At 38.4% G+C, this 115,343-nt stretch carries 94 protein-coding genes and 9 tRNA genes (1 of these 103 running past the window's edge); 67 read left to right on the top strand and 36 right to left on the bottom strand.

Annotation, left to right across the window (positions count from 1 at the left end; all coding sequences use genetic code 11):
- Positions 1–337 precede the first annotated feature (337 nt).
- Positions 338–481: a hypothetical protein gene (locus GQR38_RS00005; RefSeq protein ID WP_165722358.1), complete on the bottom strand. Its 144-nt coding sequence runs from the start codon at positions 479–481 to the stop codon at positions 338–340.
- Positions 482–850: 369 nt separating this feature from the next.
- Here GQR38_RS00005 and GQR38_RS00010 point away from each other — a divergent pair, with 369 nt between their 5' ends.
- From GQR38_RS00010 to ihfA, 5 genes are all read left to right on the top strand, one after another.
- Entirely contained in the window at positions 851–1,906 is a 1,056-nt protein-coding gene (locus GQR38_RS00010) for a DUF2066 domain-containing protein (protein WP_010554011.1), read from the top strand.
- Entirely contained in the window at positions 1,906–2,616 is a 711-nt protein-coding gene (gene hda / locus GQR38_RS00015) for a DnaA regulatory inactivator Hda (RefSeq protein WP_007580342.1), read from the top strand. Before GQR38_RS00010 ends, hda begins: the two co-directional genes overlap by 1 nt.
- A 343-nt stretch (positions 2,617–2,959) precedes the next feature.
- Positions 2,960–3,940, top strand: a complete 981-nt coding sequence (gene pheS / locus GQR38_RS00020) for a phenylalanine--tRNA ligase subunit alpha (protein WP_002960692.1) — start codon at positions 2,960–2,962, stop codon at positions 3,938–3,940.
- A gap of 15 nt (positions 3,941–3,955) precedes the next feature.
- Positions 3,956–6,343: a phenylalanine--tRNA ligase subunit beta gene (gene pheT / locus GQR38_RS00025; RefSeq protein WP_076923789.1), complete on the top strand. Its 2,388-nt coding sequence runs from the start codon at positions 3,956–3,958 to the stop codon at positions 6,341–6,343.
- 2 nt (positions 6,344–6,345) lie between these two features.
- On the top strand, positions 6,346–6,645 hold the full coding sequence (gene ihfA / locus GQR38_RS00030) for an integration host factor subunit alpha (protein ID WP_002960690.1): 300 nt from the start codon (positions 6,346–6,348) through the stop codon (positions 6,643–6,645).
- A 239-nt stretch (positions 6,646–6,884) separates the two neighbouring features.
- Here the strand turns inward: ihfA and GQR38_RS00035 are convergent, their stop codons facing one another.
- Positions 6,885–7,685, bottom strand: coding sequence for a DUF2989 domain-containing protein (locus GQR38_RS00035; protein WP_024600454.1), 801 nt, complete (start codon positions 7,683–7,685; stop codon positions 6,885–6,887).
- Between the two features lie 174 nt (positions 7,686–7,859).
- Between GQR38_RS00035 and GQR38_RS00040 the strand changes: the two genes are divergently transcribed.
- From GQR38_RS00040 to ccoG, 10 genes are all read left to right on the top strand, one after another.
- Positions 7,860–9,302, top strand: coding sequence for a glyceraldehyde-3-phosphate dehydrogenase (locus GQR38_RS00040; protein WP_010554014.1), 1,443 nt, complete (start codon positions 7,860–7,862; stop codon positions 9,300–9,302).
- Between the two features lie 184 nt (positions 9,303–9,486).
- On the top strand, positions 9,487–10,614 hold the full coding sequence (locus GQR38_RS00045; protein WP_010554015.1) for a M14-type cytosolic carboxypeptidase: 1,128 nt from the start codon (positions 9,487–9,489) through the stop codon (positions 10,612–10,614).
- Between the two features lie 376 nt (positions 10,615–10,990).
- Positions 10,991–12,493, top strand: coding sequence for an alanine/glycine:cation symporter family protein (locus GQR38_RS00050; protein WP_010554016.1), 1,503 nt, complete (start codon positions 10,991–10,993; stop codon positions 12,491–12,493).
- 139 nt (positions 12,494–12,632) lie between these two features.
- Positions 12,633–12,959 carry a hypothetical protein gene (locus GQR38_RS00055; protein WP_007580349.1) on the top strand — a complete coding sequence of 109 codons (327 nt, stop codon included), beginning with the start codon at positions 12,633–12,635 and terminating at the stop codon, positions 12,957–12,959.
- Position 12,960: 1 nt separating this feature from the next.
- On the top strand, positions 12,961–13,242 hold the full coding sequence (locus GQR38_RS00060; RefSeq protein WP_007378333.1) for a DUF1315 family protein: 282 nt from the start codon (positions 12,961–12,963) through the stop codon (positions 13,240–13,242).
- Positions 13,232–15,913, top strand: coding sequence for a DUF349 domain-containing protein (locus GQR38_RS00065; RefSeq protein WP_165722356.1), 2,682 nt, complete (start codon positions 13,232–13,234; stop codon positions 15,911–15,913). Before GQR38_RS00060 ends, GQR38_RS00065 begins: the two co-directional genes overlap by 11 nt.
- Before the next feature lie 366 nt (positions 15,914–16,279).
- On the top strand, positions 16,280–16,834 hold the full coding sequence (locus tag GQR38_RS00070) for a DUF1439 domain-containing protein (RefSeq protein ID WP_002960677.1): 555 nt from the start codon (positions 16,280–16,282) through the stop codon (positions 16,832–16,834).
- Positions 16,835–16,902: 68 nt separating this feature from the next.
- Entirely contained in the window at positions 16,903–18,207 is a 1,305-nt protein-coding gene (locus GQR38_RS00075; protein ID WP_165722354.1) for an AarF/ABC1/UbiB kinase family protein, read from the top strand.
- Between the two features lie 93 nt (positions 18,208–18,300).
- Positions 18,301–19,719 (top strand): sigma 54-interacting transcriptional regulator, encoded by a 1,419-nt coding sequence (locus tag GQR38_RS00080; protein ID WP_165722352.1) that lies wholly within the window; start codon positions 18,301–18,303, stop codon positions 19,717–19,719.
- A gap of 145 nt (positions 19,720–19,864) precedes the next feature.
- Positions 19,865–21,247: a cytochrome c oxidase accessory protein CcoG gene (gene ccoG / locus GQR38_RS00085; RefSeq protein WP_165722351.1), complete on the top strand. Its 1,383-nt coding sequence runs from the start codon at positions 19,865–19,867 to the stop codon at positions 21,245–21,247.
- 26 nt (positions 21,248–21,273) lie between these two features.
- Here the strand turns inward: ccoG and GQR38_RS00090 are convergent, their stop codons facing one another.
- The 3 genes from GQR38_RS00090 to GQR38_RS00100 all read right to left on the bottom strand — a co-directional run bounded on the left by GQR38_RS00090 (position 21,274) and on the right by GQR38_RS00100 (position 23,613).
- Complete coding sequence (locus GQR38_RS00090) at positions 21,274–21,693, bottom strand: hypothetical protein (RefSeq protein WP_024600461.1); 420 nt, start codon at positions 21,691–21,693, stop codon at positions 21,274–21,276.
- Between the two features lie 144 nt (positions 21,694–21,837).
- Positions 21,838–22,761, bottom strand: a complete 924-nt coding sequence (locus GQR38_RS00095) for a M14 family metallocarboxypeptidase (RefSeq protein WP_165722349.1) — start codon at positions 22,759–22,761, stop codon at positions 21,838–21,840.
- A gap of 114 nt (positions 22,762–22,875) precedes the next feature.
- On the bottom strand, positions 22,876–23,613 hold the full coding sequence (locus GQR38_RS00100; protein WP_165722347.1) for a hypothetical protein: 738 nt from the start codon (positions 23,611–23,613) through the stop codon (positions 22,876–22,878).
- A gap of 281 nt (positions 23,614–23,894) precedes the next feature.
- Here GQR38_RS00100 and GQR38_RS00105 point away from each other — a divergent pair, with 281 nt between their 5' ends.
- Both GQR38_RS00105 and GQR38_RS20370 read left to right on the top strand, forming a co-directional pair.
- Positions 23,895–26,744, top strand: coding sequence for a UvrD-helicase domain-containing protein (locus GQR38_RS00105; RefSeq protein ID WP_165722345.1), 2,850 nt, complete (start codon positions 23,895–23,897; stop codon positions 26,742–26,744).
- 126 nt (positions 26,745–26,870) lie between these two features.
- Positions 26,871–29,141, top strand: a complete 2,271-nt coding sequence (locus tag GQR38_RS20370; protein ID WP_197183805.1) for an EAL domain-containing protein — start codon at positions 26,871–26,873, stop codon at positions 29,139–29,141.
- Positions 29,142–29,218: 77 nt separating this feature from the next.
- Here GQR38_RS20370 and GQR38_RS00115 read toward each other — a convergent pair whose 3' ends face one another.
- The 3 genes from GQR38_RS00115 to GQR38_RS00125 form a co-directional block, all read right to left on the bottom strand.
- Complete coding sequence (locus GQR38_RS00115; RefSeq protein WP_165722344.1) at positions 29,219–29,617, bottom strand: hypothetical protein; 399 nt, start codon at positions 29,615–29,617, stop codon at positions 29,219–29,221.
- Position 29,618: 1 nt separating this feature from the next.
- Positions 29,619–30,533 carry a zinc dependent phospholipase C family protein gene (locus GQR38_RS00120; protein ID WP_165722342.1) on the bottom strand — a complete coding sequence of 305 codons (915 nt, stop codon included), beginning with the start codon at positions 30,531–30,533 and terminating at the stop codon, positions 29,619–29,621.
- A 96-nt stretch (positions 30,534–30,629) separates the two neighbouring features.
- A complete protein-coding gene (locus tag GQR38_RS00125) occupies positions 30,630–31,217 on the bottom strand; it encodes a hypothetical protein (protein WP_165722340.1) in 588 nt (195 codons plus the stop codon).
- 262 nt (positions 31,218–31,479) lie between these two features.
- On the opposite strand from GQR38_RS00125, the gene GQR38_RS00130 reads away from it, so the two are divergent.
- Both GQR38_RS00130 and GQR38_RS00135 read left to right on the top strand, forming a co-directional pair.
- Positions 31,480–33,117: a cyanophycinase gene (locus GQR38_RS00130; protein ID WP_165722338.1), complete on the top strand. Its 1,638-nt coding sequence runs from the start codon at positions 31,480–31,482 to the stop codon at positions 33,115–33,117.
- Positions 33,118–33,220: 103 nt separating this feature from the next.
- A complete protein-coding gene (locus tag GQR38_RS00135; protein ID WP_007580368.1) occupies positions 33,221–33,469 on the top strand; it encodes a hypothetical protein in 249 nt (82 codons plus the stop codon).
- A gap of 73 nt (positions 33,470–33,542) precedes the next feature.
- Here GQR38_RS00135 and GQR38_RS00140 read toward each other — a convergent pair whose 3' ends face one another.
- The 3 genes from GQR38_RS00140 to GQR38_RS00150 form a co-directional block, all read right to left on the bottom strand.
- Entirely contained in the window at positions 33,543–34,298 is a 756-nt protein-coding gene (locus tag GQR38_RS00140) for a DUF1266 domain-containing protein (protein WP_165722337.1), read from the bottom strand.
- Complete coding sequence (locus GQR38_RS00145; RefSeq protein WP_165722335.1) at positions 34,282–36,393, bottom strand: CDC27 family protein; 2,112 nt, start codon at positions 36,391–36,393, stop codon at positions 34,282–34,284. Before GQR38_RS00145 ends, GQR38_RS00140 begins: the two co-directional genes overlap by 17 nt.
- A gap of 88 nt (positions 36,394–36,481) precedes the next feature.
- On the bottom strand, positions 36,482–38,140 hold the full coding sequence (locus GQR38_RS00150) for a molecular chaperone HscC (RefSeq protein WP_165722333.1): 1,659 nt from the start codon (positions 38,138–38,140) through the stop codon (positions 36,482–36,484).
- A gap of 698 nt (positions 38,141–38,838) precedes the next feature.
- Between GQR38_RS00150 and GQR38_RS00155 the strand changes: the two genes are divergently transcribed.
- The 3 genes from GQR38_RS00155 to GQR38_RS00165 are packed head-to-tail and all read left to right on the top strand — an operon-like array spanning position 38,839 to position 40,979.
- Complete coding sequence (locus GQR38_RS00155) at positions 38,839–39,183, top strand: hypothetical protein (RefSeq protein ID WP_165722331.1); 345 nt, start codon at positions 38,839–38,841, stop codon at positions 39,181–39,183.
- An 11-nt stretch (positions 39,184–39,194) separates the two neighbouring features.
- Positions 39,195–40,178 carry a hypothetical protein gene (locus GQR38_RS00160; RefSeq protein ID WP_165722329.1) on the top strand — a complete coding sequence of 328 codons (984 nt, stop codon included), beginning with the start codon at positions 39,195–39,197 and terminating at the stop codon, positions 40,176–40,178.
- 51 nt (positions 40,179–40,229) lie between these two features.
- Entirely contained in the window at positions 40,230–40,979 is a 750-nt protein-coding gene (locus tag GQR38_RS00165) for a hypothetical protein (RefSeq protein ID WP_165722327.1), read from the top strand.
- A gap of 128 nt (positions 40,980–41,107) precedes the next feature.
- Here the strand turns inward: GQR38_RS00165 and GQR38_RS00170 are convergent, their stop codons facing one another.
- Entirely contained in the window at positions 41,108–41,344 is a 237-nt protein-coding gene (locus tag GQR38_RS00170; RefSeq protein ID WP_165722325.1) for a hypothetical protein, read from the bottom strand.
- A gap of 108 nt (positions 41,345–41,452) precedes the next feature.
- Between GQR38_RS00170 and GQR38_RS00175 the strand changes: the two genes are divergently transcribed.
- Complete coding sequence (locus tag GQR38_RS00175; RefSeq protein WP_165722323.1) at positions 41,453–42,067, top strand: Fic family protein; 615 nt, start codon at positions 41,453–41,455, stop codon at positions 42,065–42,067.
- On the opposite strand, the gene GQR38_RS00180 is transcribed toward GQR38_RS00175, so the two are convergent.
- Positions 42,060–42,212 carry a hypothetical protein gene (locus tag GQR38_RS00180; RefSeq protein ID WP_165722321.1) on the bottom strand — a complete coding sequence of 51 codons (153 nt, stop codon included), beginning with the start codon at positions 42,210–42,212 and terminating at the stop codon, positions 42,060–42,062. The genes GQR38_RS00175 and GQR38_RS00180 overlap by 8 nt on opposite strands.
- A 391-nt stretch (positions 42,213–42,603) precedes the next feature.
- Here GQR38_RS00180 and GQR38_RS00185 point away from each other — a divergent pair, with 391 nt between their 5' ends.
- From GQR38_RS00185 to GQR38_RS00200, 4 genes are all read left to right on the top strand, one after another.
- Complete coding sequence (locus tag GQR38_RS00185; protein WP_165722319.1) at positions 42,604–43,869, top strand: tyrosine-type recombinase/integrase; 1,266 nt, start codon at positions 42,604–42,606, stop codon at positions 43,867–43,869.
- A gap of 244 nt (positions 43,870–44,113) precedes the next feature.
- Positions 44,114–44,488 (top strand): hypothetical protein, encoded by a 375-nt coding sequence (locus GQR38_RS00190; protein WP_165722318.1) that lies wholly within the window; start codon positions 44,114–44,116, stop codon positions 44,486–44,488.
- Between the two features lie 107 nt (positions 44,489–44,595).
- Positions 44,596–44,943: a hypothetical protein gene (locus GQR38_RS00195; protein ID WP_165722316.1), complete on the top strand. Its 348-nt coding sequence runs from the start codon at positions 44,596–44,598 to the stop codon at positions 44,941–44,943.
- Positions 44,944–45,018: 75 nt separating this feature from the next.
- Positions 45,019–48,360: a hypothetical protein gene (locus GQR38_RS00200; RefSeq protein ID WP_165722314.1), complete on the top strand. Its 3,342-nt coding sequence runs from the start codon at positions 45,019–45,021 to the stop codon at positions 48,358–48,360.
- A gap of 131 nt (positions 48,361–48,491) precedes the next feature.
- Here GQR38_RS00200 and GQR38_RS00205 read toward each other — a convergent pair whose 3' ends face one another.
- Together GQR38_RS00205 and GQR38_RS00210 are read right to left on the bottom strand one after the other, a co-directional pair.
- Positions 48,492–49,373: a site-specific integrase gene (locus GQR38_RS00205; RefSeq protein WP_165722312.1), complete on the bottom strand. Its 882-nt coding sequence runs from the start codon at positions 49,371–49,373 to the stop codon at positions 48,492–48,494.
- Positions 49,366–49,587, bottom strand: a complete 222-nt coding sequence (locus GQR38_RS00210; RefSeq protein WP_008136222.1) for a hypothetical protein — start codon at positions 49,585–49,587, stop codon at positions 49,366–49,368. Before GQR38_RS00210 ends, GQR38_RS00205 begins: the two co-directional genes overlap by 8 nt.
- Positions 49,588–50,144: 557 nt before the next feature.
- Between GQR38_RS00210 and GQR38_RS00215 the strand changes: the two genes are divergently transcribed.
- A complete protein-coding gene (locus GQR38_RS00215; RefSeq protein ID WP_165722310.1) occupies positions 50,145–50,759 on the top strand; it encodes a Fic family protein in 615 nt (204 codons plus the stop codon).
- Here GQR38_RS00215 and GQR38_RS00220 read toward each other — a convergent pair.
- Positions 50,752–50,904 (bottom strand): hypothetical protein, encoded by a 153-nt coding sequence (locus GQR38_RS00220; protein ID WP_165722308.1) that lies wholly within the window; start codon positions 50,902–50,904, stop codon positions 50,752–50,754. The two genes, GQR38_RS00215 and GQR38_RS00220, sit on opposite strands and share 8 nt — an antisense overlap.
- 57 nt (positions 50,905–50,961) lie before the next feature.
- Positions 50,962–51,237, bottom strand: a complete 276-nt coding sequence (locus tag GQR38_RS00225; RefSeq protein WP_165722306.1) for a helix-turn-helix transcriptional regulator — start codon at positions 51,235–51,237, stop codon at positions 50,962–50,964.
- Between the two features lie 92 nt (positions 51,238–51,329).
- On the opposite strand from GQR38_RS00225, the gene GQR38_RS00230 reads away from it, so the two are divergent.
- The 4 genes from GQR38_RS00230 (at position 51,330) to GQR38_RS00245 (ending at position 53,960) form a co-directional block, all read left to right on the top strand.
- Complete coding sequence (locus GQR38_RS00230) at positions 51,330–51,521, top strand: hypothetical protein (RefSeq protein WP_008137063.1); 192 nt, start codon at positions 51,330–51,332, stop codon at positions 51,519–51,521.
- A gap of 88 nt (positions 51,522–51,609) precedes the next feature.
- Entirely contained in the window at positions 51,610–51,978 is a 369-nt protein-coding gene (locus tag GQR38_RS00235; protein ID WP_165722304.1) for a hypothetical protein, read from the top strand.
- 294 nt (positions 51,979–52,272) lie between these two features.
- Positions 52,273–52,509: a helix-turn-helix domain-containing protein gene (locus tag GQR38_RS00240; protein WP_138585717.1), complete on the top strand. Its 237-nt coding sequence runs from the start codon at positions 52,273–52,275 to the stop codon at positions 52,507–52,509.
- Between the two features lie 62 nt (positions 52,510–52,571).
- Positions 52,572–53,960 carry a hypothetical protein gene (locus tag GQR38_RS00245; RefSeq protein ID WP_165722303.1) on the top strand — a complete coding sequence of 463 codons (1,389 nt, stop codon included), beginning with the start codon at positions 52,572–52,574 and terminating at the stop codon, positions 53,958–53,960.
- 135 nt (positions 53,961–54,095) lie between these two features.
- Here the strand turns inward: GQR38_RS00245 and GQR38_RS00250 are convergent, their stop codons facing one another.
- The 3 genes from GQR38_RS00250 to GQR38_RS00260 form a co-directional block, all read right to left on the bottom strand.
- The gene (locus GQR38_RS00250; RefSeq protein ID WP_165722301.1) at positions 54,096–54,941 is read right to left on the bottom strand and encodes a hypothetical protein; all 846 of its coding nucleotides are present in this window, start codon (positions 54,939–54,941) and stop codon (positions 54,096–54,098) included.
- A 979-nt stretch (positions 54,942–55,920) separates the two neighbouring features.
- Positions 55,921–55,997, bottom strand: a tRNA-Pro gene (locus GQR38_RS00255).
- A 110-nt stretch (positions 55,998–56,107) separates the two neighbouring features.
- The gene (locus tag GQR38_RS00260; RefSeq protein ID WP_007580376.1) at positions 56,108–56,731 is read right to left on the bottom strand and encodes an arylesterase; all 624 of its coding nucleotides are present in this window, start codon (positions 56,729–56,731) and stop codon (positions 56,108–56,110) included.
- Between GQR38_RS00260 and GQR38_RS00265 the strand changes: the two genes are divergently transcribed.
- From GQR38_RS00265 to GQR38_RS00360, 20 genes are all read left to right on the top strand, one after another.
- Positions 56,732–57,445 carry an ABC transporter ATP-binding protein gene (locus GQR38_RS00265; protein ID WP_008137049.1) on the top strand — a complete coding sequence of 238 codons (714 nt, stop codon included), beginning with the start codon at positions 56,732–56,734 and terminating at the stop codon, positions 57,443–57,445.
- Entirely contained in the window at positions 57,435–59,936 is a 2,502-nt protein-coding gene (locus GQR38_RS00270) for an FtsX-like permease family protein (RefSeq protein WP_165722299.1), read from the top strand. Before GQR38_RS00265 ends, GQR38_RS00270 begins: the two co-directional genes overlap by 11 nt.
- A 130-nt stretch (positions 59,937–60,066) precedes the next feature.
- The gene (ruvC, locus tag GQR38_RS00275; protein WP_002960649.1) at positions 60,067–60,591 is read left to right on the top strand and encodes a crossover junction endodeoxyribonuclease RuvC; all 525 of its coding nucleotides are present in this window, start codon (positions 60,067–60,069) and stop codon (positions 60,589–60,591) included.
- Between the two features lie 2 nt (positions 60,592–60,593).
- Entirely contained in the window at positions 60,594–61,211 is a 618-nt protein-coding gene (gene ruvA, locus GQR38_RS00280) for a Holliday junction branch migration protein RuvA (RefSeq protein ID WP_002960647.1), read from the top strand.
- A 7-nt stretch (positions 61,212–61,218) separates the two neighbouring features.
- Positions 61,219–62,226 (top strand): Holliday junction branch migration DNA helicase RuvB, encoded by a 1,008-nt coding sequence (gene ruvB, locus GQR38_RS00285; RefSeq protein ID WP_007580382.1) that lies wholly within the window; start codon positions 61,219–61,221, stop codon positions 62,224–62,226.
- Between the two features lie 1,142 nt (positions 62,227–63,368).
- Entirely contained in the window at positions 63,369–64,073 is a 705-nt protein-coding gene (gene tolQ / locus GQR38_RS00290) for a protein TolQ (RefSeq protein WP_007580384.1), read from the top strand.
- On the top strand, positions 64,060–64,488 hold the full coding sequence (tolR, locus tag GQR38_RS00295; protein WP_007580386.1) for a protein TolR: 429 nt from the start codon (positions 64,060–64,062) through the stop codon (positions 64,486–64,488). The genes tolQ and tolR overlap by 14 nt, the downstream gene beginning before the upstream one ends.
- A 4-nt stretch (positions 64,489–64,492) precedes the next feature.
- Entirely contained in the window at positions 64,493–65,419 is a 927-nt protein-coding gene (gene tolA / locus GQR38_RS00300; protein ID WP_165722297.1) for a cell envelope integrity protein TolA, read from the top strand.
- Positions 65,420–65,428: 9 nt separating this feature from the next.
- The gene (gene tolB, locus GQR38_RS00305) at positions 65,429–66,787 is read left to right on the top strand and encodes a Tol-Pal system beta propeller repeat protein TolB (RefSeq protein ID WP_007580390.1); all 1,359 of its coding nucleotides are present in this window, start codon (positions 65,429–65,431) and stop codon (positions 66,785–66,787) included.
- A 34-nt stretch (positions 66,788–66,821) separates the two neighbouring features.
- Positions 66,822–67,364, top strand: coding sequence for a peptidoglycan-associated lipoprotein Pal (pal, locus tag GQR38_RS00310; RefSeq protein WP_007580392.1), 543 nt, complete (start codon positions 66,822–66,824; stop codon positions 67,362–67,364).
- Between the two features lie 13 nt (positions 67,365–67,377).
- Positions 67,378–68,127, top strand: a complete 750-nt coding sequence (gene ybgF / locus GQR38_RS00315; RefSeq protein ID WP_024590479.1) for a tol-pal system protein YbgF — start codon at positions 67,378–67,380, stop codon at positions 68,125–68,127.
- A 226-nt stretch (positions 68,128–68,353) separates the two neighbouring features.
- Positions 68,354–68,429, top strand: a tRNA-Lys gene (locus GQR38_RS00320).
- 70 nt (positions 68,430–68,499) lie between these two features.
- Positions 68,500–68,575, top strand: a tRNA-Lys gene (locus tag GQR38_RS00325).
- Between the two features lie 84 nt (positions 68,576–68,659).
- A tRNA-Lys gene (locus tag GQR38_RS00330) sits at positions 68,660–68,735 on the top strand.
- Positions 68,736–68,820: 85 nt separating this feature from the next.
- A tRNA-Lys gene (locus GQR38_RS00335) sits at positions 68,821–68,896 on the top strand.
- Between the two features lie 84 nt (positions 68,897–68,980).
- Positions 68,981–69,056 (top strand) — tRNA-Lys (locus tag GQR38_RS00340).
- Positions 69,057–69,139: 83 nt separating this feature from the next.
- A tRNA-Lys gene (locus tag GQR38_RS00345) sits at positions 69,140–69,215 on the top strand.
- 64 nt (positions 69,216–69,279) lie between these two features.
- Positions 69,280–69,355, top strand: a tRNA-Lys gene (locus GQR38_RS00350).
- 141 nt (positions 69,356–69,496) lie between these two features.
- Positions 69,497–70,537, top strand: coding sequence for a quinolinate synthase NadA (gene nadA, locus GQR38_RS00355; RefSeq protein ID WP_010554042.1), 1,041 nt, complete (start codon positions 69,497–69,499; stop codon positions 70,535–70,537).
- A 175-nt stretch (positions 70,538–70,712) separates the two neighbouring features.
- Positions 70,713–70,802: transfer RNA gene (locus tag GQR38_RS00360), tRNA-Ser, on the top strand.
- A gap of 70 nt (positions 70,803–70,872) precedes the next feature.
- Here the strand turns inward: GQR38_RS00360 and GQR38_RS00365 are convergent.
- Entirely contained in the window at positions 70,873–73,551 is a 2,679-nt protein-coding gene (locus tag GQR38_RS00365) for a CHASE domain-containing protein (RefSeq protein WP_165722295.1), read from the bottom strand.
- Positions 73,552–74,207: 656 nt separating this feature from the next.
- Here GQR38_RS00365 and GQR38_RS00370 point away from each other — a divergent pair.
- Together GQR38_RS00370 and GQR38_RS00375 are read left to right on the top strand one after the other, a co-directional pair.
- Entirely contained in the window at positions 74,208–75,533 is a 1,326-nt protein-coding gene (locus GQR38_RS00370) for an OprD family outer membrane porin (protein WP_165722293.1), read from the top strand.
- A gap of 105 nt (positions 75,534–75,638) precedes the next feature.
- Positions 75,639–76,508: an alpha/beta hydrolase gene (locus tag GQR38_RS00375; protein ID WP_024590476.1), complete on the top strand. Its 870-nt coding sequence runs from the start codon at positions 75,639–75,641 to the stop codon at positions 76,506–76,508.
- 68 nt (positions 76,509–76,576) lie between these two features.
- Here the strand turns inward: GQR38_RS00375 and GQR38_RS00380 are convergent, their stop codons facing one another.
- Positions 76,577–76,966 carry a DUF2750 domain-containing protein gene (locus GQR38_RS00380; RefSeq protein WP_007585609.1) on the bottom strand — a complete coding sequence of 130 codons (390 nt, stop codon included), beginning with the start codon at positions 76,964–76,966 and terminating at the stop codon, positions 76,577–76,579.
- Positions 76,967–77,203: 237 nt separating this feature from the next.
- Here GQR38_RS00380 and GQR38_RS00385 point away from each other — a divergent pair, with 237 nt between their 5' ends.
- The 10 genes from GQR38_RS00385 to GQR38_RS00430 all read left to right on the top strand — a co-directional run bounded on the left by GQR38_RS00385 (position 77,204) and on the right by GQR38_RS00430 (position 96,635).
- On the top strand, positions 77,204–78,247 hold the full coding sequence (locus tag GQR38_RS00385) for an alkene reductase (RefSeq protein WP_101216168.1): 1,044 nt from the start codon (positions 77,204–77,206) through the stop codon (positions 78,245–78,247).
- A gap of 202 nt (positions 78,248–78,449) precedes the next feature.
- Positions 78,450–80,819, top strand: coding sequence for a TonB-dependent receptor (locus GQR38_RS00390; protein ID WP_165722291.1), 2,370 nt, complete (start codon positions 78,450–78,452; stop codon positions 80,817–80,819).
- Positions 80,820–80,894: 75 nt separating this feature from the next.
- The gene (locus GQR38_RS00395) at positions 80,895–82,022 is read left to right on the top strand and encodes an alkaline phosphatase family protein (protein ID WP_165722289.1); all 1,128 of its coding nucleotides are present in this window, start codon (positions 80,895–80,897) and stop codon (positions 82,020–82,022) included.
- Complete coding sequence (locus GQR38_RS00400) at positions 82,019–83,080, top strand: alkaline phosphatase D family protein (protein ID WP_101163326.1); 1,062 nt, start codon at positions 82,019–82,021, stop codon at positions 83,078–83,080. The genes GQR38_RS00395 and GQR38_RS00400 overlap by 4 nt, the downstream gene beginning before the upstream one ends.
- Before the next feature lie 160 nt (positions 83,081–83,240).
- Positions 83,241–86,540 (top strand): exodeoxyribonuclease V subunit gamma, encoded by a 3,300-nt coding sequence (recC, locus tag GQR38_RS00405; RefSeq protein ID WP_165722287.1) that lies wholly within the window; start codon positions 83,241–83,243, stop codon positions 86,538–86,540.
- Complete coding sequence (recB, locus tag GQR38_RS00410; RefSeq protein ID WP_165722286.1) at positions 86,527–90,105, top strand: exodeoxyribonuclease V subunit beta; 3,579 nt, start codon at positions 86,527–86,529, stop codon at positions 90,103–90,105. Before recC ends, recB begins: the two co-directional genes overlap by 14 nt.
- Positions 90,102–92,156, top strand: a complete 2,055-nt coding sequence (gene recD / locus GQR38_RS00415; RefSeq protein WP_165722284.1) for an exodeoxyribonuclease V subunit alpha — start codon at positions 90,102–90,104, stop codon at positions 92,154–92,156. The genes recB and recD overlap by 4 nt, the downstream gene beginning before the upstream one ends.
- A 193-nt stretch (positions 92,157–92,349) precedes the next feature.
- Complete coding sequence (locus tag GQR38_RS00420) at positions 92,350–93,675, top strand: PAS domain-containing methyl-accepting chemotaxis protein (RefSeq protein WP_165722282.1); 1,326 nt, start codon at positions 92,350–92,352, stop codon at positions 93,673–93,675.
- 610 nt (positions 93,676–94,285) lie between these two features.
- A complete protein-coding gene (locus GQR38_RS00425) occupies positions 94,286–95,356 on the top strand; it encodes a hypothetical protein (protein WP_165722281.1) in 1,071 nt (356 codons plus the stop codon).
- Positions 95,357–95,573: 217 nt separating this feature from the next.
- Entirely contained in the window at positions 95,574–96,635 is a 1,062-nt protein-coding gene (locus GQR38_RS00430) for a hypothetical protein (RefSeq protein ID WP_165722279.1), read from the top strand.
- A 98-nt stretch (positions 96,636–96,733) separates the two neighbouring features.
- Here GQR38_RS00430 and ttcA read toward each other — a convergent pair whose 3' ends face one another.
- From ttcA to ccoN, 11 genes are all read right to left on the bottom strand, one after another.
- The gene (ttcA, locus tag GQR38_RS00435; RefSeq protein ID WP_007585631.1) at positions 96,734–97,648 is read right to left on the bottom strand and encodes a tRNA 2-thiocytidine(32) synthetase TtcA; all 915 of its coding nucleotides are present in this window, start codon (positions 97,646–97,648) and stop codon (positions 96,734–96,736) included.
- A 170-nt stretch (positions 97,649–97,818) separates the two neighbouring features.
- Positions 97,819–98,745 (bottom strand): universal stress protein UspE, encoded by a 927-nt coding sequence (gene uspE, locus GQR38_RS00440; RefSeq protein ID WP_165722277.1) that lies wholly within the window; start codon positions 98,743–98,745, stop codon positions 97,819–97,821.
- Positions 98,746–98,848: 103 nt separating this feature from the next.
- Positions 98,849–99,586: an FNR family transcription factor gene (locus GQR38_RS00445; RefSeq protein ID WP_007585636.1), complete on the bottom strand. Its 738-nt coding sequence runs from the start codon at positions 99,584–99,586 to the stop codon at positions 98,849–98,851.
- Between the two features lie 66 nt (positions 99,587–99,652).
- Positions 99,653–100,324 carry a sulfite exporter TauE/SafE family protein gene (locus tag GQR38_RS00450; protein WP_165722275.1) on the bottom strand — a complete coding sequence of 224 codons (672 nt, stop codon included), beginning with the start codon at positions 100,322–100,324 and terminating at the stop codon, positions 99,653–99,655.
- The gene (gene ccoS / locus GQR38_RS00455) at positions 100,317–100,484 is read right to left on the bottom strand and encodes a cbb3-type cytochrome oxidase assembly protein CcoS (protein WP_121954920.1); all 168 of its coding nucleotides are present in this window, start codon (positions 100,482–100,484) and stop codon (positions 100,317–100,319) included. The genes GQR38_RS00450 and ccoS overlap by 8 nt, the downstream gene beginning before the upstream one ends.
- Positions 100,481–102,856, bottom strand: coding sequence for a heavy metal translocating P-type ATPase (locus GQR38_RS00460; RefSeq protein WP_165722273.1), 2,376 nt, complete (start codon positions 102,854–102,856; stop codon positions 100,481–100,483). Before GQR38_RS00460 ends, ccoS begins: the two co-directional genes overlap by 4 nt.
- An 8-nt stretch (positions 102,857–102,864) precedes the next feature.
- Positions 102,865–103,356: a FixH family protein gene (locus GQR38_RS00465; protein ID WP_101216175.1), complete on the bottom strand. Its 492-nt coding sequence runs from the start codon at positions 103,354–103,356 to the stop codon at positions 102,865–102,867.
- 149 nt (positions 103,357–103,505) lie between these two features.
- On the bottom strand, positions 103,506–104,540 hold the full coding sequence (gene ccoP / locus GQR38_RS00470; RefSeq protein WP_165722272.1) for a cytochrome-c oxidase, cbb3-type subunit III: 1,035 nt from the start codon (positions 104,538–104,540) through the stop codon (positions 103,506–103,508).
- On the bottom strand, positions 104,537–104,722 hold the full coding sequence (locus GQR38_RS00475) for a cbb3-type cytochrome c oxidase subunit 3 (protein WP_010554061.1): 186 nt from the start codon (positions 104,720–104,722) through the stop codon (positions 104,537–104,539). The genes ccoP and GQR38_RS00475 overlap by 4 nt, the downstream gene beginning before the upstream one ends.
- A 6-nt stretch (positions 104,723–104,728) precedes the next feature.
- Complete coding sequence (ccoO, locus tag GQR38_RS00480) at positions 104,729–105,403, bottom strand: cytochrome-c oxidase, cbb3-type subunit II (RefSeq protein WP_010554062.1); 675 nt, start codon at positions 105,401–105,403, stop codon at positions 104,729–104,731.
- A 12-nt stretch (positions 105,404–105,415) separates the two neighbouring features.
- Positions 105,416–106,849: a cytochrome-c oxidase, cbb3-type subunit I gene (gene ccoN, locus GQR38_RS00485; protein WP_007585649.1), complete on the bottom strand. Its 1,434-nt coding sequence runs from the start codon at positions 106,847–106,849 to the stop codon at positions 105,416–105,418.
- Positions 106,850–107,188: 339 nt separating this feature from the next.
- Between ccoN and GQR38_RS00490 the strand changes: the two genes are divergently transcribed.
- From GQR38_RS00490 to GQR38_RS00500, 3 genes are all read left to right on the top strand, one after another.
- A complete protein-coding gene (locus GQR38_RS00490) occupies positions 107,189–107,614 on the top strand; it encodes a hypothetical protein (RefSeq protein ID WP_165722271.1) in 426 nt (141 codons plus the stop codon).
- Between the two features lie 614 nt (positions 107,615–108,228).
- Positions 108,229–110,679 carry a TonB-dependent receptor gene (locus GQR38_RS00495; protein ID WP_007585660.1) on the top strand — a complete coding sequence of 817 codons (2,451 nt, stop codon included), beginning with the start codon at positions 108,229–108,231 and terminating at the stop codon, positions 110,677–110,679.
- A 104-nt stretch (positions 110,680–110,783) separates the two neighbouring features.
- Positions 110,784–112,136, top strand: a complete 1,353-nt coding sequence (locus GQR38_RS00500; RefSeq protein ID WP_007585662.1) for a hypothetical protein — start codon at positions 110,784–110,786, stop codon at positions 112,134–112,136.
- A gap of 49 nt (positions 112,137–112,185) precedes the next feature.
- Here the strand turns inward: GQR38_RS00500 and GQR38_RS00505 are convergent, their stop codons facing one another.
- The 3 genes in view from GQR38_RS00505 to mfd are tightly spaced (at most 19 nt apart) and all read right to left on the bottom strand, a layout consistent with a single transcriptional unit that may run on beyond the window.
- Entirely contained in the window at positions 112,186–112,440 is a 255-nt protein-coding gene (locus tag GQR38_RS00505) for a hypothetical protein (protein WP_007585664.1), read from the bottom strand.
- Positions 112,441–112,459: 19 nt separating this feature from the next.
- The gene (locus GQR38_RS00510) at positions 112,460–113,296 is read right to left on the bottom strand and encodes a peptidoglycan binding protein CsiV (RefSeq protein WP_165722269.1); all 837 of its coding nucleotides are present in this window, start codon (positions 113,294–113,296) and stop codon (positions 112,460–112,462) included.
- A protein-coding gene (gene mfd / locus GQR38_RS00515; RefSeq protein WP_165722268.1) for a transcription-repair coupling factor crosses the window boundary here: on the bottom strand, positions 113,296–115,343 show its 3' portion. The gene runs 1,426 nt beyond the window's last position; the window shows 2,048 of its 3,474 coding nt (coding positions 1,427–3,474); its start codon lies off the right edge, out of view; it ends in the stop codon at positions 113,296–113,298. The genes GQR38_RS00510 and mfd overlap by 1 nt, the downstream gene beginning before the upstream one ends.

Consider the following 115,343-nt stretch of genomic DNA (forward strand, 5'->3'; position numbering starts at 1 on the left):
ATTTGCTATGTGAAAGTAGGACATTACCAGGCTTCAAATTGTAGAAAGCCCGATTCGAAAGAATCGGGCTTTTTTACGTCTGCAGAAAAGTGAAATGTGCGTAATTAATACACACTCACATCAACACCTAGCACGCAGGGCGGGCGAGCATAGCGACTCCCGACGCTAGAATCACAACAAAAACCCTCAATACCCCATTCTGCCAATACAGTAGCATTTTCTACGTGACTCTCCACCGCTGTGGGTATCGTGACATTACACAAGCTTCACATTGTAGAAAGCCCAAATTTAACGATTCGGGCTTTTTTACGTCTACAGAAAAGTGAAATGCGCGCAATTAATACACACCCACATCAACACCTAGCACGTAGGTCGGGCGAGCGTAGCGACTCCCGACGCTAGAATCACAACAAAAACCCTCAATACCCCAGTCGGCTAATACAATAGCATTTTCACTGTGACTTTCTACCGCTGTGGGCACTACGACATCCTACTGCGTAGCCCACCGACATCAAATTGTAGAGAGCCCGTATCTAACGATTTTTTACGCCTGAAGAAAGATTAAATGCGAGCCAATAACGAATAATCTTAACCATAACATCATCAAGTACTTACATTAAATACCTTCATGATCTAACTAAACCCGAGAGGTTCGCGTTTTGAAAAGTGTAGTAAAGTTAAATGTAGGTGAATAGCGTACAACTCACTCAACTATCTTATTCATATTTAATCTTTTTTACTTTCTATAAAAGCTAATTACTTTCATTTCCTTAGATAACAAATTTAATTTTGCTTTGTTACTGTCTTTGATTTAGGATCAAATCAGTTTAAAACCAAGAACTAACAGCCTGTGTATAGATTATTAATTAGCGCCATATCCATTTTATTTTGTTTTTCTGCGTCGGCAGTTGAAGTAACTGATCTATATCAAGATATTTTAAAAGTGGATGACAAAACACGAGACACTCGATTAGCTGCGAGTCGTAAAGCTTTGCTCAATGTTTTAGTGAAAGTAAGCGGTGATGAAACTGCGGATCAAAATAAATTAGCACAGCAACGCACTAAAGATATTTCTGATTATATGCTTAAGTTTGAATATGACGAGAGAGCAAATGGACAGTTGAAACTTGTTGTTAAATTTGAAGCTCGAAAGATCAATGCGTTAATCAAAGAGTTAAACTTACCTTTATGGGGAGTACAACGCCCGTTAGTCGCAATATGGTTAGGTATTGAAGACAATTGGCGCAGAGAATTAGTAACACAAGAAAGTTACCCGCAATTAGAGCAGTTAATTTATGACAAAGCAGGACGCCGTGGTCTGCCTGTCGTTGTGCCATTACTTGATTTACAAGATAGACGTTTAGTAGGTATTCCTGAGGTATGGGGTAACTTTTCAGAACCAGTAGAAGAGGCCTCTAGACGCTACAGTGCTGAGCGAAGTATTACAGCAAGAATGTATAAAGAAGCGGATAGCGAAAATTGGATTTTAGATTGGCGTTTTACTAATGATGATCAATTTGATTCAAATAGATTAACGGGCGATAAGCAGCAAATAGTGAGTCAAATGATTGATACCTTAGCTCGAGGCCTTGCAAGCGAGTACGCTATTGATCCAAATGCTTATTATGAACAAGCCGCGGCCACGCTAACATTAAAAGGCACGCAAAGTTTTGTTGATGTTGAATTAGCAAAACAAAGATTATTGAACTTAAGCGTTGTTACGCAAGTTAAAATTGTTCGTAAAACACCAGAATTTGTAGAATTTAAACTAAACCACACTGGTAACCTAAGTGATCTTAAAAAAGGGCTAGGGTTAGACTCCTCATTTAAAGATTATGAGGATCCACGCGCTTTTTATCATGTTGTTGATAAAAATAGCTTAGAGTATCAATGGATAACGCCATAATGCTAACTTCTGAGCCGATGCAAATGGCATTACCGGTTACCTTGCCGGATGACGAAACATTTGCATCGTACTTTGGTGGGGAAGATTCGTTAGAGGTTAACCATTTAAAAGATAGCTTTTCGAAGTTAGCTAAAAAGTTTCAGTATACTTATTTATGTGGGTTAGGTGATTCGGGTAAGTCTCACCTTTTGTATGCAACCTGCATTAAAGCACAAGAGCGTGGCCTATCTAATATGCTGCTGTCTATGCGCGAAGTAATTGACTTTGGACCTATGGTATTAGACGGTTTAGAAGCACTTGATGTTCTATGTATTGATGACGTGCATTTAGTTGCAGGCAATGATGCATGGGAAAAAGCACTATTCAACTTTTTTAACCGGTTTAACGAACCCGGAAAAATGTTAGTAGTAACTGCCGATTTACTTCCTAGCATGCTTAATATCTCGCTGCCTGACTTAGAGTCTCGCTTAACGTGGGGAACAACCTTTCAAATTCGTTCTATGAGTGATGATGATAAAGCACAAGCACTTGTTAAGCGCGCTCACATGCGCGGCCTTGAATTAAGTGATGAGTGTGCACGCTTTTTATTAACCCGTTTAAGCCGTGATATGCGAGCTTTATTAGATGTACTCGACAAATTAGATCATGCATCTATGGCTGCACAGCGAAAATTAACTATTCCTTTTATAAAATCAACGTTAAAGCTGTAGTAGGTCTAGAATCTAGACCCTGCTTTCAGTTATCATAAGCTATTATCAGAGCGTGTTTACCTTTCCTGATTGGAATTTGTTTAATTTAAGTGGGCTTTAATCGCGTCGTGAGGACATTAGCATAGTTTTTATATGCAAAACCCGAACAACAAAGAGAGTAGCCTTCAAGATAAACACTTCGAACAACACGTGTTTGGTCTTTATTTAGCGTTATTGCATGACTGATGTAGAAACTACAGCCCAATGCCTAACCTTATTTATTTGCCAATCACACAGTTGAAAGCAATCTTGAAAGGCCAACACGCTCTTAAGCAATCACCTTCTGTGAAAGATCAGGTATCGAATGAACTTAGAAAACATATTAGCGCAAGCACTTGAGGCGGTAGCCAGTGCCAGTGAAATAGCGCAGTTAGAAGATATCAGGGTTAATTACCTTGGTAAAAAAGGCGAAATCACTAGCTTACTTAAAACGTTAGGTAAAATAGCACCTGAAGAACGTAAAGAAGCAGGCCAAGTTATAAACCAAGCTAAACAAGATGTACAAGCTGCTATCAACGAAAAGCGTGAATTGCTAGCAAGTAAAGCACTTGAAGAAAAACTAGCTGCTGAAACTATAGATGTAACTCTACCAGGGCGTGTTATGCCTACTGGCGGTTTACACCCAGTTACGCGCACTATTGAGCGCATAGAAAGCTTTTTCGGTGAGTTAGGTTTTGAAGTTAAATCTGGTCCAGAAATCGAAGACGATTTTCATAACTTTGATGCGCTAAATATTCCAGAGCACCACCCAGCACGTGCAGATCACGATACCTTTTATTTCAATCCTAAATTAGTACTACGCACACAAACAAGTGGCGTGCAAATTCGTACTATGGAAACTGAGCAGCCACCACTGCGTATTATTTCACCTGGACGTGTATACCGTAACGATTACGACCAAACACATACACCTATGTTCCATCAGGTTGAAGGTTTAATGGTTGATACTGATGTTAGCTTTACTGAGCTAAAAGGTATTTTGCATGATTTTTTACGTAACTTTTTTGAAGAAGATATGGAAATTCGTTTCCGTCCTTCATTCTTCCCATTTACAGAACCTTCAGCTGAAGTAGATGTTATGGGTAAAGACGGCAAGTGGTTAGAAGTACTAGGCTGTGGCATGGTACATCCAAATGTACTTAAGTCTGTGGGCATTGACCCAGAAAAATACACCGGCTTTGCCTTTGGCATGGGTGTAGAGCGTTTAACTATGTTGCGCTATGGCGTAAACGATTTACGTGCATTTTTCGAAAATGACTTAAAATTCCTGAACCAGTTCCGTTAAGAGTGAAACAATAAAATGAAATTTAGTGAAAAGTGGTTAAGAGAGTGGGTTAATCCTGCTATTGATACGCAAGCTCTTTCGGAACAGCTTTCAATGGCTGGTCTAGAAGTTGATGGTGTTGAGCCTGCTGCTGCCAAATTTAATGGCGTAGTTGTTGGTGAAGTTGTTGAATGTGAGCAGCACCCTGATGCAGATAAACTGCGTGTTACCAAAATTAACGTCGGTGGCGATGAGCTACTTGATATCGTGTGTGGAGCACCAAATTGTCGTTTAGGTATTAAAGTTGCTGTTGCGACTGTGGGCGCTGTACTTCCTGGTGACTTTAAAATTAAAAAAGCCAAACTACGCGGTCAACCTTCAAACGGAATGCTATGTGCTTTTGTTGAGCTAGGTATTAGCGAAGAAGGCGACGGCATTATGGAATTGCCAAGCGATGCACCAGTAGGCACTGATTTACGTGACTACCTAGGTCTTGATGATAATATTATAGATGTTGATTTAACACCAAACCGTGGTGACTGTTTAGGCATTAAAGGCCTTGCTCGTGAAGTAGGCGTTTTAAACAGTATTGACGTAAATGTATTAGATATTCCAGCGGTTACCCCAACAATTGACGATAAAATATCGATTGAATTAGTGAACGAAGATGCATGTCCTCGTTACCTTGGTCGTGTGATCAAAGGCATTAACCTTGATGCAGAAACACCGCTTTGGATGGTTGAAAAGCTACGCCGCAGTGGCGTACGTTCAATCGACCCAGTAGTTGATGTTACAAACTATGTATTACTTGAGCTTGGTCACCCAATGCACGCGTTTGATTTAAATGCGATTGAAGGTGGTATTAAAGTACGTAGTGCAAACGCAGATGAAGAACTTGTTTTATTAGACGGTAACACCGCTAAATTAAACAACACTACACTTGTGATAGCCGATCATAACAAAGCACTTGCAATAGCGGGTATTTTTGGTGGTGAGCAATCAGGTGTTACAGATAAAACATCTGATATATTACTTGAAAGCGCATTTTTTAATCCTGTAGCAATTGCAGGGCAAGCACGTAGCTACGGTTTACACACTGATGCTTCACACCGTTATGAACGCGGTGTTGATTTTGCTCTGCAACATGATGCAATGGAACGTGCAACAGCGCTACTTCTTGAAATCGTAGGCGGTCAAGCAGGCCCAGTTGTTGAAGCTGTAGCGGCTGACAAACTACCAAAAGTGACTGAAGTACGTCTTCGTCGAGCTCGTTTAGACCGTGTTATTGGTCATCATATTGAAGATGCTAAAGTAACAGATATTCTTACGCGTTTAGGTCTTGATGTTAAAGTAGAAAATGAAAGCTGGAGTGCGGACGTACCAAGCTACCGTTTTGATATTCGCATCGAAGAAGATTTAATTGAAGAAGTAGCACGTGTTTACGGTTACAACAGCATTCCTAATGTTGCACCAACTGCAAAACTTAAAATGACGACGCATAACGAAGCAACTATTGCGCTTAGCAAGTTCCGCAATACGTTAGTGACTCGTGGTTATCAAGAAGCAATTACATACAGCTTTGTAGACCCTAAAGCACAAGCTATTTTACACCCAGAGTGTGAAGCAATGGTATTACCGCACCCTATTTCAATTGAAATGTCAGCGATGCGTGTAAGTTTAATGCCGGGTTTATTAGCGTCTGTAGCGTATAACCAAAATCGCCAACAGCCTCGTATTCGTTTATTCGAACATGGTCTTAAATTTATAAGCGACGAAAGTGCAGAAAATGGTGTTTACCAAGTACCGGTTATTGGTGGCGTTATCACGGGTCTTGTAAATGGTGAACATTGGGTTGAAGAAAAACGTAACGTTGATTTTTACGATTTAAAAGGTGATGTTGAAGCCTTACTTGCAATTACTAATGACGTTACTCGCTTTGAAATTAAAGCCGAGCAGTCAGATGGACTTCATCCTGGTCAATCAGCTGTAATATATGTTGATGGCAAAAAGGTTGGTTTTTTTGGTGCTTTACATCCTCAAGCTCAAAAGTCGTTAGATATCAACAACGCAACTTTTGTTTTTGAAATTGAAATGTCAGCAATAGAAAAAAGAAATTTACCGCAAGCAGAAGGGGTGTCTAAATTCCCTTCAAATCGCCGCGACATCGCGATTTTAGTGGCAGACAGCGTTAAATCTGGCGACATTTTAAGCGTGATCGAAAAAGTTGGCGGAAATCAATTGGTTGACCTAAACTTATTCGATGTGTATAAGGGCAAAGGTATTGAGCCAAATTATAAGAGTTTGGCGATTGCTCTAACACTGCAAGCGGTTGATAGAACACTCGAAGAGAAAGATATCAATCTAGTAGTTGATAACGTGGTGGCCGAATTGGCCGAACAGTTTAATGCATCGTTGAGGGACTAGATATGGCGCTTACTAAAGCCGACATAGCTGAACACCTATTTGAAAAGCTCGGGATCAATAAAAAAGATGCCAAAGATTTAGTTGAAGCGTTTTTTGAAGAAATCCGCTCAGCGCTAGAAAAAGGCGAGCAGGTTAAGCTCTCTGGATTTGGTAACTTTGATCTTCGAGACAAAAAAGAAAGACCAGGCCGCAACCCGAAAACAGGCGAAGATATTCCTATTTCGGCACGTCGTGTGGTGACTTTTCGACCAGGTCAAAAGCTTAAAACCCGCGTAGAAGTGGGCACAAGCAAAGCAAAATAAAAAAAGGCAGCGTAAGCTGCCTTTTTATTTGCCTGAATAACCTAGTTATTAAATTATACCAACCTGCATAAATCTTTGATCAATTTAACGAATTAAATTGCACTATAACGTCGTTAAAAATGTTTTATTTAGAACAACTAGATACAAAAATTTTTGCCTAGTTCTAGCGTAATTTCCTTAACGTTAAATAGACCCCATATATAAGCAGATTGGTATTAGGTTATTTTTGCGATTATAAATTAAAACTCTCGAGGAGATACAAAATCACCTGCCATTATTTGCTGAAATGTTTGCTCTGCAAGTACATCTAGGCTGTCTAAGCTTTTACCATTCGTTATTAATTGCTGCTCAATTTCAAACACGTCAATATTTTCAATCCCCGACATTTGCGCTACTTTAGAAAATATATATGCATGTTTAAATTTATCATGTTTATAAAAAAGACTAATAAGTGATGTATACACTTCAGGATTCGGTACGTTGCCTTTTTTATTGAGTTCTAAAGTTTTATAAAGCAAATCGATGGTTTTTTCATCATCAAATTTAATATAGTACGATGCTAGAAAAAATTGCATTTCGGCACTTTGCGTTACACTTTTGTCATTTTCTATCGCTAATAATTTAGTCAGTGCACTTTGGTTATTATTTCGTGACCATTGGTAGTAGAGCAAACCTGGATGGTTTGTATTTTGGGTATCTTGATATAACCGAGTCATTTCTTTAATGCTCGTTAATTGACCGTCAATACGTGACGTTTTTTTAGCTTTTAACTTAATATGTTCAATTTTAGCGGCCACAGTTATACATTGGTTATAGGATTCAAAGTCCTTGAGTAATTGGTATTTATTTTCATCAGTAGGGTCTTTGTATTCTATGTAACGTTTGATAATCACATCAGAACGCTCATCCTTGCAGTGGCTGTCTTTGTTTAAGTCGCTACAAAAGCCAGGTGTTTCTTTGCACACTTGTGCGAGTGTCAACGGTTCTTCACACCCTGTCAACGTTAGCAAACCCAATAGTACACTTGCTTTTTTAAGCATCCCTTAACCCCAAATGAATATCCACCTTGCTATTCTAACGCAATCATTTAACGCCTAACAGTAGAGAATAACTTCAGATTAAATTAGAATAGCCCTGCCTGAAGTGCATTACTCTCAAAATATAGTGCATTTTTAAAGGCTATCCGTTCAAAATGATAAACTTAGGTAAATAAAATGACCTCATCTCACGAGTTAGAATACACAAATAGTTGGCAAGAGCGCCAAGATTACGCAGAAAGCATGCAACCAATCATTGGTAAACTTTACCGTAATCGTGGTATCGAAATCGCTGTATATGGCCGTCCTCTCGTAAATGCCAGTACTATTGATATTATCAAATCTCATAAAACCGTTGCTCAGTTTGAAGGCACTAAATTACGTTTGCGCGAAAGCTTTCCATTTTTAGAAGCTATCAGCAAAATGGAATTAAACTCTGCGCGTATTGATATTGGTAAGCTTGCATATAGTTATTTGTTCACTGAAGCTGCAAAAGGCCGCTCAGTAGAAGAATTTGTAAAAGATGAACTTGCAGAAATAGCTGACTTACCAGCGAAAGAACCACGCGATGTTGTATTGTATGGTTTTGGTCGTATTGGTCGTTTACTAGCGCGTTTATTAATTGAAAAATCAGGTCCATATTCAGATTTACGTTTGCGCGCTATTGTTGTGCGTGGCGGTAAAGAGGGTGATCTTGAAAAGCGTGCAAGCTTACTGCGTCGTGATTCAATTCACGGTCCATTCAATGGCTCAATCACTATTGATAAAGAACGTAACGCAATTAAAGCCAACGGTAGCTACATTCAGGTTATTTACGCTAACTCTCCTAGCGAAATTGATTACACTCAATACGGTATCGACAATGCATTAATTGTTGATAACACCGGTATTTGGAAAGACGAAGCGGGCCTTGGCCAGCATCTAGAGTGTAAGGGCGCTGCAAAAGTATTATTAACAGCTCCTGCAAAAGGTAATATCAAAAACATCGTATATGGTGTTAATAACAAAGATATTTTACCTGAAGATAAAATTGTTTGTGCAGCAAGCTGTACAACCAATGCAATTACACCAACGCTTAAAGCACTAAACGATAAGTTTGGTATTAATAATGGCCATGTTGAAACTGTACACTCGTACACGAACGATCAAAACCTTATTGATAACTACCACAAAGCAGAGCGCCGTGGCCGTGCCGCAGCACTTAACATGGTAATTACTGAGACAGGGGCTGCAAAAGCGGTTTCAAAAGCATTACCAGAGCTTGAAGGCAAATTAACAGGTAACGCAATCCGCGTACCTACACCTAATGTGTCGCTAGCTATTTTGAACCTTAACTTAGCAACAAGCACATCAGTTGAAGAGCTAAACGCATTTTTACGCGATACTGCACTTCATTCAGACTTACGTGACCAAATTGATTACACAGCATCAACGGAAATTGTTTCTACCGATTTAGTCGGTAGCCGTTACGCAGGTGTTGTTGATTCACAAGCAACGATTGTTGAAGATAACCGTATTGTTTTATATGTATGGTACGACAATGAGTTTGGTTACAGCTGCCAAGTAGTTCGTTGTATGCGCGATATGGCCGAAGTGTCATTCCCAAGCTTACCTCGCTAATTTATTTGCAGTGACTTAAAAGCCAGCATGTTGCTGGCTTTTTTGGTCGTGTATTATTTTTAAAGCGTATGCCTTGTGATAGGCTTTAATTAAGAAAATGCACATTCGTTTTACTATTTACAAAATAATGTCAGTTCTGTGAATTAATAAGCAGATAAACTTATTCAACCTAAAGGTTTTTTTCATGAAAATCAGCAGCAATTTCGACAGTGGTAATATCAAAGTTATTGAAGCCACCGATCCTTTAAATATTCAATTAGAAATTAATAAAGATCACCAGTCTGAATTTTATCAGTGGTTTCACTTTCGTCTTGAAACAACGCCTTACCAATTGCATAAGTTAAATATTAATGAGCTTGATAAATCAGCTTACCCAGATGGTTGGGAAGGGTATCAAGCCGTTGCATCATATGACCGCCAAACATGGTTTCGTGTACCATCAAGCTATGAAAATGGCACATTAAGCTTTGAAATTGAACCAGAGTGCGGCAGCGTGTATTTTGCTTACTTTGCCCCATACAGTTACGACCGCCATTTAGATTTATTATCTTGGGCACAAAGCCAAGGTGCTTGCCAATTAATAACACTTGGTGAAACACTCGATGGCCGCGATATGAGTGTGCTTAAAATTGGTGAGCCAAGTGAAGATAAGAAAAATATCTGGATCACAGCACGTCAACATCCAGGTGAAACAATGGCCCAATGGTATGTTGAAGGTCTACTGCACAAACTTCTTGATGACGAAGACCCACATGCAGCTGCGCTTCTATCAAAAGCAGTATTTTACGTTGTGCCAAATATGAATCCAGATGGCAGCGCACGCGGACATCTCCGTACTAATGCTAAAGGCGTTAACTTAAACCGTGAATGGCAGACACCAAGCATGGAAAATAGCCCTGAGGTTTACCTAGTACTAAATAAAATGCGCGAAGCTGGCTTAGATATGCACTTAGATATACACGGCGATGAAGCTATTCCGTATAACTTTGTGGCAGGCAGCGAAGGTATTCCAAGTTACGATGCTCGTCTTAAAGGCCTTGAAGATAGCTTTAAAGCTGCGCTTTTAACTATTACTCCAGAGTTTCAAGATGAGCATGGCTATCCAAAAGATGAGCCCGGCCAAGCTAACCTTACGGTAGGTTCATCAGCTACTGCTGAAGAATTCAAAGCATTAACGTACACAATTGAAATGCCATTTAAAGACAACAACGATTTACCTGATCCAGACTATGGCTGGTCAGACCGTCGTTCGTATCAATTTGGTCAAGATACGTTAGCGGCAATTGTTAATGTTGTTGATAATTTAAGATAAAACGTTTATTTGAAGGGTATCAATAGTTTTGATGCCCTTTTTGCTTTTAGTAAAACCCCTTTTACAAAAAATAATAATCATATAGCAACTTCATTCCAAAACGTTTTTAACGTTTCTTCGCCGCGTATCATCACCGTATCGGTACAAATCAATCTACTTTCCTTTAAATACTGCTGATGCAGTGCCTTGCAATAGCTACGTAATTAGATATTTTGAAAATTAAGTGTTAACAAAGTTGGGGTACTTAAGTTAAGATTAATTAAATAATGAGTCGGGACGGGAGAGGTAAAACCTTATTTCGTGAAACTTATGTTGCGTAGTAGCTAAAGCAGAGTCTCGTAATTAAAAATAATAAATATAACTATAGAGGATATCCATGGAAGCTTTTGTAAGCGCTGTTAATGATGTTGTTTGGAGTAATGCACTCATCTATTTATGCCTAGGCGCAGGCTTGTTTTATTCAGTATTAACTCGATTTGCTCAAGTTAGACATTTTAAAGAAATGTGTAAGTTATTATTTAGTCCAAACACGTCTGATAAAGGTATCTCATCTTTTCAAGCCCTTGCAGTATCGTTGTCTGGACGAGTCGGTGTTGGTAATATCGCAGGTGTTGCAGCAGCTATCGGTTTTGGTGGACCAGGTGCTATTTTTTGGATGTGGGTTGTTGCTTTTCTAGGTGCAAGTACCGCATATGCAGAATCTACTTTAGGCCAAATTTATAAAACAGAAGAAAACGGGCAATATCGTGGCGGCCCAGCGTATTATTTTGACCGTTGTTTAGGGCAAAAATGGCTAGCTGTTTTATTTGCTGTTTCGGCAATTATTGCATGTGGTGTTTTTCTGCCAGGCGTACAAGCAAATGCGGTAGGTAATGCGTTTACTCAAGTGTTTGGCGATGGCAATATGGTTTCTACTAGCTTTGGTGACGTAGGCAGCTTTAAATTGGTCGCTTTGGCAATTATCCTTATTGTTTTGGCGTTTATTATTTTCGGCGGAATAAAGCGTATTGCGAACTTTACGCAAATAGTAGTGCCATTTATGGCGCTTGGTTACATAGTATTGGCACTAATCGTAGTATTTTTAAATTTAGATAAAGTGGGTGATATATTTTATTTAATTATTAGTGATGCGTTTACTGCGCAGGCCGGTTTTGGTGCTGCTATTGGTTGGGGCGTTAAACGCGGTATATATTCTAACGAAGCAGGCCAAGGTACTGGGCCTCATGCAGCAGCCGCTGCAGAAGTTGATCACCCTGCTCAACAGGGGTTAGTACAAGCTTTCTCTGTTTACGTTGATACCATCTTTGTGTGTACTGCAACAGCATTAATGATTTTAATAACGCAGCAATACAACATTGTGGGTGAGTTACCAGCAGGGCAATTTATTGTTCAAAATGTTGATGCAGCCACTGAAGTGGGTTCAGCAGCCTTTACGCAAATGGCTCTATTTAGTGTATTTGGTAGTTTTGGGCAGGCATTTGTTGGCATCGCATTGTTCTTCTTTGCTTTTACCACAATACTTGCTTATTACTTTATTGCAGAGACTAATATTGCTTATTTAAATCGTTATTTTAAAGGCAGTATTCCGCTTGTTATCGTGAAGTTTGTGATTATGTTTATGGTTGCATACGGCATGGTAAACAATTCAGGTTATATCTGGACTATTGGTGATATTGGCGTTGGCTTAATGGCCTGGATCAACATACTAGGTATTTTAGCTATTTTCTTCGTAGCTAAGCCTGCTTTGTTATGTTTGAGCGATTATGAAGAACAGAAGAAAAAAGGCGGAAAGATCATATTTGATCCAGTTAAATTAGGCATTAAAAACGCCACGTTCTGGGAAAAACGCTTAGAGAAGCAGTCAAAAGACGCAGAGTGATTAAACTTAGTGGGCAACTTAGAAAATTATCGCCCCAAAATTAGTTATTGGTTTGAATTCAAAAAAGACAACGAGAAATAAAACAAGTACAATAAAGGCGCCGAAAGGCGCTTTTTTTATGCGTAGTATGGAGAGAAGTATGGCGATTATTCGTTGCCCAAAATGTGCAAAATCAATTTCAGATAAACATAAGCAATGTCCGCATTGCGAAAGCAACATTGCAGAGCTAAACGACGAGCAAGTTTTGCAACTTCAGCGCGAACAGCGAATTAAAAAAAAGCAGATGTTTATAAATCACTCCTTTTTGGCGCTTATCTTATTTTTAGGTGGTTTTTTCTGTTTGTACTTTTTACAACCGCAAGAAAAAACGCTTCAGTGGTATGCTTATACTGCGGCTATTGGCGTAGGGTGTATTTGGTATCTTATAAACCGAATTGTTTTAGTGACTCTAAAAAAGAAAAAATGACATGAATATCGACAATCTTGTACAAAATATTACTCCCGAATTATTCGAACGCTTACAATACGGTGCATCAACTGGCAAATGGCCAGACGGTACCGTTTTATCAGACGAGCAAAAGCAACAAACAGTGCAGTTGGTTATGTTGTATCAAGCAAAAGTGGCTCAATCAAACGAGCAATTTACGATTGGTGCTAATGGTGAAATGATCCAAAAGACAAAAGCTCAACTACAAAAAGAATTTAAATCAGACAACGAAATAGCTAGGTTTAGTGAACATGATCTTTAAGCACCTTTTTACACCGAAATGGAAACACCCTAAGCAACAAGTACGTCTTGATGCTATCGAAAAATTAGACATTGAACGTGATGCAACCATATTAAACACGTTAGCACTTGAAGACAGCTCAGCTGAAATACGCCGCAAAGCACTACAAAAAGTAAACGAGTTACCACTTTGGTGGAAAGCGTATAAACAAGATCAAGCATTAAAAGATATAGCAGAGCTTCAAATATCTAATGCTGTTTTAAATAGCGAAAGTGCACTAACACCGCAAATTAAAAACGAATACATAGAGCGTTTTGCACCCGTTAAAACACTCGAAAAGTTAGCGTTTGCAGAAAAAGAACTGCAAGTACGCGTTAAATTATTAAAACGTTTAGCAAATCCAAAACTAGTAGAAAAAGCATTTAAAGAAGGTAGCGAAGAGCTACAAACTCAATTAGTTGAACTTGTTATTACCCATCAATTAATTAAGCCATTAGTAAAGCATGCAAAGGATGGTGCAAAAGCAGCACTTGAAACGCATATTGAAAATGAGCGTTTAGCAATAGAAATGCCACTGCAGGTTGAAAGTGCAACACGTGTTATTTTAGCTAAGTTAAATGCTTTACGTGAAAAAACAGATTTTGGTGTTGTAAATCCACAAGCCGGCGAATTAATGGCCCAGTGGCAAGCACTTGAGCTCAAATGGCTAAGTGATGAGCGTGTTAAGCTTCTTGACGAAAAATATATTTCGATTACCACTAAGTTAGATGCACACATTGAACAGCTAAAAGCGATACACGACAAAGAGCAGCAAAAATTAGCGCTACAACAGCGCCAATTGCTAGCGCTTGCAACTGTTGAAGCGTTAAGTGAAGAAATAGAAAACGCCTTACAGCTAGGCCTTGAAACACCAGAGCAAATTCAACAAGATTGGCTTGATGCAAAAGTAGCGCAAGCTAAGCAAGCTATTAGCGAAACAGAACTTGCTAATAATACGCAATCTAAACTGGCTGTAAGCAAGTTAGAAAAGCTATTTACTCAAGTTGCTAAATTACCTGAGCTAACAACGGCTATTAAAGAGTACAAACTCGCTTTTGCAGCATTATGCGAAATTAAGCCAGCAGAAGATTTAGCGCAATACGATGCAACTCTAACTGAATTTAATAATGGTTTTAAAGCAGCGCGTAGTCATTTAAATATTTTAGATGGTGCACTGCAAAGTACCTTTAAAACACAGTTAAATACGCATAAAAAGCAATTTTTAGCACCAATGAGTGAGCTAGTTAAGCCACTTGAAAAAAACCAAAGCCAAGCAAAACGCAAAGCTCGTGATGTTAAACGCCTAATTGAAGAAGGTCGTTTTAATGTTGCCTTTGGCGTATTTAAAGGGTTTGAAGAGTTATTTAATACACTCACTGAGCAATATCAACAGCCGCTTGTAAATATAAAAGCGGAACTTGAAGCGCAACTTGCAGATGCTAAAGATTGGCAAAAATACGCTGCAGCACCAAAGCGTGAAGCTTTATTAGAAGAAGTAAGTGCATTAGTAAGTGAAGAGTGTACTGACCCACAACAACGCGCAGAGCAAGTAAAAGTGCTACGTAAACGTTGGAATGAGTTAGGTCGTTTAGATACAGATGAAGAAAAGCAACAAGGCGTGCAGTTTGATGAAAAAATCGAGCTGTTATTTGCACCTTGTCGTAGTTACTTTGCAGAGCAAGAAGTACAACGCGAGGCCTCAAAAGCACAACGCGAAAGTATTATTAGCGACATGCACGCGCTTCATTTACAGCCTACGGCTGAGGATGACTTTGATTGGAAGCAATATGAAAGCCAATACAATCGTTTAAACAAAGCGTGGCGCAGTGTAGGTAAAGTTGATCCTAAAACATACCGTACACTAAACGATCGTTATAAAAGCGAGCAACAACAAGTACTGGCTTTATTAAACGCATTTCATAAAAGTAATGCCGTACTTAAAAATGAATTAGTAGAAAAAGCGCAGCAATTATCACAAAGCGATGATTTAGCCGCTGCGTGCCAAGAGTTGAAGCAAATGCAGCAGCAATGGCAAACAATTGGTTTTGCAGGTTTAAAAGCTGAAAATGCGTTATGGCAAAAATTTCGTCAATTTAACGATGAAACATTTACTAAACGTAGTAGTGAATTTGAGCAGCAAAAACTTGATCAAAATGAGTCAGATAAACAAGCAGTTGCAGAACTTGCTGAGCTTGAAGCAGCACTTAGCGATGTAAATCAAAGAGCACAGTTGCACGACCTAGAAACAAAAGTGAAAGGGTACACGCAATTTAGATCGTTAGCGCCAAAAGTTACTAAGCTACTAGCAGCTATTGACGATAAACTTGCATTGCTTACAAGCAAATCAGAGCAAGCTAATCTAGATGCGTTAATTACAGCACTTGAAAACAATGAAGCGTTACCAAGTCAGTATCAAGCACCGCTTAAAACAACATTAAGTAAAGAGCAACTTATTACTCGCATGGAAATACTAGCGAACGTAAGTTCAACCGATAAGTCACTTAGAATGGCAGAACAAGTAGCCATGCTAGATGACAAACATCGTGGCGATCATGCTGATTTAAACTATTATTTAAAACAGTTATTAGCGCTCAGTGACGGTTCAGTTGAACCTGACACACTAACGCGACTTAAAGCGACACTTGCAGCTTAATGCACTAGGGCGTGTTGACCTTTCGTGGTTGAATTTGCAGCAGACTGTTTGGTATTTAGGCAAGGCAGAGTCTATGTAGTGTGGTTATTCCCCATAAATAGGCGATAACGCAGCATAAATGCCAAACATGCGCTGCCCTTTGGGTTCTTTCTAGGGACGATTAACTCTTTGTTGCTCGGTTTTGACTTAGCCCGCTAGGTTACAAACCTCACGCCGCGATTAAATCGACCCTAGATTGAACAAATTTCAATCCACAAAGGTCAACACGCCCTAGAACCAGCGTAATATATGCTGGTTACTATTTTAATAAGCCGCTTTAATAGCGGCTTTTTTATGTATCACTAATTTATAAACAAAAGGGTTCTCATGAGAATTTTAGTTATTATTGCAGCGTTATTTTTAACTGCCTGTAATACCACGCAAGGCATATCAGTATATTCATTTACTAACTCTGAGGTTGAGTCTGTACTGGGTAAGCAATTACCAAAGTTAAGTGAAAAAGTAAGCTTAATGGGTTTGCCGGTTCAGTTTGATGTAAACGACTTAAGTGTAAATATTGGACCTGATAACCGCGATGTTGTTGTTCTTGGTGCCGATTCAAGCGCTGAAATTAATGCATTCGCACTTAAATACCCAGTGCGTTTAAAGCTACAAATTGAAGGTAGCCCATTCTACGACAGTGAGAAAAAAGCAGTGTTTTTACGTAATATTAAATTACTTGATTCGAGTGTTGATGCCGGTGGTTTCAAAGGTAATTTAGGTGCACTTGATAGCCAAGCAATGGATGTGATTAATGCTTTTTTAGCGGTTAACCCTGTTTATACATTAAATATGGATGACCCTAAAATGATGCTACTTAGTAAACTTCCACTTGATATGAAAGTGGTTGAAGGTGCAATTAAGCTAGTACCTCGTCTATAAGTAGATCTACCTACTTACAATATACGTATTAATTAGCCTGACTTTCAGGCTAATTAGGTTTTAATATTATGGCGGCTCCTCGTACTGTTCCCACTTCTCGGCTTTCTCGCTTTGCAAAATTAGGCTCACTCGCAACAGGTGTTGCTACCAACATGTTAGTTGATGGCGCTAAGAGCGCGTTAACGGGTAAAGGTTGGGACAATAAAAGCTTACTACTACAACCTAAAAACATTGAAAAACTAGCCACACAGCTATCTCATTTACGTGGCGCAGCAATGAAGCTCGGGCAATTACTTTCAATGGATGCCGGTGATTTACTTAGTCCTGAATTGGCTCAGTTACTTGCTTTACTACGCTCAGACGCGAATCCAATGCCTCATAAGCAGCTTGTTGAAGTGTTAAAAGAGCAATGGGGGGATGAGTGGCTAGCGCGTTTTTCTCATATTGAGTTAAGACCTTTTGCAGCGGCTTCTATAGGGCAAGTTCATTTAGCTTATAAAGAAAATGGCGATCAGCTTGCTGTTAAAATTCAATACCCTGGTATTGCTAAAAGTGTAGTAAGTGATGTTGATAACGTTATTTCTTTATTAACGATTTCTCGCTTATTGCCAAAAGATCTTAATATTAAACCACTTATTGGTGAGGCTAAGGCACAGTTATTAGCTGAGGCTGATTATAAGCGGGAGGCTCAGTACTTAATACGTTATAAAAATGCATTAGCAACTAATCCCCACTTTAAAGTACCCAACGTATATCCAGAGCACAGCACACAACACGTGCTAACTATGGAATATATAAAAGCAGAACCTATTGAGAGCATTACAGAGCTACCAGATAGTCAAAAAAGCTTTGTTGCAGAGCAACTTATTGATTTGTTTTTTAAAGAAATGTTTGAATTTAAATTAATTCAAACCGACCCTAACTTTGCCAACTTTCATTATCAGCTTGATACACAAAAAATTGTTTTATTTGATTTTGGTGCAACGCGAGAAATATCAACCGAGCTTAGCCGCGCTTATTTAGCTTTATTTAAAGCGGGTAGTGAAAACAACAGAGAAGGTGTACTTAGAGCGGCTTCACACATTGGTTATTTTAAAAATGACTTATTTGAGGAGTATAAAAACAACGTCATTGATTTATTCTTAATGGCGTGCGAGCCACTGAGAGCAGAAGGGGAGTTTGATTTTAAAAATAGCGAACTCGCGCTCAAAATTAAAAATGCAGGGCTTGCTCTTAGTGGGCAATCTCAGCAATGGCATACACCGCCCGTTGATGCGCTATTTATTCACCGAAAACTTGCAGGACTTTACTTAATAGCCGCAAGGCTAGGTGCAAAAATAGATGTAAAAACGCTATTTCAGCACTATTTATAGCGTTTTAATGAGCACGTGAGTGCATTTTAAGTAATGAGTGCACTTAGTGTATAAAATTGCCATAATGCTCGCGATATTTCGCGAGGTACATTTATGATAAAACAATTTTTAAACGATCCTAAATTATTGCTAAACGCAGTAGGTGAGGGCATATACGGTTTTGACCTGTCGGGTAATGCGGTGTTTGTTAATCCTGCCGCTGAGCGCATGACAGGTTGGTGCGCTGAGGAACTATTAGGTAAAAAAATACACCAATATCATCACCATACTCATGCTGATGGCACACCTTATCCCGCTGATGAATGCCAAATATATTGCACCATGTTTGACGGCAAACGTCGTGAAGTTAAAAATGAAGTTTTTTGGCGTAAAGACGGCAGCTCATTTGCAGTGGAATACACCTCAACACCGGTTTATAAAAATGATGAGTTAATTGGTGCTGTAGCGGTATTTCGCGACATATCACTGCAACAGCAAACACAAAATGCACTGCAAGAGGCACTTGAGCAAGTAAAGCATTTAAGTGAGCAGCTAAAAGATGAAAACAACTACTTAATTGCAGAACTTAACGAAGATTGGCAAGACTCAGGGCTAGTTGGACAAAGTCATATATTTCAAACCATGTTAGATCAAATAAAACTGGTAAGTGAAACCGACAGCACAGTGCTTATACTTGGCGAAAATGGCACGGGTAAAGAATTAGTAGCTCGTAATTTGTATCGACTAAGCAAGCGTAGCGAACAAGCCTTTATAAAAGTAAATTGCGCCGCATTTACCCCAAGTTTGCTAGAATCGGAACTTTTTGGCCATGAAAAAGGCGCGTTTACAGGTGCCAATGAACGCCGTAAAGGGCGTTTTGAACTTGCTGATAAAGGCACCTTGTTTTTAGATGAAATAGCAGAGCTTCCACTTGAGGCGCAAAGTAAATTACTGAGAGTCCTGCAAGAACAAGAGTTTGAACGTGTGGGTGGCAGCAATACGCTAAAAGTAAATATTAGAGTGATTGCAGCGACTAACCGCGACCTGTGGGAAATGGTACAAAAAGGCACGTTTAGAATTGATTTGTATTATCGGCTTAATGTATTTCCTATAAAAGTACCCGCCCTTAAAGATCGAAAAGAGGATATTCCTTATTTATGCGCTAATTTAATTGCGCAGATAAATAAACGACTGGGTAAACACTTAAAAGGGCTAAGTAAAAAAGCAATTACACAGCTGCAAGCCTACAATTGGCCAGGCAATATTAGAGAGCTGCAAAATGTACTTGAACGCGAAGCTATTTTATCTAATCAGGCTGTACTACAGCTTAGTCAGCCTTTGCAAGCGGGTGGTGAAGTCGTTATTAATCCTTCACTTACGCTTGATGAAGCGCAAAAACAGCATATAACCTCTGTTCTTGCGTTATCGCACTGGCAAATATCGGGCGATAAAGGGGCGGCAGTTAAGTTGGGCTTACCTGAGAGTACACTACGCTCAAAAATGCGAAAGCTGGGAATCACTAAAAAATCGTGATATATCGCGATATGCGCTTTATATCGCGAGCTCGGTTTTTGTTTTTTAAAATAATATCTTTAATATCAATGAAGTAATTAAAGTTTCAGCTTGGTCTGAAAGTTGCAAATACTTGCTTAATACCCGTCATTATGAAGCAAGTACTATGAAGTTTGATATAAAAGAAGAAGACATGATCATTAAGCCCTATAACACCGAAGGGCCAATTTATATCCGCGAGCAAAAAGGATTTTTTCAGCGCATACGCCGTAATTTAGGTTGGCTGTTAATGCTAACTTTTATTGCAATACCGTGGATCCAATATAACGGTCAACAAGCTGTGCTGCTTGATGTGGCAACGCAAACCTTTACTATTTTCGGTTTAACACTCCTTCCTCAAGATTTTATGATTTTAGCCCTGCTATTTATGGTGGGGGCTTTTGCATTATTTTTTGTAACTAACTGGCTTGGTCGGGTTTGGTGTGGATATACGTGCCCGCAAACAATATGGATGCTCATGTTTTCGTGGGTAGAGCAACGCATAGAAGGCACTCGAAATCAGCGAATTAAATTAGATAAATCACAGTGGACGCTAAGCACTTGGCGCAAAAAAATAACTAAGCACAGTGCGTGGATTGTTATTTCTATTTTAACTGCCACCTCGTTTATGGCGTATTTTATTCCGGCTAAAAGTTTGTATATGGATATGATCACGTTTGAATGGTCAGGTATTACGAGCTTTTGGGTGTTTTTATTCGCTTTTTGTACTTATGGCAATGCAGGGTTTTTACGCGAAAAAATGTGCACAATTGCTTGCCCTTATTCTCGTTTTCAAGCTGTTATGTTTGATAAAGATACGTTGCTTGTTACATATGATAACGAGCGAGGTGAAAGCCGAGGACCACGTAAACGCAAAGCTGACCCCAAAGAGCTTAACTTAGGTGACTGTGTAGACTGTAACTTGTGTGTAGAGGTATGCCCTGCAGGAATAGACATTCGAAATGGATTGCAATATGAATGTATAAATTGTGGCTTATGTATTGATGCCTGCGACGATACCATGGAGAAATTTGGTTACGAGAAAGGCTTAATTAAATACGCCAGTGAGAAACAAATGGAAGGTAAAAAAACTAATCCATTTAGGTTAAAGCTAGTAGGGTATGGCGCATTAACGGCTTTGTTAATAATATCTATGTTTGCATGGATGCTGCAACGTACACCAATAGAAGCCTCAGTACTACGCGATAGGAATGCGCTTTATAGAGTGAACTACGAGGGCCTAGTAGAAAACCCTTACACACTTACTATTATTAATAAAACGCAGCAAGCACTGCATTACAGTATTGCCATAGAGGGTTTGCCTGGGGCAACGCTCTCAAGTCCGAAATCTACGCTTGTACAACCGGGTGCGATGAAAAGAGTTCCCGTTACTGTAACAGCCGATGGTTACGATATTGAACGTAAAGTGAGTAAGTTACAATTTATTGTAACAGCGCAAGAAAACGCCAGCATTACGATAACCAAAGACAGTCAGTTTTACAAAAACTAAGATTGATAAAGCAAGATCAACAATTTTTATATCAGTTGGCCTTGCTTACTTTTTAAGTTGTGAGAAATAAACTGTTTAGCGCTATCTAAATCGGTAAATAGGCACTCACTAAAATTAACGTTTCTTTTTGCGCACTCTAAAATGCGTTTCATTTGATTTATAGCGATAGCTGAAGTGAGTACAAACGCACTACTCAGGCAGTTATTTGCTTTCATTAAATGGCTAATATCTATCATCTCTTTTTCTGCCTCAGGCGTTGCAGCTAAAACATCAAAAGAATCACTAATATAGGCCCAAGGCTGATTGTTGAGTGATTTTATTTTTTCGCATAGTTCAATTTTAAACGCACGAAGAAGCCCTGAGGTGATGTATCCCGCAAAGTGAGCGATAACAACGTTATTTTCAGTGTAAAGGCTTACCTGCCCATATTTGTTCTTAAACCCCAATGTATACTCCTTGAATTTGAGGGAAGGCTAACCTTATACCTTTAAATTCAATAAAACCAGTTCTTTTGGGTTGTTTTTTGTTATCAGATTGTTTCTTTGTCGGGCGGGTACTTAATTTAATGAGTACCCGCTCTTTAATAGTGGTTAATCTTTTGTAGAGGTTGTAATGTAATTTAGCGCGCTCGTTATAACGGCTACTTGCGCCAAAATACATTCTTCATCGGTGGCAGTTGGGCTATCTGGGTATACTTCGGTAGTGGTTACATAGGGTGCATCAGTAAAGCCCATACATAAACCTAGCTCTCGAGCTGCATAGTTAATTACACCAAATTGCTCTTGAGGTACGCCGATTAGTTGGTTATTTTCATCGCTCGGTGCAATATGGGTTACCTTTGCAACGCTTTCTATAATGGTCTTTTGAAACTCCGGATCAGGCTTTTTGGTATCTGCAACTAAATAAAACCCGTCAGGTATGTTCCAGTTAGTATTTGTAGTGCCTTCACGCGCAGCGAGTGCGGGTCTAAATTCACTGTTATCGCTATCTGTTGTTTCGTGTAAATCAATATGAGCGATTAAGTCAGTACCTAATGATTTTACAAACGTCATAATAGCTGCTGACTCTTGAGCTGGGCTGCCCTCATAAAATGAGCGGTTAGGATCAATAGCATCTGGGTTCCAACGGTTTATTGTTTCATACCCCCAAGGGCTAATGCAGGGCGCAACAATAATATTAAACTGCTCTGAGTGTTGCATAGCCGATGTTTTAGCAAACCTAAGTGCGCCATGTACGCCACTGGTCTCGTAGCCATGCACACCACCGGTGATTAAAACAGTTGGTTTATTAGTATTAAAGTTAGGCGTTTTTAATATATATAATGGGTAAGTGCCAGCGGCGTAATTAAGCTCGCCGTATTGCTCTATATCCAAGGTGTTTTTAAGGTCATTAATTAGCGTTACGACTTCGTTTTGGTAACTGCGTTTAATGTTTTGGCGTGCTAACCACAGGGCTTTATCGTTGTTATTCCATTTTTTGCCAGGTGTGCCAATGGGGTATGTGCTGTTAGTCATAATAAACCTTTATATCAATTTTTATTAACTCCCCTATAAATAAGGAGGGCAATTACAATTGGTAGAGTTATTTAATAAAGGTGTAGCTTAACGCTGAGTAAATTAGCGTGCAAATTAAAACGTTAATGTCATATTTTTTATAGCGCGCGATTGCTGGGATTTAATATAACTTTGGTTTGCGTATTCACCCGAAATACTACCGAATCGATCGCGTTTTACACTAATCGTTAAATCACACGTTTTACTTTGATCTACTTGCGAGCTGCTAAACATTTGCAAACTTTGCAAATCTATTTCAAGGTAAGAAGTGTTAAGCGCAAAAAGTGTTGATTGTAAAAGTGTTTCATTATTATTGTTAGTACAGCTACTGCTCAGTTCTACTTGGCTAGTACTATTAGGATCAGTGCCATCTAACTGGACTGTAAGGGGACTATTAATATCAAAATTTTGATCGTTACTTGGGGTTAAAATAATAAAATTTAAAGGCAACTCAACGCTCGAATTAGCATTTATGCCATCGTCTCGTTTAAATTTTATATCAAACTGTTGGTTGTCGTCAGTGGCATTTATATATGCTTGGTAATCAACGTCTAAAAAGTCGGTATCTTTTGTAAGTACAATAGCGGTGCTATTAACAACAGCTTGTAATGAGTCGCTATCGCTTAAAACAATGTTAGAGCCATTAGCGTCGCCTGCATTTAGTTCGGCGTTAACACGCGTGCGGTTACCGTCAGAAACCAGTTCAAAACCTGCCCAAATACCTTTTGTTTTTACTAAATCCGACTCTGTTTCTGACGTGCAAGCGCATAGTGCTAAAATTAAAGCCGTTGTGGTAATGCATTTTTTAAGCATGTTAGCTCCTTTAAACCACTAAATTAGGCTGTAAATAATTGTTTAATAGGGGATATACCTAACAATTATATGAAGTATAAGTTTGTATGTGTGCATTGTTACACAACACGCTATCCATAAATGTTTAAATTTGTTAACGGTTGTAAATAAATCATTAAACACTAAGTTTTAAAACTAACTTACCAATTAAATTGTTTACTAAGTAAGCAGCGAATTAGCGCTAAATGTATTACAAAAGAGTATGTTACAATCAGGTAAAGCATATCTTCATATTGAGTATTATGGCGCAGTATATTGCTACTCCAAGTTGGCTAGGCCGTTTTTTTACCCGTATTAAACACGTAGCTATTGAACAAGAGCGCCTTGTTGTGCATTTTAGAGGTGCTCCCGCACGGACATTTTTAATTAAAGACTTTTATAATTACTCAATACTTAAAAACCGTTTATTTAGCGCCAAAATTAATTTGTGCGACAGTAGCAATACATCAATTAGCTTTTTAAACAAATTACAAGCGAACGCTTTAAATACGGCCCTTAACACGCGGTTTTCAACCCTGCTTGAGCAAAAGGTAAATAACGCAAAGATTTCGCTTAAGCGCTATGCTTTAGATGAGTTTTTACGTGATAGTTCCATAAAAACACTTAATAATGATGTGTTTTTGCTTACCAAGCAGTACGCTAAAAGTACAAGTGTGTGGCAACAACACTTATCGCCAAGTAGTATTAAATTTTTAAATATACTAAGCACCACACCCAATACTCACGATGCAATTGCACAGTTGCGCCATAAATATGAAAAAAAACAACTAACTCTTAAAAATGACTTTTTTAATCAAGTAGAGTCAAATCCATTAACAACAGAGCAGCGCTTAGCGGTAATACGCGATAACGATAAAAATTTAGTATTAGCGGCAGCAGGCACAGGTAAAACATCTGTGATGGTAGCAAAGTCTTTAGATTTAATAGCATGCAATATTGCCAAGCCTGAGCAAATTTTGGTGCTGGCCTATAATAAAACAGCAGCAAATGAGATTAAAGAGCGCTTTATTAAACGCGCCACGCATGCAAAATTGCATACCAAAGCACCCACTATTTTAACATTTCATGCGCTTGGGCTTAAATTATTACAAAGTGCCAAAAAGCCAATCGAGTTGTCAAAATTTGCAACTGACCCGGTTCAATTAAATAGTTGGTTAACTGGGTGGGTAAGTAAAAAAATACAAACCGAGCCACAGTTTTTAAAAGCATTTGTAGATTTACTCCATGAGCCGATTGATATATTTAGCTTTAAAGATAATGCACAGTACGAGCGGTACGTACGCGATAACGAATACCGTAGCCTTGCGGGTCATAAAGTAAAAAGTTATCAGGAAGTGCTTATTTCAAACTGGCTGCATTTGAATTGCGTACCGCATAGTTATGAGGTGAATTATCACTTTAGCCAAGGCGCAGAGCTAAGTGGGCAATACCAACCAGACTTTTATATACCTCAATATGATATTTACTTAGAGCACTTTGGCATAGATAGGCAAGGGAATACACGTGCCGATATAGATAAAAAACACTATAACGAGCAAATTGCATTTAAGCGCAAACTGCATAAACAAAATCGCACCACCTTACTCGAAACCTTTCATTACAACTGGGTAGAAGGAAAGCTAGAGCAAGCCCTCGCAAAGCAATTAAAGCAGCATAATGTTGAATTAACACCTTTAAGTAACGACGAAATATTTCATACTTTAAATAACTCAGGGCAGTTACAGCAAGGCATTGATAAGTACATAAAATGTTTACAAGCTATTCGAGTGGAGCAACTAAGTAATAAGCAAATAGCGCAGCGCATCAAGCAAAGTGGTATTAAAAATTACCAGCAATATGCAAACTTGTTAGTGCAAATTCATGATGCTTATATAAATGAACTAAACGCGCAAAGTGCCATTGATTTTGACGACATGATTATTCAAGCAACAAAGGCGATAGTAAGCGGAGATTTTAATATTGTGTGGAGCCACATTTTAGTTGATGAGTTTCAAGATATATCAAGCGCGCGTATGGCTTTCATAAATGCCATATTAAAACATGGTAACGGAATACGCTTTACTGCGGTTGGTGATGACTGGCAAGCAATTTATCGGTTCTCGGGTGGTAATTTAGCGCTTACTACACGCTTTAATGAATTAGTGGGCAGCCACTCACTTACTATGTTGCAAAAAACATTTAGATATAACAATAGTATTAGTGATGTAGCAGGGCGTTTTGTAATGCAAAACCCTGAGCAATATAAAAAGCAGATCAGCACACATACACAAGTAACCACACCACAAGTTATTTTATTAGACGATTTATACCAAGGTACTAAATCGATAGAAATGAAAGTACAACAGAGCATAAGCACTATTCAAAAAAATGATGCATCAGCGAGCATTGCCATACTTAGTCGATATAGATACATGTTAAATAGCGTGCAGCAGCATTTAAAAGATAAAAAGCATACAAACTCTCTTTATTTTTGGACATTGCATAGTGCCAAAGGGCTTGAAGCCGATTACTGTATTATTATTGGTTTTGAACAAGGTAAATTAGGGTTTCCTAGCGATAATCAAAATAATGTGCTGGTGGAGGCGTTATTACCAGAGCAAGATGAATTCACTCACTCAGAGGAAAGGCGTTTGCTTTATGTAGGTATTACTCGCGCTAAACATAAAGCGTATTTAATTGCAGACCCTTATGCATGCTCAGCGTTTGTAAAAGAATTAGTAAATGACAATTATCCCATTCAAATCGCTTCAACGTTGTTTAATAAGTCGCAACTAAAGCAAAGAGAGTGTAGTACGTGCAGCGACGGTTTAATAGTGCCAAAAACGGGTCAATATGGTGATTATTATAGTTGTACTAATACGCAAATTTGCGAAACTAAATTACGAGTGTGTAAAAGCTGTAGTGGCCCATCGATTGATAAAAACACGTACTCACAATGTGTGAATACAGAGTGTAAAACGCAGCACCCAATTTGTGAAAAGTGTGGTCGCGAAATGCGTAAACGCAAATCTAAGCACGGTGAATTTTTAGGGTGCAGTGGTTTCGCTCTTAAAGAAGATAACTGTAAAAACACACGAAAAATGATTGTTTAACGGCTAACAGGTAGGTTTACACTTGTCTATTTTATAGAACTATGTAAATAGAAATTACATTCATTAGATTGATTTTAACAAGCTATCAATGTCTAATAGAAGAATGAGCTTTAACTGTTGTTTATTATGCATTTTTTCAATAGATTCTTTTTATTAAATGACCATTATTCAGCCCCTGGTCAGGTTGCTAATTGGCGAATAAGTGCACTGCGCATTATTCTATCATTAGTAATGGTGTTATGTTTTGCTGTGGCGTGCCACACGTACACAAGCGCTATTGAATTTAACTTAATTTATATTGTTGTATTAACAAGCAGCTTTCTTGCTACTGCATGTGGTTTACTTATAGCAAGTAAGCGTTTTTATCACTTTAGCGCTCATGCACTTTTAATAGCCATTGTAGCTGCTAGCGTGTCAATGAACTTATTTTTAACAGACCTAGAGCTTGCTAAAGTGGGCTCTATGTATATGTATTCTTGCCCGATAATCGCACTTATGCTACTTGGTTATAGAACAGCCCTTGCTTATGGCGTATTAAATATTGCGCCGTTTTATATGATCATCAATAACGTTGATGTCTCGGGTTTAACCGGCATAGCTCAACAACTTCCCGACGCTGACTTATACATTACAGGGCTTATATTTTTATTTTTTAACATTTGTATTCCCCTTGCTGTGGCGCGCACAATTGTGGCTGCTAAGCGTTTAAACAAAACAATGATAAGCGCTAATACACACCTTAAAGATAAAAATGAGCTTTATCGAAGCCTATTCACCGAATCAAATAAAGCTAAAATTATTGTTGACGAAAATCTTGTCATTACTGATTTTAATCAACATGCTATTGATATGTTTGGTATAAAAAAAGAATTAAAAGAAGGAAGCGTTAATCTTTCTCATTTATTTCCGGCCTTAGTTTTTGACGACTCTAATGCTCAAAATAAAATTGTGAAGTACAAAAAAAGTTATTTTAAAGCCAGTTATCAGCAAATAACAATGAGTACAAACTACCGTGTATATGACTTTTACGATTGCACGCAAGAGCAGCTCATTAAACAAAATTTATCGATGATGGAACAAGAAAATAAACGTTTACGCTTTAGAGACTCGCAAACAAAACTACCTAATAGAGAATGGTTTGAGCTGCAATGCGACAGATTAACAAGCAAATACCAAAAAGGTTTTTATATCGTTGTTGCGCAAAGTGCAAATAGTGAATACTTAAATTTGAAGCTCACTAAAGCCGACTCTCAAGCATTACTTATTAACGCGTACAAGCGTTTAAAAGCGATGCCAGATGGGCCGCTGTTGTGTGCTCATATAGGAGTAGGAAAGCTTGCTTTTATAATTGGCGCAAACTCGCAAAACGAGCTAGAAGATAAGCTATTAATGCAAATAAAAAATACATTAGATAAAACATATAATGTATTTGGCACTAAGTGTCAGCAATCATTTTTATTTGGTTTTGCAAAGTATCCTGATCATGGAAAAAACAGCGCAACAGTACTTAGCAATGCATGCGAAGCACTTAAACTAGCAAATTGTAATATGGCCCTTAGTGGTTATAACGAAAAACAATCACAAGCTTTTATCGAAAAATACGAAATTTCAATGTTATTAGATGAAGCGCTTCAGCAGGGCGATTTGTCGGTGCACTATCAACCTAAAGTAGATGCAACGGGTCAATGTATAGGGCTTGAAGCCTTAGCGCGTTGGAACAGTCCAATACTGGGTAATGTGTCGCCAGTGGTATTTATTCCTATTGCCGAAGAATACAGAATGGTTAGTCGGCTAACCGACCTGATTATTCAAAAGGTGTGCGCTCAAATTGCCGATTGGACCAAGGCGGGTTTACCGAGTGTGCCGGTGGCAATAAATATATCTCTAATTGATTTTAGCCAAACCGATTTTATGTCAAAACTGGTTAAATACCTTGCCGACTTTAACGTAAAGCCACCTCAAATTGAGTTAGAACTGACTGAAACCTCTCTTGAGGCAAACCAAGCGCATTCGCTAAAGCTTATGCAAACGCTGCAATCGTGGGGTTTTACTATTTCGGTCGATGATTTTGGGGTCGGTTATTCTAATATTGCACGCCTTGCCGATTACCCTATTAACAAGCTCAAGTTAGATCGCTCATTAATAAGCCAAGTAACGAGCTCCACGCGTCAAAAAAGTTTAGTTAAAGCGGTGCACGTTATGTGTGAAGAGCTTGATATTAAGTGTGTAGCCGAAGGAGTAGAAACCCAAGAGCAAGTAGCAATAATGACGCAAATGGGGTGTAAAGAATTTCAGGGCTTTTACTTTGCGAAACCAATGCCAGCCGAAAATTTTGCAGAACATGTTAGTCGCCATGGCTTAGTGTTTAACCCTAAAGAGATGACGGCTCAACTTTAAATGTATTTAGTGGGCACTATATAGAACATATACACCTAAGGTATGTATGTTCTATAAAACTAGCTGGGTTTTATTACCTAATTACAGAGCTGTTGGGCGTTTATGGTTATTTCACAATGATGAATAGCCTCAGCTCCCCAATGCTGTATATCTGATTGAGCAGTACAGCCTGCATCTTCAATTAAAGCAGTATTGGCATCACATAAGAGTAGCACTGCGTTATCATCTTGTACGTTCACGATAAGCGTGTATTCCCCAAAGGGTGCAAGTTTTCTTAAATCGTTATTAACAGCAGCTTTTAATAACTCATCAGTTGTTGAATAGGGTGTTTCACTAAATTTTAATGTGCCATCAACGGCTGTAGCAATATCTTTTAATTGTGAGGCTAAGTCGGCCATCGCTTCTGGATTGTTATTTTTTGAAGTGTAGCAACCGCTAAGTAATACTATGAGGCTTATACAAAGTAAGTGTTTCATTTTATTTGCTCCATACCGTCATCGTGTTGTGTTCATCGTAGCCTGTATCTAGGTTCCAATTTTTAATTGCACTGTAATCAGTATCTAAAAATACGGCATTGGCAATAACGGTTATGTAGTGCTGAATATTGCTAACGGCAAAGTCAAAAATATCGTTGTAATGCATAGGCTCGTGCGGCGTTTTTAGTTGTTCAATAAAAGTGGAATCTACTTCGTTTGGGCGAGGATAAAACAAGCCTAAATCAGCAGCAACATGGCGTGCACAGGCAAATAATCGATAGCTTTCTTCAACATTATTTACTACAAGCTGAAAACCGTTATGCCATGAATTAAAGTTAGGAGCGTGTTGTGCAGCGTAGCTTGGGTGAACCGTTAATAAAGCATGTTGCCAAATTTTTGCAATATCGGTATCAAAATTATCGTCTTCATTCGTACAAGATCCAATATTTTGTTGCACGCGGTCAGCATAACCTAACTCACCTAAATTTAAACGCTGCCAAATAAATGCATCTTGGTTCATTTCGCAGGTACGGTGCGCCGTTTGATTTTGCTCATACGGGCCTACTTTTAATTCAACAACCGGATGCACTGTTATATCCGCAGCAACATGGGCCATATAACCGCATAACCAAGCAAAACACTTTTCAAATGCTTCACTTTCAAGTGTTTTGCAGTATTCAATCATGGCTTTAAGTAAATCGCCTGTGTGCTCATAGTGCATTAGGTCGGCCCACGCATTTTGGCTAGGCTGCACTACAGCTAAGTAAGGATAATCGGGGGCTACACAGCCTAGTTCAAGGTATGCTTGGCGTTGGCTTAAAATAAGCTTTGCTTTTTTAGGCATATCCATTTTAGCGAGTGATTTGGTTTGCGTTGCAATATTAACGGCTGTGATGTGCGCAAAAGCACCTGGCATTGTCATATCCTTATGATTTATTAATAGGGGGACAGATTAACATTGAGAGGGGGTTAAATAAAGCCAAGTGAAGTGCTTGTGAGTGTTTAAAAGGGACTAAATTAACTGTTCAATTAGTTGTCCATCTTCGTACAGCTTAGCATATTGGCGTTTATGTTCTTCAAACAGATAGGCACGTAATTGCTCTTGTCCGCTATGAATCTGAGTGATTTTTGCTGCAATCCCTAGGCTACTTTGCCTAACGGGTTCTACATCTATCGATATGCTTTCTTTGTTGGGTAAGGTAAAGCTCATGTGCTGTAATTTTTTTAAGCTCTCTCCACTTTTTAATGGTTTTAAAAATATTCCAGTACTGGAAATCGATTCAATGTTAAAACCTTGGCTTTTAATATTTAGCTCACTCCAGCGCCAACTACGTTGAGTGCCCTTTGTATCAATTACTTCTGGTGCGCTCAAAGTGGGGTTAATTACACCTAACTCATCAATTTTTAATTGCAAGGGAAACCAAAGTTGGTAATTAGCAACTTCAGCAAGCAAAGTTAGATTAGCGTGGGTAAAAAGGTGAGCAATACTCGCGGGTATAGAGCTTTTCATTGTAAGCATATGATCGCGAGGGGAACGTTGTTTTGTATTTGGTTTGAATAACTCAGCTAAAAAATTTACCTCTTCATTAGAAAAGTCCATATTTCACCCTAGTTACATAAAACAATGCACCACCGTAATTTAAACAATGAATTTGATCAATAAATGCTCTGTTTAAATTTGTTTAGTTAATATTTACAAGGGCAAGTATGTAAGCTAAACAATTTATTTAAATGAAGTGCTTAACGCTATCGCTTTTCAGGGGCTTGAATTATTTAACATTTATAAAAATATATTTAGGCTCAAGTGGCTAGCTGTTAAACTACAACATATTAGTTTTATAATTTATATTAGAGTTTACATTATGATATGTGCATTTTTACGTGATCAACAGCCAAAGTTACTAGGTATGTTAGTGGCATTGTTTGGTGTTGGATATTCAATAAATGCAGTGGCTCAAGAGCAAAACCAAACTTTAATTTTAGTGGGGTCAGAGCTTACTACCTGTACTAGCGCAAAGCTTAACAATTGCCAAAAAGAGACTGCTATTGATGGTAAGTCACATAATTTATATGCTGTTAGCAACGCTCAAATAAAAAACATCACGCAGCACTGGCCTAATAATAACGTTGAGGCAAAAACGGCTGTATTAAAAACACTTAAAGCCTTGCTAGGTAAATCGTCAAATAGCGTATCTAAAACAGATTTATTATGGCTATGGCGCGATATAAATAACCAGCAATTAGAAAGCCTGACTCAGCAAGAATACAACTTTGTATTTGATATGCTAGAAGTGCCGCTACTTGATAAAAACGCTGAGCGCTTAAAAGAGCAAGTAAATACCGATTTTAATATTGAGGTCGCGACTAATAGTATTTTACAATTTGTGTCGGGCAGTTTAAAAGTTAATAACGCAAAACCCACCATGCTTGCTATTACGGCATCGAGCCGCGACCCTTATGAGTCGGCAGATGTAGCGCAGAGTCTTTTAGCACAATCAAATATAAACACTCAATGGTTAGCACTAACGCCAGCACTTGCTAAAGCGATTACGAGTAACTCGTGCGATGAATTACCCGCTCTCAGAAATACATTAATGAATGTGTATAACCGGGAAGCAATTTATCCAGAGTACACAAAGGCCGAATACGCTTTATGCAAAAGTGGCACTAATGCACTTGTATCACTTATTAAAAATAGTACCGGTGTGATGTTTAATAGCGGTAATGCAGCATTAACTCACAAGGTATTATTTGATCAAAACAATAACCCATACCCGTGGACGCAAGCATTGCAAACTCGCCCAGTAATTGTAGGTGAAGGCGCGGGCGCAGCAATCCAAAGTAAAGTGACGGGCATGCTTACAAATACGACAAGCCTTGAGGCACTTCGCAAAAATGAAAATAACACTAATGCTGGTGGACTTGGCAGCTTTAATTTTGGTGTACTAGATACTCAGTTTAGCGAACAAAACCGTACATTTAGGCTCGCAGCGGCGTTAAATAAAAACGAAGTAAAAAATACTAAAACAGAGATTCAACATGGTTTTGGTATTGATGAAAATACGGCTTTGGTTGTTATTAAATCGCCAGAAGGTAGTTTAATAACCGTAATAGGCAAAAGTGGTGTAGTGCATTTAGCTAACCAAGGTAAAGCACAACCTGAGAGTAAGAGCTATAGCTACTCGTATTGGCCTACAAGCAGTGTAATTGAAATTACCAATAACACGTTTACTCTAAGCAAGCGCACAATAGATGAGGCGTTACCCGCTATAAAAATACCTCCACTGCCAGTGCAGCGTTTTGGCTCAATTTTAACAAATTCAAAACTGCGATCACTTACTCAAGCTATGTGCCTAAGCCAAGAGCAAAGTGCGGTAGCTCAACAAGATGAGTTTATAATTAGCCTTACAGCAACGAGTGACACACAGTATCATCGCGTTAATGCAAAAGAGTTTGGTTGTGCGCTAAGCAATTTAGAGTTAGCTATAAAGTCGATTTAGTTACTAACCTGAGCCAAGGGTTTAAGTTTTTGGCTCTTCTCTATAAAATAGCCACCATAATGATTTAAAAGCCTAGCCAAGGCCTTACTAAAAGAGTTTTAAAATGAATAATGAAAATGACGTAATTGATACTTTAGCCGAACTAGAAAGCTTTTTAATAGATGTCGAAAACGGTGGTTTTGGACTTAAAGGTGTTGCCGGTGTTGGTATGGCTACTAATAACAAAGATGGCAGCCGTTTTGTTGCTGTGTTTGACGATAATCAAAAGCTACTTTTAGCACGCATGATTACAGAAGACGTATTCCAAACAGGGCAAGACATGGTACGAAATGGTGTAGGGCGCAAGCACTAATATTAACTTTACTGAATAACGCCACTGTAAAATGCGTTATTCAGTAAGTATTTATAAAATCAAAGTATTGAAATTAAAAGTCCATTTCCCAATCTAGTTGGCACCATGGGTGCTCGTCATCAGCTAATATACTTTGCAATGTAGTAGCCGTATCATTTATTTTTTCAAATAAATCATGGCTAAAATTAAAGTCAGGGTTTGGCTCGCTGTACGTTTCTTGAGTTGTAATCTTTTGCCATATACACCGACCAACTACATAACTAGTTGCATACTCTTGCCAGCTAATAAATAAGGTTTGTGCCAGTTTTCCAATAGGCTTAAGGTAATGCCATGCTTCTTCTTCGGTTAAAAAATTAACGCTAACAGCACAACGACATAAAAAAGCATAGCGGCCAATATCAAAAGCTCTAATACCACAACGAGCCAGTGAGAATTTATGTATTCCTGCCCAGTCCGACATAATACCTATAGGCGTATTTTGATAGGCAGTAGATTTATTCTCAATGTAGTATCTTGCTAATAAATCATTTCTGGTGAGTTCAGCCATACAACTCATGAAAACTTGGCTATTTGATGTGTTATAAAAGACATTTAAAGTTTCAATTAATTCTTCTTTTGTTGTAACGCCATAAGCATTATCTAAAATACTTAAATTACCGTTAGCAACTGACTCGTCAGTGTAGTTTTTATTGTGATGCTTTAAGGTATTCAATGAATAGCCATTTTGCATTGAAAGGTGCCCTGAGAGGCTAATAAGCCATAATTTTTGTTCTGGACTTAAGGTCGCATCATCCGTAATTACACAAGGTACTTCACTTTGATTGTGCATCTACAATCTCCTTTGTTGTTTGCAGTTTTAGGCATATATCATTGTAATTAGGATGCATTGGTTGTCCATGTTCAACGAGCTTTTCACAACACTCCACTGCAAATTCAAGTGAGTATATCCCAAGCCTCTGATGTCCGTATTTATCTGCGGCTAATATTAATATAGGTATTGCTGCATCATATTGCTCTAAGGCAGCTAGCGATCGCCCTTTGTAATAGTAGGTTTGAGGTAAATTAGAAAACTCGCTAATCGTGATGTTTGCGAGCTTAATACAGGTATCAAAATCATCTATATCAAAAGCTATGTGAATAAACTTTAAGCTCCAACTTGGTTGGTGTGTGATTTTTGGCATAGCTTGCTTAATCGCATAAATAGCGGCTTGTTTTATTTGCTTCACAATCGCTTTATCTTCGAAGTTTGCCAATTTAGCCATTAACGCATGTAGCATTGCCCAAGCATATTGCTGTTTATAGTCTAAATCAGCATAGAGGGCGTAACCCATGGGTTTATTGGGTTTTCCATCATGATCAGTCGCTGGAAGATCTAATGTTTTGAGTTCTAATTGTGAGTATATATTCTCTTGTACAGAGCCTAGCACGCGAGGGGTTTTATAAAACTTGTTAGGAGATGGTTGTATTTTTTTTGCGATAGTTTCCATTATCAAATTGAAATCAATTGAGTCTGGGCAATATATAAATAAATCAACCAGTAGTGGCCAAGGATCTATCTGTTTTTGTAAATGTAGATTCATAAAGGCGATAAAAACGTCAAATGCTTCATCTAAGCGTTCTAGCTTAGCAAGGCATAAAGCCTGTAAATAATTGCAATCAGCGTGAAAAATTAGAGGGTATGTTTGAGTCGTTATTAAAGCATCTTTGTAGCGACCATTTTCAAATTGTAACGTCGCTATTTTAAGAGCGTTACTTTCCTCATTTTTTTTAAGATCTTTTATGTAGTATCGACGGGCGATAATCAAAGCAGAGCGAAGGTCTATATCCTCAGGGCTAGTATAAAAATAAGAGTTTAAATACGTATATGCTTTTTCATAATTTTTAAGGTGCAAATAACACAGACCAATCTCTTTAGTCATATTCATCGCATAAAAACTTTTCATAAGTTCTCGCTGCGCAAGATAAATAGTGAGTGCTATATCATAGTTTTTAAGCTTAAATTCTGCGTGTGCTTGTAAATCTCGCAGCTGATCTATGCTTGCATCTGTAGGCTCTGGCAATGAGGCAAGTAACTTACTAATTTCTGTATATGCACCCAATGTCCATAAATAGTTAGCAACATAAAGATAAAGTGACTCGTCATTATAAAATACCAAATTAATTCGCTGCATAAGCGTAATTAGCTGCTCAGCTGTAAGCTTAGAATATATACATTGCTCTTCTATTAAGTTACGTAACTGAAGATGCTGCTGCAGTTGTTCAAAGCTAATATTGTGATCAATGTTAGATAGGGCATCGATTCGCAGTGGTAGGCTCTGAATATAATGATGCAGTGCAATAGCAAGTTCACGGTAGTGATTATTTTTATTGGTTACTAACTCACTAGAGATTTTCATACTCTCATCTAAAAATTTAAATACCGTGGCAGATAAAAAGTAATTCTCTGAAAAGAAATCAATTAAAGTAAATGAGACTTGCTGACTTTGATCGACATCCCAAAATAATGGCGACGAAAATAATAACTTCCATTGTTCAACATCGCTGCGAGATAACACATTACAATATAATTCATTGAGTGCTGCTTGCAGCTCTGAAATAGAGCGAACACAATTTAACTCGATAGGTTGAGGCTTAACTATTTCAACTTCTGTAGGTGCGGGAGAGGGCTCTTCTTCATCAAAAAATGACTCGTCAACAACGCCTTTTTTTTCGTGCTCATCTTCAAATACTTGATTGGGTGCTGTGTCTTCATTTTTAGCAGGTCGTTTAGCCTCTTTAATAGCTAACTCATATGCTTTTCGTAAATCTTTAAACTCTTCGGGAAACTCTGTTGGCGATGTTTTTTTTAGAATCTCTGTATAAGCGAGTTTAATAAGGCGTTTATCTGTTGTGGCTTCAATGCCTAATATTTTCCAATGGTTCATTACTTCACTCTTTATTTAATGCATGTAATTTTTTAACTGAAACTATTTTTTATTAGTTAACTTTAATAACTAACTTTAATAGCTAATTTTAATAACTAAGATAGCGCTTTATATTTTCGATCATACGCTCTATTTTGTGGTTATCGTGTGTTTCTAACACTTCCATAAATTGACCAATCGCCTCGCCAATCTCTCGCCTTTTATCGCCTAAATTTTCTTGGAATAAACGCTCTAACTTTGCTTTAAATGCAGTATTTACAAGTTTGTCTTTAGGCAAAACCTTAAGTGCGTTAAGTCGTGAAAAACGTTCACGTAACTCACTTTCACTCAAGCTTTCTTCATTTTCGCCTACATAAGTGCGGTATTTTTTGTCACTTGCAACATTAGTTACTTCAACCTCAAGTACACCATTAAGATCGTAGGTATATGTTAAATATAACTCTTGTATTATATTTAACGGCTCAAGATTTATTTCTAAATCGCCTAAAAACACATTATCTTTAGGGAGATAATGTTCACCCTGATAAATTTTAATGAGTACTTTTTCTTGTTCAGGGTGAGCTGAATAAACAGAACGAGTTTCGCTTACAGGAATCGTCGCGTTACGTTCTATAATAGGCAAAAACTCAGACTGACCATGTTTGTTGTTTACCTCCACGCCTAAAGTGAATGGGCAAACATCAGTCATTATTACGTCTTTCAATTCTTTAGCACGTGCGCTCATACCTGCCTGAATTGCAGCACCAGTAGCGATAGCATGGTCAGGGTTATATTGAGTTTGCGGTATACGTGAAAACACACGGCTAATTTGCTGTTGAAAAATAGGCATACGCGTAGCGCCGCCAACAAGAATAAGTCCATCAACGTCTTCAAGTGTTAAGTCAGCGTCAGACATCGCACGGTTAATAGGAAACTTAATTCGCTCAATTAACTCGCTACACAATGTACGATAATCTTCCAGAGTGAGGGTATATGAATACGTTTTTTCTTTATATTCAAAATTAAAGCTGGCTGTTGAATCGTTAGTTAATTGGCACTTTAAACGCTCGCACAACGACCAAATATTACGTAGTTCACTATCTGAGAAAAAACCTTTGTACAAATCGTTTTTCTTATAAAGATCTTCTTCAATAACGTTCGTAAAGTCGTTACCGCCTAAGTAGTTATCACCCGATGAGGCGTGTATTTCAAATATGTCGTTAAATACCTCAATAACCGACACATCAAATGTACCGCCACCAAGGTCCAGTACTAAGTAAGTTTGCTCACAGTCTTTATTATCGAGCCCATAAGCGAGTGCTGCGGCTGTGGGTTCATTAAGTAATCGCTCAACTTTAAGGCCTGCAAGTAAAGCCGCTTGTTGCGTTGCTTGGCGTTGTTTATTGTTAAAATAGGCAGGTACCGAAATAACGGCTTCAGTAATAGGCTCTTGTAAATAATGTTCGGCTTGCTCTTTAAGGCTTTTTAATAAAATGGCTGATAGTTCAGTTGCGCTATAATCTTGCTCGCCCAATGAAAAGGTTTTATCAGTGCCCATAAAACGTTTAAATTCACAAATTGTGTGTGCGGGGTGGGTTGCTAATCGATCCCTAGCGGCTTGGCCTACAAGAATATAATTGTCTTCTGACAAGCCAACAATTGAAGGAACGAGCACATTACCCTCCATATCCGGAATCAACTTAACCGCGTTATCTTGCCATATTCCCACTACGCTATGAGTTGTACCGAGATCTATCCCTATTTTCATTTTATTTCCCTTACTGAATGACTTAAATCATCGCTATGCTAAGTTACTTAATACAGAGCCTTAAATTCAACTTAGTTTTGCACCAATGCCATTGTACAGTTTAATTAAAAACCTATTATTAATATCTGATTGAAAATTATACGCCTAACTATGTGTTTTTAAACTTAGTGTTTGATATAAATCACGTTATATCAATTGCATATGATTTTATTCACTAATTCACAGAAACGATAATTAGCTCATCAATTTATATTACAGCTAAGCTAAGAAACATTTTAATAAAAATGGTTCCTTAAATGTGTAAAACTTTAAGCTAAGACCGTAAATAATGTTGGAATGATTGAAAAGCAAAGTATAAATAATACAAAAAGAGATTTAATAAATATATTTAGATGAAGATAGATAATTAGAGACTTGAGAGGGTGTTATAAATTGGTCGGTATGGAGAGATTCGAACTCTCGACCCTTAAACTTGCTAGTGTAGTGGTACAGTAATAGATAATTACGACATCGTATTTCTCGATATTAGCTTTACGATTGCAGAGAAATATTTTGATGTTTTAGAACCTGATTTAATAATAGGACCTGCGAAAATCAATGAAATTAAAGATCGCAACGTAAGAGCTTTTTATAACTTAAGAAATTTAGCTAAAAGATTCTCAGAGCAAAAAAATGATAAAACTAAATTCGCTTTATTGATGATTGCGGTTTCAACAGACTATGCATTTAGCCCTGGCTATTACAGTTTGTTTGACGAAAGCGCTGATGATTATGAAGAGCAGCGTGATTTTTATTTTGAACAGCAAGAAAAAGACCAGTTAGACCAAGAAGAGTTGTTGAAGCTTTTTAATAGTCTAACGAGTAATCCTAATATGTACTTGATGAATAGCTATACCTCAGATGCTTATGATAGCTATAGAGAACGCTATGCAAAGGGGTATAGTATATTTAATAAAACTCCAAACTCCCTCCCTGCACATGAGTTGCGAAGCGTTAAAAGTGAAATTTTAAAGTTACTTGGCATACCACAGAAATTAAAATAAGGATGTTAAGAATGAGTATTCAATTTAAATTAGAACAACCTGTTATTTATGCTGATATGAATATTTTCAGATATGTAGGAAGAGGTGATATTACAATAGTCGATCCTGAAAGGTTTGTTTGGGTATACTCGCGCGTACATTTAGATGAAATACATCGAAATTATCAAGAAGAAACACTACAAGGTATATATTTGTTAAATGCAATTGAACTTTGTGAGGTTATAGAAAATTACAAACCAACAGGTGGGTTATTTTTGGCCCCATTTAAAGATCCTTTCTTAAGATATAAAGAATATATAGATGCAATCACAGGGTATGAAAATACTGCTGAACACTTATTCGAGTTTATGATGAAAGCTTACGGTGCTGATAATTTTAAAAGTTTAGAATTGACACCTGAACAATTTAGAGCTGAAATTACAAAGCTTATAGATGGCGTGCCTGAAAATATACGTAATGACATATTAAAAGAGGCTGAAGAGGTCGCTGAAAAATTAGATTATAATATTCAGGAACATATGAAAGAACATAATCCAATTGATAAAACACGAAATGCTTTAGGTGTCACGAGTGTAAAACGTGAAAAATTAAAAGAATCCTCAAATGTAATCGATGATATTTGGAATTTAGTTGAACCATCAATGGAAGGTAAGCTATCAAAGAATCAATTTTTCGGTTTTGAACCAATACTAAATATATCAGAGAGTTTAAATCGTACACAACATTCTTCTATTCAAGCTGCATACACAATCCTAAATATTTTAGGTATAAGTCCAGATAAGGGGATGGCTAAAAAAGAGAAAATTAAGAATGTCTTTTCTGACTCATGCCATGCTGGATTTGCTTCATATTGCCAAATATTGTTATCGGCAGATCGTGGAATCATTAACAAGTCCAAACATTTATATCAATATTTAGGGTGCGTAACACAAGCTACGCTTTTTGAATATACAAAGGGAGTGAGCGTAAATATAATTATTGAAGATGAAAGTTAAATATTTAATTAATATATACTAATATTTTTAACTTTGACTAAAGGGATATTTATGTCTAATTCTAATAGTGAAACCTCACCAAAATGGCTCTTGATTGTACTTATAGCTCTTGCTTTTATGTGTATCGGTGGCGTTTATTTTTTATGGTTTAAAGGCGTTGGAGTCGGTTTAGGTGGAACTACTGAAACATGGTCTCATTTTGGTGCTTTCTTTGGTGGTGTATTAGGCCCTATTCTCTCGTTCTTCTCATTTTTAGGTATTATTTATACTGTTTATTTACAGTCAAAAAGTAATAAGGAACAAGCAAAAGCAAATGAGCATACGACTGAGGCTATTAAGTCATCTGAGATATTGAGTAAAGAAAATTTAGAAGAACAACGTAAGCAATTTAAAGAACAAATTGAGTATGACAAACAGCAAAGACTTTTAGATTTTTTGACAAAAATATTGGACGAGTTAGAAAGTGCAGGAGGAGATGTGTACTCCGATTTTGTTCCAAAAGAAACTAGCGCAGCTAGAAAGCTTGGTCCTCATTTCAATTTATATTCTTGGAAACTTCGAAAAACCTGCCCTGCAGTGAAGAGGCTCAGGGATAAATTAGGCATAGATAGTGCTAAATTAGTTAATCTACAGCTAGAGGCTGTGATTGCGCAAATTGATGGCTTTATTACTGAGATTGGACGTAGTGGACATCACTTTATTAACCCACATGATATTCCAGAATGCCTATATGTTTTACGAAATACAAAAGCTGCCTTTAATAGAACCTATGAATACTTGAACACAAAGTACAAACTATAAAATAATAAATAACCTGAAATCTTAAACCCGCTAATTAGCGGGTTTTTGCCCCATTCTATTTACTTGCCGAATTCGGTGTAGACTTTGGTTGATTTACTATCTGAGTCGCCCATGCGTGTTTGTCGGTCTCAGCCTTGCGCTTTTATTAGGCGTGCTGATAGGCCGCATATTTCGTGATATGTTGGGCGTTCTTCTGGTTTTAGATTGCTGTATAGGCCTAGTTGGTCGCGTACGTTTGAAAATTCGCGGCTGATATTTTTACTTACTATTTGGGTGATGTGGTTTACCAATGCACTGGTTGGGTTTGAGTTTTTTGAGGGAGCTTGTGCACAACGTAGTGTTCTGGACTTCTCATAGTGTTTCATATTCAGTAATTTTATTAAGCTTTGACTTACATAAAATGGGCAACGCTAAAGGTTACTTGCATTGGTTGGTACGCACTTTTACACTCATTATTTTACTGGTTCAATAAAATGTCTAAATACGAGAGTGATTCTGTTGAAGCGCAATATCAACCTGGATCTGAAAGGCTAGTTTTAGCAAACAAGTTAGCGATCGTTGATGAAGCGGAGATGGATGATGTTGAAGCCGTTCTTTTAATTAAGCTATATGAAAATATTTTTACAACGGTTGACTCAGAAAGTGTTACTTTTTCTTTTCAAAATGTGGCTAATTGGCATAGGCAATGGCTAGGTAATGTATATGAATGGGCAGGTAAAATAAGAAGTATTGATTTGGGCAAGGGCGGATTTCAGTTTATGTCGCCTTTACAAATTGAGAAAAATATTAGGTTATTTGAAAATGAGTATTTATCTCGATTTAATAAATTACCAGAAATGACAAATGAAGAGCTAGTGTCATTTTTAGCCCAGAGCCATGTTGAGTTTATTTTAATTCATCCATTTCGTGAAGGTAACGGTAGGATAAGCCGTTTATTAATGGATTTTTTGTGCAGTAAAGCTGGTAACGGAACGCTTGATTATAGCTTGTGGGACGAGCATAAAGACTTTTATTTCAAGTCAATTCAAGCGGGTGTAAATAAAAATTACCAACACATTGAAAGGCTTGTGAGAGATATAATTAAATAGCGAGCGAAAGAGACTCATATTTGAGTTTGTTAGCTTTTAGCTTTTTCTCTATTGTTTTAACTGTTTCGCCAGTTTCGATGGCAGTAGAGCTAGCAACAGATCTTAAAATCATACTTTTTGTGATTTTTTTCTTATCTTTACTCATTTTACCACCTCAAATAAATTTATATCTGGAATTAACCTTACACTTAGATACTCGTGATATCAATTAACGTTATAAGTATTATTTTACGGAAGTATTGAAAGCTCAGGATTAAGTTTGGATCTAAGGTTAGATGTTGTTAATTGGTCGGTATGGAGAGATTCGAACTCTCGACCCCTGCCACCCCATAAAAATTACCTGTGCTTTATCGTGTACAAAAGTGGCTAAAAGTGCTCTACAGTGAAGTGTTTACAGTGATTGTAAGTTATTGCTATTGAAAGGATTAAGCTTTTAAATTATACCTAGTGAACAAACGTGAAGTTTAGTGAGCTCAAATCAGCTCGTGCGATAAGTGTGCGACAAAATTTTTGACTTAACTCTAGGTGTGCGAAAAATGGCGTCAATCAAAGTAAAATTAACTGAATCTATACTCAAAAATATCCCTTTGGAAATTACCAAAATCAATGACACTGAGATCTCCGGTTTTTATTTAAATATTGGTAAGCCAAATAAAGAAGGAAAGCGCTCACAGGTATATTATCTATATTACCGCCTAGGAGGCCGAGGTTCGAAAGAAAGAAGACTAGCCTTAGGTAATTCATCGGTAATAACAGTTAGTGAGGCTAGACAGCTTGCTAAACAATATATTGGTGATGTGTCGCGTGGTATTGATGTTTTTTTACAAAAGAAAAAAGCTGCGCTGATTGAAAAGCAAGAAAGCGCCTCGCCGACAATCGCTGTACTTGCAAATGAGTTTATCGAAAGAGACATTAAAGCCAACCGAAAAGGTGTAGACCCAGTAATTAGAATGTTTGAAAAAGACATTCTGCCATTTATTGGCAACTATAAACTTAAAGAAATAACCCGCCGTGAAATTTTTAAAAAAGTGCTTGATCCAATAACTGATAGAGGCGCTAAAACGCAGTCTAATAAAACGTTATCCATCCTTAAACAGATGTTTAACTTTGGTGTTGAGCGAGATTTAATACAAGGCAATCCGATAAGTACAGTGAAAAAGAAAAGTGTAGGTGGCCTCGAAAAATCTCGAACCAGAGCACTGGAGTTTGACGAAGTGATTCAAGTTTTTGAACGCTTACCAAAGCTAGGTATAAGCCAGCAAGTTATTTACGCATTGAAGTGTATTACTTTAACCGGTTGTCGGCCAATAGAAGTCACAGGCGCACAATGGCAAGAATTTGATTTTGATAAAATGATATGGACAATCCCAGCCGAGCGCGTGAAGCAAAATAAAAATGGCGAAAGAACTCATAAAGTACCGATTACTCAAAATATGGTTATTTTGCTTGATGAGCTACGTGCAGCATTCGGCTATCTCAATTCTAAATATGTATTCCCGAGTACAACAACTAATAAATCAGGCCCAGGTGAACAACCGATTGACAGGCACTCACTTTCACGCTCCATAAGTCGAAAGTTAGAGCAATTGGGAGTCCCTAAATTTGTGCCTCATGACTTACGGAGGACAGTCGCGACTCGTTTAGGTGATACCGATATTGGGACTGACCCTATAGTGATTGAAAAAATACTTAATCATCAATTACAAGGTGTGCAGGGCGTTTATAATATGCAGGAATATATGGAGGCGAGGAGAAAAGCATTAGAAGTATGGGGAAGAAAAGTTATAGTGAAGGGATGTTAGATTTTATAATACTTCTTTATTTCTACGAGAGTAAAATTTAGTTAAACTTGACTGTTGTCGGCTAAATTGTAAATTGGCTGAAATTTTTCCTCAAGTCAAATAAGCAGCCTACTTAAAGAATAATATTTATAGATGGTAATAACTTAGGCTATTTGCTATTAATAGATGTAAATAAAATAAGGAGATTTCATTTAAAAGTATTGAAATGCTCCCTGACAAAGTGTTACGAGCATAAGGCAGTTTTGTGGAAAAAGTCACTACATTAGAAGTTGAAAAAGATTTACCAAAAAGTATTGAACAGCTAAATGTTCGTATGAAACATATAGAAACTATTGCAGAAACAATAGAGATGGTCGCAGAAAAAGGCTTTGCTACCGCTGAAAAATATTTTGATAATAAAGCAGAACAGGAAAAGCTAGATTCTGAATTAAGCGATGCTCAACATAAAAGGTCTGTATCTATTCTGTTAGTTGTCATCCTTTTAGTTTTCGTGCTTACAATGGCTGCAATGGTATTAAAACAATTCGATCTTGTTAAAATAATATTGGGCTCTACATTAGCTGTTGGCGGAGGCGCTGGTATTACTACTTTATTAAAAAAGAATCCAAGTTCTAAGTAATTTAATAATAGTTTAAGATTACAATTGTTTGCTTTGGAACTTCGTCTAAACTCCATTTAACAAGTGATGAGCTGATTTGAAAGTTAAAAATTTTGAAGGAAAAAGTAATGGATTTTGTTAGCAGCGCTATTATTGGTGGCGCATTATATGATTTAGTGTCTTCCTCTGTAAAACTAACAGCGAGCTATATTAAAGCTGCCTTAGATAATATTGTCTATATAGAAGACAAGGTGGCTAGTGTTTTAGCTGAGGAGTTATCCAAAGAACAATATAGAAATCTAGAATCTGAAGCCGAACTAATTACGCAAATAGATTCCTCTAGACTCCTTCAAGAATTAATCATTCAACTAAATGAAAAGTCAGGGACCGTTATTAACATTACAGCTAATGGAAGTGGTGATGCTTTTTATGGTGACAAAGTGATAGGCAGTAAGACTATTTATCATAATAAGTAAACAAGATCATTTTCCTCCTTGCTTACGAGAATATTCGCTCTCGAATAAAAAGTTTAATGCCTCTTAAGAGATATAATGGAAACGTACAACATAACAAGTAATAGTTCAGGTGATGCTTTTGGTGGCAATAAGATCATTAGTGCAGATGTTTTTATAGAAACACTTAAACTAGAAATTAACGACAACGTATCACTGAGTTCAATAAGTCATCCTTTATTAGAAGCCCTTGAAGACTTTCGGAAAAACAACATAACTACCGGAATTCAAAAACTTAATACATTAAATTTAATGAAGAGCTTAGACAGAGAAGCAAGTCTAGCAATTGCATCGCTTAGAATATTAATGAGTGACGATTTACTAAAGGAAGATGAGGATTTAGTTTCAAAATACTCGCCTACACAAGATTACTCTCAATTTGCTAAAGAGCTTACTAATGCATCGATATTAAAGCTAATAGAAATACGTAAAGGTAAGGATAACGCACACGACTACTTTAAAAAGTTACCTGAACAAATAATTCCTCAATATGTTTATATAAAAAGGCTTGCAACAAAAGCTTATGTACATGAGTTAGTCGAACGGAAGTCCAGCCTTTCGGATTTTATTCTTAGTGCTTTATTTGAAAAAGCACTCGATTTTTCATTAATTAAGGAAAGTGAGAGTGTTCTTGAAAAACTGCGTGAATTGAAACCTCTTGATGATTTTAAGAGGGAAGAGATAATCCTAAAATGTGTTAATTCAAATGAACTAATAAGCAAAGACTATTTTTGTCTTACTGCAAATGAAAAGCTTCATTTTAATTATTTACGAGACTCTTTAATAACGCTTATTGAATCATGTGAAAATCCTGACTTTAAACTTCTCCATATACTATCTCAGTTTTTTTTAATTTCTCAATATACATGTAAGTCTATATGTAGTTGTTTAGATAGTAAAAAAGATGACTTAGAACTTAAAGATTACTTCAACGACAAAATATTAAAATCGGTATTAACTAAAACACCATTAGAAGAATTCAAAAATATAAAAACTTTGGCTGCAGAAGAGCTTTCTTTAAAACTAATAAACCAAAAGGATGAAAATTTTTGTAATTTCCCTGTATCCGAATTATTGTATGAAAGTGGAAACATAGATTTAATAATAGACACTATGAATAGTTTGGCAAAGCAAAATTCCACAAGTGCCAATGCAAATCTACTCGCGCTTGCTGCTATATGTGCGCCTATTTTGTCGAGAGCAGAATTTCCATATATACAAATTGAGGAGATCATAGGTTCTAAACTACAAAACGTGACACTAAATGTTTCGTTTATAAACTATGTAGCCCCCCTCCTAGCGGATAATGGTGAGGTAGAGTTAGCTGTAAAACTTTACCAAATTGCATTTAGTGAGTATCACCCTTGGCTATCCGAACCTTACTTCTCATACTTGAATTTGCTATACCAAAGTAGACAGTTTAATACAGTTCGCAGGCGCTTAGTAAGCTTGAGTGAAAAGGAGCAACTTCGAGAAGAAGTAACAATACTCTATTCTTTGTTGGCAAATAAAGACAAGAACCATGAGCTTGCTGCTAGCCTACTTCGCAGAAATATAGACCGTTACCAAGGAAAAAATCTAAAGGAACATGAAAAACGAAGTTTTGTTTATCTATGGGGACAATATTTAGACACTGTTTTTCAAGAAACTCCAGAGAAGGCACATGCACTTACTTATGAATTACCAACTACTATTTTCGATGACTTTTTTGGTGAATACTCATGGCGTTTGATGTTCTATCATTCTCACCGAATAAAAGACGTTGCAGAAAAGATGCTAGATTGGTTTTTTGATGACCCATATTCAAATGCAAAACATTACTTTAAAATCATAATGTATGCTAATCAAAACTTTCATGAGCAGGAATTACCTGTAGAGTCTGGAAAATATACAAGTTCATTTCAATATAAAGAGAAAAATCAGTCCCATATCAAAATAGTTGTTCCCACTCGACATGTAAGGAAATGTTCCCAATATTTACTTGATAGTAGTGGATTAGTAGCAACAAAATTACAGAATGCTAAAATTGGCGAGCCGATGCTACTTCCTGTAAAGTTATATACATTGGTTCAAAAGTTATACCCAGTGATAGCTGCTCAATTCATAGCTCGTAATATTATGGATGATGACGAAAATGAAGTTTTTTATATGCTCAATATTCCTGAAAACGCTACTGGTGAAGAGATTATGGAAGAGCTTGAAAAGTTCATGGTTGGCTTAAATGAGCAAAGAGAGAAATTGAAACCTCTAATGAAAGAATCAATCCCAGTTGATTTAAAATATAAGCAATTGAATGGGCTAGGTAATGTAGAAAAAGCATTATCAGCTATATTAAGTAAGAGTGTAAAAATCCATATAACTTCCAACGGCGAAGATATAATGTGTACTGGTTGTAAAAGTTTTGTTCTTGATGAAGTTACGGCGGTTTATTTAGCCTGCATTGGGAAACAAGCTTTCATTGATTGTTCATGGAATATGACTGAAGCTGTTTATGATTCATTATCCGTTTATTGTAAAGACTATAAAGATAAGTGGCCGATTTATAATGCTTCTCATGAAACAGTATATTTCAGTAATGAAAGAGATTTATCATCAATTCCAACAGATGTTATTAGTAATCTATCTTATATTCTTGAAAATTCAGTAGTTCATTCTGATTCAAATTTAGATGTACCACTAAATCTTAAGCTTAAGTTACGAATGTTATGTACTGAAAATTTTCTATTGAGTATAGCATTAGCAGAGCAATTAAATATTGGCTGTTTCTGTATAGATTCAGGTACAAGAGATGTCATAAACACTTTATACCCAAACTTAATTTCATTGAAGCCAGATAGCTTTCAAGAAACAATAATATCAAATAAAAATCTTGATATTATTGCTAATTTACTTTGGTTAAATAACCATTTAAGTCTAAGTTCCATGTCGTTTGATTGCGTTAAAGCATTGATTCAAAAGGGGGATGAAGAGAAGTTACAACTGTTAGCAATTTTAGTTGAAGATAAAGATGATGATTGGAGTAAGGAATGCTTATCTAGTTTGGTGATAGGATGTCTGAATAGATTAACCACTAGTCAGCTGGTTTTGAAAAAAACAGAAGTTGTAGAGCGACAGCTAGTTGAAAAAATACTACTTGTTTTACTGACTGAGTTAACAAAAACAAAACTTATAAGTGATGAAATTATTGAGCTTCTTGTAGAGTTACACCCTAAAAAATTACTTTTAAAATTTTATAAAGAAGAAACCGGGCTTGAATATACGGGTATGGTAGAAAACATATTAGATAATATCTCTCAAAAGTATTTGAATTTGATTTCGAAGGCGCTGAAAGTAAATAATCATTCAGGAGCTATATTTTGGAGAGATTTTAAGACTAGATAGTTATGCCTGAGCTAGTACACCTGAGGCATGCTCTGTTTCTTGACTTTAACGAAAATGTGTAAGTAAAACGTCAAATGTAGACTTCAGTTATCATAATTTATTTTTTCAACTGACATCAAATAAACTATTACTTACCTTAAATACACCTCAGTAATCTCAGGTCTAAAATGCCCCATTTCTTGTGAAACAGTCTCTAATGCTATTTGATATGGATATTGATTAAGTATCAGCTCTAATAGTCTTTCTTGTGCGTAGCTATGCCTTAGTCCATGTGCGCCATTGGAAAAAGAGAGAGTACGATTTGATGCTTTATTAAATGAATCCGACCACTTTTTACCTCCTCCAATCTCGTAGCGCTGTAAGTAGTTTATTTTTCTGTCAACAACGGTGACCGGTTGTTTAAATTTACGAAGTTCTAATTTAGCTGATAAATCGTGAGGTATTAGTATTTCGCGTGTTAAGCCTCCTTTGCCTGTCACGGTATATAGCACACCGTTTCTGCCAGACCACTTTGAATCAAAAGCTGGCCGTTTATCTGCTTTGCGCTCTTCAACTTTGGCTATGGTCAATAATTCATGCGCACGAAGCCCCGAAGAGAGTGCTATTTGTGTTGATAATGAATATTTAGATGTTTGGTGCTTACTTATTATTTGTGCTTGCTCTGTGGTGTAGGCGCGTGATTTAAGAATTTGCTGATTAATTGATTTAATAACGGGGAGGGTTTGCTTATCTTTAAGTTTGCCGTTTAGCCTCATCATTGCTTGTATAGCTTGGCGCTCCATATCCAGTGACTTTTGACCCACTATTTCTTTACGGTAATCTAAATAATTGAGTGCTTGATCGATGGTCATTGCCTGAATACCGTTTATGCCAATATCTTTAGCCCAAGAGGCAACGGTGTTAAGTGATTGCTCGTAGTTTCTGGCAGTTCCAAGAGATTTTATAAGCTTACTTTTTGTAAGCCCTTTTATGACATTGTGTGCTTGAGTTTTTGGTTTCGCAAATTTAGCCATGTTTTTTAATCCATCTTTGAATTGTTGACCAATGAGCATTGATACCTTTACGCTTTAGCCAGCGCTGAAGCTCGACAATGTTTGATCCTTGCTTGTAAATTTCTATTAGCTCGAATTTATGTTTATCAAGCTTAGATGTTTTTTTACGGCTTCCTGCGATTAACTTACTTTCAAATTTTAGTTTTTGGACTTCGATTAGGGCATCGAATTTCATGGTATGACTCCAGTCGTATTAAGGTTGTAAGATTGACTGGCAATAAAGCTCAGCGGCACTTAAGCCTATTCGCCCCTGTTTTTCGCATATGCGAAAGGCTCGGACTGATCTCGCCTGATTATTAACCTCATTTCTACGTGTTGTCAGCAGCTGGAGTGCGCCGTTTTTGGTTGGTTACTACCTTTGAAAAGATAGTATTTACCTCGTTACTACGTGTTGAAGGCAGCAGAATAGCGCCTGTTTTTTTCTGGCTCGTTAGAGCTTCAGTAGCAATAAGATTACCACTTTAGAAATATTTTTCAATCTGCAAATAAAACCTGCGTATAAGAGTATGAATGTGTTGTCCCCCGCTATGTGTAAGCCGATTTTCGGCTTCGACATAGCGGGGGACAGGGGCGAAGCCCCAATGTTTAAAGAGAGGCTATTGCTCATGATGCCTCTATTAAAATTGGTTTTAAATTATTAAACAATCACATAAATTGGCAAAGTTATTACACCAAGGTTACTTGCATTGGTTGTTAAGCACTTTTACACTAATCATTTTCAGGCGTAATTAAATGACTAAATACGAGACTGATTCTATTGAAGCGCAATATCAACTAGGGTCTGAAAAACTAGTTTTAGCGAACAAGTTAGCGATTGTTGATGCAGCAGAGATGGATGATGTTGAGGCTATTCTTTTAGTTAAACTATATGAAAAAATATTTACAACGCCAGAGCCAGAAGATGACGTTTTTTCTTTTCAAAATGTTACTAATTGGCATAGACAATGGCTAGGTAATGTATACGAGTGGGCAGGTAAAATAAGAAGCGTTGATATGGGCAAAGGTGGATTTCAGTTTATGTCACCTCTGCAAATTGAAAGGCATATTAGTGTATTTGAAGATGAGTATTTATCTCGATTTAATAACTTACCAGAAATGACCGATGAAGAGCTTGTATCATTTTTAGCTCAGAGCCATGTTGAGTTTATTCTAATTCATCCATTTCGTGAGGGTAACGGCAGGGTAAGCCGTCTGTTAATGGATTTTTTGTGTAGCAAAGCTGGAAAAGGAACGCTTGATTATAGCTTATGGGATGAGCATAAAGATTTTTACATTAAGTCAATTCAAGCGGGTGTAAACAGAGATTACCAACACATTGAAAAGCTCGTGAGAGGTATAATTAAATAGCAAGTGAAAGAGACTCATATTTAAGTTTATTTGCTTTTAACCTTTTTTCTATTGTTTTTACTGTTGCGCCAGTTTCAATGGCAGTTGAACTAGCAACAGATCTCAAAATCATACTTTTTGTGATTTTTTTCTTATCTTTACTCATTATTACCACCTCGAATAAATCGTCTACATTTAATTCTACACCTAGAGCCTTATGTTATCAATTAACGTTATAAGTTTTATGATTAAGAATTATAGCGGCTAAATTATCTTCTTCGCAGTAAAAAAAAGCTGTTGGTACTTCTAATACTTTAGCTAACGCGCGCACTGTTTGAAAGTCGGGTGAGTGTACGCCTTTTTCGTATTGATTCATTCTAGGCGACGCCGCGAACTGATCCATACCTGCCAGTATTCCTAGTTTTTTTTGCGAAAGTCCCTTTGCTAGTCTTGCCTCTTTTAGCCGTTTTGGAAACGGTGAACCATCATTCGTTTTCATTATATTTAATTCTTAACTTGAAAACTAAGAGTTTCTTAGCTTTAATGTGTTCACGATACTAAGGAATACTTAGATAGAAGCGAGTGAAGCAAATGTTGTGGAAAGCAGTTAAGTTTTTAGGAGCCGTTACGGTTGATATTTTGCTGGATGTTGATGATAAGTCTGAGCAAGATAAGTTCATTGATGAATACAATGATGGAACTGGAAATGTAGATCATTGTGGTGATAGCTACACAGAGCAAGAAGCGCGAGACGCGCATAGCCGTGGTGAGTTCTATAAATAGTTTTGACAGTTGCTCTGTTAGGTGCAATTGTTAGGTGGGTTTTTACACAAAATACAGGCTACGCAGTTGAAAAGCTGCGTAGTTTTTTATGATTAATTTTAACGTTTATGCATTTTTACCAGCGATTGATTTTTTGTTTATCAGGCTGCAAGGCCAAGATAATAGTCGGGATAAGTTATTATCAATCAGGGATAACTTAAGTAAGCTTAATGAAGCACAAGTACTTAGTGAGCTACTTACCTTAGACTTCATGTTTTACGATTATAGTAACGAGCAATCAGAGGTTTGGGATATACAACTAGAGTCTTTTTCATCGTTTTATAATCGTTCAGAAAAAGTGAAGAAGTTTGATAATTACTACCCTGAGGCACATGTTCAATCAGTGTTTAAGTGGATGCTTATGCTTTGTGATGATTGCAGTGATAGTTTGAAAATCCAGCGCTCGGTAATTCATTAGCTGAGCCTTAAAGCAATTTTATTCCTCAAGTTCACTTGATTTATCACTATATCTCATTTAAATTCATCTTAAGCATACTTATTGTGCTTACTTATAATGCAAAGAGATAAAAAGATTTACCACAGAACATAGTAAAGTTAATAAAAAACAGGCGCCCAATGTTCGGGGCTGCTTTCAATACGTAGAAAAGAGGTTACTAGGGTACGCATATATTAATTATATGCACTAGCAAGTCCACGGCTCACAGGGCTACGTGGCATCTCTTTGCTCTAATTTACGTATTGGAGAGCGAATATGCAGTCATCAGAGATCTTATCAGTAAAAGAGCTGTCAGAGCTTTTACACCTATCTACAGGCACAATTAATAATCGTCTGAGCGCCCAGCGCAAGGCTATTGAGTCTGGAAAAGATGCCAACCTTTATCAAGTTCAACGTTTAGCACCACCTTCTATTAAATTGGGTCGAGTTCGCCTATTTAAACGCGAAACAGTTGAGCAATGGCTAGCTCGTTTTGAAGGAGTGAAGGTGTAAGGAAGGCGAAAGGGGCTGCTTGACCGGCGACACCCCAAACGCACTTTGCATCTTCATATTATATGCTTGCCTTTAAAATAAGGCCACAATTTGAGTGGCCAGAATATCCTATTGCCTATCCGAGTCAGTTTTATTCACTAATTGAATTAACGACACCTAAATATGTTCGAGGGTTACTAAGCAAATGCCATAAGTCTAAAAAATTTATTCATTTACTTGGGAACAGTAAATCAAAAAGCTTAACCGATTTTCGAATTTTTAGACGGGACACTAGTAAGTTTGTTCGAGGAGTATTGTATAGTACAAGTGAATCAGTAGACTGCTATTACACTCCAAACGAATTTTTTAGTTGGCCTAGGGAGAGCAACCTAGCTCTACTATCAGCGAATTGGATTGAAATTGATCTTAATGATAAATGTGATCCATTTGATGTTAGAAGGACAGAGGCTAAAATTGTTCCTGAAGTATTCAATAGGTTAAAACTGAGCAAGCTACCACCACCAACAGGCTATGTCCTTTCTGGCTCAGGTGGAATACATCTTTATTGGATTTACAATCCTGTAGATGCAGTCGTAATTAACAAGTTGATATGGCAACAAATTACTAAAAGTCTAATTGAGAGTTTTGGAAAGTCAGATAGTTTTTGGCATGTAGATCTTATGGCTACAAAAAGAATTAGCGGTTTTTTGCGTGTCCCAGGGTCTGTTCACAGTAGAACAGGATTGCATGCCAGGTATTTTGGCTCTGGTACTAAATATACATTTGATGAACTGTTGATGTGTTTAGATCTATGTCATTTACGTAAGAATATAGAGAAATCGCAGCTAGAATTCAAAACTAGTTTAGCTTCAAGCCCCAGAAATAAGATAGCAAAGCAACCAAAGCGACCAAAGCAACCAAAGCAATCAGGTCACCAACGCTACGGTCATAGCATTAAAGAATGGTGGCTAAAATGTATTAACAGTATTCAAAACCATTTTTATAAGCAGGGTGGGGTGCCGAAGGGTAAGCGAGATAAAACAGCGTTTATCCTGTTTGTTGCGTTTCAACATCTGAATAAAAACACCGCATTTGAAAAGCTAACAAAAATAAATGATGAGCTAATTGGTTTATCATTAGAAGAGCTTGTTAGTTTAACTAGAACAGCAAAAACAACACACTACAAATACAGAAAAGAGACTCTAGCTGATTACCTGAAAGACTTGTTCGGCTATTGCCCTGAATATTTAAATATTAAGTCAAAAGTGAAGTTATCAAGTGATGAAATTAAAGAGAGGCAGAAAAAAGCAGCTACAGACACTGCGATTAAAAAGCGAAGTAATTCGCAGCAGCTTGTAAAAAAAGCAGTTAAAAAAATAACCAAAGAAACGGGCAACAGACCAACTCAACAGGCTGTTGCACTTTTTACCAATCTTAGTTTAAGAACAGTTAAAAGATATTGGATAACATAATGTGACAGGGCACTTAGATTGAAATCAAACAGCAAAATATGCAACAGATACAATAAATTTAGAATTCCCTGGGTTTGTTTAACCGACCGTTTTGTGTATGCGACAGTCGGTCTAAACACTAATCTATTGTGATTTTTATTCGCGCCTGTTAATGACGTCTAATAAAGAAACAACATCATTTTCATCTTCGGCTATATAAGCTAATTTCACCAAAGGGTGCGCTCCAATTGCTTTTTTGTTATTTAGCTGTTTCCCCAAAATATCTTTTTGTCTCTCACGAAGGTAATAATGTACTGAGTTAGCTAATATATCAGCAGCAACTGTCAATGAAGATAAATTACACTCAACTTCAATTTCAATATCATCAAACTTAGGAATGAAATCACTTTCGACTTTTTGGTAAGCAATTATTTTTTGATATTTTTCGCCATTTTTTACATGTGTGAATATTTCTCGTTCATTTTGTAGAAATAAATCGCGAACATATTCCGCAACATTCTTAAATTTTGTTAACGTACCTGAATCGACATTGTCTGTTTTTACTACTAGTTTCAATTTATTCTTACCAATAGAGTGAGCCATGCACAAACTCATTATTAACATTTTTTCAAAAAGCTCTACGTGTAGTGATTTTTTTTTATTCTGTTCGCCTCCTCTCCCCTCCGTAAACTCTGATTGATGAAACCCTTCCGAATAAATAGCTTTGTAGAACCATTGCACTTTTGCTTTTTGGAAAGCATTAAATATAGAGTCTCTTAGTTTTTTTTGCTCCGACTTTTCTAGATCCGTTATATGAAACTTCCCTATAGTACTTTTAGAGAAAGGAGATATGCATTGACTAAACATCCGCTCAATATTTATCATGTCTATATCAGTATATAAATAGCCTGCCATGACACCAATTTCACCTTCATACTTCTCATTATTTGTCGCGTATCCTTTCGCACCAGATTCATCTAACACCAATACCATGTGGTCCATTTATTTTTACCTTAAATATGATTATTCACCAAAGTGATTTTGCTGTAAAAAATTAATTATGAGCTTAGTATATCTTCCTAGCTTCCATTAATAGTAAATTATTCAAGTGGTTTCCGATTAAAAACCTTACGCTCTTAATTAGTTATTTTATTATGTGAAAGATAGGAAAGTCTTCTTATAGTGTAATCCGAGATCTAGAATTATGTAATTCGACTGAATAACTATATCTTGCTCCAAGCCGAATTCGGCGTTTTTCAAGTTAATTCTCGCCTTAAGTTTCAAACTTTTCGTTGGCTGAAGTATAAATCAAAACTCTTTAATTCTTGGTACGGTCTTTTGCTGCCAATATGTTAGCCAGTAGGCGGCTAGTAAACTAGCAATTGAAAATAAAAGCATAAATATAGCTTTAAAGATGCTACCTCTAGTCGAATCATAAATTAATAGAGGTATTGCAATGAAAGGGAGTGAACTTGCTATAGCTCGATACAGACCTACTAGAATCGGATAAAGACAAACTGTATTTAGAAATAGCTCAAACAACACTATGCAAAAGAGTTAGTAAATTAAAATAGTATATAAGATGGTCTGGTGGCGTAATCCCTTAGAAAAAGCTAACCGGGCCTTCTACGCCTGAAAAGAGTAAGACTAAAAGGCAGGGAATTGAGCCAAATACAATTGCACAAATAATTTCGTCAAAGAGTAAGTGTGAAGCGGTTTTGTTTTTCGTTGGTTTGCATAATTGTTTTCTATTGTACTTTGAGCTTTAAAGTACAATTCAAAAGAAGAGTAAAAACTTGTTTAGTAGAGTGCCATTAGCTGTCTTCCTATATATCCCCCCCTTTTATACCTTAAAATTATAAAATAATTTAAGGCAAGTATCGTGCGATAAATGTGCGACATATATTTAAAAATACTAATTTAATTGTGCGATAAAGAAGAGAGTTTAATTTATAACGAGTTGAAATAAAGAGGAATTAAATGGTCGGTATGGAGAGATTCGAACTCTCGACCCCTGCCACCCCATGACAGTGCGCTACCAAGCTGCGCCACATACCGATTTTTATGCAATAGTACGTGTATTTTTTTAAAAATCAATAAGCGATTGTTTGTTTGGGTGTTTATTACGCAAGAGACCTAAAAAGGCACTCTTGCGGTGTATTAATTAGCTAGTCTTTATTTAACCACTTTTTGATCGAGTCATACATCTCATCGCGTATTAATGGCTGAGCTTTTTTGTTAGGGTGTAAACTATCGTTTTGCATTAGCTCAGGTTGACCAGCAACATCGAGCATAAAAAAGTTCATTAAATGCGCATTTGTTTCTTCGCTAACGCGCGAGAAAGTGTCTGTAAACATTTTGCTGTAACGCGGACCGTAATTAGGGGGAATGTAAATCTCCATTAAGGCGGTCATCGCATTAGCTGCTTGGCTTTTTTGAATAAGAGACGTTAAGTTAGTTTGCATTTTTTTGACTGGAAAACCACGTAAACCGTCATTAGCACCTAGCTCAATAAGTACATGAGTGGGTTCGTATTGCTCAAGCAATGCATCTAAACGGCGTAGGGCTCCACCAGATGTTTCGCCACTAATACTGGCGTTGATAAGTTCAATGTCGGCTTGTTCGTCATCGTATTTATCTTGTAACAATTTTACCCAGCCTTCTTCTTGTTGAAGTCCGTAGGCTGCGCTTAAACTGTCACCGAGTATTAAAATCGTGTTGTCGGCTGCTGCGCTCAGCGGTTTGATAACTAAAAATAAAATGAATACTAAACGAAGGATTGAATGAGTCATATGTCAGCGCTTTCTCAATTAAATATAATTCAGGTTAATGGTTTGTCTAAAGTAGTCTCTACCTTTGAAGGTGAGCTGCCCATCCTCAGCGACATCAGCTTTAATGTCAAGCATGGCGAGTCTGTTGCTATTGTTGGCACGTCGGGCTCTGGTAAATCAACGTTACTCAGTTTATTAGCAGGGCTGGATACCGCAAGCAGCGGCGAAATATTTTTAGATGGCGAGCCATTACACAATTTAGATGAAGAAGAGCGTGCTGCACTGCGCGCGGCTAAAATTGGATTTGTGTTTCAATCGTTCATGTTAGTACAAAGCTTAACTGCACTAGAAAACGTTATGCTACCAGCAGAACTTGCTGGCGAAAGTGATGCAAAAGAGCAAGCAATTGCTTTGCTTGAAAAAGTAGGCTTGAGCCATCGAATTGATCATTACCCGTCGCAACTCTCTGGCGGTGAACAGCAACGTGTTGCTATTGCGCGAGCATTTATTGGTACACCTAAAATACTGTTTGCTGATGAGCCTTCGGCTAACTTAGACAGCAAAAACGGTAAAATGATTGAGTCGTTATTATTTGATTTAAACACGCAACACGGCACTACGCTTATTTTGGTTACTCACGATGAAGGGCTTGCACAAAAATGTGAGCACATTATTCAAATAGAAGCGGGTTTACTGGTAAAAAGCCAAGTAGAGGACGTTGCTAATGTGGGTTAAGTTAGCGCTTAAGTTGTTTTCGCGAGAATTTCGCCGTGGTGAGTTAACAGTTATAAGCGCAGCTATCGCTCTTGCTGTTTTAACCGTGCTTACACTGTCTATGGTTACTGAGCGAATAGGGCAAAGTATTGCGCAAAAAAGCAGTGCTTTTATTGCAGCAGACCGTGTACTTGCAAGCGATCATGTTCTCGACACTGCTTTTATTACTAAAGCACAGAGCCAAAATTTAAAAACGGCGCAAATGGTGTACTTCGACACTATGTTGTTTGCCGATGATGAAATGCAGTTTAGCTCAGTAAAAGCGGCATCTAATGCGTACCCGTTAAAAGGGCAGTTAAAAGTTAAAGATACCTTAACAGGTGAAACTAAGGTTGCTAATAGCGGACCAACGCCTGGTAATGTGTGGCTAAGTGAATCAGTATTTTACAGTTTAAATATTGATATAGGCGCGCAAGTAGAGCTTGGCGCTGCATTATTTAATGTTTCAAAAGTGATTGTAGAAGAGCCCGATGCGCCATTTAATGTATTTTCGAGCAGCCGCCGCGTGCTTATTAATATTGACGATGTGGCAAAAACCGAAGTTGTGCAGCCAGGTAGTCGTGTTTATTATCGCCAACTTTATGCAGGTAGTGAGGCCGATATAAATAGCTTTTACGAGTGGCTTAAACCACAAATGAAAGAAAACCAACAATGGTACGGCGTTAAAGACCGTCAATCACCTATTTCAAATAGTTTAAACCGTGCAGAGAGCTTTTTATTACTTGCCGGCCTATTAGGTATTATTTTAGCCGCAGTGGCTATAGCCGTTTCAGCAAAACGTTATTGTGAACGACAATACGACCCAGTAGCGATGATGAAAACGCTAGGCGGTAGCCGTTCAATGATCCGCAAAATATACATGCTCCATTTATTGCTTGTATGTGCAATGGCGGTAAGTATTGGGCTGTTAATTGGTTATGGCTTGCAAGAAATAGCAACAAGTTACTTATCAAAAAGTATGGGCACAGAGCTACCTTTAGGTGGCTTTAAACCTTGGCTGGTGGCTATAAGCACTGGCGTAATTTGTGCTGTTATGTTTTCTATTAAACCGTTATTTGATTTATTTGATATTCCACCGCTTAGAGTGCTGCGCCGTAACTTAGGTGACAAGTTGGCAGTAAGTCGTGTGCATTTAGGCATGAGTGCGCTAACTGTGTTTTTATTAATGTGGTTATTTAGTAACAACATAAAAATAACGCTTATTTTGTTTGCCTCAACGCTTGCGCTAATTGGTGTGTTGTTTTTGATATCTAAATTAATATTTGGTGGCGGTCGAAAATTAGGGCTTAAGCCAGGTAACAGTTGGTCGCTTGCAATTGCATCTATTCAAAAGCGTGCAAATGTGAACGCGGTACAGTTAATTAGTTTTTCATTAGCGATTAAATTACTGCTGTTTTTAGTGGTACTTAAAAACGACATGATATCTGATTGGCAGTCGCAACTTCCTGCCGATGCGCCTAATGCGTTTTTAGTTAATATTACGCAAAATGAGCTTGAGCCAATTAATGAGTATTTAGCACAAAAAGATATTCAGGTATCAGAGTTTTATCCCACTATTCGTGGGCGTGTAAATGCGGTAAACGGCGAGTTGGTAGCACGTTCTGTATCGCTGCAAGACAACGAGAAAAAAGACGAAGAAGCACGTGCAGGTATTGGCCGTGAGCTAAACCTTACATGGCTTAAAGATGTGCCTGACCAGAATGAAGTAACACAAGGCACGTGGTTTGGTGAAAATGCGATGGCTGAAGCCTCAGTAGAGGAGTCGATGCTTGAGCGTTTAGATGTTGAGATGGGCGATACGCTTACATTTTTAATTGGTTCGCAGTCATTCGACGCTAAAATTACCAGTGTGCGCAAAGTTAATTGGGCCACGCTTAAACCTAACTTTTTTATTATTTTAAGCCCAGATGTACTTGCAGATTTTCCGGCAACGTATATTTCGTCGGTACGTATAAACCCAGATCAAAAGCGTGATTTTAGCCAGTTATTGCGTACTTACCCTACTATTACAGCGATTGATATTGATAACTTTGTTAAGCAAATACAAACAACTATTTCGCAAGTATCACTCGCCATTGGCTTTGTACTTGCAATTGTTGTGCTGTGTGGCGCGCTTGTACTTATATCGCAAGTGCAAGCTAGTTTAGGTGAGCGTATGCAAGAAATTGTAATACTGCGAACACTTGGCGCTAAAAGCCGATTAATTAAAAATGCGACCTTGTACGAGTTTTTATTACTCGGCGGTTTAGCTGGCTTAGTTGCCGCATTTTTTAGTGATATAGCGCTTTTAATTGTGCAGCAACAAATGTTTGATTTAGCAGGTAAGTTACATCCGCATATATGGGTTATTGGTCCGGTAGCTGGCGGTGTATTTGTGGCTGGTTTAGGCTATTTAATGATTGCCCGAACACTTAAACAAAATACCCAAGGATTAGTGCGTGCCCTAGGGTAAGCTTAAACTAACATGCTCCTTCAAATGCCCACCTAACACGTGGGCATTTTTGTTTTTCTTTGTACTGGTAATTTATACAGTGCTCTGGCATTATTAGCGTAATTTAAAAATAATAACAATGGAGTACTGTTTGGCCATTATTTTAGGGATCGATCCTGGTTCACGTTTGACCGGATATGGCGTTGTTGCCCACCAAGGTTCTAAATTTACATACTTAGGCAGTGGTTGTATTAAGTTAGCCGATCATCCTTTTCCGGTTAGGCTTAAAATGATCTATCAAGGCATTACACAGCTTATTGAGCAGTTTTCACCAGAAACCTTTGCCATTGAAAAAGTATTTATGGCGCATAACCCCGATTCAGCTTTAAAACTAGGCCAAGCTAGAGGCGCCGCGATTGTTGGCGCTGCAATGGCCGACTTACCCGTATTTGAATACTCAGCTAGGCAAATTAAGCAAGCAGTAGTAGGTAACGGTGGCGCTGATAAAACACAAGTGCAGCACATGGTAAAAAATATTTTAAAACTACCCGGTACGCCACAGGCCGATGCAGCTGATGCACTTGCTATTGCGATTTGCCACGCTCACTCAGAACAAAATTTAATTAAACTAGCGGGTAGCGCAAGCAAAACCGTTAGAGGACGTTTAAGGAAATAACTATGATAGGCCGCTTAAATGGTATTTTAGTCGAAAAACAGCCACCAGAAATATTACTCGAAGTAAGTGGTGTCGGTTACGAAGTACAAATGCCAATGACCTGTTTTTACGATTTACCAAAAATTGGTGAAAACGCGATTGTTTACACCCACTTTGTAGTGCGTGAAGATGCTCAATTATTATTTGGTTTTAATAATAAAGTTGAACGCGCCTTGTTTAGAGAGCTATTAAAAGCAAATGGCGTTGGTCCAAAACTTGGCTTAGCTATTTTATCGGGCATGTCGGCAAAGCAATTTGTAAGCTGTGTAAATAACGAAGACTCAACGTCGCTAGTTAAATTACCGGGTGTAGGTAAAAAAACAGCCGAGCGTTTAGTACTCGAAATGAAAGACAGATTAAAAGATTGGGGTAATGATTTATTTACGCCATTTAGCGACAGCGCAGTAATAGAGCCAATGAGCGATGCGACAATCGCTAATAACGCAGCCGATGATGCCGTATCGGCACTGCTTGCATTAGGTTATAAATTGCCACAAGCTCAAAAAGCAGTAAAATCGATAAGCAAACCCGATATGTCTACTGAGGTTCTTATTAGAGAATCTTTAAAATCAATGTTGTGAGTAACCCATGATTGAAGCGGATCGCTTAATTGATGCGACTGAAAAAACAAATGAAGACTCTATAGATCGTGCAATAAGACCAAAACTTTTAGCCGACTACAGAGGCCAGCCTCATGTTAAGCAGCAAATGGAAATTTTTATTGAAGCTGCCCGAACCCGTGGTGAAGCGCTCGATCATTTATTAATATTTGGCCCACCAGGGCTTGGTAAAACCACGCTTGCAAATATTGTAGCCAACGAATTACACGTAAGTATTAAAACAACATCCGGCCCTGTACTTGAAAAAGCAGGCGATTTAGCTGCGTTACTTACTAATTTAGAAGAAGGCGATGTACTGTTTATTGATGAAATACACAGGCTAAGCCCGCAAGTTGAAGAAATACTGTATCCAGCAATGGAAGACTACCAGCTTGATATAATGATTGGTGAAGGCCCAGCTGCGCGTTCTATTAAATTAGACTTACCTGCATTTACACTTATTGGTGCCACTACGCGAGCAGGCTCGCTAACATCGCCACTGCGTGATCGTTTTGGTATTGTGCAGCGATTAGAGTTTTATTCTGTAGAAGATTTGTCGCACATAGTAGGACGCTCTGCACATTATCTTGGTTTAGAAATGTGTGATGATGGCGCAACCGAAATTGCACAACGTTCACGTGGTACACCACGTATTGCAAACCGTTTATTACGCCGTGTACGCGATTACACACAGGTAAAATCTGACGGTACAGTAAATGCCGAAGTAGCTAAGCAAGCGCTTGATATGATTGACGTAGATAAAAGTGGTTTTGATTATATGGATCGCAAATATTTACTCGCCATAATTGAAAAATTCATGGGCGGCCCAGTAGGGCTCGACAATGTAGCTGCAGCTATTGGTGAAGAGCGTGAAACAATAGAAGATGTAATAGAGCCGTTTTTAATTCAGCAAGGATTTATTCAGCGTACTCCGCGTGGTCGAATAGTGTCTGACAGTGCATATCATCACTTTGGTTTACTTCCTAAAAAAGACTAGCCTCATCATATACATTACTTGCTGTGGTTTATTGCGCAGCAGGTAATTGACTTAGTATCCCTTTCTTTCAAATATTTATACGGTTGGTATTTTACCCAAAACCTCAGCACACTGTTGCAAATGTTATTTCAAAATACTTATACGCTTTATAGTTAACTGTTAATTCACAGGGCGTTAAGACTCGCGAAGCTATCCTGCGTACCATTCAAACTAGTAACCGAATTACTTATTGTAAAATAGGTAGGGCCATTATTAGTTTATAAATAATACCAATCTGCTTATATATGGGGTCTACTTAACGTTAAGAAAATTACGCTAGAACTAGGCAAAAGTTTTTGTATCTAGTTGTTCTAAATAAAAAATTTTTAACGACGTTATAGTGCAATTTAATTCGTTAAATTGATCAAAGATTTATGCAGGTTGGTATAAAATATGTAGCGCACCAAATTGCAGGCAAAAAAAAGCCCGCAAAAAATGCGGGCAAACAACAAGTTGAAGGAAGTAATCCAGGGAACTACGTTTTACTGAATTTGGTTTTATCCAGAAAGAGTAAAACAATGTAATACGATAAAATATCCTATTACTAAGAACTTGGCTTAATGAAACTATCTCATTCGGTGCGCTAGTTCGGTATGGGAGAATAATACGTAAGATCATCTTTTTGTTCAAACTAGAAAATTTGTATTTTCAGATTAGAAAAACTAATTCGGTGAATTTTATTGTTGTTTGAATCTTGCGCGTTAATTAATCGTTAAATTTATAAGTTAATGAAATTTCTAGCTTAAGTAATTTCTTTTGATGTGGCTCGGTATTAGTTTTACTGTTACGTGAAGGTAAGGCTTATAGGTTTTGAGTGTTTATGCTCTTATTTTGAATAAACGGCGCATTTTATGACGTTTTACTTATATATTTACGCATATTTATAATTAGCGAGTTTATTTAAAAGATTAAATAAAATACTGAGGCAAAGGGAAATGCCAACTAAAGCTGTTTTTTAACGTTTTTTGTTGCCTATTCATAGCAATACCGTTGTCAGCTTGAAATGGACTAGATACACTAGATGCAACTTTTGACCGTATAAACGGTCATATTTACACAAATTAACCAATTTGCCGTATTTTGAAATTACTTAGGAGTTTAACGTGGGATCAGGGCTTAATTTTTTAGACCTAATTTTAGAAGCAAGCTTGCTTGTTCAGTTAGTGATGTTAGGGCTAGTTGCCATGTCTGTAATGTCGTGGACAATTATATTTCAGCGTAAAAAAGCAATATCAGATGCACTATCAAATGCTAAGAAATTTGAGCAAAAGTTTTGGTCTGGTATTGATCTAAGTAAATTGTATAACGAAATATCGTCACGCAGCGGTCAGTCTCAAGGTATTGAAGCCTTATTTACTTCAGGCTTTAAAGAGTTTGCTCGTCATAAAAAGAATACATTTCAAAGTGCGAGTATTGTTATGGAAGGGACGCATCGTTCTATGCGTGTTGCGCTTTCTCGTGAAATTGAAAAAATTGAATCTAGCTTATCGTTTTTAGCAACGGTAGGTTCTATTAGTCCGTACATCGGTTTGTTTGGTACAGTGTGGGGTATTATGAATGCCTTTATTGCACTAGGTGAAGTTAAGCAAGCTACATTACAAATGGTAGCACCCGGTATAGCAGAGGCACTTATTGCGACTGCTATGGGTTTATTCGCGGCAATTCCGGCCGTTATTGCTTATAACCGCTTTTCAAACAGTGTTGAAAAGCTTGAGTCTCACTATATTAACTTTATGGAAGAGTTTGCTAATATTTTACACCGTCAAGCAGCTACACAAATAGAGGCACAAGCGAATGTATCAGCGTAAAAAGCGCCGTCCGGTCGCAGAAATTAATGTAGTACCTTACATTGATGTAATGTTGGTATTACTTATTATATTTATGGCAACAGCACCGCTTATTACACACGGTGTAAAAGTTGATTTACCTAAAATGGAAGAGTCTGATTTAGTTGATACTAAAGATACTCCGCCCATTATTGCTTCAATTGATGCAGAGGGTAAATATTATGTAAGCGTAGGTACTGATCCTGAAGAGCCTATGGAAGCACTTGATGTTGCTGCGGTTATAAAATTACAGCTAATGAAAAACCCTGACGTGCCAGTTATGATTAAAGGCTCGGGTAAGGTGTCGTATCAAGAAGTATTATTACTAATGGATTTTTTGAAAAATGCAGGCGTACCATCAGTAGGATTAATGACTGAATCCTTTGAGGGGAAGTAGCTGTATGAATAGTTCAGTAGTAAAATCGATAGTACTTCATTTAGGAATTGGTGGTTTTTTGTATGCGTCTGCAAACATTCATCCGCCAGCACCTAAAGTAATGGAAGTAACGCTTAATTCTGCTATACCTACGCCAGATAAAGCAGTATCAGCCGTTACAGTTGATCAAAAACAAGTTGAGCAAAAAATTGCTGAACTTCAAAAGAAAGAAAAAGATAAAAAAAGTGCTGAAGACAAACGTATCCGCGATTTAGAACGCAGAGCGGTCAATGCACGTAAGCAACGCGAATCTGAATCTAGGCATATTAAAAAGCTAGAGCAAGAACGTAAAGCTAAAGAAAAAGAAACAGCCGAGGCGCAAGCACAAGCTAAAAAAGCACGTGCTATTGAGCAAAAAGAGCGCGCTAAAGCTAAACAAGCTGAAAAGCAAAAGCAAGAAGCTGAGAGTGCAGCAAAAGCTGCTGCTGATAAGCGTAAAACCGAAGAAGACGCACTTAAAAAAGCAGAAGCTGAACGTAAAAAACGTGAAGAAGAAGCAAAAGAGCGTGCAGCCGAGGCAGAACGTAAACGCCAGCAAGCAATGCAAGAGCAAATGTTACAAGAGCAACTTGCCAAAGAGCAGGCTGCCCGTAGTAAAATACGTCAACAACAAGTGGTAAGCGAAGTTGATAAGTACCGTGCATTAATTATGGCGCGTATTCAGCAAAACTTATTGATTGATGAAAAAATGAAAAACCAACAGTGCCGAGTAAATATTCGTTTAGGTTTTAATGGTTTAGTAACGCAAGTTAAATCATTAGGTGGCGATAAGTTGGTATGTGAAGCTGCATTAAGAGCAGTGCGCATGGCCGACACATTACCGGTATCTAAAGATAAAGACGTATTCGAACAACTTAAGAATATTAATTTAACAATCAAGCCAGAATTTTAAAGGAATGATATGTTCAACAAAATAAAAATAGCCTGTTTAGTTTTACTGTTTGGGTTTGTGGGTGTTGCTAATGCAGCACTTGAAATTGTAATAACTGAGGGTGTAGACGGTGCAAGGCCCATTGCTATAGTACCTTTTAAGTACCAAGGTGTTGGCCCAATCCCTGAAAAATTAAGCAGTGTTATTGCTGCCGATTTAATGCGCAGTGGTAAATTTAAACCTGTAGATGTAGCGCAGATGCCACAACAGCCAACCAAAGATAGCGAAATTGATTACGCATCTTGGGTTAATAAAGGTGTGGAAGCGATATTAGTGGGCGAAGTTGAGCAGCAAACTGATGGGCGTTACTTAGTGCGTTATGAGTTAGTTGACGTGATCCGCGGCCAAATTACCGGTGGCAATACACAAATGATGAGTAATGGTAAGCTAGTTAAAAGCCAAGATCATATTTTGGAAGCGCGTGAAAGTGTTATTGGTGAAAGTGGTTTTCGCCGTTACTCTCATCGAATCAGTGACGTTATTTATGAAAGATTGACTGGTGAAAAAGGCGCATTTTTAACTAAAATTGCCTATGTAATAGTACGTGATAATGACCCTAAGCCTTATCAACTCGTTGTTGCAGACTATGATGGATTTAATGAGCAAGTATTACTTCGCTCAAAAGAGCCTTTAATGTCGCCAGCGTGGTCACCAGATGGTACTAAATTAGCGTATGTAACGTTTGAAAACCGTCAAAGCCAAATTTACATTCAAGATATATACACAGGTAAGCGCGAAATAATAGCAAGCTACCGTGGTATTAACGGTGCACCGCAGTTTTCGCCAGATGGTAAAAAGCTATTATTAGTGCTTTCTAAGGACAAGACGGGTGCAACAGAAATTTACTTGCTTGACCTAGCTACACGTAAAGAAACACGCTTAACAAATCACCGTAGCATAGATACTGAGCCATCTTGGCACCCTAATGGTCAAGATATTGTGTTTACATCTGAAAGGGGTGGTAATGCTCAGATTTATAAGTTAAATTTAAAAACTGGTAGGTCACAGCGACTCACCTTTGATGGTGATATGAATCTTGCTGGTTCAATAACACCAGATGGAAAAGAATTAGTGATGGTTAACCGTACCAACGGGCAGTACCATCTTGCTAAGAAAGAGCTGGCTACAGGCGCGTTCCAAGTATTAACGAGAACACGCCTAGATGAATCACCGAGCATAGCGCCAAATGGTTCGATGATTATATATAGCACGCTTCATAATAATAAACAGGTACTTGCGCTAGTATCGATGGACGGCCGCTTTAAGGCACGGTTACCTGTGCTAGACGGACAAGTAAAGGCACCAGCTTGGTCGCCATACTTACAGTAATATTACTGGTTTACTCAAAATAGGAATCTACTCAATGAAACTTAACAAAATACTTAAAGGCCTGCTAATTGCTGTGCCAGTAATGACATTAGCAGCTTGTAGCTCATCTTCAGATATTGATGAAGGTGCTGCAAACCAATCAAATCAAGGCGTTGTTGAGCAATCAACTAACACTGATACGGTTGAAGTTGCTACAATTTCTCCTGAGCAACAAGCAGAAGAGCAACTTCGTCAAAAGTACGAAGCACTTCGTCAAGAGCAAGTAATCTACTTTGATTTTGATACTGCGACAGTTGAAAGCAAGTACGCAGACTTACTTCGTGCACATGCTGAGTTTTTAGTTCAAAACTCATCAGTTAAAGTACTAATTGAAGGCCATGCAGATGAGCGCGGTACTCCAGAGTACAATATTGCACTAGGTGAGCACCGTGGCCAAGCAGTTGAAAAATACTTATTAAGCTTAGGTGTTTCAGCTAGCCAAATGTCAGTGGTAAGCTACGGTGAAGAGAAGCCAATGGTTAAGTCTCGCACTGAATCAGCTTTCGCTAAAAACCGCCGTGCGGTACTAGTTTACTAAGATAAGAGATATTATGAAGCCGAAAATTATTTTGGCAGCCATGATATTGAGCGGGAGCACCCAGTTAATGGCTGCTCCCGCTCCTGTTTCAGAAGCTGCGAGTTCACAATCAAGTATTGAAAAGCGATTAGCGTCGCTTGAGAATATGATGCAACAGCGTAACTTTTTGCAAGTAGAGTTACAGCAACAGCTTAACTTGTTACAAGACGAAGTAAGCCAAATTCGAGGTGTAACCGAAGAGCAAAGCTACAAGCTTGAAAAAGTACTGCAGCGTCAGCGTGAGTTGTATCAAGAAATTGAAAACCGCGTGAGCCAGGCTTATACACAGCCAGCAGCAGCTCCCGCAACTGATTACACGCAACAAAGCAATGCACAGACCTATAGCAGTGACTTATCTGAAAATGAAGCCTATGAGCGCGCTGTCGCGTTAATAATGAAAGATAAACGCTATGACCAAGCGATTCCTGAATTTCAAACGTTTTTAACTACCTACCCAAACTCTGTCTATGCGTCTAATGCGCATTATTGGTTAGGGCAGTTGCTTACTATTAAAAATGATGGTGTAAAAGCAGTAGAGCACTTTAAAGTCGTTGTGAACGAATTTCCAAATTCTAATAAACGCCCAGATGCGATGCTAAAGTTAGGCACACTTTTACAAGATCAAGGTTCAGCGGCGCAAGCGCAAAAAATATTGAGCGATCTTATCAATCAATACCCAAGTACAACCGCTGCAAAACTAGCAACTGATCGTTTAGGAAACTAAAGTTCACTAGCGATTAAATTTCTAGTTAGGGCGAGCAAACTACATGGAAACTCTCGAAGAATCTTGGATTTGCATGTAGTTTGAGCACAAACGGTTTAATTTTGTGCATCTAGACATAAAAACTTAAAAAAAGAGACAATTTCGGTTGCACTCATTTTATAAATAAGTATTATAAGCGCCCGCAGCAAACGAATGGTTACCCCACTCGAAATGCGACAAAAAGAGCGGGTTATTAGCTCAGTTGGTAGAGCAGTTGACTTTTAATCAATTGGTCGATGGTTCAAATCCATCATAACCCACCATTCTTTGAATGGTCTTTTATCGGCGGATTTACGTAGAATACTAAGTTGTTATAAAACGCAACGTCAGAGCGGGTCATTAGCTCAGTTGGTAGAGCAGTTGACTTTTAATCAATTGGTCGATGGTTCAAATCCATCATGACCCACCATTCTTTATTCCTTGTGAATAGTGTGTGGCATCAATCGGCGGATTTACGCAGGCTTTAACTTAGAAATAAGTTAGCAACTGGAACGGGTTATTAGCTCAGTTGGTAGAGCAGTTGACTTTTAATCAATTGGTCGATGGTTCAAATCCATCATAACCCACCATTCTTTATTCCTTTGAATAGTGATTGGTTCCAATCGACGGATTTACGTAAAGTAGTAAGTTGCATTTAAAACGCAACAATAGAGCGGGTTATTAGCTCAGTTGGTAGAGCAGTTGACTTTTAATCAATTGGTCGATGGTTCAAATCCATCATAACCCACCATTCTTTATTCCTTGTGAATAGTGTGTGGCATCAATCGGCGGATTTACGCAGGCTTTAACTTAGAAATAAGTTAGCAACTGGAACGGGTTATTAGCTCAGTTGGTAGAGCAGTTGACTTTTAATCAATTGGTCGATGGTTCAAATCCATCATAACCCACCATTCTTTATTCCTTGTGAATAGTGTTTGGCATCAATCGGCGGATTTACGTAAGCTTCATTCATAATTGAATAAGTGCATAGAGCGGGTTATTAGCTCAGTTGGTAGAGCAGTTGACTTTTAATCAATTGGTCGATGGTTCAAATCCATCATAACCCACCATTCTATGAGTAGTTTTAATCGGCGGATTTACGTAAGTTTATTCAAAATGAATAAGCGCATGAGCGGGTCATTAGCTCAGTTGGTAGAGCAGTTGACTTTTAATCAATTGGTCGATGGTTCAAATCCATCATGACCCACCATTCTCTAATACTTTCCTTTATATTCTTTTTTAAATTCCCATTCTATTTTTTATAAACAGCTTAACTAGTTTGCTGTTATTTATGTTTATATTCTCGTATAATTCGCCCTAATTAATGCACTGTAGATAAGTGGTCGAGAACATGAGTCTAGCTCAAACTATTATGCCTGAAGGTTATATTTTCCCCCCTAAGCCAGCACCGTTAACAAATGACGAGCAAGGCGAATATAAAGCGCGTATAAAACAATTACTAAAAGATAAAAATGCAGTACTTGTTGCACATTATTATACCGATCCTGAAATTCAAGCACTTGCAGAAGAAACCGGCGGCTGCGTTGCCGATTCGCTAGAAATGGCACGTTTTGGTGCACGTCACGATGCAGATATGATCATCGTCGCGGGCGTGAAATTTATGGGCGAAACAGCCAAAATTTTAACGCCAAATAAAACGGTTGTAATGCCAACGCTTGAAGCGACGTGTTCGCTAGATATTGGTTGCCCGATAGACGAGTTCTCAGCGTTTTGTGATGAGCACCCTGACCGTAAAGTGGTTGTGTATGCAAACACCTCTACGGCTGTTAAAGCACGTGCAGATTGGATTGTAACCTCATCATGTGCACTTGAAATAGTAGAGCACCTTGATGAGCAAGGCGAAAAAATCATTTGGGGCCCAGATAAGCACCTTGGTAGTTATATTCAAAAAAATACCGGTGCTGATATGCTTATGTGGAATGGTGCATGTATCGTACATGACGAATTTAAAACTAAAGCCTTAAAAGATATGAAGGCGCTACACCCAGATGCAGGCGTATTAGTTCATCCTGAGTCACCAGCAGAAATTGTTGCACTTGCCGATTCGGTTGGATCTACGAGCCAATTAATTAAAGCAGCGCAAACAATGGACAATAAAAAGTTTATTGTAGCAACCGATCGCGGCATCTTTTATAAAATGCAGCAACTATGTCCAGATAAAGAGTTTTTTGCGGCTCCAACGGCAGGTGAGGGCGCTTCATGTAAAAGTTGCGCACATTGCCCTTGGATGGCAATGAATGGCTTAAAAGCGATTGAGGAAGCCCTCATAAGCCCTAAAGGTAAAGAAGTATTCGTTGATATGGGTTTACGCGAAGGCGCACTTAAGTCGCTTAATCGCATGCTTGAATTTACTGCGAGCATGGCTAAGTAATTTTAAAAGTATAAATTAAAACGGTTAGGTCTTAGATTTAGCCGTTTTTTGTGCCTATAGATAAGCTATTGCTTGATAAGTAAGCATTTAAAGGCTCATATTTAAAAATGCCTTGCACCTTAAGGGTCTATTTCATACTATAGCGCGCTGTTGCATTACACAATTGCAGCACTGTGGAGGGATGGCTGAGTGGCTGAAGGCGCACGCCTGGAAAGTGTGTTTAGGTTTATCCCTAACGAGGGTTCGAATCCCTCTCCCTCCACCATCATTCTTAGAACCCAGTTACTAATATCGAAAGGTATTAGTAACTGGGTTTTTTAATGCCTTCGCAATGACTAACTATTAACTAAATAGAGTGTTGATAACATGCCGACAAGCTCATGTTTTTCAATTGGCTTAGAAACGTAACCATCAAATAACTGCCTGTATATTTCTTTTTGCTCTGTAAAAACATTAGCGGTTAATGCGATAACAATTTGTTCGCTATTAAGCGCCTTAATTTTTTTACATGCCTGAAGACCATCCATTTTAGGCATTTGAATGTCCATAAAAATAATGTCTGGCTTGTGTGACTCGTATAATGAGATTGCTTCTAAACCATTGTTGGCAATAATAATGGTGGCTTTTGTAGGCTCAAGCATCGCAGAGGCAACAAGCTGATTTATTTTATTATCTTCAGCTAATAAAATAGTTTTTCCAGATAGGTCAGGAAGCTCAACATTTTTTGTTATTAATGTGCTTTCATCAATCTGTGCTTGTTTTAATGGTAAGTACACATAAAACTGACTACCTGAATCTAATTGGCTTGTTACTTTAATTTCGCCATTCATTAAACCTATTAATGATTTAGTAATAGGTAAGCCAAGACCTGTACCGCCATATTCACGCGTAGTTGATTGCTCTGCTTGTTCAAAGCGCTCAAACAATCGCTCTATAGCCTGCTCAGAAATTCCAATTCCGGTGTCTGATATACAACAACATATTTTGTTTTCGTCGGTTAGCCTAAACGTTACTGTAACGCCACCCTGCGACGTAAACTTAATCGCATTAGATATTAGGTTTAAAAATATCTGTCTGAGTCTAACGGGGTCGCCCACCCAGTACTTATGCTCAATATTAATTATAAATTTAAGGTATATATTTTTATCACTGGCTTGCAGGCCAAGATCAGACTCTAAGTGGTGAATAAGTTCAAAAAGGTCGAATGATTTATATTCTAATGAAAGCTTCCCAGCTTCAATTTTAGAAAAGTCGAGGATATCATTAATAATAGTGGTGAGTGAGCGGGTCGAATAAAGTGATTTTTTTAAATACTCTTTTGATTTTTCATTCAATGGCTGCTCTTGCAGTAACTGTAATGTACCTAGTATGCCGTTCATAGGTGTGCGTATTTCGTGACTCATATTTGCTAAAAATTCAGATTTAGCTTGTGATGCTTGTTCAGCTAATTCTTTAGCATGTCCGAGAGCTTGTTCGTGATTAATTTGTTCGGTCAAATCGTATGCTACACCCAAATAGCCAACAATTTCATTTTCGTTATTTAATAAAGAGGTAACACTTATATTAACTTGTATGTGCTCGCCTGTAGAAGAAATGTATGTCCACTGATTGATATCAGGCTCTGTAGCAGTTGCTTTTAAGATAAACACTTCAAAACCAGGGAAAACAGGTTCATTTAACTCTGCACTAAGCTGTTTGGCTTTTTTTATAATTTCTTCTTTTAAATGAAAAATACCCGGATTTTCAATTCCAATAACGTCTTGCGCTTTATAGCCTAATAACTTTTCAGAGGCGGGATTAAACAAAGTAATTAAGCCATTTATGTCGGTCGCAATAATAGAGTAACTGGCACTGTTTAAAATACTTTGTTGAAGCATACTTATATCGGCAATTTCTTTAGTACGTAATTTTACTTCTTTTTCTAATTTTAAATTTGTTTGCTGCAGCATATGCTTATTTTGTTTAGCTTTGATAATTCTTCGCTGTGTTCTTTGTGCTCTACGGTAAAAAAACAGCTGAATTATTAAAGTTATAAACATACAAATAAGGGTATAAAAAACACCATTGACAATAGCTTGATATTTACTCGGTAAGTGTAGTGATTCAATAAATGTGTCTGAAGCACTAAGTGTGATTTCCCATGTTCTTCCCATCACTTTAATTACTTTATTTAACTGATAATCAGCCGAGTTGCTTTTAATGCCGTAGCTAAAAAAGTCAGTTTTAACGTTGTTACCTATGTCGCTAATGACTAGCTTATTTTCATCAGCTTGGGAAAGAGAGTCTAAAATATTGTCTATTAATAAAGGGGAGTAAGTCCATCCAATTAATTGCTCTAAACGCTGGATTTTATCAGTTGGAATAATAATATTTTTATAAACTGGTAGTAAAATTAAAAAGCCTTGTTTCGATTTGTTATCCGCTTGGATTAACGTAATAGGCGCCGATAATTGAACTTGGTTATTAATTGCAGAATTTAATGCTGCTTTTTTACGTGTACTTTCCGATGCAATATCGAGTCCTAGAGCCCGTGAATTACTTTGCTCAGGAAATATATACTGAATAATAAAGTGCTCATCACTTTCGTTAGCTAGTTTATTTAGTTTGAATATTTGGTTAGGTCGATCGGATTTTGCAGTTTTTAAGAATTGAGCTAAGTTTTCGGCATTCACTTTTCTTATAAAACCGATACCATTTGCTCCAGGGAATTCTTGGGCGTAGTTGCGACTGTTAGAGTAATTAGAAATTGTTTGGTAGCTTAAATTATTAACGCCAATGCCGTGTATAAATCCTTTTAAACCGTATAGCCCATATTTATATAAGGCGAATCTGCTAGTAACGCCTGTTGAGAGTGAAGAAAGGCGGTTGTTGAGGGCTTCATTTATTTTGTTATTAACAGCATCTTGATGTGCAGCGTGGGCAAAGTAAGTTAATACAATACCACTGATGAAAAAAATAGCATGAGTAAGCACCGAGATTAATAACCTTTTACTAACCGGTCGTCCTGAAAACATTAACTCATCCTTTATTATTAATATACTGACAGTATATCTGTTTTATCATCGAAATAAATATAGCACTTATTATTCAGGATACAACTTTGTTATTAATTAGAATATATATATTTTATAAAGGTTTAGAGTGGATGTAATATAAAAAGTTGATTTTACTCACCAAGATAAGACGAACATGTATATAAATATAATAATTTTTATGTTTTTTGCTACTTTATAGCGAACAACAAAAGTATTAGCTAAAGGTGCTGATTTTTATATTTATCGATTTTTTAGTGAATATTAGGTGCTCAAAAAACAACGGATAGCTTTTAGTTTTTGCTTATAACTTTACTTTGGTAAGTTTAAATAAAGTAAAATTTAACCAATATTATGACGCTTTTAAAGGGAACTACCGCTATAGGTACGAGCGAGCAAGAGACGATGCTCACCTTACTTTTATAATTCATCCGAAACAAAACAAACACTTAATATTTTATAATATAGAAATTAAAACATTATAAATTTATATTGTTCTATATTTACTAGCATGAAAGAAAACGTGATTACTTAAAATGTAATTACCTTATGACATGTTTGCCGTGTAGGTCGAAAAAATACACGCTGCTATGCACTGCACAGTGAAAACTTAAAAAAACAAGGTAACGGAGATAACTATGGCTCACCGAGTATCTAAATTACTTGCGGCAACAGGCGCAGTATTAACATGTATTTCTATTCCTTCGTATGCCGCTCTTAATGGGCTGACAGAACAAGATGAATTTAATATAAAACTTAGATCAATTTATTTTGACCGTGACTACGATAACGACGCAAGTGACGATTCAACTTTTGCTCAAGGTATAGAGCTCAATTACACATCGGGTTATATAAACGATTTAGTGAGTGTGGGTGTATCGACTTACACCGTGATGGATATTAATTCTACGGGTTCAGCCGCAGGTAATATTTTACCAGCGGGTAATGAGAGCGGTGGAGTTGACGATAGCTTTTCTAAATTTGGTCAATATTTTTTAGATTTTAAATTGGGCAACAACGGTCACGTTAAAGTGGGCGGGCAAAAAACCAAAAGTATGTTGCTTAAAAGCTCTGGGAGCCGGGCTATTCCTAATACTTTTAGAGGTGTTTTTGGTGATTACAAAATTGGCAACACTAAATTATACGGTTACGTTTACGACAAATGGAGCCGTCGACACGATGATAGATGGGAAGACTTTTCTACCGATCAATCGGCAACAGGCGCCATTAACGTAATTTGGGGCGTAGGTGCTACGCATAAAAAAGACAATCTAATATTAGAGGCTGAATATTTAAATTCTCACAATTATCTAAGTAAAATGGGATTAAAAATCAGTTACGACATTAAACTTGAGCAAAGTAAGTTAACCCTTTCAACTGGCATATTTACCTCACAAGATGATGGTGATTTATTTGTAACAGGCGCAGAGGGCGGCGATTTAGATGATGAAGATGCAACTGGCGCTTTAACAGGTTTAACTAAAAGTGAAAACGATGGATTTGCCTATTACTTAGATGCTGATTGGAAAAAAGATATTTGGAGTGTAGGTGCGGTATTTACTAAAGTAAGTGATGCTTGGATTGAAGATAATTTCAGTGGCGACCATGGTACAAACCCATTTCCAACTCGCTCATTGATTGGTGCCGATTTAACAAATCAAAACGAGGTAACGTGGCAGGCACGTTTTGGTATTGATTTAAAAGCAGTATCGCCAGGTTTAACAACAAAGTTTTACTACACAAGCGGTAGCGATGCTGAAAACTCTGCGCTGGGTAAGTTAGCTGGCACAGCTGACGAAAAATATTGGGCTGTAGATACGCGCTATAAAGTTGAGAAAATAAAAGGCTTAAGTTTGCGCTGGTTATTTGTAGATTATACAACCGAAAAGTTAGGCAGTGTTGATGGTGTTAAAGGCGACAGAGCCGACCACCGAGTTTATGTAGATTACACTATTAAATTTTAAAATGACGTTTAATAATCCAATGCAAATTATACATTGGTTTTATTTCCTTTTTTAATTACCTTTATGATAAAACTAACAAATAAATAATAAAAATAAAGCTAATATATGTTTTCTCTTCAACAGTGGCAATCACAGGGTCAATTTACTCAAATTAGTGGCCATCAAATTTTTACTAAAACAGCTGGCGATATAAGTAAGCCTGCGCTGCTTTTGATACATGGCTTTCCAAGTGCTAGCTGGGATTGGGAAGGTATGTGGCAAACGCTTAGTGAACATTATTTTGTAATTACGCTCGATATGCTAGGTTTTGGTTTGTCAGATAAACCAATAAACGCTACTTATAAAATTACCGAACAAGCCGACTTATATACTCAATTTTTAAAAACGTTAAATATTAATGACGTACATATTTTAGCTCATGACTATGGCGATACAGTGGCTCAAGAGTTATTAGCAAGGCAAGTACATAATCAAAGTGCCATAACGATCAATAGTGTTTGCTTTTTAAATGGTGGACTGTTTCCAGAAGTGCACAAACCATTATTTATACAAAAGCTTTTACTTTCAAAGCTAGGTTGGATAGTGCCAAAATTAATGAATAAACAAAAATTTGGCAATAATCTACTTACTATTTTTGGTAAGAGTACACCGCCTTCAAAACAAGTGGTAGACACACTTTGGGAGCTGCTAATTTATAAAGATGGCTTAGCCGTAATGCCCAAACTCATTAGTTATATAAAGCAGAGGCAGCAAAACCGAGAACGCTGGGTTGGTGCCATCATAAATAGCAATATACCACTTACGTTTATAGCAGGCGCAGAAGACCCCATCTCTGGTAAGTACATGATTGAGCATTATAAAAAGCTTATTCCCAATGCGCGCGTACAAGAGTTTGTAGAGCTTGGGCATTATCCGCAAGTAGAAAATCCAGATGCAATTACGCAGGCTTATTTGAATTTTAGATATTGCAAATGAAAACGCGGCTACTAAATTAAGTGCCGCGTTTATAAATTTTAGAACTCTGAGTATTTGGTCTCTGAGCCTTAATATTTTTGCTTTGGCGCTTTTAATTGTTTTTCAAACTCATCTGAAAACAATATCGTGCCATCATCTTCCTCTGTAGGGAAGGCAGCAATAAGTAAGTCATCTTCCTCAAGACCCGGTGTCCAGCGACTAAACCAGTCAGCAAGTGGGATTGCTTTAGCGCTGCAGCCAGCCCATTCGCCAGTTGCCCATGCTTCTGCAAATTCACGAGTTGGCCAAACTGGCACACAGTCGTCATCTTCGTTGGCAAGCATAACGCAGCCATCATCATCGTTTAAAATCCATACTTGCTTGAACTGTTGTACGGTTTCGAACATATAGGCTAGGCGTTTTTTTGCTCCAAGTCCTAAAATTACTGCGTGTTCTTCGCTTAAATTTGGCGTTGTCATAATTAGCTCACTCTTAATTACTATTGATATTAATATATCTAAATTATATGCACACAAGTATATCGAGTTATATGACAGAGTGTTGAAAAGTTGCTATTTAATTTCAGCAATGCAGATCTAATTTGTAGATTGATCAGTATAATTTCTCACTAATTTGAGCGATCATTCAAAAATAAACTTGAATGTTTGCAAAAAGGCCACATTGTAGTAAGCATATACTTAATGAAGGATTGAAAAATGACAACTGATCTACTTGCTCCGTTTAAATTAAATAACACGATTGAGCTTAAAAACCGCGTACTTATGGCGCCACTAACACGATGCATGGCTGATGATAACTTAGTGCCAACACAAGATATGGTTGAATATTATGCTCGCCGTGCCGAAACCGGTTTAATTATTAGCGAAGCAACTATTATTCGTCCAGACGGACAAGGTTACCCAAATACTCCGGGTTTATTTACCAGCGAGCAAATTCAAGGTTGGAAAAAAGTAACTGACGCTGTGCACGCTAATGGCGGCAAAATGTTTGCACAACTTTGGCATGTTGGCCGTGTTGCACACCCTCACTTTTTTGATGGCGATGTACTTGCTCCATCGGCAATTGGCGTTGAAGGTTCTGTTCCTCGTATGCGTGAGCTTACATACATAACACCAAAAGCAGCCACTACTGATGATATTAAAAGTCTAGTTGCTGATTTCGCAAAAGCTGCTGAAAACGCAATTGAAGCGGGTTTTGATGGGGTAGAGATTCACGGTGCTAACGGTTATTTAGTTGACCAATTTTTACATTACGCTGCAAATACACGCAGCGACGAGTACGGGCAAACGCCTGAAAATATGTCGCGTTTTGCACTAGAAGTAACCGATGCGGTTATTGCAGCTGTAGGCAGTGATCGTACTGCACTTAGATTAACACCGGGTGCTTACTTTAATATGAGCGAAGATAGCCGCGATAAAGCGGTATTTGATTACTTATTAACAGAACTTGAAAGCAGAGAATTAGCGTACTTACACGGCGGTATTTTTGACGACAGCATGCGCTTTGACTCGCTTGAAGGCAAAAGCATCTCTGAATTTTTACGTGCAGGCTACAAAGGTACATTAGTAGGCGTAGGTAGTTATAGTTTTGAGTCAGCAAAAGAGGCTATTAACGATGCTAAGTTTGACTTAATCGCTATTGGTCGCCCACTTATTGCAAACCCAGATTACATTAGCAAAATTGCAAACGGTGAAGAGTTAGTACCATACAGCGATGAAATGCTAGCTGAATTGAAATAAATTACTATTTGTAATAAGTTCTAGAAAATAATTAAGACACCCAAAGTTAAACCTTTGGGTGTCTTTTTTTGTACATATTCCCGCCATAAATCTTCCATATTTGTTTAATTTTTATGTAAATAAAGTTCATCCTCGTTGTCATATTTAAAATTCATACTGTCCGCGTTTTCATATTTCATAATTAAAATCAAACGGGACAACAATGTACGCTTTAAAAAACAAATCGCTTTTGAGCATGGCAATTGCCATGGCGGTATCAACATCTACTTATGCTAACGACAACACCATAGAAGAAGTAACCGTGGTTGCTAAACCAACCAGCTACGCTAACAATGTTATTGAGCCTGCAATGCTTGAGCAACAAAGTTCGGTATCGAGCATATTATCGGTTATTGATAACTTACCAGGTATTAGCATAAATGAAGGTGATGCATTTGGTGGCGACGATTGGTCTACTACAATCACCATGCGTGGTTTTAGTATTGATGGGAACCAACAACAATTAGGTATGACCGTTGATGGCATTCCCAATGGTGGCTCTAATTATGGCGGTGGTGCTAAAGCTAACCGTTACCTAGATAGCGAAAACCTGGCAACGGTTGAAGTTGGTCAAGGTACGTCTGATATTAAGTCGGCTTCACTTGAAGCACTAGGCGGGACATTTAACTTTGTAAGTAAAGACCCAAGCCTTGAAAAAGGCACTACCTTTGCTTATACCTCAGGCAGCCACGATGCCACGCGTTATTACTTTAGACACGAAACAGGCACTGTTTTTGATAACACACAAGCGTACGTAAGTTACTCGCAAACAGATACAAGCCGCTGGATTGGTTCTGGCAGTAATGGGGGTAAAGACAACCAACACGCTGAGCTTAAGTTTGTATCTAATTTTAACGACTTAACACTTACTGGTCGTTTATCTTACGATGATGTAAGCGAGACAAACTATAACAGCGTAAGCCTTGAGCAGTTTGAACAAACACCCGATTGGGATCAGCTAACATGGAATTGGACGGGAGTTCCGCACTTTGACCAAATGTTTGCAGAAGGTTGGGGGACGCTCCGTGAAAATACCTTAGGCTATTTAAAATTTGAATATGCGATTTCGCCAACTTCATTATTAACCGTCAGCCCTTATTACCATAAAAATTCAGGTCGTGGCGATTGGATCCCACCTTACTTAACAACGCCCGTTGATGAAAATGGCGACCCAACAACCGAGGGCGGTACTAATGCAGGCTCTTATGGTTTTGCTGATAGTGAAGGCAATCCGCTTGCACCAAATGCCGATTGTACGCAAAGTTTGAGCTGGCCATGGGAGTCGGGTCCTGGTTTAAATCCTGCGTGTTACGATGCAACAGCAACGCCGGTTATGTCTTACCGCCATACGCATTACAACAAAGATCGCTTAGGTGTAACGGCAAATTACCAAGCTACATTTGGTGATCACGATATAGAAGCGGGCTTTTGGTATGAGCAAAGCGAGCGTGACGAGTCGCGTGATTGGCACAAAGTAATTGATGCGCGTATTTATCATCACTTTGATAGCACGCCTTACTGGACACAATACAAAAACACTTTTGATACCGATACATTCAAATGGTACCTACAAGACTCGATTAATTTTGGTGACTTAACATTAAATATTGGTGCAAAACAGTATTTAGTTGAATTACAAAAGTACGACCACTTTGCTAACGAAAAATCAGATAAAGTAGATAGCGACTCAGACGTGTTATTTAGCGGGGGTGTATTGTATCAGCTAAATAACAGCACAGAATTATTTGCCAGTTACAGCGAGAATTTTTCCGCAATAAAAGACGGTGTACTTGAGCGAGATAGCTCAACACTTACAAACATAGAGCCAGAAACTGCCGACAATATCGACTTTGGTGTACGTTACCAAGCCGACAGATTAACCCTTACAGCAACGGCTTACAGTGTTAAGTTTGATAACCGCATTACCTTTATTGCGCCTGGTAGTGGCACAGACGGCATTGATTATACGATTGGTACAAATGGCTCGTACGTAAATGTAGGAGGTATTGACTCAAGTGGGCTTGAGCTTGCAGCAAGCTATATGTTAACACCAAGCTGGAGCGTCTACTCGTCGTATACTAATAGCAGTTCTGAGTATTCATCCGATGATCCAAATGCATACGATTCACAAGGCGTAATATTAAAAGATGAAAGTGGTAATGAGGTAGTACCAAGCTTTAGAAAAGGCGACAGCATAATAGATTCATCAGAGGATTTATTTGTGGTATCTACCGATTACTTTAGCGATGGCTTTCGTGTTGGTTTATCGGCTAAATACACCGGCGAGCGTTTAGGTGCATGGCAAGACGAAGACACGCGCGCCCGCAATAAAGTAGACGGCTACACCGTACTTGATTTTAATGCAGGTTATTCAACTGACGTAGATGCCGGCCCGTTTAAAGCCATTGACGTATCGTTTGTTGTTTATAACGTTACCGACAAAAGCTACTTAGCAGGTGGTACTGGTAACGGCGCTACTTATTACATTGGTGCGCCTCGCACCGCAGCAGTGACATTTACCGCTGACTTTTAATTAGGTTTTAGTAATTGAATTAAAATATAGCCCATCATTGATGGGCTTTATTATATGAAAGGGCGCAAAAACGCGATGAAAACAATTATAAAAGTAACACTATTTAGCTTAAGTGTATTAGCGAGTAACTTTGCAACAGCAGCGCAAAATGTAGTGCTGGTAACGCTTGATGGAGTACGCTGGCAAGAAGTATTTAACGGGGCTGATAATAGCTTAATTAATAATACTGATTTTGTTGAAAAGCCTGAGCATTTAAAGAGACAATTTTGGGCAAAAACAGCAAATGAGCGCCAGCAATTACTAATGCCTTTTTTAACGCAAGTAGTGGCTAAAAAAGGGATTATAATTGGCGATAGGACTAACGGCTCTACTATGTCGGTAAGTAACCCGTGGTATTTTTCATACCCTGGTTATAACGAAATACTCACCGGTGAAGTTGACGAAAATATAAATAGTAACAACAAAGTGCTCAACCCAAATAAAACTATTTTAGAGCGTTTAGATAAGTTACCTGAGTTTAAAGATAGCACTGCCTTATTTGGCAGTTGGGATGTATTCCCATACATTGTAAATACTAAGCGCAGTAACGTGTATGTAAATGCAGGCTTTATGTCAATTGAAGAGAATTTATTCACTGATGCGCCACTCTTAAATGCGCTACAAAATGAAATTCCCAGTCCTTGGTATAACGTACGACTAGACAGTTTTACATATCGCTTTGCTAAAGCGTATATGTTGGCTAAAAAGCCTAAGTTGTTAGTAATAAGTTTAGGCGAAACCGATGACTTTGCGCATGATGGACATTACGATCAATACCTTAAATCGGCAAGGCAAAGTGACGCCTTTATAAAAGACTTATGGGCAACCATTCAAACTACAGCGGGTTATAAAAATAACACCACACTAATTATTACTACTGATCACGGCCGTGGCAATAATGCCAATGATTGGCAACATCACAGCTCTAAACGTGCACTTGCTGAACTAGAGTTAGGTGAAAATACCTACCCAGAAGGAATTGTCGGCTCTGAACATATTTGGCTTGCAGCCATTGGCCCCGCAATAAAAGGACGTGGCTTAATTAAAACTGAAAATGAGCTTAAACAAGTGCAAATAGCGGCTACCGTTTTAAAGGCTCTTGGGCAGAACCCAAATGAAATAAATTCAAATATGGCGCCTGCTATTAGCGAAATTTTAAAATGAAGAACCTATTTAAACCATTGACCCTATCTGCCTTGGCGCTGAGTTTGGTTATTAGCGCAAGTGTTACTGCCGCGCCATCTAAAATCCTATTTGGTTCGTGTGGGCATCAAGATAAAAACATACCTATATTTAATGCAATTAACAAAGAGCAGGGGGATTTGTTTATATTTTTGGGTGACAATATTTATGGCGATACCAACGATATGGATGTACTTGCCGAAAAATACCAACGTTTAGGGGCAAAGGCTGGTTTTAAAACGTTAAAAGCGCAAACGCCTATCATTGCTATGTGGGATGACCACGATTATGGCCAAAACGATGCTGGTAAAGAGTATCCGCATAAAGAGCAATCACGCCAAATTATGCTTAATTTTTGGGATGAACCTGTAAACTCAGCGCGTCGCACTCGTCCTGATGGAATTTATACCTCGTACATGTATGGTGAAAATGAGCAAACCATACAAGTAATAATGCCTGATTTACGTTGGAACCGTGATGCGCTAAACCATGTAGGTGAGCTTGAATACTACACTAAGCGTAAGTTAAATAACCAAGGCCCGTATAGTCCAAGTCATGTTAAAGGCGCATCAATGCTAGGTGAAGCCCAGTGGCAATGGCTTGAACAAGAGCTTAAAAAGCCTGCTGCAATAAAATTGATTGCCTCAAGCTTACAGCTTTTACCCGATTTTACAGGTTGGGAGTCATGGGCAAACTTTCCTGAAGATAGAAACCGTTTATTTACATTGATTAAAAAGCATAAAGTAAATGGGGTAGTGATCATCAGCGGCGATACGCACTGGGGTGAAATATCAAAGTATCAGCAAAACCTTGATTACCCATTAATTGAGATGACCAGCTCTGGCTTAACTGAAAAATGGAAAGACGTGAGTCCTAACAAACACCGAGTAGGGGATTTTACTCATAACGTAAATTATGGTGATTTAAGCATAGACTGGCAGCAAATTGATCCCACTATTTCACTTAAATTAAAAGGCATTGATGGCGAAGTAATAATGCAAAGTGACTTTAGTTTATCAAGTATTAGCCCTTATAAATAAACTCACTACTACGCACAGTATATAAAATAGATGCTGTGCGTATAAAATCTGTAAGTTAGTTCTTAACTCTCTGATTTATTAGAGCCAATTACCCGTTTGCGCTACCCCTAATATTGAAAATATCTTACACTGGTTTTATCTCAAGCAAGGTCAGTGCTATATGCTAAATATTATTCAATCAAACCGGATGGAAGCCCTGCAAGCGCAGTTCCACCAGCTGTTAAAAGTAAACCCATTGCAAAGCCCGTTCGACAAAGAAGTGGTGCTAGTGCAATCGCCGGGTATGTCGCAGTGGTTAAAAATAGGTTTGAGCGAAAACTTAGGGGTCGCAGCGCAGGTGGATTTTCCGCTGCCATCGAGCTTTATTTGGCAGTTGTACCAGCAATTGCTGCCAAATGTCCCTAAAGAGTCGGCATTTAATAAGCCCAACCTTGCTTGGAAACTGTTTGCAATTTTACCAAACTGTATTGACGAGCCATTATATTTACCGCTAAAAACTTATTTAGAGGGCGATATTGACGGGCAAAAAACCTTTGCGCTGTGCGAAAAAATAGCCGATGTGTACGACCAATATTTAATGTACCGACCGCACTGGATAGCCACATGGGATAGCGGCAAAGATGAGCTTGATGATGTAGATGTAGCCATTGCCCCATGGCAACCTGACTTATGGCGACGCATTGTAAAACTAAGCCAAGAACTTGGGCAAAGCCAATTTCATCGCGCTAATATGCAAGGGCAGTTACTAGCAGCACTTGAGACTATGGACAATAGCTTACTGCCACAACGCATTAGTTTATTTGGTATATCGGCGATTGCCAGTTCCCAGCTAGACGTATTTGAAGCGCTGAGTAAAAAAACCGAGGTTATATTATTCTTTTTTAACCCGAGTGAGCATTACTGGGGCGATATTATAGATGAAAAAACAGCGGCTAAAATAAGCGCTAAATACGCTAAAATGCCGCTGGTGGAAGCGCAGCAAAAAAAACAAACCAACCCAGATGAAGAATACTACTTTATAGGTAATCCGTTGTTATCGTCGTGGGGTAAATTAGGTCGCGACTATTTTGAGCAACTCGTACAGTTAGATGCCCGTTGGATTGATGGTTTTATTGATGTGTTTGACGACACCTTACTAGGGCAAGTACAAAGCGAGATTTATCAGCTTGCGTTTAAAGGTGAATCGCTGACCGATAACAAAGAGTGGTTTATAAACGACGAAGGTAAATTACCAATCAGCGCAACCGACACCAGCATTACGCTAAGCGATTGCCATACTCCGCTCAGAGAAGTTGAGCGCTTGCACGACTACTTACTTAACTTATTTAATCAAAACCCAGCGCTTACCCCCAAAGACATAATCGTCATGATGCCCGATGTAGGCACTTACAGCCCTTACATTGAAGCCGTATTTGGCGGAGCACAAGGCAGCCGCTTTATTCCTTACGCATTGGCCGATTTAGCCATAGAGCAAGAAAAGCCCGTCCTTAGCTCATTTGCGAGTTTAGCTAACTTACCGTTTTCGCGCTTTGGTGTGTCGGATATTCTCGATTTATTACAAGTTACGCAAATAGCCGAAAAATTTGGGCTTGAAGCGCACGAATACGAGCAAATTCAATACTGGCTTGAGCGAGTAGGCGTTAAATGGGGTATAAACGCAGCGCATAAAAGCAGCTTTGATTTACCCGCTATTGATTTAAATACCTGGCAACATGGGCTCAACCGTTTATTGCTTGGTATTGCCATGCGCGACGAGCAATGCCCGTTTAACGGCATTTACAGTGCCGATGAAGTAGAAGGCATGGCGCTCGATACACTCAATAAACTCGTGCACTTTATTGATGTACTGCAAAGCTTTAAAGAGCAGCTAACGCCCGACGATACGCTCACTAATAAAGCGCATATTTTAAGTGAGTTATTAAACGCGATATACGAAAGTGAAAGCGACGACAGCTGGGATTTATTGGTACTTCAAAACGTGCTCGAAGAGTTACAAAAGCACCACGACAACGGCGATTACAGTAAAGCGGTTTCGCAGCGTATTGTTAGTTACTTAATTAAACAAGGCATTCAAGAAAAAGGCGTAGGGCAGCGATTTTTGGTCGGGCAAGTAAACTTTTGTACGCTTATGCCCATGCGCGCCGTGCCATTTAAAGTGGTATGTATGCTGGGCTTAAATGATGCCGACTACCCGCGTAACGTACAGCCTATTGGTTTTGACTTAGTGCCTTATTCTAAAAAGCAAAAAGGTGATCGATCACGTAAATTAGATGACCGCTACTTATTTTTAGAAGCACTACTAAGTGCCCGCGACAACTTATACATGAGTTACATTGGTCGCTCGTGTTTTGATAACCAACCGCGCATGCCATCAACGCTTGTAAGCGAGCTGTTAGAATATATTGGGCGTAGCTTTGTATTAAGCGAGAAAAGCGAAAAAACACTGCCAGAATGTTTAATCAATCAGCAGCATTTACAGCCCTTTAATAGCCATTATTACTTAGCCGATGAGCAAGCCAATACTGTGCTGAGCAACCACAGTTACAACCCAATTTGGCTGCCGAGTGAGTCTATTAAACCACAGCCGGTTATTGCACTTGATGTGACTGTGCCAGAGCAGTTAGATCTTGATGTGTTTATTAAAAGTGTGTGCAGCGCACAAGAGAGCTTTTATCAGCAAACATTAGGTTTACGCCTGCCACAATTTAACGAAGTAGCAAAAGACGAAGAACCATTTAGCCTAGATGCACTGCGCCGTTATTTTTATCTTGATGAAATACTTAAAGCCAATATAAACGAGCAGCCACTAAGTACCGAGCAAATACTGCAGCGGGGTGAGTTACCTCAAGCCAATGTAGGCAGCCTTATATTTGAGAGTATGGAGCACCGAGTTGACGCGCTTGCAGGGCAAGTTAAAGAGCACATTAAAGGCGGGAAAAGTGAGCCGATAGAGGTTTTGCTTACCATTGAAGGTACCAAAATAGAAGGCTGGCTCAATCATGTTTATTTGCAAAAACAAGTGTTTTACCGCAGTGCGAGTATTAAAGCGAAAGATTTAATTAAAGGCTTTATTTATCACCTTGCAGCGCAAAGTATGGATCATCACGTAGAAACATTGTTACTTGGGCTCGATAAGCAAATTACCTTTGCGCCCATAAACAAAGCCGATGCGGATGCACTATTGGCCGATTGGTTTGAGTTATACAAAGCACTGCGCGCAGAGCCTGTGCCATTTTTTCCGGTAAGTGGTTATGAATACGTTAAAAGCGGCGGCGATATAACAAAAGCAATGAGCAAATTTAGCCCGCAATACATAGGGCGAGGCGAGGGCGAAAACCCGTATATTCGCTTAACGGTGCAATCGCTAAACGACTGCCAAGAAGAATTTATAAAATGGAGTGATAAATTGCTTACGCCTTTATTTGAACACGCAAAGGAGAGTGACCATGCAAGCGCTTAATCCTCTTACTATGCCGCTCATTGGTCAAAGTTTAATAGAAGCCAGTGCGGGTACTGGTAAAACTTATACAATTACGGGGCTGTATTTACGTTACTTACTAGGTATGCAAATAGAAGGTGAGTTAAATACGCCGCTCAGTGTTGAGCAAATTTTGGTAGTAACCTTTACCGACGCCGCCACCCAAGAAATTAAAGACCGCGTACGCAGCCGAATTATTGCTGCGCGCGACGCATTGCTTGGGCAAGACCCAAATGACGAACTCATTGAAGGCGTAATTGCCAAAATTGATGATAAGCACCGCGCGTTTGATTTACTCGATGCAGCTGCTAAATCAATGGACGAAGCCGCTATTTTTACCATTCATGGCTTTTGTCAGCGGATGCTAAAACAACATGCGTTTGAGTCGGGTGTGGCGTTTAATCTCGAATTTATTTTAGATGAGCGCGACATACTGCTCGAAACCATTAAAGATTTTTGGCGTGCGTTTGTATACCCACTTAACAAAGAGCGCACCGATGCTATTTTAGATGTATTTGCCGCACCAGAGGCTTTATTCGCTCAAGTGGCGAGCATTTTAAATAAAGCCAATGCGCACATTACACCACAAATAAAATTAGACGATGTGTGGAAAGCCCGCGACGAGTACATAACCTGTGTACCCGCATTTAAAAAAGCGGTATTAGAGCAAGAGTTTATAGGTGCTATTAAAGGCTCGGGTTTAAGCGGGTCTAAAACGCCAGCACGAAAAGGCAGCCTTAGTGCGCTTGAGGCATTTTGTTTAGGCGGCGATTTGTTTTTTGAATTTGGCACTAGCAAGTATTCGTTTGAAGTGTGGAGTACAGAAAACTTAAGCGATGCAGGCAACTATAAAAAGAATCAGCCATTATTTGTGCATCCATTACTGAGTCAGTTTGACGAGCTTGCCGCCCTTAATAACACCATAAACCAAGGGCTTAAAATAGCGGTTGTACAACATGCAGCACGCTGGGTAAAAGCCGCAATAGTTAAGCGCAAGCAAGAGCAAAGTGTGATCACCCCCGATGACTTATTGACCAATTTACACAGTGCGCTTAATAACGAGCAAGGCGACGTACTAGCGCAAAAAATTGCGCAGTTGTTTCCGGTTGCCATGATTGATGAATTCCAAGATACCGATCCGATTCAGTACGGTATTTTTAGTAAAATTTATGGGCAACAAAATACCACGCTTGCCATGATAGGCGACCCCAAGCAGGCTATTTATGGCTTTAGGGGCGCGGATATTTTTACGTATATTGGCGCAAAAGAAGCTGTACAGACTGATCAGCAATTTACGCTGGGTACTAACTTTCGCTCAAGCACCGATATAGTAAATAGCGTTAATAGTTTATTTGGCAAACACGCTAACAGCTTTATTTATAACGACGCCATACCGTTTAACGCAGTAGCTGCTAAAGGTAAAAAAGCGGAAGACTCTTTTTTAATTGATGGCAAACCCGCTACCGCATTCGAATTTAATGTATTTGTAGATGAAGCCGCAGACGAAAAAAACAAACCAACTAACAAAGGTGTAGGGCAAGCGCATTTAGCCACTCACTTTGCTAATAAAATAGTGACCCTGCTTGAAAAAGCAAAACAGGGGGACGCGTGCATTGGCAGTACCCCTGTAAGCGCTGCTGATATTTGTATATTAGTGCGTGACCGTGTTGAAGCGCAAATAATGAAAAAAGCGCTAGATGATGCCAAAATAGCCAGCGTGTATTTATCGCGCGAGAGCGTTTTTAGCCAAGAGCTTAGCCATCACCTACTTAACTTTTTAACAGCGCTGCATGGTCAATATGACGAGTCATTGCTGCGCGGTGTTTTAGCCGGACCACTATTTTGTTTAAGTTATAACGAAATACACGCACTCGCTGATGATGAAAATAAATGGCAAGAGCATTTAAACTTTTTTGCACAGCTCAGCCACATTTGGAACAAGCAAGGCGCTATGGCCATGCTTGAGCGCTTAATGGGCCATAACCAGCTTAGCGCTAAATGGCAAGGATTGGGATATAACGTTGAGCGTTGGCTGACTGACTTTAGGCATTTGGGCGAAATACTTCAGCAAAAACAAATAGAGCTTGAAGGCACGCTGCGTTTGCTGCGCTGGTTTGCACAAAAGGTAAGCCAACAAGACGGCGAAACAGTACAAGTGCGCCTAGAAAGTGACGCCAACTTAGTTAAAATTGTCACTATGCATGCCTCAAAAGGGCTTGAATACCCTCTGGTATTTATGCCGTTTGCCAGTGGCTATCGCGAAACTAAAGAAGCGCTTTATCACAATAATGGCAAGCTAATTTACGATTTAAGTAAAGACGAAGATGCCCTGCAAAAAGCAGAGCAAGAGCGCCTAGCTGAAGATTTACGCCTGCTGTATGTAGCCCTTACTCGCGCTGTGCATTTTTGTGCGCTTGGTGTTTACAACATTGGGCAAGGGCAAAGTAGCCGCTTAGCTATGCAAAGTAGTGCACTAGGGCATGTGTTATTTGCAGGGCTTGAACTTGCTAGTAGCCAAACATGGCGCACGCATTTAAGTGAGTTTTGCGACGCTAATAGCGCGATGAGCTATCAGCAATTTACCTCACAAACGTTATTAGAGCAGGGCACGCTTTGTTTTAGTAATAGTGAAATTGCGCAGCAAACATTAAGTGTTAATAGAGTAACGGCAAATATTGAGCGTAACTGGCGAGCAACCAGCTTTAGTGCGTTGAGCTTTAAAAAGCACAGCGACCAATTAGCCCCAGGGCGAAGTGATGAAGATCACGAAAAAGACGAGTTTGCAGTGCAAGAGGACGAACTACCGTCACCTTATAGTTTTCCTAAAGGACCAAAGCCGGGTAGCTGTTTGCACGAAATATTTGAACAAATAGATTTTATTAGCCCAATAGTTCACCCAACTAATACCGAGCAAAACTTATCTGAGGTAGTTAAGCGCAGCCTTGAAAAGTATCACATAGGTGAGCAATGGCGAGAAGTGGCCGAAAAATGGGTGCTTGATGTTCTTGCGTGCCCCCTAGATAAAAGCTCTCTAGAAAACAGCCTTCTTTCATTGGGTGTGCTTACACCCAATGATTGCCTAGTCGAAATGGAGTTTAATTTACCCCTTGAGAGCTTAAGTGCACCTAAGCTAAACGAAATGCTGGTTAAACATTTTGGCTTTACGCAAAGTAAGCTTGAATTTTCACAAGTAAAAGGCTTGTTAAAAGGCTTTGTCGATTTAATATTTTGCTACCAAGGCAAGTATTATATTTTAGATTATAAGTCTAATTATTTAGGCAGTACGCCAGCTGATTACGAAGGCGATATGCTTGAGCAAGCAATGAGCAGTCATCAGTATCATTTACAGTATTTAATCTACACGGTAGCGCTGCATCGTTTATTAAAACAACGTATAGCTGATTACTCAATAGAAACCCATTTAGGCGGTGTGTATTATACTTTTTTACGTGGAATGCCGGCAGGGCAAGGCGTGTACTTTAAAAAGCTAACTGAAGAACAAGTGATTATTTTAGATGGCTTATTTAGCCAAGGAGCCATGCTATGAGCGATTTAAATGAGCAACCTGGCTTGTTTGACGATATAGACGAGACACTTAATAATGAAGCAGCAGAGCCTCTTACTTCAAAAAATGTAGCACAAGATGCCTCATTAGAGGACATTGTGTTAAACAATGCTATTACCGAAGTGCCGTTACTTGAGTATTTATTAGCGCAGAACCGACTACGTGTAGTTGATGTTAAACTCGCAGAATTACTGTGTGCTAATGACATTGAGCAAACTCACAATGAACTATTTTATATTATTTTATTGCTGTGCTTATCGCAGCAAAGCCAGCATAGCTGCCTAACCTTAAATGAAGTTGATTGGAGTAATCCTTTTAACTTGCGCAAAAGCGACTTTAATAAACTCGATGGAAATGTACCCAGTACGCTAAGCCCGTTTAGTGATAATTTTAATGTACACACAGCGCTTAGTTATTTACAAAACCATGAAAGCGTAGGCGAGAGTAAACCACTACAATTATTTAACGAGCGACTTTATTTTGCGCGCCTTGCCGGTTATGAGCAAACACTCGCGGATAGATTATTAAGCATGAGCGAGCGAAAGCTCAATATTAATAATGAAATATTGGCAGAACTTTTAAATACCTATTTTCCTGCTGATTCAACAATTGAAACTGATTGGCAAAAAGTGGCGTGCGCGATTGCCGCCACCAAAGGATTTAGTGTGATCACGGGTGGCCCAGGTACAGGTAAAACTACCACAGTGACTAAGTTGCTGGCTATTTTGCAGTCGCTTTATAAAACCGCGCCGCTTAGCATTAAGCTGGTGGCACCCACTGGTAAAGCAGCTGCACGTTTAAGTGAATCTATTTTAGGTGCCAAAAATAAGCTCACAACGATTCCTGATGATATAAAAACGTTGATACCGCAAAGCGCTCAAACTATTCATCGTTTATTGGGTGTAAAACCGTTTACTAATAAATTTAGGCATAACAAAAGCAATCCGCTGCATTTAGATGTACTAATTATTGATGAAGCCAGTATGGTCGATTTATCGCTGATGGCTAAATTAATAGAAGCACTGCCCGCGCACGCGCGATTAATACTCCTAGGTGACAAAGATCAGCTTACCTCGGTAGATACCGGCAGTGTAATGAGCGATTTATGCCAAGGTTTAACACTTGGGCAAACGCCAAGCTACTCGCAAGCACGTTGTGATGAGCTAAATAGTTTATGTTTTAATAATAAACCTAAACTCGTAGCGCAAAGCGTGAGTGAATTTAAACTTGCAGATTGCATTGCCTTTTTACAGCACAGTTATCGATTTGACGCACAAAGCGGTATTGGTCAACTAGCACTTGCGGTAAACACCAATAACACCGGTATTTTAAATTACGTAGAGCAAGAAAGTAGTGAAGGGCGTTTTAACGATGTAATTTTAGATTACGACTTTGTAGCAAAACCGATTGAAAAGCTCGTTAAAAGTGCAGCAAGTCATTATGCAAAATACCTTAACTTAATTGCCCAAGGTGCAGATGTTGCACAGGTGCATACTGCTTTTGCTAGTTATCAGCTTTTAGCTGCGGTACGAGAGGGCGATTACGGCGTTCATAGCTTAAATCAACGAATAGAGCGCGTGTTGCAACAGCAAGGTTTAATTACCGTAAGTCCTAATACTCACCACTACACGGGTATGCCTATTATGGTGAGCCAAAACGATTACCAGCTTAAGTTATTTAACGGTGATATTGGTATTTTAATGCCCGATGAAAGTGGGCAGCTCAAAGCCATATTTATTGACGAGCAAGGTAATCAACGAGCATTTTCACCTGCACGACTCCCTGCACACGATAAAGTCTATGTAATGACTATTCATAAATCACAAGGCTCAGAGTTTAGTTACACAGCCATGGTACTGCCACCGCTAAAACAAGCGCGCATGGGTATTAACAGGCAATTAGTGTATACGGGAATAACCCGCGCTAAAAATAAGTTTGAGCTGGTGGCTGACAAAAAAGTACTGCAATTAGCAATGAATAAAAGCGTATCGAGAGCGTCTGGATTGTATGAAAGATTAAAGTTTGAGAATTAAAGGTTCTGCTGGGACATAGAAGTTATTTTATTGATGTATCCACATATTTGTAGATACCAGTGTTTATGTATTGGCTATTTTAAAACTTTCTGAATCTAGTAATTAAAGCTCTTATTATTTATCGCGTTATAAATGATATCTTCTATAATAAAATTAATTTCATTTCATATCGAATGTATTAGTAGGGATATTAATGTTTTTTTCTAAAAATAAACAAAACGAAATAGCTTCTCTAAAAGCTGAACTTTACCCATTACAACAAGTATGGGAAGGGCTTTACCGAGAGATGTTAGTACTAAACATTCTTTATGATGGCCGAATTTCGCACGCCAATGATAAGTTTTTAGAAAACCTAGGCTACAGTGAAGATGATCTAACTAATAATTCTTTTGACGATTTTATTACAGATTCGTCTCGTCAATCTTCAGAATTTAAAAGCCTACAGCAAGCTATTAAAAAAGAAGGGCATTGGGGCGGTGCATTGCAAGTTATGCGCAGCGATGGTAAAGCTGAATGGTTACGTTTAATAGTACATCCAGTAAAAGGGGAGCAAGATCAGTTGCTCTATTTTTCTATATTCGGAAGTGTACTTACAAAAACAATTACGGCTTCTCGCGAGCAAAGCGATACTATTAAAGCGATATATCGCTCTATGGCGGTAATTGAATTTGATTTAGAGGGCCATGTCTTAAAAGCAAATGATCAGTTTTTAGCTGCAATGGGTTATCAAGAAAGTGAAATACTAGGTAAACATCACCGTACGTTTTGTGAGGCTTCAGAGTATAACTCCCAAGAGTATCTGCAATTTTGGGCTAAATTAAGAGAAGGTAAGTTTATTGCTGAGCGTTTTAAGCGTGTAGATAAACATGGCAACATTGTTTGGCTAGAAGCGTCATATAACCCAATCTCAAATGACGCGAATGAGCTTTATAAAGTGATGAAGTTTGCAACTGTTATCACTGATCAAGTAAATCAAGAAATTGCGATATCACAAGCTGCCGAAATTGCTTATAGCACATCAACCCAAACTGATAAAAAAGCAGAGCAAGGCGCGAGCGTTATACAAGATACAGTCGCAGTAATGACTGAGCTGGCTATTAACATGGAGCAAGCTGCAAATGAAATTTCAGCGCTTGATCAGCAGTCGCAACAAATATCGAGTATTGTACAAAGCATTAGTAGTATTGCAGAGCAAACCAATTTATTAGCATTAAATGCCGCAATTGAAGCGGCTAGAGCTGGCGATCAAGGGCGTGGTTTTGCTGTGGTTGCGGATGAAGTTCGATTGCTTGCATCGCGTACATCAACAGCAACCGAAGAAATTGTAGAAGTTGTACAGCGCAACCAATCACAAACACAAAATACGGTGGCTGTAATAGAAAAAGGTAAAGAGAAGGCAGAGCAAGGCTTGGCGTTATCTAAAGAATCTGGTGAAGTGATGCAAGAGATCCAACAAGGTGCACAAGAAGTTGTAAATGCGATTGGGCAATTTACCAGTGAACTTAAAGCTAACGGTTAGATTAGCTTCGTCCTTATTCTAAAGCGGACACTTTCAATGGTATCCGCTTTAATCTTACTACCCTCAATATACCCCTTGAAACCCATCTAATAATTTCAAATATAACAACTATACCTCTATTAACTCATTAATCAGTATGAAATAAGTTTCTTCTCTTCTCTAAATGATAATAAGTTGTTGCATTTTTGTTCGTTGTTCCTAATACTAGAGTCTGTTGATCTTTCAAGGTTAAATTTGCAGCAGTCTGTTTGGTATTTAGGTAAGGCAGAGCCTAAGTAGTGTGGTTGTTCCCCATAAATAGGCGATAACGTAGCATTAATGCCAAACAGACGCTGCCCAAAGGGTACTTCCTAGAGGCTATTTACTCTTTGTTGCTCGGTTTTTACTTATTCTTACATGGATGTAAGCCAGTAGAGTAACGCAGGAGCAGTTACCGAGCCCACTAGGTTACAAATCTCGCGCCGTGATTAAATAGCCTCTAGTTTGAACAAATTTTAATCCGCAAAGAACAACAGACCCTAGTGAACACCTAAGCTGACAAGCTTATGTAAACCAACATGAATACCTTAAATGATAATAAAATATTAAGTACACAACATTAAGGAATTGTATGAACAACACAAAGCGCACACACAAATTAATTAAGCCAAGCCACCTAATTGGTGCGGGGTTAGCTATGTTAATGAGCTTTTCTGCAGCGAGTAAAGACTACAAAATTATATTAATTCATGGGTTACAAACTTCGCAAATAACAAATAAGTCGGGTAGTGATGTAATCAATGATGGTGAAACATATTGGCAATCGTACTGGAATAATCGTGCAGATGAGCGAATTGATTGGCCTGCTTATGAACGTATTGAAGGTAAAATTGCTACCGATTGGGTGTGGCCAAAGCTAAAGCAAATTTCACGCTCTAATTTATGCAGTGATGGCTGTGTATTTGTAACACATTCAACAGGAGACTTAGTTGCACGCCATATTATTGATAATCAAGAAAACTGGTTAGAAAACGAAGGCTTAGAGCCGCTTAATATTGTTGCTACGTTTGATTTAGCAGGCGCGGGTGGTGGAAGTGAGCTGGCTGACGTAGCTGTTAGTGCTTTAACTGGCGCATCATGGAACTTTGCGGTCGATGCTGCACTCAAATGGTGGCTAGGAAGTGATGTAACCGAAGCTGTTGGTGTATTACACGATTTAAAAGTAAACAATGCACGTAAAATTTCACCATTCCCAGATGCACGTACGCCACGTTTACGCTTTGTTGCCGATGGAAATGCATATTTGGGTTTAACGGGTGGTTTTTTAAAAGGCAATGATGATTCTGTTGTTGCATCGCACTCTTCATGTGGTGCCAGTTCGGCTGGCTCGTTTGGAAGTTGTAGCAGCAGTGTTGATACAAATGGCCATTTAAAATCGCAAGGTGATGCAGTAAGTAGCTTTATGCCAAACCATTATCCAATGATGATGAGTGACAGTTATAGCCATAACGAAATACATAACGCGCAGCGAAAAGGTAATGTAACAATAGCCATGAATAACGTAAATGTGGAAGGTGACACTGTAGGTTTTAATACGTTTGATAAAACTACAGGTAGTTGGTTTTGGAAAAAACAATATCGTTATATTAAGGATTCAAATAATTTAAGCGCATCAGCACTTATTTATAATGTGATTCCATAACATACAAGGCGTGTAGTTATACCAATCTGCATAAATCTTTGATCAATTTAACGAATTAAATTCCACTATAACGTCGTTAAAAATTTTTTATTTAGAACAACTAGATACAAAAATTTTTGCCTAGTTCTAGCGTAATTTTCTTAACGTTAAATAGACCCCATATATAAGCAGATTGGTATTAAAAACTATACGCCTTATAAAAGATTGAAATATAAAAATGAAAAAATTTTATGTCGTTGCTTTAATTATTAGCACTATTTTATTCTCGCTATGGTTTACAGGTAAAAATGATGCTCATAAAGTTGCTGAGCCAATAACACCTCAGGTTAAACACAGTGCGAGCGTAGCTGATTTATCGCCTGTAAAAGTGATCCCTATAGATGTACCTACAGCAAAAAAAACACAATCAAAAAAACAAATCGCGTTTAATGAAGACTTAACAAAAGCAGCGCAGCAAGTGGTTATGCAATATGAAAGTGCACTTAAATTTCCTCCTTATTCTCAGCCATTGAGTCCATTAGATGAAGATCGATTAAAGCCAAATCAATTCTACCCGGTATCGAGCCCTATTGATGAAAGTGGCGATGCTTTAACGTTAAGTCTTAAGCAATATCGTTTTGTATACCCAGAAGAAATAACAATAAAGATAAGCGCTCAAGGGCTTGGAAAAGTGGTCGTTGAGCTTGCAAATACAGATACAAAAGAAGTGTTAAATACCCATACAGGCAATGCGCGTGACGGTGAAGCAATTATAACATTTGAAGAGGATGAAGATTACCCTCGTAGCTTACAAGTGTTTGTAGAGGGTGATGTTGCCGGTAAAAAAGTTCCCGTAGTTGCACAAATTCAATATATGCCGCCTAGTGCAACTTTAACAGGTTTTGAAACTGCTTATGCACAAAACGAAAACATGATTTTGCCAGCTAACATAGCGGTAGTAAAAAGTGGTTTGTATCGTGTTAGGGCTAATTTATACAGTGGCGATACACCACTTGCTCATTTAGTATCTAAAGAGCGGTTAGCACAAGGAAGCCAAACACTTAATTTGAAAGCCCACTGGTCGGTGTTACCACAAGGCATTACAGATATGCGCTTAAGCGACTTTGTTATTGAGAGAATGTCGCCAAGCCCAGGTGAGCGAAATAGCTTTGGGAATAGTGAAATAAGTCATTTTGATATTAATGATTTTTCGTACGATAGCTTGCAGCAATTACCATATCAGGCTAATGCACAAGAACAGTTAAGTTTGGAATTTTTACAAGGCTTAGCTGAGAGTTAAAAATAGAACGCAATGCTGAATTGGTAAATTTAAGGGGGTTGTACATAAATACAACCCCCTTAAATTTGTTAGCTTATATTAGCTTATATTAGCTTAGATTAGCTTAGATTTATAGTAACTACACTTGGCGCTTCTTGTTCATCAAGCTCATTAGCCACAGGCACTTTAGGAATGTCTGGTTTATCAAGGGCTATATCGCCACCATCAATTACTTCACCTGTTTGTAAGTTTTTAAAATCAAACAAGTCGGCGTCAGCTAAATGTGAAGGCACTATGTTTTGCATTGCTGTAAAAATGCTTTCAATACGACCCGGGTGCTCCGCATCCCATTTAGCGAGCATTGTTTTTGTATGTTTACGCTGTAAGTTTTCTTGCGAGCCACATAGGTTACACGGAATGATAGGGTAACCTTGTACAAATGCGTATTGGCTTATGTCGCTTTCTTTACAGTATGCAAGTGGGCGAATAACCATGTGCTCGCCGTTATCACTCATTAATTTAGCCGGCATACTTTTTAGCTTTCCGCCGTAAAACATATTTAAAAACAATGTTTCAATCATGTCGTCACGGTGATGACCAAGGGCTATTTTAGTAGCGCCTAGCTCTTTTGCTGTGCGGTATAAAATACCACGACGTAAGCGTGAGCAAAGTGAGCACGTTGTTTTACCTTCAGGGATAATATCGGTAACAATACTGTAGGTATCTTCTTCTACAATTTTGTATTCAACATTCAATTTATCAAGATACTGGGGTAAAACATGCTCAGGAAAATCAGGTTGTTTTTGATCAAGATTTACAACAACTAGGTCAAACTTTATAGGTGCTACACGTTTTAAATGTTGAAGCATTTCAAGCATTGTGTAGCTATCTTTGCCGCCAGAAAGGCATACCATTATACGGTCACCTTCTTCAATCATATTGAAGTCCATAACGGCTTGACCAGTTTGGCGACGTAAACGCTTTTGCAGCTTATTTAAGTTAAATTGAGCTTTAGCTTGATCTGAGTGTGACAATTACGCCCCCTAATAAAACAATACAGCAAAGTTATTTGCTAAAAATAAAGGGGCGTATTATACCCAAACCACCTGAATATGCGAGTTTAGGATGTAATTAAAATTGATTTAAACGTGCCTTATTAACACGTAAAAATAACTCGCTTATAACTTGCACATAAAGCTTAAAATTAATCCTTTGCCATAGGGCTCACGTAACCATCGGGCTTGAGTGCCAGTACATCACAGTCTAGGCTATCAATTACATGCTCTGCTGTATTACCTACAAGAGCGGCACTTAAGCCCGTGCGGCCTACAGTACCAATAACAACTAATTCGCTATTTAACCGCTTCGCTACATCAGGGATTACATCCTCTGGCAGGCCTTCTTCAATAAAACATTGCTCTGGGTTTAAATTAAACTCTGCAGCAAGTGCATTGGTTGATTCATGATGATGCTTTTTAACTGATTCGTTATAAAGTCCTGGGTTAAACTCAGGAATTTCGATGGCAATATTAATAGGAGTTGCAGGGTAGGCATTAACTAAATTAAGTTTTGCGTTGGCAAGTTCACATAAAAATTGTGCGTCTTTAATAACGCGTTTATTAAGTGCTATATGTTCTTCGTTTTCACTAACCGCATTTACAGCAGCTAAAATATTACCGTTTGCTGGCCATGCCATTTCTTTTACAAATAATACCGGAGCGGGGCATTTGCGTACTAAGTGCCAATCCGTAGGGGTAAAAATAACTGATTTAAGTGCACCATGTTGATGTGTGCCTTTAATTACTAAATCGTATTTTTCATCAATTACAGTGTTTATTATGGCTTCGTAAGGGCGATTATGCCAAACCACTTGGGTTTCAATATTTATATCTTTGTAAGGAGAAACTAAATCGTTTAGCCATAGCTGGCGATCTTTTAGTACGGCATCGCGCATTGCTTCGCGTTCATCGCCAGATAACATAGTCGTCATTTCGTAAGAGAAGTCGTAAACCGTCATAAAGGCGGTAATACTTGCGCCAGATTTTTTAGCTAAATCTATTGAACGTGCTAAACCGTGTTGATCATCTTTGGTGGGGTCAATAACCGCAATAATGCGTTTAATAGTGTTCATATGCTACTCCATTTACCTAACGGGTGTACATTTAGTGTAACGTAAATATAAAACAGTTAAAGGGGTAGCATATAAATTGTTGTTCTAAATCAAACTATTTAATTTAGCGAGGCTTAACTATCGCCGCTGTTTTAGCCAAGGCATCATTATCTAAAATTGTAATAAATTTACCCTCTACTTTAATTAAGTCAGCTTTTTGAAAACGACTTAATAAACGGCTAATGGTTTCTACTGTTAGACCTAAGTAATTACCAATTTCACCGCGAGTCATCGTAAATCTAAATTCTTTACGCGAAAAACCACGCTCACCAAAACGCTCCGACAAGTTATAAATAAAACTAGCTAAGCGTTCCTCTGCTGATTTTTTATTGAGTAATAGCAGCATTTCTTGATCGTATGTAATTTCACTGCTCATTAAGCGCATTATTTGTTGGCGAAGCTTTGGTAATTTTCCTGATAGTTCATCAAGAGTATCGAATGGGATTTCGCACACCATTGACGTTTCAAGTGCTTGCGAAAAACTGGGATGAGTCATTTTACTTATTGCGTCAAAACCAACTAGGTCGCCCGCTAAATGAAAGCCGGTAATTTGCTCATCACCTCGCTCCGATAACGTGTACGATTTAAATGAACCAGAACGAACCGCATAAATAGCCTGTAAAGGTGCACCTGATTCAAATAGATAGTCGCCTTTATGGAGTGGTTTTTTTCGCTCAATAATTTCGTCAAGCTTGTCCATTTCTTGGCCATTGAGTGAAAATGGCAAACACAATTGACTAATACTGCAGTTATTACAGCTAATAGCACAATTACCTTTAGCGCGACTTTGAGAGAAATCCATAATTTAATCCGTTTGATTTTTATACACGACTGCAAAATAACCTTAAAGGTTAATAATGCGAATAGATTAATGTACCAGTTTGTCAGTTGCAATAATCAATAAGTAGATACCATACCAAATTATAACACTGCCTAATACAATTCGGGTCCATGGATGGTTAATAATAGTATTTAGTTTTTGTGCGGTAACGCCTAATGTGATCATCGCGGGAAAAGTACCCAAAGCAAAGCAAAGCATAACTAAGGCACCGTCAAGGGCACTTGGGCTAGTCATCGCCCATGTAAGCGCTGAGTATACAAGTCCACAAGGCAGCCATCCCCACAAAGCACCGTAACCTAGGGCTTTAAAAGGAGAGTTAATAGGCATTAAATATTTATTTAGTTTAACAATGTGTTGCCACACCAAGGTTTTACCTATTTTCTCTAACCATTGCAAAGTAGGGCCCAAGCGCATTATATACACGCCAACGAGGAGCATAAAAATAGCTGCAATGAACGAAAGTACTAAAGAGAAGGAGGTGTTTTGCCTTGCAAATTGGCTGCTAATACCAGCAACAAGTGCACCTGCAACCATATAGCTCAGTGCACGTCCAATATTATAAGCAAATGAATAGGTAAATGTTTTACGTTTGTCACTTGCCAGTTGTAATGAGCTTGCAATACCACCACACATAGCAATGCAATGACCGCTACCGATTAGCCCCATTAAAAATGCGCTGGTATAAAGAGGGTCAATCATTACTTTTTTTATGTTGCTCTTTGTCATCTTCAAACAAAATACTATGACCTTGCTTGTTTAAATCCGAAAACTGCTCGCTTTTTACGGCCCAAAAGAAAACACCAATAGCAATAATGACGAACAAAATGGCGATAGGGATCAAAATGTAAATTATGCTCATAACTTTAATAGCCTTAGTGAATTACTAATCACAATAATTGAGCTGGCAGACATGCCAATAACAGCCATCCAAGGAGCAACTAAGCCCAACGCTGCCAGTGGTAATATTGAAGCATTATACAATAAAGACAGCGCAAGATTTTGCTTAATAATACGTCTGGTTTGTTTTGCTACATTAAGTAAGTGACCAATGGAGGCTAAATCGCTATTAAGAAGCACTACATCGGCGCTATTTTTTGATATGTCTGCACCGGTTTCCATAGCAATAGATAAGTGCGCACTAGCAAATACCGGGCTGTCGTTTACACCATCACCTACCATTGCAACGACTTCATTTTGTGAAGACCATTGCTCAACGGCGGTTTGTTTATCTTGTGGAGAACATCCAGATTGCACACTTTCAAGTTTAAGTTGCTTAGCTACTTTTTGCCCAGCATCTGACGCGTCACCGGTTAACATGTGACACGTTAAGTTTTGCGATTGAAGTGAGTCTATAAGCTTTTTAGCATCGCTTTTTACTTTATCAACAAAGTAAAAGCGTGCAACAACTTGCTTATTTATATACAAGCTCGCTTGTGCATTCGATTTTTTGCTATTAAACCAACCACTTTTACCAATTGCGTAATGATTAGTTGCATCTTGTGCGCTAATTCCCAGCCCTGGATGTACTTCAACGTTATTAAGACTGCGGTGAGCTGGCGTAAACTCATCAAATGCACTGGCGATAGGGTGTTCAGAATAATGCTCTAGCATGGCTGCCATATCTAGCACTTGCGCTTTTGTATATTGTTTATCGATTATATCTACTTCATCAAGGCTAAATTTACCTTGCGTAAGTGTGCCTGTTTTATCAAATGCAAATAAAGTAATTTGTGAGAGCGTTTCGAGCACATGCGCTTGTTTTATTAATACGCCTTTGCGGGTAAGCGTTGCCACTGCACATGTGAGCGCGGTAGGTATGGCTAAACTCAGGGCACACGGGCAGGTAGCAACTAAAACCGAAATAGTGATCCAAAATGCGTGTTCAGGATCAATTTGGTACCAGCCAATAGCTGTAAGTGAAGCAAATATAAGCAGGCACGCTATAAACCATTGCGCAACTTTATCTGTAATTTCAACCAGTTTAGGGCGCTTGGTTAATGCGTTGTGTTGTAAGCGTATAATTTGATTTAAAAGCGTATTTTGGCCAATTTTATTAATTTTTATTTCAATAACGCCGTCGTGGTTAACGCAGCCGGCGTAGACATTGTGGCCAATAAATTTAGTTACTGGTTGATGTTCGCCGGTCATCATTGACTCATCAACCGTGGTTTTGCCTTTAATGAGTTCGCCATCGGCAGGAATTGTCTCACCTGCTTTAATAAGTACTACGTCATTAAGTTTTAGTTTTTTGGCTGCAATTATAAGCTCTTCGCCACTTTCGTTAATGGTGCGGGCTGTTAATGGTAATAACTTTTGTAAATTGGCAGTAAACTCGCTCGCTTTTAAACGCGCTCTAAACTCAAGATATTTACCTAATAACAGTAAAAAGGTAAACATGCATACAGATTCAAAATACACTTCGCCGACTTGCATAAATGTGGCGTAACAACTTGCACCAAATGCGCCAAAAATAGCCAGTGATACGGGTAAATCCATATTGAGCTGTTTTGCTTTTAAGCCATTTATAGCATTGGTTAAAAAGGGCAGTGCGCTATATAAAATAACCGGGGAGGCCAGTACCAAGCTGATCCATCTAAAATACTGCTCAAAGTTACTGTCCATGCCTGAAAACATGCCAAAGTACATGGCGAACGCAAACATCATTACTTGCATGGTCATTAAGCCTGCAACACCTAAGCGGCGAATATAGGCTTTGGCAGTTTGTTGCTTTTGCTTAGCTTCAATATCTGATTGAAACGGGTAGGCTTTGTAGCCAATTTTAGCTAGGGAAGTAATAACTTCACTCAATGGGGTGGTGGTTTTGTCCCATTGAATCATCGCGCGGTTGGTCGATGTATTTACATCAACACGTTTTACTGAGGTTAAATTTAAGAGTTGTTTTTCGATAAGCCATGCACAAGCGGCACAGGTTATACCTTCAACGCTCAATAATACCTCTGAGATATTATCGTTAGTGGCTATAAATTCGTCTTGAATGTCTTCGTTGTCATAACTTTTTATAAATGCGAGTTGCTCAGGTACCAGCTGTTCGACCTTTCCAGCACGAACCGTTCGGTATTTATAATAATCGGTCATACCTTGATCAACAATATTTTGCGCAACAGCTTGGCAGCCAATGCAACACATTGGCTGAGCTTTATCGTCAATTATAACGTTTGCGCTAAATCCGTTTGGCACACTTTCAAGGCAATGAAAGCAAGAGTTAGACATAGTTATTACTACTTATAATTAGGAGTAACTAAAACGGTTTGTTCAGTTGGTAACGTTATATTTTCTTTCATTTTCCAACTGCCATCGATTGGCTCAATAAAGACTGAGTAGGCGCCTTGTGTATACTCATTAAGTAATGCAGTAAATTCCTGATTGGCATTAGGAGTAAGTGTTGCTTCAAAGTCATGCGCTTTAATGGTGCGATGATAAAACGAGAGCTTTAATACATGCACGTTACTGCTGTCGCCTTTTGTAAACTTAAAGCTTACGCGGTCGTTGGTTACATTTAATTCGCCATGTAAATAAAGTGCTTTTGCTTTTTCAAACTTAGTCAGTTCTAAGTTTATTGCTTTACCTTTTTTGTAGTAGTCGTCAACAACCATATCTGGACCGTTACCTATTGCCGTAATAAATAAGCTAATACAGCCAATAATGGCAACTAACGGAAAAAAGATTAAAAACCAAGGCCAAAAATTTTTATACCACGGAGTAGGTTGCATAGTGTCTCTAAAATTAGTTTAGGAAGCGTTATTTTATAGGAATTATACGTAAAAGACTAAAAAAAAGCCTCACAGTGGAGGCTTTTTTGATCTGGATTAATCTATTGAATTAAATAAATTAATTTATAAACATTTTATTAACCGCGTACTTATTTATCTTGCGATAAACTGTAAACATAGGCAGTTAATAAGTGAATCTTATCTTCACCTAAAATGTCTTTCCATGCAGGCATTACACCGGCACGGCCGTGGTTAAGAGTTTCTTCAACAGCACGTTGAGAACCACCATATAACCAAATGTTATCAGTCAGGTTAGGCGCGCCAAATGGTAGGTTATGTGCAACCGACCCTTTACCGTCAGCACCATGACATGCGGCACACATTGCAAACTTAGCGGCACCTGCGTCTGCGTCTTTTTGGTTAACAGTACGACCAGAAAGGCTCAGCACATGTGCTGTCATTTCTTTAACGCCTTGTTCGCCAAGAGCAGGACCCCAAGCTGGCATTGCTGCAATACGACCATAAAGAAGTGTTTCTTTAATTTTGTCAGGTGTTCCGCCATATAACCAATCTTTATCAGTTAGGTTAGGGAAGCCAGTACCACCACGTGCATCAGAGCCATGACATTGCGCACAGTTTTGTGAGAATAAACGCTGACCAATTTCAATGGCTACTTGGCCATCTGTTTGCTCATGTTTATTATCATTATCAAGTGCTACTTGCTGCGCTGCATCACCTTCAAATTTAGAATTAACTAAATCTAAAACGGGTACTTGTGCAAGTTTATTAAAAATAGGACCAAAGCGCTCTTCTGCAGCTTCGTACTCTTTATCAAGTTTTACAAAGCGACCATCCGCTTTTGCCTCTGCAACTGCTTTTTTAGATTCAGCTAAAGACGTAATACCTTGATTAGAACTAGTCCATTTACCAAAACCTTCCCAGTTACCTAAACCTGGGAAAGCTGCAAGGTAATATACCGACCAAGCAAAAGTTGCGAAAAACATGTAAGTCCACCATTTTGGTAGTGGATTATTTAGCTCTTCAATGCCGTCAAATTCATGTCCACAGCTTTCACCTTCTTCTACGCCTGCATAGTTTTTTAAGTTCCAAACTAATAAGCCAAAGATGATGCATAAGCATGCAAGGGTTAATACAATAACCCAAATACTCCAAAAGCTAGTCATTTTTCAGACTCCTTTTCCTCGTTAGAGAGCGTGTTGTCATGTTTTTTTTCATCTTCAAAAATGGCATTAGCAGCGCTGTCAAAACGAGTTTTGCTTCGCTTGCTATATGCCCATGCAACAATCACAATAAACAATACTAAAATTACCAGAGTCAAAATACCTCTGTATGTTCCGTAATCCATAATTTTTTACTTCAAGTGGGTACCAAGTTGCTGTAAATACGCGATGAGAGCTTGGATTTCTGTTGCGCCTTTGCCATCATTCATAGCATTAACTTTATCAACATCTGCTTGAAGCTCTGCATCATCGCCATAACCTAAACCCGGATGTTTTGGGTTTTCTGGGTTAATAGCAAAAGTATCACGGAAAAGTTGTAGTTTTTTCAGAGTAAGGCTTGTATCAACCGTATTCTCTGCTAACCAAGGAAAGCCTGGCATGTTTGACTCAGGAACCACAGCACGTGGATCAACTAAGTGAGCATAATGCCAATCGTCCGAGTAGCGCTTACCAACACGAGCCAAGTCAGGACCAGTACGTTTAGAACCCCATAAAAACGGATGATCCCATACTGATTCGCCTGCTACAGAGTAGTGACCATAACGCTCAACTTCATCACGAAAAGGACGAATCATTTGTGAGTGACAGTTAGAACAACCTTCACGTACGTAAAGGTCGCGGCCTTCCATTTCTAAAGCGTTAAGAGGGCGTAAACCCTCCACTGGTTTAGTTGTATCGTCTTGAAACATTAGCGGAGTGATCTCAACTAACGCGCCAAAGCTAATAGCAAAAACAGTCAGAATAGCCATAAGGCCAACGTTCTTTTCTACTATTTCATGTTTGTTTTGTGAATTTTTCTTGCTCATCATCTCACTCCGTTATGCTAATTGTGCTTGCGCGTCTAGTTTCAGAGATTCTTTCTCAGCTGAAATAGTGCGGTAAACGTTATAAGCCATAACTAACATACCCGTTACGATGAATACACCGCCTACAAAGCGCATGATATAGAAAGGATGCGACGCTTCTAAAGACTGCACAAAGCTGTACATTAATGTACCGTCAGCATTCACTGCACGCCACATTAGACCTTGCATTACACCTGAAATCCACATTGCAACAATGTATAAAACAACACCTACAGTGTGTAACCAGAAGTGGGTATTAACTAATTTAACGCTATACATACGACCTTGCGCGAATAACGCAGGAATTAAGTGGTAAATAGCACCAATTGAAATCATAGCAACCCAACCTAGTGCACCTGAGTGTACGTGGCCGATTGTCCAATCTGTGTAGTGAGATAACGCATTTACAGATTTAATTGCCATCATTGGACCTTCAAACGTAGACATACCGTAGAAAGACAATGAAACAACTAAGAAGCGTAGTACTGGATCAGTACGTAGTTTATGCCACGCGCCAGATAGCGTCATAATACCGTTAATCATACCACCCCAAGACGGTACGAATAGGATAATAGACATAACCATACCTAAACTTTGCGTCCAATCAGGAAGCGCTGTGTAGTGAAGGTGATGAGGACCAGCCCAGATATATAATGAAATTAGAGCCCAAAAGTGAACTACCGATAAACGGTATGAGTACACTGGACGACCTGCTTGTTTAGGTACAAAGTAATACATCATACCCAAGAAACCAGCAGTAAGTAGGAAACCTACAGCGTTATGACCGTACCACCACTGAACCATCGCATCTACGGCACCAGCGTAGATTGAATATGATTTAGTTAACGACACAGGCACTGCCATGCTGTTTACAATGTGTAGTACTGCAACAGTAATAATAAAGCCAGCATAGAACCAGTTAGCAACATAGATGTGCGACACTTTACGCTTGATTAAAGTACCAAAGAATACAATAGCGTAAACAATCCAAACCACAGCGATTAAAATATCGATTGGCCATTCAAGTTCTGCATATTCTTTTGAGCTAGTAATACCTAACGGTAGCGTTATTACTGCTAATACAATAACTAGCTGCCAGCCCCAAAAAGAAAAGGCGGCGAGTTTGTCTGAGAAAAGACGCGTTTGACAAGTACGTTGTACGACGTAATAAGACGTCGCAAAAAGTGCACTAGTACCAAATGCGAAAATTACTGCGTTCGTGTGTAACGGACGTAGTCGAGAGTAAGTTAACCATGGTGTATCAAAGTTAAGTGCTGGCCAAGCTAATTGGGCAGCAATCAGAACCCCAATACTCATGCCAACGATGCCCCAAATCACTGTCATAATAGCGAATTGGCGTACAACCTTATAGTTATACTCAGTTTGTGATGCTACTGTTTGGCTCATTTTCTGGCTTCCGCTGCAATAAATGCGTTTAGAAATGAATTACCCACCTTTAAAAGTGGGGCCTACTATTTTCTCAAGCGTGTTATCTAAAACTTTCAATACATGAAAGCTTCAGAAAAAAAACTTGAGAAACCCTTATTTTTTGCGGGTGAAATGATAAATTTTTTGGCCTAAAAAAGATAGGTCAATTACATAAAATTATGACATCAATCAATGTTTGTGAGCTTGTTGTTTATTTTTTGATACAGTTTGTGCCTAATTTGGCTTAATAGTAACACTCGCACTTGTTATTTGCAGTCGCGATTATTAGTATTTGTTTTTCTTTAGTGCGAAATTGTTATGTTTATATATAGATTAAGTTTATTCACGGCGGTATTTTTTTTATTAACAGCGTGTGATTTTTCCAAAAATACAGGTGAAAAGTTTCTAAAAAATGCCACATGCACAGCCAATTTGCCTTGTACTTTTTCAAATGATGTTAAAGTATGGTTAAGCGAGAAAACCCTTTCTCCCGAAACTCCATTTACTATTTTTAGTGATTTACCAACAAACCTTACAATTGAAGATGCCAAGCTTAAAGGCATTACTATGTATATGGGTTACATTCCTCAGCAATTTAAAAAACATAATGGCCTGTGGCAGAGTAATACCATGGTTGGCATTTGTTCTGAGCAAAATATGCTCTGGAATTTAGAGCTAACAGTTAAAGATAATACAACCTCTTTAATACAAACACTAAATTACTCTTTTTATGTAACGTATTAGGCTTAATACCTAACTTTCATGCAATCCATTTACCATTAGCAATTTGCACTGTTATCCATACGATTATTTAAGCGAGAAGATCACTAAAACTGCTATTTGAATCAAGTAGCCAATTAAGTTTTTATAATATGAAACTAATTCAATAAAGACACAGTTTTAATTGTGGCTGAACAAAAAGTCTAATCAAAAAAACCGCAAAGTAGTCAAATAAAGCTATTTAAGCACCAAACATGCGTAAATTCGGTTAGTAATTAACATTTAGTTTTGCGGTTTTAATAATTTGCTGTGATTAACTTGTTAATTTATCTGAATTTGGTACATAATTCGATTAGTTACATTGAATTACAAAGTTGACCAGTTTGGTTTCAACTGTGTTATTTAAGTATCTTAAATTGTTTATGCTATTGATATTTAAATGTATTTATTCATTAACAATGAAACAAGTTGTAACGTATGTCCCCAAAAGAGTTGTTCTATTTTGTTGGTTGATAAAAAACGCACTGGCGTTAAGTTTTCGTTCAGTTAAAAGCGCCTAAGTTGCCCATCTGACTCACTATTCTTATAACAAGTGAGCATTACCAATAAAGGTAAACTTCAACAAGTAGGGTTCTTTCATGAAAAAATCAACTCTTGGCTTAGCTGTAATTGCAGCAATACCAATGTTCTCAAGTGTGCAAGTTTTAGCGGCTGACGAAGCAGCTACATCAATTGAAAAAATTCAGGTGACGGGCTCTCGTATTAACCGTACTGATATGGAAACAGCAAGCCCAATCACAGTTATCGGTGATGACTTCATTGCAAAAAGTGGTTTCACATCTGTTGCTGACATACTTTCTACTCAGCCATCAGCTGCTGGTATTAGCTTAGGCGCTTCAAGTAATAATGGTTCTGGCGGTTCAGCAACAGTAAACTTACGTGGTATGGGTTCACAACGTACGTTAGTACTCCTAAACGGTCGTCGTATGGTTTCTTCAGGTACCGGCGCAGATTCTTCTGTTGATTTAAATACCATTCCTGTAGCAATGATCAAATCTATCGAAATCTTAAAAGACGGCGCGTCTGCAGTATATGGCTCTGATGCTATTGCTGGTGTTGTTAACATCATAACAAAGAAAGATTTTGAAGGTTCAGAGCTAAACGTTGAAGGCAGCCGCACTACAAAAGGTGATGGCAATAACTACGGTGTTAGTTTATTACACGGAATGAATATTGCCGATGGCAACTTAGTTGTTGGTGCTCAATACTCAAACCGTGGTGAAGTAATTCAGTCGGATCGTCGTTTTGTAGAGCCTGGCGAGTCTTCATTTATCCCTGAAGGAACACTGGGCGGCAGAACTTACCAGGGTAATGGTGTTTTTGCAGATAGAACTACTTCATACGACTTCACAACATCAAGCTATGCTCAAACACCTAATGAGCTATACAGCTTATTTACTAGTTTTGACAAAGAGCTAGACTCAGACACTACATTTAATGTTGATTTGATGTATACACGTCGTGAATCTAATCAACAACTTGCACCACAACCAGCAAGTATTGATTTAAGTACTTCTAGCTTGGATTCAACTTACACAGATAGCTTCCGTGACGCAGATACAGGCGATCTTGCTGACTCTTTAGAGTACAGAAGAAGAATGGTTGATGCTGGTCCTCGTATTTATGAGCAAGAAACTGACACTTACCGTGTATCTGTTGCATTACAAGGTTTATTAGATAACGATGCAAGCTGGGATGTAAGTGCAACTTACGGTCGTAATGACTCAAAAGATAAAGTTCAAAACTCAATTAATGCAAGTCGAGTTGAAGAAAGCATTTATGCAAACCAAGCTCTTTGGTTCAGCGGTGATTCTTTAGATCGTAGCTTATTAACATCTAACGATTCAATTTATACTGAGTCAAACGAAGGTGGTAACGAGCAATTTATTCTTTCAGCTGGTTACAGCGCAGTAACAGAAAGTGATATTGGTTACGCAATCGGTGTAGAAAACCGCTTTGAAAGTGGTTACTACACACCAGATCTAATTACTCAGCTTGGTGAGAGCACAGCTGCACAACAAGATCCAACTGAAGGTGATTTCTCAGTACAGTCTATCTACTTTGAAACATCTATGCCGGTATTAGAGACTGTTACCCTTGAAGGTGCTGCTCGCTACGATAACTACTCTACCTTTGGTGGCGAAACAACGTGGAAACTTGGTGCAACGTGGAATGTAACTGAAGAGTTTATGGTTCGTTCTGTATTAGCTACTGGCTTTAGAGCACCAAACGTATCAGAACTGTTTGGTGGTAACTCAGGTTCGTACGATTACCTAGCTGATCCATGGGGCAACGAACAAGATGCTCAAATACTTGTAAACTACACAAGTGATAACGATCTTAAAGCCGAAGAAAGTCGCTCTTTCACTTTTGGTATGGTTTGGGAAGTAGCTGACGGCTTATCAACAACTCTAGATTACTGGAAGTTTGATATTACTAATGCGATTACTCGCTTAGATGTTCAAAACGAAATGAATAGCTGTTTTGCAGGTGACTCAGAATCATGTTCATCAGTAAACATCACACAATCTGGTGACTTATCTAACCTAAGTTCAGCACTAACTAACGTAGGTTCTCAAGAAACGTCAGGTGTTGATTGGAATATTAGCTACTCTGCAGATAACTACCGTATAAACCTTGATACAACTTATTTAATTAAGTTTGAAGAAGATGACATTAATTACACAGGTACTATTGATGGCAACATCGGTGGTTACTCTAAAATAAAGTCTAACCTTTCAGTTAATTACGATCTAACTGATTCATTAAATATCCTTTATAACGCAAGATTCCTTCGTGGAATGGATGGTGACTACTACGGTGAAAACTTTAGTACTGACAACGTTATTTACCACGATATTTCAATGAGCTACAACTTGAATGATGCATTACGATTTACTGGTGGCATGAACAACATTTTCGATAAAGAGCCTGAGAAAGTATTAGGTGGTAACGATATGGGTACTGTTCCAGAAGTTTATGATGTAATTGGTTCACGTGTTTTTGCAAGTGTAAACTACAAGTTTTAACTAGCACATTAATCGTATTAAGGCTCAGTATTTACTGAGCCTTTTTTATTGAACAAAACAAAGGAGACAAGTACACTAAAACGATATTTTAGAAGGAGAACTGATTGTTAAAACAAGATGAAAACTTATCTTTTGTCATTGAACCAGAGCTAACTCCTCGTTCTGAACAGCGCATAGATCTGTATTTTTCTATCCCTAATGAAATGGGGATTAATCCGCAAACGCTTACCGAAGAATCTTACTTTAATAACCACTTTAAATCACATTTAGCATACAACGCTAACAATATACACTTGCCATTAGTACGAAGCCGTTTTGTTAGTAAAAACAAAGGTGAGCAGCAAGATTACCGTCAAAACCTTAATTTATTTTGTTACCAAGTGCGTTTAGCCCTTGATGCCGACATTAAAGACGCGTTAAAAATTGATGAAGCAGAAGACTTTTATAAACGCGCTAACGAAGTATATGAACAAAGTGAAGGGCTTTTAAAAAAGCTGCGTCGCTACACGCCAGATGACGAAAAACTACTTCCATTTTTTACCAATGCTGACAACTATTTAAGTTGGCATGTTGAGCAATCATTTTTAAAGCTTTTAGATGAAGGCCCACGTAGTAGCGATTATGCAAAAGAGCGTAACGATTTACTGCAGTTTTGTAAAAACGAAAATACGTACCGAGCAGAGAAAAGCTACAATTCTGAAACCACCATGCAAGACGCAAATCGAATAACAAATAAAATGCGCTTGTTACAACGTTTAATTGAGCATGGCGTTATATTACAGCGCCAAACGCGTTTTCTTAACAGCTACCTTAAACGATTAGTTAAAGGCACTGTAACAGCTGTTATCATGGCATTTGTGATGGTTGTGATACTTAATGCCCGCTCAACGTTTACTGAAGTCACCGCGACGCTTATTTTAATTTTGGGGGTCATTTACGGATTACGTGAAATATTTAAAGAAGACATTACACGTATGATCTGGCGAGCTATTGTACAAGGGCGACCTAAGTGGCGATTTAGCTTTAAAAATAGTATTACCAAAGACAAAATAGCGAGTCAGCTAATTTGGCTTGAATACACACGCTTTAAAAAAATACCTAAAGAAGTTAGATCTATTTTTTCAAAGCGTCGTCAGCAAAATAAACAAGCCGCGCAGTGGTTACACTTTGCAAGTGAGACACGTGTTAGTGCAAAAGAATTTTTACCCGGTTACGATACACTGCAACAAACACTGCAATTTAGTCTTGCACCATTTGCGCGTTATTTAAAGCGTGGTGAAGGGAAGTTATATCATTTAGATAGTAATAAAATTTCTAAGCAGGCGGTTGAACGGCGCTATCAACTTAACATGGTGCTTGTGCTAACTGAGGAAGATAGAACACTCTACCAACGCTATAAAATAACGTTAAATCGTAGTAAAATCGTTAATATTGAGCTTATCTACTCCAAAAAATGAATTTTAGTAATTAAAAAAGGGACTGATAAAATCAGTCCCTTTTTTAAATTTATTTATTAGCTAAACCATGTTTACTATATAAAGTTACTTTGTTTGATACTAGCGTGATCTCGATATTTTTTGCTTCGTCGCCCCACACACAATTAGTATGCAGTGTTTTTTCAACACAATTATCTGCACTTCCCAAAATGGTTTCAACTTCAGTCTTGTCCATACCTACTTTGATTTTTTCGTAACTCTCAAGACTTACCTTAGAACAAGCCGCAAGGCTTAGTGTAGCTGCGATGATAAGGAGTTTTTTCATTGTTATATCCTACTTAGTATTAATGTTTGAATTTTCTGATTTGGACGATCATGCCCATTCGTGGGTGGTCAAAGTAATGTACTTCACCACTTATTACACGTCTAAACTGAGAAAAGCGGGCTGACTCTATATCGCCATTTTCTAGTTTTTGGCTAATATCAAAATTAGCTGTAATGTATAAATAATGTCGTAAGTGTATTTTAAATAAACCGTCTAGTTCCCATTCTGCTTTTGATTGGTTTGGGTCGTTAAACAGTTCAGGTTGTGAGTTTAATAAACTTACAAAATCAGGATTTGAATAGCTAGGGGTTACGTTGGAATCACTTTTAAGGTGTTTACCTGCTATTAAATGCATACTTGGAGCACGCGATTTACTTGCGCCTTCAAAGCGCCAGCCAGTATGTAGAATAGGTGTTAATCCTTTGCGATCTAGCTGTCGGTACTGCGCTTTAAATTGCAGTTGTTCTGGCGCTAATAAATAAGTTTGCTGCATATCATCTTTAGCGGGTGCTAGAGGTGTTACAGGTAGCTCATCGTAGCTTTGTAGGTAGTTTGTACTGTCACCGCATACACCCGATTGTGGGTTTGAATTAACTAATGAGTCGGTAAAAGAGCGTTTTTGAAAACGCTCATCACCATCTATACAGGCTTGCATTGCTTGCTCTGTATAAAGAGGGGTCATTAAATCTAGAGAGTTTTTATCCTCAATAGCTTTGTGCTTAAGTGTAAAATCTTCTTGCAAATACGGAGCAGGGCGCTGCTTAAATACAAGCACCTCAACCTCAAACCAGCGTTCTGCAAATGCAGTGCTGCTAAACAAGCAGCATAAAATAACTAGCGATTTTTTTAGCAACATTAATGGCTAACCTTTTTTTCGAAATCTGCAATCATTGCAGTGACCATTTTTAAGCGTTCGCGAGCGTTAGCTTCACTAATTGCAAAGCGCAGTTTATTTGCGCCATCCATTTTGTACACCTTAGGCGCACTTTGTATCAAACCAATGATGAAGCTAGGGTTAACCTTAGTATCTTGGCTAAACTCAAAGTAACCACCTTTTGGATTTGCCTCAATTTTTGTTATCCCTAAATTACTTGCCTGCATTTTTAATAATTGTAGGCTAAATAGGTTTTTAGCGGCATCAGGCAGTAAACCAAAGCGGTCTATAAGTTCTACCTGTAGTTCATCCATATCATCAAGGTTAGCACAACTAGCAACTCGCTTGTACATACCTAGGCGTGCATTAACATCGTGTATGTAATCATCAGGTAATAGTGCAGCCAGTTTTAAATCTACTTCGGTTTGTTTTTTAAGTAGATTTTCAAGCGTTGGCTCTTTTCCTTCACGTAGCGCATTTACGGCTTGCTCAAGCATTTCCATGTACAAACTAAAGCCGATTGTTTGCATTTGACCTGATTGATCGTCGCCAAGTAACTCACCGGCGCCACGAATTTCTAAATCGTGTGTAGCGAGAGCAAAACCCGCGCCTAAATCTTCCAACGATTCGATTGCTTGTAAGCGTTTACTCGCGTCTTTAGAGAGTGCTTTAGGGTCACCTGTGAGTAAATAGGCATACGCTTGATGATGGCTTCGACCAACTCGTCCACGTAATTGGTGTAATTGCGCAAGGCCAAGTTTATCTGCTCTATCCATAATAATGGTATTGGCTGTTGGTACATCAATACCGGTCTCAATAATCGTGGTACATACCAGCACGTTGTATTTTTGATGATAAAAGTCAGTCATTATTTGCTCAAGCTCTTGCTCGCGCATTTGACCATGGGCTGAGGTGACGCTTGCTTCAGGCACCCATTCACTAATTTCTTGCGCAACACGGTCAATAGTTTCCACATTGTTATGCAAAAAGTAAACTTGGCCACCACGTTTAATTTCACGTAGTACAGCTTCGCGTATTAGTTCTACATCGCGTTGGCGTACAAAGGTTTTTACCGCTAAACGTTTAGCCGGTGGCGTTGCGATTATTGATAAATCGCGCATGCCGCTCATGGCCATGTTAAGTGTACGCGGTATTGGCGTTGCAGTTAGTGTGAGTATGTCTACATCGGCACGCAGGGCTTTAATTTTCTCTTTTTGACGAACACCAAAGCGATGCTCTTCATCAACAATGAGTAAGCCTAAATCGTTAAATTTAATGTCATGCTGAATAAGTTTATGTGTGCCAATAACTATATCGAGCTTACCGTTTGCCATTTTTTCAAGCGTGTCTTTTTGCTCTTTAGTGGAGTTAAAGCGCGAAAGTACACCAACTTCAATAGGAAAATCAGCAAAACGATCTTTAAAGTTTTCATAGTGCTGCTGAGCCAGCAAGGTGGTAGGCACTAAAATTGCCACTTGTTTATCATCGTTAACCGCTACAAAAGCAGCGCGCATGGCCACTTCTGTTTTACCAAAGCCTACGTCACCACACACTAAGCGGTCCATGGCTTGCTTTGATTGCATATCACCTAACACCGCTTCTATGGCGTTGCGCTGATCGTCAGTTTCCTCAAACGGAAAGCTATCGCTAAATTGGCGATATGCAGGGGCGTCTAGAGTAAACTTATTACCGGGTTTTGCTTGGCGCTGTGCATAAATGTCGAGTAATTCGGCTGCTACATCGCGAACTTTTTCAGCCGCACGTTTTTTTGCTTTTTCCCATGCATCTGAGCCAAGCTTATGCAGCGGGGCGCTAGCTTCTTCACCACCAGAGTAACGACTCAGCATATGCAGTGCAGACACTGGCACGTAAAGTTTAGCTTCACTTGCGTAAGTAATCGTAACAAACTCAGTAATTACACCTGCGGCATCAATTGTTTGCAAACCTTGGTAACGCCCAACACCATGGTCGAGATGCACAACAGGTTGGCCTTCCTTAAGCTCAGCTAAATTACGGATTAGCGCATCTT

The sequence above is a fragment of the Pseudoalteromonas sp. c7(2019) genome, assembly GCF_011378625.1.
GTDB classification, from domain to species: Bacteria; Pseudomonadota; Gammaproteobacteria; order Enterobacterales; family Alteromonadaceae; genus Pseudoalteromonas; species Pseudoalteromonas arctica.

What these genes read in the sequence shown, in the direction of transcription:
- GQR38_RS00465 (WP_101216175.1), bottom strand. Translation starts at nt 103,356, where the DNA reads ATGCAACCTACTCCGTGGTATAAAAATTTTTGGCCTTGGTTTTTAATC.
- pheT (WP_076923789.1), top strand. Translation starts at nt 3,956, where the DNA reads ATGAAATTTAGTGAAAAGTGGTTAAGAGAGTGGGTTAATCCTGCTATT.
- GQR38_RS00210 (WP_008136222.1), bottom strand. Translation starts at nt 49,587, where the DNA reads ATGAAATTCGATGCCCTAATCGAAGTCCAAAAACTAAAATTTGAAAGT.
- GQR38_RS00445 (WP_007585636.1), bottom strand. Translation starts at nt 99,586, where the DNA reads ATGGATTTCTCTCAAAGTCGCGCTAAAGGTAATTGTGCTATTAGCTGT.
- GQR38_RS00060 (WP_007378333.1), top strand. Translation starts at nt 12,961, where the DNA reads ATGAATATCGACAATCTTGTACAAAATATTACTCCCGAATTATTCGAA.
- ccoG (WP_165722351.1), top strand. Translation starts at nt 19,865, where the DNA reads ATGAAGTTTGATATAAAAGAAGAAGACATGATCATTAAGCCCTATAAC.
- GQR38_RS00240 (WP_138585717.1), top strand. Translation starts at nt 52,273, where the DNA reads ATGCAGTCATCAGAGATCTTATCAGTAAAAGAGCTGTCAGAGCTTTTA.
- GQR38_RS00230 (WP_008137063.1), top strand. Translation starts at nt 51,330, where the DNA reads ATGTTGTGGAAAGCAGTTAAGTTTTTAGGAGCCGTTACGGTTGATATT.
- GQR38_RS00450 (WP_165722275.1), bottom strand. Translation starts at nt 100,324, where the DNA reads ATGATTGACCCTCTTTATACCAGCGCATTTTTAATGGGGCTAATCGGT.
- ruvB (WP_007580382.1), top strand. Translation starts at nt 61,219, where the DNA reads ATGATTGAAGCGGATCGCTTAATTGATGCGACTGAAAAAACAAATGAA.
- GQR38_RS00380 (WP_007585609.1), bottom strand. Translation starts at nt 76,966, where the DNA reads ATGACAACGCCAAATTTAAGCGAAGAACACGCAGTAATTTTAGGACTT.
- pheS (WP_002960692.1), top strand. Translation starts at nt 2,960, where the DNA reads ATGAACTTAGAAAACATATTAGCGCAAGCACTTGAGGCGGTAGCCAGT.
- ccoN (WP_007585649.1), bottom strand. Translation starts at nt 106,849, where the DNA reads ATGAGCCAAACAGTAGCATCACAAACTGAGTATAACTATAAGGTTGTA.
- pal (WP_007580392.1), top strand. Translation starts at nt 66,822, where the DNA reads ATGAAACTTAACAAAATACTTAAAGGCCTGCTAATTGCTGTGCCAGTA.
- GQR38_RS00125 (WP_165722340.1), bottom strand. Translation starts at nt 31,217, where the DNA reads ATGGACTTTTCTAATGAAGAGGTAAATTTTTTAGCTGAGTTATTCAAA.
- GQR38_RS00075 (WP_165722354.1), top strand. Translation starts at nt 16,903, where the DNA reads ATGGCGGCTCCTCGTACTGTTCCCACTTCTCGGCTTTCTCGCTTTGCA.
- tolR (WP_007580386.1), top strand. Translation starts at nt 64,060, where the DNA reads ATGTATCAGCGTAAAAAGCGCCGTCCGGTCGCAGAAATTAATGTAGTA.
- GQR38_RS00045 (WP_010554015.1), top strand. Translation starts at nt 9,487, where the DNA reads ATGAAAATCAGCAGCAATTTCGACAGTGGTAATATCAAAGTTATTGAA.
- GQR38_RS00265 (WP_008137049.1), top strand. Translation starts at nt 56,732, where the DNA reads ATGTCAGCGCTTTCTCAATTAAATATAATTCAGGTTAATGGTTTGTCT.
- GQR38_RS00040 (WP_010554014.1), top strand. Translation starts at nt 7,860, where the DNA reads ATGACCTCATCTCACGAGTTAGAATACACAAATAGTTGGCAAGAGCGC.
- ccoS (WP_121954920.1), bottom strand. Translation starts at nt 100,484, where the DNA reads ATGAGCATAATTTACATTTTGATCCCTATCGCCATTTTGTTCGTCATT.
- GQR38_RS00420 (WP_165722282.1), top strand. Translation starts at nt 92,350, where the DNA reads ATGTTTTTTTCTAAAAATAAACAAAACGAAATAGCTTCTCTAAAAGCT.
- GQR38_RS00430 (WP_165722279.1), top strand. Translation starts at nt 95,574, where the DNA reads ATGAAAAAATTTTATGTCGTTGCTTTAATTATTAGCACTATTTTATTC.
- GQR38_RS00460 (WP_165722273.1), bottom strand. Translation starts at nt 102,856, where the DNA reads ATGTCTAACTCTTGCTTTCATTGCCTTGAAAGTGTGCCAAACGGATTT.
- GQR38_RS00235 (WP_165722304.1), top strand. Translation starts at nt 51,610, where the DNA reads ATGATTAATTTTAACGTTTATGCATTTTTACCAGCGATTGATTTTTTG.
- GQR38_RS00215 (WP_165722310.1), top strand. Translation starts at nt 50,145, where the DNA reads ATGACTAAATACGAGACTGATTCTATTGAAGCGCAATATCAACTAGGG.
- recB (WP_165722286.1), top strand. Translation starts at nt 86,527, where the DNA reads ATGCAAGCGCTTAATCCTCTTACTATGCCGCTCATTGGTCAAAGTTTA.
- GQR38_RS00055 (WP_007580349.1), top strand. Translation starts at nt 12,633, where the DNA reads ATGGCGATTATTCGTTGCCCAAAATGTGCAAAATCAATTTCAGATAAA.
- GQR38_RS00390 (WP_165722291.1), top strand. Translation starts at nt 78,450, where the DNA reads ATGTACGCTTTAAAAAACAAATCGCTTTTGAGCATGGCAATTGCCATG.
- GQR38_RS00065 (WP_165722356.1), top strand. Translation starts at nt 13,232, where the DNA reads ATGATCTTTAAGCACCTTTTTACACCGAAATGGAAACACCCTAAGCAA.
- GQR38_RS00510 (WP_165722269.1), bottom strand. Translation starts at nt 113,296, where the DNA reads ATGTTGCTAAAAAAATCGCTAGTTATTTTATGCTGCTTGTTTAGCAGC.
- GQR38_RS00490 (WP_165722271.1), top strand. Translation starts at nt 107,189, where the DNA reads ATGTTTATATATAGATTAAGTTTATTCACGGCGGTATTTTTTTTATTA.
- GQR38_RS00070 (WP_002960677.1), top strand. Translation starts at nt 16,280, where the DNA reads ATGAGAATTTTAGTTATTATTGCAGCGTTATTTTTAACTGCCTGTAAT.
- GQR38_RS00105 (WP_165722345.1), top strand. Translation starts at nt 23,895, where the DNA reads ATGGCGCAGTATATTGCTACTCCAAGTTGGCTAGGCCGTTTTTTTACC.
- GQR38_RS00175 (WP_165722323.1), top strand. Translation starts at nt 41,453, where the DNA reads ATGTCTAAATACGAGAGTGATTCTGTTGAAGCGCAATATCAACCTGGA.
- ihfA (WP_002960690.1), top strand. Translation starts at nt 6,346, where the DNA reads ATGGCGCTTACTAAAGCCGACATAGCTGAACACCTATTTGAAAAGCTC.
- GQR38_RS00245 (WP_165722303.1), top strand. Translation starts at nt 52,572, where the DNA reads ATGCTTGCCTTTAAAATAAGGCCACAATTTGAGTGGCCAGAATATCCT.
- GQR38_RS00205 (WP_165722312.1), bottom strand. Translation starts at nt 49,373, where the DNA reads ATGGCTAAATTTGCGAAACCAAAAACTCAAGCACACAATGTCATAAAA.
- GQR38_RS00270 (WP_165722299.1), top strand. Translation starts at nt 57,435, where the DNA reads ATGTGGGTTAAGTTAGCGCTTAAGTTGTTTTCGCGAGAATTTCGCCGT.
- GQR38_RS00365 (WP_165722295.1), bottom strand. Translation starts at nt 73,551, where the DNA reads ATGTTTTCAGGACGACCGGTTAGTAAAAGGTTATTAATCTCGGTGCTT.
- GQR38_RS00180 (WP_165722321.1), bottom strand. Translation starts at nt 42,212, where the DNA reads ATGAGTAAAGATAAGAAAAAAATCACAAAAAGTATGATTTTAAGATCT.
- GQR38_RS00250 (WP_165722301.1), bottom strand. Translation starts at nt 54,941, where the DNA reads ATGGACCACATGGTATTGGTGTTAGATGAATCTGGTGCGAAAGGATAC.
- GQR38_RS00170 (WP_165722325.1), bottom strand. Translation starts at nt 41,344, where the DNA reads ATGAAACACTATGAGAAGTCCAGAACACTACGTTGTGCACAAGCTCCC.
- GQR38_RS00155 (WP_165722331.1), top strand. Translation starts at nt 38,839, where the DNA reads ATGATTGCGGTTTCAACAGACTATGCATTTAGCCCTGGCTATTACAGT.
- GQR38_RS00260 (WP_007580376.1), bottom strand. Translation starts at nt 56,731, where the DNA reads ATGACTCATTCAATCCTTCGTTTAGTATTCATTTTATTTTTAGTTATC.
- ruvA (WP_002960647.1), top strand. Translation starts at nt 60,594, where the DNA reads ATGATAGGCCGCTTAAATGGTATTTTAGTCGAAAAACAGCCACCAGAA.
- GQR38_RS00505 (WP_007585664.1), bottom strand. Translation starts at nt 112,440, where the DNA reads ATGAAAAAACTCCTTATCATCGCAGCTACACTAAGCCTTGCGGCTTGT.
- GQR38_RS00395 (WP_165722289.1), top strand. Translation starts at nt 80,895, where the DNA reads ATGAAAACAATTATAAAAGTAACACTATTTAGCTTAAGTGTATTAGCG.
- GQR38_RS00495 (WP_007585660.1), top strand. Translation starts at nt 108,229, where the DNA reads ATGAAAAAATCAACTCTTGGCTTAGCTGTAATTGCAGCAATACCAATG.
- GQR38_RS00375 (WP_024590476.1), top strand. Translation starts at nt 75,639, where the DNA reads ATGTTTTCTCTTCAACAGTGGCAATCACAGGGTCAATTTACTCAAATT.
- GQR38_RS00200 (WP_165722314.1), top strand. Translation starts at nt 45,019, where the DNA reads ATGGAAACGTACAACATAACAAGTAATAGTTCAGGTGATGCTTTTGGT.
- GQR38_RS00080 (WP_165722352.1), top strand. Translation starts at nt 18,301, where the DNA reads ATGATAAAACAATTTTTAAACGATCCTAAATTATTGCTAAACGCAGTA.
- GQR38_RS00400 (WP_101163326.1), top strand. Translation starts at nt 82,019, where the DNA reads ATGAAGAACCTATTTAAACCATTGACCCTATCTGCCTTGGCGCTGAGT.
- GQR38_RS00135 (WP_007580368.1), top strand. Translation starts at nt 33,221, where the DNA reads ATGAATAATGAAAATGACGTAATTGATACTTTAGCCGAACTAGAAAGC.
- ybgF (WP_024590479.1), top strand. Translation starts at nt 67,378, where the DNA reads ATGAAGCCGAAAATTATTTTGGCAGCCATGATATTGAGCGGGAGCACC.
- GQR38_RS00185 (WP_165722319.1), top strand. Translation starts at nt 42,604, where the DNA reads ATGGCGTCAATCAAAGTAAAATTAACTGAATCTATACTCAAAAATATC.
- tolA (WP_165722297.1), top strand. Translation starts at nt 64,493, where the DNA reads ATGAATAGTTCAGTAGTAAAATCGATAGTACTTCATTTAGGAATTGGT.
- GQR38_RS00225 (WP_165722306.1), bottom strand. Translation starts at nt 51,237, where the DNA reads ATGAAAACGAATGATGGTTCACCGTTTCCAAAACGGCTAAAAGAGGCA.
- nadA (WP_010554042.1), top strand. Translation starts at nt 69,497, where the DNA reads ATGAGTCTAGCTCAAACTATTATGCCTGAAGGTTATATTTTCCCCCCT.
- GQR38_RS00095 (WP_165722349.1), bottom strand. Translation starts at nt 22,761, where the DNA reads ATGACTAACAGCACATACCCCATTGGCACACCTGGCAAAAAATGGAAT.
- ccoP (WP_165722272.1), bottom strand. Translation starts at nt 104,540, where the DNA reads ATGACTAGCTTTTGGAGTATTTGGGTTATTGTATTAACCCTTGCATGC.
- GQR38_RS00100 (WP_165722347.1), bottom strand. Translation starts at nt 23,613, where the DNA reads ATGCTTAAAAAATGCATTACCACAACGGCTTTAATTTTAGCACTATGC.
- GQR38_RS00140 (WP_165722337.1), bottom strand. Translation starts at nt 34,298, where the DNA reads ATGCACAATCAAAGTGAAGTACCTTGTGTAATTACGGATGATGCGACC.
- GQR38_RS00145 (WP_165722335.1), bottom strand. Translation starts at nt 36,393, where the DNA reads ATGAACCATTGGAAAATATTAGGCATTGAAGCCACAACAGATAAACGC.
- GQR38_RS20370 (WP_197183805.1), top strand. Translation starts at nt 26,871, where the DNA reads ATGCATTTTTTCAATAGATTCTTTTTATTAAATGACCATTATTCAGCC.
- GQR38_RS00160 (WP_165722329.1), top strand. Translation starts at nt 39,195, where the DNA reads ATGAGTATTCAATTTAAATTAGAACAACCTGTTATTTATGCTGATATG.
- recC (WP_165722287.1), top strand. Translation starts at nt 83,241, where the DNA reads ATGCTAAATATTATTCAATCAAACCGGATGGAAGCCCTGCAAGCGCAG.
- hda (WP_007580342.1), top strand. Translation starts at nt 1,906, where the DNA reads ATGCTAACTTCTGAGCCGATGCAAATGGCATTACCGGTTACCTTGCCG.
- GQR38_RS00150 (WP_165722333.1), bottom strand. Translation starts at nt 38,140, where the DNA reads ATGAAAATAGGGATAGATCTCGGTACAACTCATAGCGTAGTGGGAATA.
- GQR38_RS00475 (WP_010554061.1), bottom strand. Translation starts at nt 104,722, where the DNA reads ATGGATTACGGAACATACAGAGGTATTTTGACTCTGGTAATTTTAGTA.
- tolB (WP_007580390.1), top strand. Translation starts at nt 65,429, where the DNA reads ATGTTCAACAAAATAAAAATAGCCTGTTTAGTTTTACTGTTTGGGTTT.
- GQR38_RS00385 (WP_101216168.1), top strand. Translation starts at nt 77,204, where the DNA reads ATGACAACTGATCTACTTGCTCCGTTTAAATTAAATAACACGATTGAG.
- recD (WP_165722284.1), top strand. Translation starts at nt 90,102, where the DNA reads ATGAGCGATTTAAATGAGCAACCTGGCTTGTTTGACGATATAGACGAG.
- uspE (WP_165722277.1), bottom strand. Translation starts at nt 98,745, where the DNA reads ATGAACACTATTAAACGCATTATTGCGGTTATTGACCCCACCAAAGAT.
- ccoO (WP_010554062.1), bottom strand. Translation starts at nt 105,403, where the DNA reads ATGAGCAAGAAAAATTCACAAAACAAACATGAAATAGTAGAAAAGAAC.
- GQR38_RS00050 (WP_010554016.1), top strand. Translation starts at nt 10,991, where the DNA reads ATGGAAGCTTTTGTAAGCGCTGTTAATGATGTTGTTTGGAGTAATGCA.
- GQR38_RS00130 (WP_165722338.1), top strand. Translation starts at nt 31,480, where the DNA reads ATGATATGTGCATTTTTACGTGATCAACAGCCAAAGTTACTAGGTATG.
- GQR38_RS00120 (WP_165722342.1), bottom strand. Translation starts at nt 30,533, where the DNA reads ATGCCAGGTGCTTTTGCGCACATCACAGCCGTTAATATTGCAACGCAA.
- GQR38_RS00115 (WP_165722344.1), bottom strand. Translation starts at nt 29,617, where the DNA reads ATGAAACACTTACTTTGTATAAGCCTCATAGTATTACTTAGCGGTTGC.
- GQR38_RS00370 (WP_165722293.1), top strand. Translation starts at nt 74,208, where the DNA reads ATGGCTCACCGAGTATCTAAATTACTTGCGGCAACAGGCGCAGTATTA.
- GQR38_RS00035 (WP_024600454.1), bottom strand. Translation starts at nt 7,685, where the DNA reads ATGCTTAAAAAAGCAAGTGTACTATTGGGTTTGCTAACGTTGACAGGG.
- GQR38_RS00165 (WP_165722327.1), top strand. Translation starts at nt 40,230, where the DNA reads ATGTCTAATTCTAATAGTGAAACCTCACCAAAATGGCTCTTGATTGTA.
- GQR38_RS00220 (WP_165722308.1), bottom strand. Translation starts at nt 50,904, where the DNA reads ATGAGTAAAGATAAGAAAAAAATCACAAAAAGTATGATTTTGAGATCT.
- GQR38_RS00425 (WP_165722281.1), top strand. Translation starts at nt 94,286, where the DNA reads ATGAACAACACAAAGCGCACACACAAATTAATTAAGCCAAGCCACCTA.
- GQR38_RS00195 (WP_165722316.1), top strand. Translation starts at nt 44,596, where the DNA reads ATGGATTTTGTTAGCAGCGCTATTATTGGTGGCGCATTATATGATTTA.